This window comes from Loktanella gaetbuli, assembly GCF_020531945.1.
GTDB classification, from domain to species: Bacteria; Pseudomonadota; Alphaproteobacteria; order Rhodobacterales; family Rhodobacteraceae; genus Loktanella; species Loktanella gaetbuli.
In genome coordinates, this window is the sequence record NZ_JAJATZ010000002.1 from 55970 (window position 1) to 171312 (window position 115343).

Annotated in this window: 107 protein-coding genes (2 of these 107 running past the window's edge); 44 read left to right on the forward strand and 63 right to left on the reverse strand. The window is 62.2% G+C overall.

Features of this window, described 5'->3' with window-relative positions; all coding sequences use genetic code 11:
* On the reverse strand, positions 1 to 156 hold the beginning of the coding sequence (gene dusA, locus LGQ03_RS03855) for a tRNA dihydrouridine(20/20a) synthase DusA (protein ID WP_226747320.1). 843 nt of this gene lie to the left of the window's left edge; only the first 156 of its 999 coding nucleotides appear in the window; it begins with the start codon at positions 154 to 156; its stop codon lies off the left edge, out of view.
* 742 nt (positions 157 to 898) lie between these two features.
* Between dusA and LGQ03_RS03860 the strand changes: the two genes are divergently transcribed.
* Positions 899 to 2413 carry a malonate--CoA ligase gene (locus tag LGQ03_RS03860; protein ID WP_226747321.1) on the forward strand — a complete coding sequence of 505 codons (1515 nt, stop codon included), beginning with the start codon at positions 899 to 901 and terminating at the stop codon, positions 2411 to 2413.
* Here LGQ03_RS03860 and LGQ03_RS03865 read toward each other — a convergent pair whose 3' ends face one another.
* Positions 2414 to 3466 (reverse strand): hydroxyacid dehydrogenase, encoded by a 1053-nt coding sequence (locus tag LGQ03_RS03865; RefSeq protein WP_226747322.1) that lies wholly within the window; start codon positions 3464 to 3466, stop codon positions 2414 to 2416.
* Between the two features lie 119 nt (positions 3467 to 3585).
* Between LGQ03_RS03865 and LGQ03_RS03870 the strand changes: the two genes are divergently transcribed.
* Positions 3586 to 4410, forward strand: a complete 825-nt coding sequence (locus LGQ03_RS03870) for an alpha/beta hydrolase (RefSeq protein WP_226747323.1) — start codon at positions 3586 to 3588, stop codon at positions 4408 to 4410.
* Here the strand turns inward: LGQ03_RS03870 and LGQ03_RS03875 are convergent.
* Positions 4404 to 5168, reverse strand: coding sequence for an SDR family NAD(P)-dependent oxidoreductase (locus LGQ03_RS03875; protein ID WP_226747324.1), 765 nt, complete (start codon positions 5166 to 5168; stop codon positions 4404 to 4406). The two genes, LGQ03_RS03870 and LGQ03_RS03875, sit on opposite strands and share 7 nt — an antisense overlap.
* Before the next feature lie 131 nt (positions 5169 to 5299).
* Between LGQ03_RS03875 and LGQ03_RS03880 the strand changes: the two genes are divergently transcribed.
* Entirely contained in the window at positions 5300 to 6328 is a 1029-nt protein-coding gene (locus tag LGQ03_RS03880) for a phosphotransferase family protein (protein WP_226747325.1), read from the forward strand.
* Here LGQ03_RS03880 and LGQ03_RS03885 read toward each other — a convergent pair.
* Both LGQ03_RS03885 and LGQ03_RS03890 read right to left on the reverse strand, forming a co-directional pair.
* On the reverse strand, positions 6325 to 7647 hold the full coding sequence (locus LGQ03_RS03885) for an ATP-binding protein (RefSeq protein WP_226747326.1): 1323 nt from the start codon (positions 7645 to 7647) through the stop codon (positions 6325 to 6327). The genes LGQ03_RS03880 and LGQ03_RS03885 overlap by 4 nt on opposite strands.
* A complete protein-coding gene (locus LGQ03_RS03890; RefSeq protein WP_226747327.1) occupies positions 7644 to 8360 on the reverse strand; it encodes a response regulator in 717 nt (238 codons plus the stop codon). Before LGQ03_RS03890 ends, LGQ03_RS03885 begins: the two co-directional genes overlap by 4 nt.
* A gap of 236 nt (positions 8361 to 8596) precedes the next feature.
* On the opposite strand from LGQ03_RS03890, the gene LGQ03_RS03895 reads away from it, so the two are divergent.
* The 3 genes from LGQ03_RS03895 to purU all read left to right on the forward strand — a co-directional run bounded on the left by LGQ03_RS03895 (position 8597) and on the right by purU (position 10837).
* Positions 8597 to 9127: an EF-hand domain-containing protein gene (locus LGQ03_RS03895; protein WP_226747328.1), complete on the forward strand. Its 531-nt coding sequence runs from the start codon at positions 8597 to 8599 to the stop codon at positions 9125 to 9127.
* Between the two features lie 62 nt (positions 9128 to 9189).
* A complete protein-coding gene (locus LGQ03_RS03900) occupies positions 9190 to 9792 on the forward strand; it encodes a protein-methionine-sulfoxide reductase heme-binding subunit MsrQ (RefSeq protein WP_226747329.1) in 603 nt (200 codons plus the stop codon).
* Between the two features lie 160 nt (positions 9793 to 9952).
* On the forward strand, positions 9953 to 10837 hold the full coding sequence (gene purU / locus LGQ03_RS03905) for a formyltetrahydrofolate deformylase (protein WP_226747330.1): 885 nt from the start codon (positions 9953 to 9955) through the stop codon (positions 10835 to 10837).
* Here the strand turns inward: purU and LGQ03_RS03910 are convergent.
* The 5 genes from LGQ03_RS03910 to LGQ03_RS03930 form a co-directional block, all read right to left on the reverse strand.
* Entirely contained in the window at positions 10834 to 11364 is a 531-nt protein-coding gene (locus LGQ03_RS03910) for a DUF4166 domain-containing protein (protein WP_226747331.1), read from the reverse strand. The two genes, purU and LGQ03_RS03910, sit on opposite strands and share 4 nt — an antisense overlap.
* Entirely contained in the window at positions 11361 to 11810 is a 450-nt protein-coding gene (locus LGQ03_RS03915; RefSeq protein WP_226747332.1) for a thiol-disulfide oxidoreductase DCC family protein, read from the reverse strand. The genes LGQ03_RS03910 and LGQ03_RS03915 overlap by 4 nt, the downstream gene beginning before the upstream one ends.
* 81 nt (positions 11811 to 11891) lie before the next feature.
* A complete protein-coding gene (locus tag LGQ03_RS03920) occupies positions 11892 to 12671 on the reverse strand; it encodes an ATP-binding cassette domain-containing protein (RefSeq protein WP_090160048.1) in 780 nt (259 codons plus the stop codon).
* 9 nt (positions 12672 to 12680) lie between these two features.
* Positions 12681 to 14021, reverse strand: coding sequence for a sugar ABC transporter permease (locus tag LGQ03_RS03925; protein ID WP_226747333.1), 1341 nt, complete (start codon positions 14019 to 14021; stop codon positions 12681 to 12683).
* Between the two features lie 153 nt (positions 14022 to 14174).
* Positions 14175 to 15206 carry a substrate-binding domain-containing protein gene (locus tag LGQ03_RS03930; RefSeq protein ID WP_090160050.1) on the reverse strand — a complete coding sequence of 344 codons (1032 nt, stop codon included), beginning with the start codon at positions 15204 to 15206 and terminating at the stop codon, positions 14175 to 14177.
* Between the two features lie 231 nt (positions 15207 to 15437).
* Between LGQ03_RS03930 and LGQ03_RS03935 the strand changes: the two genes are divergently transcribed.
* The gene (locus LGQ03_RS03935) at positions 15438 to 16679 is read left to right on the forward strand and encodes an ROK family protein (RefSeq protein WP_226747334.1); all 1242 of its coding nucleotides are present in this window, start codon (positions 15438 to 15440) and stop codon (positions 16677 to 16679) included.
* Complete coding sequence (locus tag LGQ03_RS03940) at positions 16676 to 18154, forward strand: CRTAC1 family protein (RefSeq protein WP_226747335.1); 1479 nt, start codon at positions 16676 to 16678, stop codon at positions 18152 to 18154. The genes LGQ03_RS03935 and LGQ03_RS03940 overlap by 4 nt, the downstream gene beginning before the upstream one ends.
* Positions 18155 to 18254: 100 nt before the next feature.
* Here the strand turns inward: LGQ03_RS03940 and LGQ03_RS03945 are convergent, their stop codons facing one another.
* The 4 genes from LGQ03_RS03945 to LGQ03_RS03960 all read right to left on the reverse strand — a co-directional run bounded on the left by LGQ03_RS03945 (position 18255) and on the right by LGQ03_RS03960 (position 22845).
* Positions 18255 to 19571, reverse strand: a complete 1317-nt coding sequence (locus tag LGQ03_RS03945; RefSeq protein ID WP_404807550.1) for a cytochrome-c peroxidase — start codon at positions 19569 to 19571, stop codon at positions 18255 to 18257.
* Between the two features lie 107 nt (positions 19572 to 19678).
* Positions 19679 to 20743 (reverse strand): quaternary amine ABC transporter ATP-binding protein, encoded by a 1065-nt coding sequence (locus LGQ03_RS03950; RefSeq protein ID WP_090160053.1) that lies wholly within the window; start codon positions 20741 to 20743, stop codon positions 19679 to 19681.
* 4 nt (positions 20744 to 20747) lie between these two features.
* Positions 20748 to 21782: an ABC transporter permease gene (locus tag LGQ03_RS03955; protein ID WP_226747336.1), complete on the reverse strand. Its 1035-nt coding sequence runs from the start codon at positions 21780 to 21782 to the stop codon at positions 20748 to 20750.
* A 103-nt stretch (positions 21783 to 21885) separates the two neighbouring features.
* Entirely contained in the window at positions 21886 to 22845 is a 960-nt protein-coding gene (locus tag LGQ03_RS03960; RefSeq protein WP_226747337.1) for an ABC transporter substrate-binding protein, read from the reverse strand.
* Positions 22846 to 23029: 184 nt separating this feature from the next.
* Here LGQ03_RS03960 and betC point away from each other — a divergent pair, with 184 nt between their 5' ends.
* Positions 23030 to 24538, forward strand: coding sequence for a choline-sulfatase (gene betC, locus LGQ03_RS03965; RefSeq protein ID WP_226747338.1), 1509 nt, complete (start codon positions 23030 to 23032; stop codon positions 24536 to 24538).
* Positions 24539 to 24570: 32 nt separating this feature from the next.
* Here betC and LGQ03_RS03970 read toward each other — a convergent pair whose 3' ends face one another.
* The 11 genes from LGQ03_RS03970 to LGQ03_RS04020 all read right to left on the reverse strand — a co-directional run bounded on the left by LGQ03_RS03970 (position 24571) and on the right by LGQ03_RS04020 (position 37776).
* On the reverse strand, positions 24571 to 25782 hold the full coding sequence (locus LGQ03_RS03970; protein WP_226747339.1) for an acyl-CoA dehydrogenase: 1212 nt from the start codon (positions 25780 to 25782) through the stop codon (positions 24571 to 24573).
* A gap of 4 nt (positions 25783 to 25786) precedes the next feature.
* The gene (locus LGQ03_RS03975) at positions 25787 to 27280 is read right to left on the reverse strand and encodes a class I adenylate-forming enzyme family protein (protein ID WP_226747340.1); all 1494 of its coding nucleotides are present in this window, start codon (positions 27278 to 27280) and stop codon (positions 25787 to 25789) included.
* Between the two features lie 33 nt (positions 27281 to 27313).
* Positions 27314 to 28426: an acyl-CoA dehydrogenase family protein gene (locus LGQ03_RS03980; protein ID WP_226747341.1), complete on the reverse strand. Its 1113-nt coding sequence runs from the start codon at positions 28424 to 28426 to the stop codon at positions 27314 to 27316.
* Positions 28427 to 28433: 7 nt separating this feature from the next.
* Positions 28434 to 29624 carry an acyl-CoA dehydrogenase family protein gene (locus LGQ03_RS03985; protein ID WP_226747342.1) on the reverse strand — a complete coding sequence of 397 codons (1191 nt, stop codon included), beginning with the start codon at positions 29622 to 29624 and terminating at the stop codon, positions 28434 to 28436.
* Positions 29625 to 29635: 11 nt separating this feature from the next.
* Positions 29636 to 30811, reverse strand: coding sequence for an acetyl-CoA C-acyltransferase (locus LGQ03_RS03990; protein ID WP_226747343.1), 1176 nt, complete (start codon positions 30809 to 30811; stop codon positions 29636 to 29638).
* A gap of 9 nt (positions 30812 to 30820) precedes the next feature.
* Positions 30821 to 32908, reverse strand: coding sequence for a 3-hydroxyacyl-CoA dehydrogenase NAD-binding domain-containing protein (locus LGQ03_RS03995; protein ID WP_226747344.1), 2088 nt, complete (start codon positions 32906 to 32908; stop codon positions 30821 to 30823).
* An 88-nt stretch (positions 32909 to 32996) separates the two neighbouring features.
* On the reverse strand, positions 32997 to 33806 hold the full coding sequence (locus tag LGQ03_RS04000; RefSeq protein WP_226747345.1) for an IclR family transcriptional regulator: 810 nt from the start codon (positions 33804 to 33806) through the stop codon (positions 32997 to 32999).
* Positions 33807 to 33839: 33 nt separating this feature from the next.
* On the reverse strand, positions 33840 to 35177 hold the full coding sequence (locus tag LGQ03_RS04005; RefSeq protein ID WP_226747739.1) for a TRAP transporter large permease: 1338 nt from the start codon (positions 35175 to 35177) through the stop codon (positions 33840 to 33842).
* Positions 35177 to 35710, reverse strand: a complete 534-nt coding sequence (locus tag LGQ03_RS04010) for a TRAP transporter small permease (protein ID WP_226747346.1) — start codon at positions 35708 to 35710, stop codon at positions 35177 to 35179. The genes LGQ03_RS04005 and LGQ03_RS04010 overlap by 1 nt, the downstream gene beginning before the upstream one ends.
* A 68-nt stretch (positions 35711 to 35778) precedes the next feature.
* Positions 35779 to 36822 carry a C4-dicarboxylate TRAP transporter substrate-binding protein gene (locus LGQ03_RS04015; RefSeq protein ID WP_226747347.1) on the reverse strand — a complete coding sequence of 348 codons (1044 nt, stop codon included), beginning with the start codon at positions 36820 to 36822 and terminating at the stop codon, positions 35779 to 35781.
* 165 nt (positions 36823 to 36987) lie between these two features.
* The gene (locus LGQ03_RS04020; protein ID WP_226747348.1) at positions 36988 to 37776 is read right to left on the reverse strand and encodes a DeoR/GlpR family DNA-binding transcription regulator; all 789 of its coding nucleotides are present in this window, start codon (positions 37774 to 37776) and stop codon (positions 36988 to 36990) included.
* 224 nt (positions 37777 to 38000) lie between these two features.
* Between LGQ03_RS04020 and glpD the strand changes: the two genes are divergently transcribed.
* The 7 genes from glpD (at position 38001) to LGQ03_RS04055 (ending at position 45572) form a co-directional block, all read left to right on the forward strand.
* Entirely contained in the window at positions 38001 to 39584 is a 1584-nt protein-coding gene (gene glpD, locus LGQ03_RS04025; protein ID WP_226747349.1) for a glycerol-3-phosphate dehydrogenase, read from the forward strand.
* Positions 39581 to 40660 (forward strand): ABC transporter ATP-binding protein, encoded by a 1080-nt coding sequence (locus LGQ03_RS04030; RefSeq protein WP_226747350.1) that lies wholly within the window; start codon positions 39581 to 39583, stop codon positions 40658 to 40660. The genes glpD and LGQ03_RS04030 overlap by 4 nt, the downstream gene beginning before the upstream one ends.
* Before the next feature lies 1 nt (position 40661).
* The gene (locus tag LGQ03_RS04035; RefSeq protein ID WP_226747351.1) at positions 40662 to 41744 is read left to right on the forward strand and encodes an ABC transporter ATP-binding protein; all 1083 of its coding nucleotides are present in this window, start codon (positions 40662 to 40664) and stop codon (positions 41742 to 41744) included.
* A complete protein-coding gene (locus LGQ03_RS04040; protein WP_090160068.1) occupies positions 41741 to 42613 on the forward strand; it encodes a carbohydrate ABC transporter permease in 873 nt (290 codons plus the stop codon). Before LGQ03_RS04035 ends, LGQ03_RS04040 begins: the two co-directional genes overlap by 4 nt.
* A 44-nt stretch (positions 42614 to 42657) precedes the next feature.
* Positions 42658 to 43497 carry a carbohydrate ABC transporter permease gene (locus tag LGQ03_RS04045; protein WP_056034256.1) on the forward strand — a complete coding sequence of 280 codons (840 nt, stop codon included), beginning with the start codon at positions 42658 to 42660 and terminating at the stop codon, positions 43495 to 43497.
* 24 nt (positions 43498 to 43521) lie between these two features.
* The gene (locus tag LGQ03_RS04050; protein ID WP_056033849.1) at positions 43522 to 43797 is read left to right on the forward strand and encodes a DUF2160 domain-containing protein; all 276 of its coding nucleotides are present in this window, start codon (positions 43522 to 43524) and stop codon (positions 43795 to 43797) included.
* 71 nt (positions 43798 to 43868) lie between these two features.
* Positions 43869 to 45572, forward strand: a complete 1704-nt coding sequence (locus LGQ03_RS04055) for an ABC transporter substrate-binding protein (RefSeq protein ID WP_226747352.1) — start codon at positions 43869 to 43871, stop codon at positions 45570 to 45572.
* A 60-nt stretch (positions 45573 to 45632) separates the two neighbouring features.
* Here LGQ03_RS04055 and LGQ03_RS04060 read toward each other — a convergent pair whose 3' ends face one another.
* Positions 45633 to 48110: an ATP-binding protein gene (locus LGQ03_RS04060; protein ID WP_226747353.1), complete on the reverse strand. Its 2478-nt coding sequence runs from the start codon at positions 48108 to 48110 to the stop codon at positions 45633 to 45635.
* 16 nt (positions 48111 to 48126) lie between these two features.
* Positions 48127 to 48861, reverse strand: coding sequence for a winged helix-turn-helix domain-containing protein (locus LGQ03_RS04065; protein WP_404807427.1), 735 nt, complete (start codon positions 48859 to 48861; stop codon positions 48127 to 48129).
* Between the two features lie 244 nt (positions 48862 to 49105).
* Between LGQ03_RS04065 and phnD the strand changes: the two genes are divergently transcribed.
* From phnD to phnE (LGQ03_RS04085), 4 genes are read left to right on the forward strand one after another with little or no spacing between them, the layout of a single operon-like run.
* Complete coding sequence (gene phnD, locus LGQ03_RS04070; protein ID WP_226747354.1) at positions 49106 to 50089, forward strand: phosphate/phosphite/phosphonate ABC transporter substrate-binding protein; 984 nt, start codon at positions 49106 to 49108, stop codon at positions 50087 to 50089.
* A 58-nt stretch (positions 50090 to 50147) separates the two neighbouring features.
* Complete coding sequence (gene phnC / locus LGQ03_RS04075; RefSeq protein WP_226747355.1) at positions 50148 to 50921, forward strand: phosphonate ABC transporter ATP-binding protein; 774 nt, start codon at positions 50148 to 50150, stop codon at positions 50919 to 50921.
* A complete protein-coding gene (gene phnE / locus LGQ03_RS04080; RefSeq protein WP_226747356.1) occupies positions 50918 to 51709 on the forward strand; it encodes a phosphonate ABC transporter, permease protein PhnE in 792 nt (263 codons plus the stop codon). The genes phnC and phnE (LGQ03_RS04080) overlap by 4 nt, the downstream gene beginning before the upstream one ends.
* Positions 51706 to 52503: a phosphonate ABC transporter, permease protein PhnE gene (phnE, locus tag LGQ03_RS04085; RefSeq protein ID WP_226747357.1), complete on the forward strand. Its 798-nt coding sequence runs from the start codon at positions 51706 to 51708 to the stop codon at positions 52501 to 52503. The genes phnE (LGQ03_RS04080) and phnE (LGQ03_RS04085) overlap by 4 nt, the downstream gene beginning before the upstream one ends.
* A gap of 39 nt (positions 52504 to 52542) precedes the next feature.
* On the opposite strand, the gene LGQ03_RS04090 is transcribed toward phnE (LGQ03_RS04085), so the two are convergent.
* The 17 genes from LGQ03_RS04090 to LGQ03_RS04170 form a co-directional block, all read right to left on the reverse strand.
* On the reverse strand, positions 52543 to 53088 hold the full coding sequence (locus tag LGQ03_RS04090) for a YaeQ family protein (RefSeq protein ID WP_226747358.1): 546 nt from the start codon (positions 53086 to 53088) through the stop codon (positions 52543 to 52545).
* Between the two features lie 62 nt (positions 53089 to 53150).
* A complete protein-coding gene (locus LGQ03_RS04095) occupies positions 53151 to 54614 on the reverse strand; it encodes a PhnE/PtxC family ABC transporter permease (protein ID WP_226747359.1) in 1464 nt (487 codons plus the stop codon).
* Complete coding sequence (locus LGQ03_RS04100) at positions 54611 to 55270, reverse strand: ATP-binding cassette domain-containing protein (protein ID WP_226747360.1); 660 nt, start codon at positions 55268 to 55270, stop codon at positions 54611 to 54613. Before LGQ03_RS04100 ends, LGQ03_RS04095 begins: the two co-directional genes overlap by 4 nt.
* Positions 55270 to 56118: a putative selenate ABC transporter substrate-binding protein gene (locus LGQ03_RS04105; RefSeq protein WP_226747361.1), complete on the reverse strand. Its 849-nt coding sequence runs from the start codon at positions 56116 to 56118 to the stop codon at positions 55270 to 55272. The genes LGQ03_RS04100 and LGQ03_RS04105 overlap by 1 nt, the downstream gene beginning before the upstream one ends.
* A 90-nt stretch (positions 56119 to 56208) precedes the next feature.
* On the reverse strand, positions 56209 to 57942 hold the full coding sequence (locus tag LGQ03_RS04110; protein WP_226747362.1) for a SulP family inorganic anion transporter: 1734 nt from the start codon (positions 57940 to 57942) through the stop codon (positions 56209 to 56211).
* Between the two features lie 111 nt (positions 57943 to 58053).
* Positions 58054 to 59733, reverse strand: a complete 1680-nt coding sequence (locus tag LGQ03_RS04115; protein WP_226747363.1) for a bifunctional protein tyrosine phosphatase family protein/NAD(P)/FAD-dependent oxidoreductase — start codon at positions 59731 to 59733, stop codon at positions 58054 to 58056.
* An 18-nt stretch (positions 59734 to 59751) separates the two neighbouring features.
* On the reverse strand, positions 59752 to 60657 hold the full coding sequence (locus LGQ03_RS04120; protein ID WP_226747364.1) for an MBL fold metallo-hydrolase: 906 nt from the start codon (positions 60655 to 60657) through the stop codon (positions 59752 to 59754).
* Positions 60658 to 60685: 28 nt separating this feature from the next.
* Positions 60686 to 61570: an MBL fold metallo-hydrolase gene (locus LGQ03_RS04125; protein ID WP_226747365.1), complete on the reverse strand. Its 885-nt coding sequence runs from the start codon at positions 61568 to 61570 to the stop codon at positions 60686 to 60688.
* Positions 61571 to 61638: 68 nt separating this feature from the next.
* A complete protein-coding gene (locus LGQ03_RS04130) occupies positions 61639 to 62070 on the reverse strand; it encodes a DUF6691 family protein (protein ID WP_226747366.1) in 432 nt (143 codons plus the stop codon).
* A gap of 3 nt (positions 62071 to 62073) precedes the next feature.
* Positions 62074 to 62505 (reverse strand): YeeE/YedE family protein, encoded by a 432-nt coding sequence (locus LGQ03_RS04135; protein ID WP_226747367.1) that lies wholly within the window; start codon positions 62503 to 62505, stop codon positions 62074 to 62076.
* A gap of 1 nt (position 62506) precedes the next feature.
* Positions 62507 to 62722, reverse strand: a complete 216-nt coding sequence (locus LGQ03_RS04140; RefSeq protein ID WP_226747368.1) for a YgaP family membrane protein — start codon at positions 62720 to 62722, stop codon at positions 62507 to 62509.
* A 105-nt stretch (positions 62723 to 62827) separates the two neighbouring features.
* Positions 62828 to 63490 (reverse strand): Crp/Fnr family transcriptional regulator, encoded by a 663-nt coding sequence (locus LGQ03_RS04145; RefSeq protein WP_090160085.1) that lies wholly within the window; start codon positions 63488 to 63490, stop codon positions 62828 to 62830.
* 134 nt (positions 63491 to 63624) lie between these two features.
* On the reverse strand, positions 63625 to 63798 hold the full coding sequence (locus tag LGQ03_RS04150) for a hypothetical protein (RefSeq protein WP_090160432.1): 174 nt from the start codon (positions 63796 to 63798) through the stop codon (positions 63625 to 63627).
* A 2-nt stretch (positions 63799 to 63800) separates the two neighbouring features.
* Positions 63801 to 64919, reverse strand: coding sequence for a YeeE/YedE thiosulfate transporter family protein (locus tag LGQ03_RS04155; protein WP_404807434.1), 1119 nt, complete (start codon positions 64917 to 64919; stop codon positions 63801 to 63803).
* A 4-nt stretch (positions 64920 to 64923) separates the two neighbouring features.
* Positions 64924 to 65877, reverse strand: coding sequence for a sulfurtransferase (locus tag LGQ03_RS04160; RefSeq protein WP_226747369.1), 954 nt, complete (start codon positions 65875 to 65877; stop codon positions 64924 to 64926).
* A gap of 216 nt (positions 65878 to 66093) precedes the next feature.
* Positions 66094 to 66732, reverse strand: a complete 639-nt coding sequence (locus LGQ03_RS04165; protein WP_226747370.1) for an NrsF family protein — start codon at positions 66730 to 66732, stop codon at positions 66094 to 66096.
* The gene (locus tag LGQ03_RS04170; protein ID WP_226747371.1) at positions 66729 to 67298 is read right to left on the reverse strand and encodes a sigma-70 family RNA polymerase sigma factor; all 570 of its coding nucleotides are present in this window, start codon (positions 67296 to 67298) and stop codon (positions 66729 to 66731) included. Before LGQ03_RS04170 ends, LGQ03_RS04165 begins: the two co-directional genes overlap by 4 nt.
* A gap of 202 nt (positions 67299 to 67500) precedes the next feature.
* Between LGQ03_RS04170 and LGQ03_RS04175 the strand changes: the two genes are divergently transcribed.
* The 7 genes from LGQ03_RS04175 to LGQ03_RS04205 all read left to right on the forward strand — a co-directional run bounded on the left by LGQ03_RS04175 (position 67501) and on the right by LGQ03_RS04205 (position 72609).
* Positions 67501 to 67794, forward strand: coding sequence for a BufA1 family periplasmic bufferin-type metallophore (locus tag LGQ03_RS04175; protein WP_226747372.1), 294 nt, complete (start codon positions 67501 to 67503; stop codon positions 67792 to 67794).
* Positions 67795 to 67870: 76 nt separating this feature from the next.
* Positions 67871 to 68716: an MNIO family bufferin maturase gene (gene bufB / locus LGQ03_RS04180; protein WP_226747373.1), complete on the forward strand. Its 846-nt coding sequence runs from the start codon at positions 67871 to 67873 to the stop codon at positions 68714 to 68716.
* Positions 68700 to 69434 carry an HvfC/BufC N-terminal domain-containing protein gene (locus LGQ03_RS04185; RefSeq protein WP_226747374.1) on the forward strand — a complete coding sequence of 245 codons (735 nt, stop codon included), beginning with the start codon at positions 68700 to 68702 and terminating at the stop codon, positions 69432 to 69434. Before bufB ends, LGQ03_RS04185 begins: the two co-directional genes overlap by 17 nt.
* 18 nt (positions 69435 to 69452) lie before the next feature.
* The gene (locus tag LGQ03_RS04190) at positions 69453 to 69929 is read left to right on the forward strand and encodes a DoxX family protein (protein ID WP_226747375.1); all 477 of its coding nucleotides are present in this window, start codon (positions 69453 to 69455) and stop codon (positions 69927 to 69929) included.
* Between the two features lie 67 nt (positions 69930 to 69996).
* The gene (locus LGQ03_RS04195) at positions 69997 to 71373 is read left to right on the forward strand and encodes an NAD-dependent succinate-semialdehyde dehydrogenase (protein WP_226747376.1); all 1377 of its coding nucleotides are present in this window, start codon (positions 69997 to 69999) and stop codon (positions 71371 to 71373) included.
* Positions 71370 to 71984, forward strand: a complete 615-nt coding sequence (locus LGQ03_RS04200; RefSeq protein WP_226747377.1) for a glutathione S-transferase family protein — start codon at positions 71370 to 71372, stop codon at positions 71982 to 71984. The genes LGQ03_RS04195 and LGQ03_RS04200 overlap by 4 nt, the downstream gene beginning before the upstream one ends.
* Before the next feature lie 22 nt (positions 71985 to 72006).
* Positions 72007 to 72609 (forward strand): SDR family oxidoreductase, encoded by a 603-nt coding sequence (locus tag LGQ03_RS04205; RefSeq protein WP_226747378.1) that lies wholly within the window; start codon positions 72007 to 72009, stop codon positions 72607 to 72609.
* Between the two features lie 78 nt (positions 72610 to 72687).
* Here LGQ03_RS04205 and LGQ03_RS04210 read toward each other — a convergent pair whose 3' ends face one another.
* Genes LGQ03_RS04210 through LGQ03_RS04230 form a run of 5 tightly spaced genes read right to left on the reverse strand, consistent with a single transcriptional unit; the run spans position 72688 to position 76782 of the window.
* Positions 72688 to 73143: a nuclear transport factor 2 family protein gene (locus LGQ03_RS04210; protein ID WP_226747379.1), complete on the reverse strand. Its 456-nt coding sequence runs from the start codon at positions 73141 to 73143 to the stop codon at positions 72688 to 72690.
* 16 nt (positions 73144 to 73159) lie between these two features.
* Complete coding sequence (gene cynS / locus LGQ03_RS04215) at positions 73160 to 73627, reverse strand: cyanase (RefSeq protein WP_226747380.1); 468 nt, start codon at positions 73625 to 73627, stop codon at positions 73160 to 73162.
* 18 nt (positions 73628 to 73645) lie between these two features.
* On the reverse strand, positions 73646 to 74551 hold the full coding sequence (locus LGQ03_RS04220) for an ABC transporter ATP-binding protein (protein WP_226747381.1): 906 nt from the start codon (positions 74549 to 74551) through the stop codon (positions 73646 to 73648).
* Positions 74552 to 74562: 11 nt separating this feature from the next.
* On the reverse strand, positions 74563 to 75396 hold the full coding sequence (gene ntrB, locus LGQ03_RS04225; RefSeq protein ID WP_090160096.1) for a nitrate ABC transporter permease: 834 nt from the start codon (positions 75394 to 75396) through the stop codon (positions 74563 to 74565).
* A gap of 3 nt (positions 75397 to 75399) precedes the next feature.
* On the reverse strand, positions 75400 to 76782 hold the full coding sequence (locus LGQ03_RS04230) for a CmpA/NrtA family ABC transporter substrate-binding protein (protein WP_090160097.1): 1383 nt from the start codon (positions 76780 to 76782) through the stop codon (positions 75400 to 75402).
* A gap of 199 nt (positions 76783 to 76981) precedes the next feature.
* Between LGQ03_RS04230 and LGQ03_RS04235 the strand changes: the two genes are divergently transcribed.
* On the forward strand, positions 76982 to 78838 hold the full coding sequence (locus tag LGQ03_RS04235; protein WP_226747382.1) for a sigma-54 interaction domain-containing protein: 1857 nt from the start codon (positions 76982 to 76984) through the stop codon (positions 78836 to 78838).
* Between the two features lie 149 nt (positions 78839 to 78987).
* Positions 78988 to 80484, forward strand: coding sequence for a fused MFS/spermidine synthase (locus LGQ03_RS04240; RefSeq protein WP_226747383.1), 1497 nt, complete (start codon positions 78988 to 78990; stop codon positions 80482 to 80484).
* Positions 80485 to 80579: 95 nt separating this feature from the next.
* Here the strand turns inward: LGQ03_RS04240 and proB are convergent, their stop codons facing one another.
* On the reverse strand, positions 80580 to 81740 hold the full coding sequence (gene proB / locus LGQ03_RS04245) for a glutamate 5-kinase (protein WP_226747384.1): 1161 nt from the start codon (positions 81738 to 81740) through the stop codon (positions 80580 to 80582).
* Positions 81741 to 82013: 273 nt separating this feature from the next.
* Here proB and proC point away from each other — a divergent pair, with 273 nt between their 5' ends.
* Together proC and LGQ03_RS04255 are read left to right on the forward strand one after the other, a co-directional pair.
* Positions 82014 to 82793, forward strand: coding sequence for a pyrroline-5-carboxylate reductase (proC, locus tag LGQ03_RS04250; RefSeq protein ID WP_226747385.1), 780 nt, complete (start codon positions 82014 to 82016; stop codon positions 82791 to 82793).
* A 36-nt stretch (positions 82794 to 82829) separates the two neighbouring features.
* On the forward strand, positions 82830 to 84110 hold the full coding sequence (locus LGQ03_RS04255; protein ID WP_226747386.1) for a glutamate-5-semialdehyde dehydrogenase: 1281 nt from the start codon (positions 82830 to 82832) through the stop codon (positions 84108 to 84110).
* A gap of 166 nt (positions 84111 to 84276) precedes the next feature.
* Here LGQ03_RS04255 and LGQ03_RS04260 read toward each other — a convergent pair whose 3' ends face one another.
* The 9 genes from LGQ03_RS04260 to LGQ03_RS04300 all read right to left on the reverse strand — a co-directional run bounded on the left by LGQ03_RS04260 (position 84277) and on the right by LGQ03_RS04300 (position 95500).
* Positions 84277 to 85329 carry a sugar phosphate isomerase/epimerase family protein gene (locus LGQ03_RS04260; protein ID WP_226747387.1) on the reverse strand — a complete coding sequence of 351 codons (1053 nt, stop codon included), beginning with the start codon at positions 85327 to 85329 and terminating at the stop codon, positions 84277 to 84279.
* A complete protein-coding gene (locus LGQ03_RS04265; RefSeq protein WP_226747388.1) occupies positions 85326 to 86936 on the reverse strand; it encodes a glycoside hydrolase family 43 protein in 1611 nt (536 codons plus the stop codon). Before LGQ03_RS04265 ends, LGQ03_RS04260 begins: the two co-directional genes overlap by 4 nt.
* On the reverse strand, positions 86933 to 88072 hold the full coding sequence (locus tag LGQ03_RS04270) for a Gfo/Idh/MocA family protein (RefSeq protein WP_226747389.1): 1140 nt from the start codon (positions 88070 to 88072) through the stop codon (positions 86933 to 86935). Before LGQ03_RS04270 ends, LGQ03_RS04265 begins: the two co-directional genes overlap by 4 nt.
* A gap of 11 nt (positions 88073 to 88083) precedes the next feature.
* Entirely contained in the window at positions 88084 to 88827 is a 744-nt protein-coding gene (locus tag LGQ03_RS04275) for a sugar phosphate isomerase/epimerase family protein (protein ID WP_226747390.1), read from the reverse strand.
* An 11-nt stretch (positions 88828 to 88838) separates the two neighbouring features.
* On the reverse strand, positions 88839 to 91220 hold the full coding sequence (locus LGQ03_RS04280) for a glycoside hydrolase family 2 protein (protein ID WP_226747391.1): 2382 nt from the start codon (positions 91218 to 91220) through the stop codon (positions 88839 to 88841).
* On the reverse strand, positions 91220 to 92308 hold the full coding sequence (locus LGQ03_RS04285) for an ABC transporter ATP-binding protein (protein WP_226747392.1): 1089 nt from the start codon (positions 92306 to 92308) through the stop codon (positions 91220 to 91222). The genes LGQ03_RS04280 and LGQ03_RS04285 overlap by 1 nt, the downstream gene beginning before the upstream one ends.
* Before the next feature lie 4 nt (positions 92309 to 92312).
* Entirely contained in the window at positions 92313 to 93257 is a 945-nt protein-coding gene (locus LGQ03_RS04290) for a carbohydrate ABC transporter permease (RefSeq protein WP_226747393.1), read from the reverse strand.
* Positions 93250 to 94179 carry a carbohydrate ABC transporter permease gene (locus LGQ03_RS04295; RefSeq protein ID WP_226747394.1) on the reverse strand — a complete coding sequence of 310 codons (930 nt, stop codon included), beginning with the start codon at positions 94177 to 94179 and terminating at the stop codon, positions 93250 to 93252. The genes LGQ03_RS04290 and LGQ03_RS04295 overlap by 8 nt, the downstream gene beginning before the upstream one ends.
* 91 nt (positions 94180 to 94270) lie before the next feature.
* Complete coding sequence (locus LGQ03_RS04300; RefSeq protein ID WP_090160110.1) at positions 94271 to 95500, reverse strand: ABC transporter substrate-binding protein; 1230 nt, start codon at positions 95498 to 95500, stop codon at positions 94271 to 94273.
* A gap of 171 nt (positions 95501 to 95671) precedes the next feature.
* Here LGQ03_RS04300 and LGQ03_RS04305 point away from each other — a divergent pair, with 171 nt between their 5' ends.
* Both LGQ03_RS04305 and LGQ03_RS04310 read left to right on the forward strand, forming a co-directional pair.
* Positions 95672 to 96700, forward strand: a complete 1029-nt coding sequence (locus LGQ03_RS04305) for a LacI family transcriptional regulator (RefSeq protein ID WP_226747395.1) — start codon at positions 95672 to 95674, stop codon at positions 96698 to 96700.
* A gap of 309 nt (positions 96701 to 97009) precedes the next feature.
* Complete coding sequence (locus LGQ03_RS04310) at positions 97010 to 97675, forward strand: L,D-transpeptidase (RefSeq protein ID WP_090160440.1); 666 nt, start codon at positions 97010 to 97012, stop codon at positions 97673 to 97675.
* On the opposite strand, the gene LGQ03_RS04315 is transcribed toward LGQ03_RS04310, so the two are convergent.
* Positions 97672 to 97995, reverse strand: coding sequence for a hypothetical protein (locus tag LGQ03_RS04315; protein WP_226747396.1), 324 nt, complete (start codon positions 97993 to 97995; stop codon positions 97672 to 97674). The two genes, LGQ03_RS04310 and LGQ03_RS04315, sit on opposite strands and share 4 nt — an antisense overlap.
* A gap of 696 nt (positions 97996 to 98691) precedes the next feature.
* Here LGQ03_RS04315 and LGQ03_RS04320 point away from each other — a divergent pair.
* The 5 genes from LGQ03_RS04320 (at position 98692) to LGQ03_RS04340 (ending at position 105025) form a co-directional block, all read left to right on the forward strand.
* On the forward strand, positions 98692 to 99108 hold the full coding sequence (locus LGQ03_RS04320; RefSeq protein ID WP_226747742.1) for a CopG family transcriptional regulator: 417 nt from the start codon (positions 98692 to 98694) through the stop codon (positions 99106 to 99108).
* A gap of 20 nt (positions 99109 to 99128) precedes the next feature.
* On the forward strand, positions 99129 to 100232 hold the full coding sequence (locus tag LGQ03_RS04325; RefSeq protein WP_226747397.1) for an extracellular catalytic domain type 1 short-chain-length polyhydroxyalkanoate depolymerase: 1104 nt from the start codon (positions 99129 to 99131) through the stop codon (positions 100230 to 100232).
* 10 nt (positions 100233 to 100242) lie between these two features.
* Entirely contained in the window at positions 100243 to 101352 is a 1110-nt protein-coding gene (locus LGQ03_RS04330; protein ID WP_226747398.1) for a C45 family autoproteolytic acyltransferase/hydolase, read from the forward strand.
* A 339-nt stretch (positions 101353 to 101691) separates the two neighbouring features.
* Positions 101692 to 103800: a S9 family peptidase gene (locus tag LGQ03_RS04335; protein ID WP_226747399.1), complete on the forward strand. Its 2109-nt coding sequence runs from the start codon at positions 101692 to 101694 to the stop codon at positions 103798 to 103800.
* 97 nt (positions 103801 to 103897) lie between these two features.
* Positions 103898 to 105025: an iron-containing alcohol dehydrogenase gene (locus LGQ03_RS04340; protein ID WP_226747400.1), complete on the forward strand. Its 1128-nt coding sequence runs from the start codon at positions 103898 to 103900 to the stop codon at positions 105023 to 105025.
* 136 nt (positions 105026 to 105161) lie between these two features.
* On the opposite strand, the gene LGQ03_RS04345 is transcribed toward LGQ03_RS04340, so the two are convergent.
* The 3 genes from LGQ03_RS04345 to LGQ03_RS04355 form a co-directional block, all read right to left on the reverse strand.
* Positions 105162 to 107645 carry an excinuclease ABC subunit UvrA gene (locus tag LGQ03_RS04345; protein WP_226747401.1) on the reverse strand — a complete coding sequence of 828 codons (2484 nt, stop codon included), beginning with the start codon at positions 107643 to 107645 and terminating at the stop codon, positions 105162 to 105164.
* Positions 107646 to 108103: 458 nt separating this feature from the next.
* Positions 108104 to 108913, reverse strand: coding sequence for an SDR family oxidoreductase (locus tag LGQ03_RS04350; RefSeq protein ID WP_226747402.1), 810 nt, complete (start codon positions 108911 to 108913; stop codon positions 108104 to 108106).
* 12 nt (positions 108914 to 108925) lie between these two features.
* Positions 108926 to 109456, reverse strand: a complete 531-nt coding sequence (locus tag LGQ03_RS04355; RefSeq protein ID WP_226747403.1) for a Rossmann-fold NAD(P)-binding domain-containing protein — start codon at positions 109454 to 109456, stop codon at positions 108926 to 108928.
* A gap of 160 nt (positions 109457 to 109616) precedes the next feature.
* Between LGQ03_RS04355 and LGQ03_RS04360 the strand changes: the two genes are divergently transcribed.
* From LGQ03_RS04360 to LGQ03_RS04385, 6 genes are all read left to right on the forward strand, one after another.
* Positions 109617 to 110501: an AraC family transcriptional regulator gene (locus LGQ03_RS04360; protein WP_226747404.1), complete on the forward strand. Its 885-nt coding sequence runs from the start codon at positions 109617 to 109619 to the stop codon at positions 110499 to 110501.
* A gap of 377 nt (positions 110502 to 110878) precedes the next feature.
* Positions 110879 to 111370 (forward strand): Lrp/AsnC family transcriptional regulator, encoded by a 492-nt coding sequence (locus tag LGQ03_RS04365; RefSeq protein WP_090160121.1) that lies wholly within the window; start codon positions 110879 to 110881, stop codon positions 111368 to 111370.
* Between the two features lie 161 nt (positions 111371 to 111531).
* Positions 111532 to 112671, forward strand: a complete 1140-nt coding sequence (locus LGQ03_RS04370; RefSeq protein ID WP_226747405.1) for a glycine cleavage T C-terminal barrel domain-containing protein — start codon at positions 111532 to 111534, stop codon at positions 112669 to 112671.
* Between the two features lie 29 nt (positions 112672 to 112700).
* Positions 112701 to 113171, forward strand: coding sequence for an OsmC family protein (locus LGQ03_RS04375; protein ID WP_226747406.1), 471 nt, complete (start codon positions 112701 to 112703; stop codon positions 113169 to 113171).
* A 4-nt stretch (positions 113172 to 113175) separates the two neighbouring features.
* A complete protein-coding gene (locus tag LGQ03_RS04380; RefSeq protein WP_226747407.1) occupies positions 113176 to 113976 on the forward strand; it encodes an enoyl-CoA hydratase in 801 nt (266 codons plus the stop codon).
* A gap of 1 nt (position 113977) precedes the next feature.
* On the forward strand, positions 113978 to 115343 hold the 5' portion of the coding sequence (locus tag LGQ03_RS04385; RefSeq protein ID WP_226747408.1) for an acyl-CoA synthetase. Its footprint extends 326 nt past the window's final position; 1366 of the gene's 1692 nt are visible here — the first part of the coding sequence; its start codon is at positions 113978 to 113980; its stop codon lies off the right edge, out of view.

Sequence of the window (115343 nt, forward strand, 5' to 3'; positions counted from 1 at the left end):
GTCGCCCAGCACCACAGCAGGTGCCGTCACCATTTCGGTATAAAGCAACGCCTGACGCGACATCAGCCGGTGAAAATACCTGCAATGCCTGTCGGTCCAATCCATCATGGGGGCGCAAGATAGTGTCGCTCCCGAAGTGGCTGCGTTGTTGGGCATTCTAAGCTCTCCTATGGTCCGCGATCCGGTATTCGGGGCCATGTCGCACACATAATCCACATGAATTGCGGTGGTCTACCCCCAGATCAAAGACAGGTGAACGGCAGTTTTTGGGTGGGTCTGTGATCCGGTGCCCCTGCCCCATGACAAGGGACCAACGATAACGGTGCTTGGTGCGCTCAGCAGCGAAGGCCCCGTGAAAGCCCATTCTGGAAAATTCGGTGTTCTCATTGCGCGCGCTGGCGGCGTGAGATCTGCCGCATCTGGCAACTCTTCTGGCCAATTTCAGCGGTGCCAATGCCGATGCGATCGTCACGCTGGCAGATGAAATTGGGTTTGATCCGACGGTATTGGAAGAGCTGCGCCTTATCGTCGATGCGCTTGTGGTTTTAGGCTTCCATAACCTTACGGTCGACTCGGCAATCGCGCTGATCCAGATGCCGCCCGACGACAGCCCCTATCCAACGCCAAATTGCGCGACATCGGATCGTCCTGACTGACCGAACCTCGCGGGATGGGACTGATGGGCGAAGCCACGCCGAGCACACCTTGTTTGTCCCATGGCGATCACGTGTGGATGGAATGCCGCAGCCGCGACGACCAGCGGCTGTTCGGCGCGATCGACCAGCGCGACATCGCTGCCCCCACGTCCCGAGCCGTTGCCACCCTGGCACATGGCTTGCACGGAACGCGCAAAGTGGCGACACTGACTGACCGTTGCAGCCAGGCAGGACAGCCCCACATGACGAACCCTCTCTATGATGCGCTCTTTGGCTGTCATGCCGGGCGGCAGACCCCGTTTCTGCACTTGCCGGACGGTAACACGATCACGCATGACGCATTCCTGCGGATGGCCGCACGATTTGCCCATGCGATCAGTGATCTGGGGTTGGCCGCTGGCGACCGGCTGGCCGTGCAGATCGACAAATCGCCTCAGGCACTGGCCGTCTATGCGGCCTGCGCCCAGACAGGCGTCATATTCCTGCCGTTGAACACGGGCTACACGGCGGCAGAGCTGGATTATTTCATCGGCAACGCAGGTGCGAAACTGGTGCTGGCCAGCCCGCAGCGGTCAACGGATCTGGCACCTGTCGCGCAATCGCATGGTGCCCTTTTGCACAGCCTGGACGCGCAAGGGGCTGGCAGTTTCGCGGACCTTGCAGCGGGGTGTCCCGATCAATTCGACACGGTGCCGCGCAGCGGCGATGATCTGGCAGCCTTCCTCTATACATCCGGTACCACGGGCCGGTCCAAGGGGGCGATGCTGACACAGGACAACCTGCTGTCCAACGCGCGGACGCTGACCGAATACTGGCGTTTTACGGCGCAGGATGTGCTGCTGCATGCGCTGCCGATCTTTCACACGCACGGACTGTTCGTGGCGACCAACATCACGTTGCTGGCCGGTGGCGCGATGATTTTCCTGCCGAAATTCGAGACCGACCAGATCATGGCCCACCTACCCCGCGCCACCGCCCTGATGGGGGTGCCGACGTTCTATACCCGCCTGCTGGACGAGGACCGATTTGATGCGAACCTGTGCGCCAACATGCGGCTGTTCGTGTCGGGCTCTGCGCCCCTGCTGGCAGAAACGCACGCCCGCTTTGCAGGCAGGACCGGGCACCGAATCCTTGAACGCTACGGGATGACGGAAACCAACATGAACACCTCAAACCCCTATGACGGCGACAGGCGGGCGGGCACCGTCGGTCTGCCGCTGCCGGGGGTCGCGCTCAAGATTACCGACCCGGCCACCGGGGCAGAGCTGGCCCCCGGCACCATCGGCCAGATCGAGGTGCGCGGCCCCAACGTTTTCAAGGGATATTGGCAGATGCCCGAGAAAACCGCCGAAGAGCTGCGCCCCGACGGATTTTTCATCACTGGGGACCTCGGCCTGATCGATGCCGACGGCTATGTCAGCATTGTCGGGCGCAACAAGGACCTGATCATCTCTGGCGGGTTCAACATCTACCCCAAGGAAATCGAAGCAGTGCTCGATGCACAGCCCGGTGTTCTGGAAAGTGCTGTCATCGGCGCACCGCACCCCGATTTCGGAGAAGGCGTTGTCGCCGTGCTGGTCGCCGCACCGGGGGCCACGATCGACCCAGATGCGATCTTGGCGCAGCTTGGCCCCAAACTGGCGCGGTTCAAACAGCCAAAACGAATCGTCACTCTGGACGCGCTGCCCCGCAACACCATGGGCAAGGTGCAGAAAAACATCCTGCGCGATGCCTATGCGGGCAGTTTCAGCGCGTGATCATTCTTGCCTGCGGGCGGCCATATCCGCGACCGAGGCCGCCGTGTTGACTGCCGTCAGACTGGCCATGCGGGCCGGATCGGCGCGGGCCAGATGGCGCGGTGCCTCGCCCGCGAACAACAGGTCCAGCTCATCCAGTATCAGCCGCCCGATCAACTGCCGCCCGCCCGGCACAGCCGCCGCGCGATGTGGTGACAGAATCACCCCGGGCAGGCTGCGGATCGGATGATCGGCGGCCAGCGGTTCGGTCGGAAACACGTCGATGGCCGCCTGAATGCGACCTGCCACCAATGCCACCATCAGCGCGTCGAAATCCACCAGATGCGCCCGGCTCAGCACGACCAATCGTGCGCCCTTCGGCATCAACGCCAGCTGATCCGCGCCGATCAATTTGTGGTTTTCCGATGTCGGCACCGCGACGACGAACACTACGTCAGACGCGCCCATGACCGTATCAAGATCGCACAAGCTGGCCCCAAGATTCTTTGCAACAGCGTCTGGCAGCCAGGGATCATGTGCCCGAATGGTTACCCCAAAGGGGGCCAGCAACGGGCAAAGCGCCCGTGCGATTTGTCCAAAACCGACAAACCCGATATTCGCGCCGAACAGCGTTCTATCGCGGCCATTCATGTCGTCCAGCCAATTTTCAGTCCCGACACGGAACCGTTCGTGTTCCGCCACCAGCCCCCGTGCCGAGCCTAGGGCCATCGCCAGTCCCATTTCCGCAACCGATTGCCTGAACCCCGGTGCGCAACTGAGCACTGGGATACCGGCCGCATCACAGGCCGCATAGTCGATGGTGGCGGGAAATTCGCCCGACACCTCGATCACGGCCCGCAGGTGGGGCGCGCGGTCCAGCGTCGCCTGATCGATGCGCGGATCGGTCGTGATGATGACTGCCGCATCGGACAGGGCAGCGTCATAAATGTCCGGCGGGATCGGCCCATCCTCGCCCCAGACCACGTCATAGGCCTGTAGCCGCGACAGGCTGTCTGCGTCGAACAGTTCGGTCATGCCGCGCCAGTGCGGCGCAAGGATGATCTTGGGTTTCATCGCGGCTCCTCCTCCGGTTTGGGGCAGCATGTCCGGTTTCGCGCAGCCTGCAAAGTCCGCATTGCGCCTGTCCGGCGCAATGCTAGGGTCAGCACATTCCCATTAGACAGGAGCCCGCCATGTTGGACCCGATCCGGGACTGGGACGATGCCTTTGCCAACAGCGCCCATATTCCGGGGTCCGAAACCTTGCCGGCCCAATGGGCGATGGCGGCCGCAACCTTTCGCGACAGCGGTGTGCGGATCGAACGCGACCTGCCCTACGCTGCAGCGCCACGCGCGCGATATGATCTGGTCTGGCCCGAGGGCACGCCGCGCGGGCTGGCGGTCTTTGTCCACGGCGGATACTGGCTGCAAACGGAAAAATCCGACTGGACCCATCTAGCCGCGGGTGCGGTCGCGGCCGGTTGGGCGGTTTGTTTGCCGGGCTACACGCTGGCCCCCCAGGCCCGGATCAATGAAATCACATCACAGGTCGGGGCGGCGATCAGCGCCGCGGCGCTGCGCGTTGACGGCCCCATCCGGCTGGCGGGTCATTCCGCCGGTGGGCATCTGGCCACCCGGATGATCTGCGCCGACAGCCCGCTCTCTAGCCGCGTGCTGGACCGGGTGGCGCATGTCATTGCGATCAGCGGGCTGTTCGACCTGCGCCCGCTGCTGCGCACGGCAATGAATGACCGTCTGTGCCTGGACCAGGCAGAGGCCGTGGCCGAAAGCCCCGCTTTGCTAGCCCCCGCCCGCGCCATTCCCATGACCTGCTGGGTCGGCGGCGGTGAGAGGCCCGAATTCCTACGCCAGTCGCGCCTGATGGCTGCGATCTGGGACGGGCTGGACGTGCCGACCACGTTGCACATCGACGACGATCACAACCATTTTTCCGTCATCGCAGGACTGGACGATCCTGACAGCGCGCTGGTGCGCTGCTGGTTGACGACGGATCACTGACCGTTCCGAAACCTGCGGTTCAGCTTGCGCATGCCGCCGATCCAGCGGTCGGTGTCATCCGCCTTGTTCCGGATGTAATCGCGGACCTGAAGGTGTGGCAGGATCAGGAATACCTCGTCCAGCACCCCCTGCACGCAGGCCTCTGCAACGGCTTGGGGCGGTATGACACCATCGATCCCGGCAACCCCCGCACCACCTGCGATCATGGCGGTATCGACCCCTTGCGGGCACAGCACAGATACCCTGGTCCCATCGTCGCCGTGGGTCAGTGCCAACCATTCGGCCAGACCGACAGCCGCATGTTTCGTCACACCGTAAGGAGCCGCACCGATCTGGTTCAAGAGGCCGGCGGCAGAGGCGGTGTTCACCAGATAACCCCCGCCCCGCGCGATCATGCGCGGCACCAGATGACGCGCGGCATAGACATGTGCCATGACGTTGACTTGCCAGATGCGCTGCCAGTCGGGATCGGGCACCTCGACCCCGCCGGACACAAAAATGCCGGCGTTCGAGCAGAACAGGTCGATCGGTCCAGTGTCACACTCGATCCTGTCGATCAGGCCGGCGACCTGCGCCTCTTGGGCCAAGTCCACCGTGGCGGCCTGACCGTTCACCAGCGCTGCCGTCGCGGCAGCACCCGGGCCGTCACGATCCACACAAACCAGCCGCGCACCGGCTTGGGCAAATGCCATGCACAGCGCCCGCCCGATCCCTGCGGCGGCCCCCGTGACGACGACCAGTTTGTCCCGTGGATCCATGATGCCCCCCTTTTCTGCAAACCGTGCCACGATGACCGGGGCCACGTCACGTGACAAGCGGGACTGTGGCATTGCGCGGGCGCGGGCTTTGCGCTTTGCTGATCCGACGCAACAGCCTGACAGGACAGCACATGCCGAAAGAGACGCAGACCTTGGACCTTGCTGCGGTCGAACGCTATCTGACAGCGCATCTGCCCGGGTTTTCTGGTCCGATCACGGCAGAGAAATTTCAGGTGGGCCAATCCAACCCTACGTTTTTGCTGACAACGGCTGCGGGCAAATATGTGCTGCGGCGCAAACCGCCCGGGGTGCTGCTGAAATCGGCGCATGCTGTCGACCGTGAATTTCGGGTGCAGCGGGCACTGGCGGGCACGGATGTGCCGGTCGCACCCGTGCATCTGCTGTGTCAGGACCCGTCGGTGATCGGGTCGGATTTCTACGTCATGGACCATGTGGCAGGGCGCAATTTCAACGAACCCACGCTGGACGGGCTGACAGTATCGGAACGGCGCGCCCTGATGGACGACTGGAACCGCGTTCTGGCGGCCCTGCACAACGTGGATATCGACGCCGTCGGGCTGGGCGACTTTGGTCCACCCGGAAACTACTTTGAACGGCAGATCGCGCGCTGGACCAAGCAATATGCAGCCTCCGAAACGTCACACCTGCCTGACATGGATGCGCTGACCGCTGCGATGGCGCGCCACCTGCCCCCCGACGACGGCCAGCGCACGCTGGTGCATGGCGACTACCGGATCGACAACATGATGTTCGCACAGGCCGGGACGGACTGCGTCGCCGTGCTGGACTGGGAGTTGTCGACCACAGGCCACCCTTATGCCGACCTCGCGGCGGTGCTGATGCAGTGGCAGATGCCGACGGGGCCAGATACTCGTGGTCTGGAGGGTGTTGACCGCGCAGCCCTTGGCCTGCCGACGGATGCAGATTTTGTCGCGGCCTATTGCGCGCGGCGCGGCATCGACGGGATCGCGCACCTTGGGTTCTATGTGGCATTCTGCTTTTTCCGGATGGCCGCGATCCTGCAGGGCGTCTATCGCAGGTCGCTGGACGGCAATGCGTCAAACCCAGAGGCCGGTCGCCGCGCCGGTCAAATGGTGCCGATGTTCGCAGCCAAGGGGATGGCGGCGCTGGACGGCTAGGCCTGCGGGATTGTCACGCGCGCCTGCAAACCGCCTTCTTTGCGGTTGGCCAGCGTGATCGTGCCGCCATGCGACAGGACGATATTGCGGGCGATCGACAGGCCCAGACCGGCACCGCCGGTGTCAGTGCTGCGGCTGTCGTCACCGCGTACAAAGGGATCGAACATCGCATCCAGCCTTGCGGGATCGATTCCCGGCCCCGTGTCGCTGACCGTGACCACCGCCGCGCCATCTGCGGTGCTGACAGCAACCTGCGCCTGACCGGCATAGCGGACCGCGTTGTCGATCAGATTGCCCAGCGCCCGGCCCAGCGCGACAGGCCGTGCACGCACCCAGACAGGACCCGCGTCGGCCAGCACCGCGCCCCGTTCGGCGCACAACCGTGTCAACAAGACGGTCAGATCGACGCGTGTGACCTTTTCGGCCTCGGCTGCGCCACGGGCAAAGGCCACAAGACCATCGGCCATGACCGTCATCTCGTCCAGCGTGCGGATCATTGCGGCCGCCTCTGGGCTGTCCAGCATTTCGGCCCTGATCCGCAGCGACGTGATCGGTGTGCGCAGGTCGTGGCCCACCGCCCCCAGCGTGCGCATCCGTTCTGCGTCAAACTGCGCGATGCTTGCCTGCATGGCGTTGAATGCAACACCCAGCTCGCGCAGCTCGCGCGCGCCGCCCTCGACTACGCGGACGCTGCGGTCACCGCGCCCGGCCGCGCGGGTGGCGGCCGTCAGGCGGGTCAGCGGCCCGGTCAACCGCCGCAGTAACAGCCAACTGACCCCAAGGGTGGACACCAGCGACAGGCTCAACAACAAAAAGAACAGCCGATCGTCAAAATCCGGACCGTCCTGTGGCAATGGCCGTGTCGCGACATTCAACCATTGGCCCACCGGACCGCGCAACTGGATCGAGATCGCCAGCGCCTCGATCCGCGCCCTGCCCCGGTCCTCGCCACGTGCGGGTATCAGTGACGCCCTCACCTCTCTGCCCGGCAGCATGTCACCAAGCGATTGCACAAGACGCTGCACACGCGGCAGACCGCCTGCGGCGGGTCCGACCAGTGCATCTGCCGTGACCGACACGCGGGAAAACCGGGTCGATGCCTCGGCAGCGATCCGCATCCGTTCGGCGGCGGCAACGGCCTCGATCGCGGGCACCAGCGACACCACGCGTTCGATTTCGCGTTGGGCCAACGCGGCGCGGTCGCCCTGCACCCGGTCCACCGACAACAGGATCAGCGCCGCGACATTGGCCGCGATCAGGGCTGCCGCCAGCAGCAGCATGAACCGCCCTGCAAGGCCGCTGGGAAACAACCGCCTCATGCCGGGGTCACCTCGGCCGCCAGACGGTATCCGCCGCCCCATTCGGTCACGATCAACACGGGGCGTGCCGGATCATCCTCGATCTTGCGGCGCAGGCGGCTGACGGCATTGTCGATGGCGCGGTCATAGGCCTTGCTGTCGCGCCCGGCGGTCAGATCCAACAGACGCGCCCGGCTGAGCACGGTCGCCGGATGATCGAGAAAAATCCCCATCAGGCGGCTCTCGCCCGTGGTCAGATCGACGCTGTGGCCGTCGTCATGAACCAACGACTGGGCGGCGGGATCATGCACCCAAGCTCCGAACCGCCTGCGGTCACTGGCAACCACTGCCGCCGGTTCGGGTACGCGACGTAGAACGGCGCGGATCCGCGCCAGTAGTTCGCGCGGATTGAACGGCTTGGTGACGTAATCGTCGGCCCCCATTTCCAGCCCGACAATCTGGTCGGTGCCGTCGGCCATGGCGGTCAGCAGGATGATCGGCGGCCCCTTGTGTTCGACCAGCCAGCGACACAGGCTCAGCCCGTCTTCGCCTGGCATCATGATGTCGAGGATCACCAGCGCGATCCGCGCCTCGTCCAATGTGCGACGCGCCTCGCCTGCGTTCGCGGCAAGCTGCGTGCGGTAACCCTGTTTGCGCAGGTATTGGCCCAGCGGTTCGCGGATGTCGCGCGCATCGTCCACGATCAGGATCTGGGGGGCCTCTGCGTCGGTCATCGGTGAAATCCACTTGTTGCCCCCCCTGTCATAGCGGGGTCAGCCCCCGCCGATCCAGTGCGCAGCGCCCGCATGACGCAGAACTTTGTCGCAAGATGTATCAGGACCCGCCCCTGTGACACATGGCGACAAAACCCTGCTGTCGCTGACACACATCGCACGCGATGAACGGCTAGATCACGGTCATCGGGGCGCATGCCGCGCCTCTGCCAACCGGATCTTGAAAGGATCATACGATGAAAAACGCAAACATTCTGCCGATGACATTCCTCGCCGTGGCACTGGCTGCAAGCGGCGCGATGGTTGCAACCGCCCAGGAGGCTGCCACCCCCGAGGCAGCCGTGACCCAGTCTGCGCCGACCGACGGCACCGCGACCAAGGCACGCCAACCCCGCGCCGAGCGCGGCGAAGGCCGCAGGGGCCACAACGGGCGTGACGGCGGCCGCAAAATCATGGGCCAGATCATCATGCAGGCCGACACCGATGGCGACGGTGCGCTGACCGTGGCGGAAATCGACGCCTTTCGCACGGCCAAGGTGACCGAGGCTGATACGTCGGGCGACGGAGCACTGACCCTGGAAGAGTTCAACACGCTCTACGCCGAATTCATCCGCGAACGGATGGTCGATGCATTCCAGAACCTGGATGCGGACGGCGATGGCATGATTTCGGCGCAGGAAATGGATAGACGTTTCGATGCGCTGACCCAACGGTTGGACCGCGACGGGGATGGCAACCTGGACCTGGGACGCCGCAACCGCGGCTGAACCTGAACAGGGCGGCACCTGATGGTGCCGCCCTTTTTCATGACCACGACAGGACAAACGCCATGCTGCATCGCCTCAACCCCTATCCGCTCTGGGCCCTGCTGGCCCTGCAACCCGTGCTGTGGATCATCGTCAGTCTGACCTCGGACAATCCGCGCATGATCCATATCCTTGTCCACCCCACGGGCGAATGGGCCGCGCGTCTGCTGATCATCACCCTGATGATGACGCCGCTGGCGATGTTGCTGAAAGGGCGGCCCATCGCGCGCTGGTTGCGCAAGAGCCGCCGCCATTTCGGTGCGGCGTCATTCGTTTACGCAGCAATTCATACGGCGTTCTACCTCATCGACACATCCAGCGTCGCAACAGTCATCGCTGCATTGCCGCGCCTGTATATCTGGACCGGCTGGATCGCCTTTATCATCTTCATCCCACTTGCGCTGACCTCGACTGACGCGATGGTGCGACGTCTGGGCCGCCGCTGGAAGACGCTGCAACGCTGGGTCTATCCTGCTGCCGTGCTGACGCTGGTGCATTGGGCCAGCATCCACGACTGGGACAGCCCCGGTGCCGCGATCGTGCATTTTGCCCCGCTGGCCGCGCTGGAACTATGGCGCCTGTGGTACTGGCAGAGGCACCCGCACAGGCAGGCCACCCCGGCCTGATCCGCAGATTGGTCGCAGGCGGCGCATCACGCGCCGCCTTTGCGCGACGCGCGCCGGATTTGTCGCCTAATTTGCGTCCTGTGGCAGAGCGCCCATTGACGCCAAGCCCCACCCGCCCAAGAAGTGCGCCAACCGTAGATACGACCGAAAAGAGACCCCGATGGATACCTTTGCACTGCGCGTCACCTGCCTATCCCGCCGTGGCATCGTCGCCGCGATCGCCGTGTTTCTGGCAGATCACGGCTGCAACATCACTGACTCCGCGCAATTCGACGACGCGGACACCGGCATGTTTTTCATGCGGGTCAGTTTCCAGTCCGAACAGGGCAAGACCCTGGATGCGCTGACGCAGGCCTTTGGCGCGCTGGCGGCCGATTTCGACATGACGTTCGATTTCTTTGACGAGGCGATCAAGCCAAAGGTCGTGATCATGGTCAGCCGGTTCGGCCATTGCCTGAACGATCTGCTGTATCGCTGGCGCATCGGTGCGCTGCCCATCGAAATCGCAGCCGTGGTTTCGAATCACATGGATTATCAAAAGGTTGTTGTGAATCACGACATCCCGTTCCACTGCATCAAGGTCACAAAGGAAAACAAGCCCGAGGCCGAGGCGCGCATCATGCAGGTGGTCGACGACTCCGGCGCGGACCTGATCGTGCTGGCCCGGTACATGCAGATCCTGTCGGACCAGATGTGCAAACAGATGTCGGGCCGGATCATCAACATCCACCACTCGTTCCTGCCCAGCTTCAAGGGTGCCAACCCCTACAAGCAGGCTTTCGAGCGTGGCGTGAAACTGATCGGGGCGACGTCACACTATGTCACCGCCGATCTGGACGAGGGTCCGATCATCGAACAGGACACGATCCGCGTGACCCATGCGCAATCCGCCAACGATTACGTCAGTCTGGGCCGGGATGTGGAGGCACAGGTGCTGGCCCGCGCGATCCACGCCCATGTGCACGGACGCGTGTTCATCAACGGCAACAAGACGGTGGTCTTTCCCGCCTCGCCGGGGTCCTACACCAGCGAACGGATGGGCTAGGCCTGCCGCAAATGACCGCGATAGCGCACCATCGCCCGCCGGGTGATCGGTGCGCGCAAGGCCACGTCAAAATGGAACAGCCCGCCCACGACGTATTCACGCGCGACCGAAATCGGTAGCAACCACCGCGGCAGCGGGATTGGCCCCAGCCGCCCCGCCTGCACGGGGTAGTGCAGTGCGCCATCCGCAACCGTCAGCCCGATGGCAAATGTGAACGGACCAAAACGTTCGTGCATCACGCCGTCCCGCACCGACAGATGCGACTGAAAACGGTGACGTCCGAATTGCCGGACCCAGGTTTCGCCCTTTGGCGTCACAGTCTTTGTCACCGTCACGGCGATATCGTCCTGCGCCGGCGGAAACCGGAACAACGCGCACAAGAGGCGCGGCCAGATCCCCGGCCCCCGGTCAATCGCACTGCGGCCCTGCCACCGAGAGATCTCTGTCGTCAGGTGGGTGCGCTGAATTTCGGACGGGAGTTTTGCGAAATCATCGTCAAGCACCCGTTTGAAGATCGGCGTTGTCATGTCATCAGCCTGTTCTGGAACGCCGGATCAGGCAGCGCGCACAGATCACCGCGCCCAAAGATCGCGTAGCGATTGCGCGCAAACTGCAGATAAAGCCAATCACGCAGCGGACGCGGCAGGACCAGCAACGCCCCAGCCAACCGTCCCCATCCGCCGTAGCTGCGGGCGGCGTGTATCACGCCCTCCATATTGCGATATGGTACACCTGCATCAACGTACATCCAGCTGACCGGATCGTCGGGATCCATGCCGTAGTGCCGCAGCAGGGCCGCCCCCAGCGGTGTCTGGATCGGGCAAATGCGCACGCGCCCCGTGCGGTCCATCCTGTGGATCATCCGCGCGCCCCAGCTACAGACCGCACATGTGGCGTCCATCACGGCGACCGGGTCCGCATCGTCGAACACCGGCACCTGTGGGTCATGGCGATAGGAATGGAGGTCTGTCATGCGCCCGACTGTCCCGATTTGGGCGCGTCAGCACAAGGTTGGCGTGACGCGCGGCCTGTGCCACGTCGTCACGCCACTGGGTCAGGCCGCGGCCTGCCCCGGTTTCTTACCCAGAATGATCATGCCCAGGATGTCGTCGTCGGTCACATCCTCGACCTTTTCGGTGCCGACCAGCTGGCCGTTCTTCATCACGGACACGCGGTCGCACAATTCCATGACATCGGCGATGTCGTGGCTGATCAGGAAAATGCCCAGACCCTGGCGTTTCAACTCCTGCACCAGCTCGGCCACCATCTGGGTCTCTTGCGGCCCCAGTGCTGCGGTCGGCTCGTCCATGATCAGGATTTTTGCGTCGAAATAAACCGCCCGCGCAATGGCGACGGACTGACGCTGACCGCCCGACAATGCGCTGACCGGTTCCGCGAATTTTTTGAAATTCGGGTTCAGGCGGTGCATGATCTTGCGGGCCTCGGCCTCCATCTGGGCATCGTCCAGCATCCCGGCCCGGGTAATCAGCTCGCGTCCCAGAAACAGGTTGCTGGCCGCATCCAGGTTATCGGCCAGCGCCAACGTCTGGTAGATGGTTTCGATATTATAGGAGCGGGCATCACGGGGGTTGTTGATTTCCGCCTTTTCGCCGTTGACGTAGATCTCACCACTGTCAGCTGCATAGGCGCCGGACAGAATCTTGATCAGCGTCGATTTACCGGCGCCGTTGTGCCCCAGCAGGCCCACCACCTCGCCGGGGTAGAGATCGACAGTGACGTCATCGACAGCCTGAATCCCGCCGAATGCGATCGAGATATTGCGCATCTCGACCAATGGGGTTCCGCTGCGATCAATGTTATTTTGCTCAGCCATGTCAGACCCTTACTTTGACTTGCGACGGTAGAGAATGTCGAGGAACACGGCCAGCACCAGCACGGAACCCACGACGACCTGCTGCATGCCGGCGTCAAATCCGATCAGCACCATGCCCGATTGCAGCGACTGCATCACCAGCGCGCCCAGGATTGCGCCAAAGATCGTGCCGACGCCCCCTGCCAGCGATGTGCCACCGATCACGGCAGCGGCGATAACGTAGAGCTCGTCCAGGGTGCCCAGCGCGTTGGTGGCGGAATTCAGACGCGCCGACGCCACGACAGAGGCCAGACCGGCCAGACCGCCCATGATCGCGAAAATCTTGACCGTCATCCATTTGGTGTCGATGCCGGCAAGGGCGGCCGCCCCGGGGTTGCCACCGATGGCAAAGACGTAGCGCCCGAACCGCGTGCGGGTCAGCAGGAAATTCATGCCCACCGCCACGACCGCAAGGATCAGCACGGGGATCGCGAAACCGTAGCTGATCTGCAGGCCGGTTTCCGGCACGACCACATCATTGGCCGCCGCCCATTGGTTCACGATGCCACGTGGCCAGTAGTACGAATTGACCAGGATCACCGCACCGATCGTCGCGCCACAGCCCAGCAACGCCAAAAAGCTGTCAGCCCAGACCGGACGCTGTTTGAACTGGAACTTGGTCCGCTGACGTCGGCCGTTCAGAACGCCAAAAATGATGCCGCCACAGACGATCAGACCCACGATCCAGCTGCCCGTGGCACCGACCGCGCCATAAGGCCCGCCGCCCAGCAGAGCAAAGGTGCTGTCCACGGGGGAAATCGTCTCGCCGCGTGCGATCAGGAATGCCGCACCGCGCCAGACCAGCAGACCGCCCAGCGTCACGATGAACGCAGGAATGGCACCATAGGCGATCAGCGACCCTTGGAATGCACCGATGATCGCACCGCTCAGAATGCCCGCCAAGACTGCGATGATCCAGATCAACGGATGGCCCAGCCCCAGGATCGGCGGCAGGATATAGACCTGCAACATGCCCATCACGATGGCGCAGAACCCCAGGATGGACCCGACCGACAGGTCGATGTGGCGGGTGATGATGACCAGCACCATGCCCGTCGCCATGATCCCGATGCTCGACGTCTGCACGCTGAGGTTCCACAGGTTGCGCGGCGTCAGAAACGCGCCAAAGTTGTTCACGATGGCCCCGTACATGTGGAAACCGACCCAGATCAGTGCCAGCGCGGCCACCATGCCGATCAGCCGCGTGTCCAGCTCGGTCGCGGTCAGAAACCGGGACCAGGCGCCCGGTCGGTCAGTGCCGGGCGGTGGGTTCGAAGGCGACGCGGGCGTCGAGGCAGTGCTGTCAGTCATGTTCTGTCCTGCGCGTGTAATCTGAGCTGTGAATTGATGGCCCGCAACCGGCGCAAAGGCGCAGCGGTATATGCAGGCAAACATGGTCGCGGCAGCACCGCGTCCATGCGGGTATCCGGCGCGGGAAAGGCCCGCGCCGGAGTGTCGTTTGCCTTACTGGCAGGCTGCGACGGTTTCCATCGCGCCTTCACATGCCTGCTCTTTCGAGATGTGGCCTGCGTCGATCGCGAGGTTCAGGTTGTCGGCCGTGATCGGTGTCGGTGCGAGGAAGATGGCGTTCATTTCCACACCGTTTTCACCACCAGCCCACTTTTGTGCCTCGGGCACGGCGTCCAGTGCGGTGCCACTGGCCAGTGCGACAGCGATATCAGCGGCGCGACCGCCCAGATCCCGGCTGTTTTTCCAGACGGACACAGTCTGCGTGCCACGTGCGACGCGGTTCAGCGCAGCAAGATCGCCGTCCTGGCCACCGACCGGCACGTCCAGACCCTGCGCTGCAAGTGCTGCAATCGCACCACCGGCCATACCGTCGTTCTGGGACAGCACGGCATCGATGTTGTTGTCGTTGGATGTCAGGATCTGTTCCATGTTGCGCTGTGCATTCTCGGGCTTCCAGCCGTCGGTGAATGCCTCACCTGCGATGGTGACGGCACCGCTGTCGATCATCGGCTGCAACACTTCCATCATGCCTTCCAGCAGGAACAGCGCGTTGGGATCACCAGGATCGCCCTTGATGATCGCATAGTTGCCTTCGGGGGCCGCGGCGGACACAGTTTCGGCGATGATCGTGCCGACACCCTTGTTGTCAAAGGTCAGGTAGAACGCACGCTCGTCCTCGATCAGACGGTCGTAACCGACAACGGGGATGCCTTCGGCAGCGGCCTGGTCGATTGCCGGCCCGATTGCGTCCTTGTCCATCGCAAGGATGATCAGCGCGTCAGCACCCTGTGCGATCAGGGCTTCGATATCGGTCAGCTGCTTGGCCGCAGAGGCCTGTGCGTCGGCGGAAATATAGCTTGCGCCAGCCGCCTCCAATGCGGCCTGAATGGCTGCTTCGTCGGTTTTCCAGCGCTCTTCCTGAAAGTTGGACCAGCTCACGCCAACAGTGACGCTGTGGCTTTCGGCCAGCGCGGCAGAACTGAAACCGACCGTCGCGATGACGGCGGCGATAATTGACTTGTTCATTGTGTCCTCCCAGACGGTTGTGCCGCGCAACGCGCGGATTCGGGATCTCCCCCGGTGCACAAGAGCATGCCAGCTTTATTTCAGTTGTCAAAATAAATTACGCTGACGCGTGAAATATTCTTGCCATAACTGTCGCCAATCTGCGTAATGCGTTGCATGCACGGCAGTGGAGGGCCGTGCGATACGAATAATGGCTGCTTGCGGCGATTATTTTCTTCGGGAGGTAAAGAAATGGATGCGGTAGCGCCCGACATCAGCGCGGTGCCGGGGTGTGGACCACTCGTCGGAACGCAGGACGGTCAAACCCTGTCCCTGCGCCAGCAGGTCTTTGCCCATGTGCGCGCCGTCGGGCAGACATCGCGGGCAGAAATCGCGCGCGGTCTCGACGTCTCTGCGGGATCGGTGACGGCGATCACTGCCGACCTGATCCAGCTGGGTCTGCTGACAGAATGCACGGCACCCGCCCGTGAACAGGGCCGCGGACGTCCACCTGTCGCCCTGTCCGTTGTCCCCGGCTTTGCCTGCGTCGTGGGTGTCAAGATCGCCGATGCCAGCCTGTCCGCGGTCCTGACCGATTTTGCCGGGATCACACGTGCCGACATCAGCAGACCCAGCGCCCGCAGCCGCAAGACACCCGATGACCTGATCGCGGAACTGGCCGATCTGATTTCGGACCTGATCGCGCGTGCGGGACTGACCATGGCGGACATTTCCGGGATCGGGCTGGGCCTGTCCGGGATCGTCGATCATGAAACCGGTATCGTGCCGTGGTCGCCCTTGCTATGGGGCGTCGACATACCGCTGGCACAGCTGGCGCGCGCCCGTTTCGGCGTGCCCGTCACGCTGGATAACGATGCGAATGTGCTGACGCTTGCAGAACTGTGGTTCGGTCAGGGGCGCAATCGCCCCGATTTTGCGGTCGTCACCATCGAACATGGTGTCGGCATGGGACTGGTGCTGAACAACCGCCTGTTCCGCGGCAGCCGCGGCATGGGGCTGGAGCTGGGCCACACCAAGGTTGCGCTGGACGGTGCGCTGTGCCGCTGTGGTCAGCGTGGCTGCCTCGAGGCCTATCTGGCGGATTATGCATTGGCCCGCGAGGCCGCAACCGCGTTGAACGATACGGACCCCACGACAGACCCCGGACATCTGATCGAACGGCTCTATGCGCAGGCGCAGGCGGGTAATCTGGCGGCGCGCACGATCTTTGACCGTGCGGGGCGCTATCTGGCGGTCGGGCTGGCCAATGTGGTCCAGCTGTTCGATCCCGCGCTCGTGATCCTCGCGGGGGAACGGATACGCTACAATTACCTTTTTTCACAGGATGTTGTGACCGACATGGAAACCCTGACCCTGACCGAAGGCCGGTCGCATTGCCAGATTGTGACCCATGTCTGGGATGATCTGGTCTGGGCGCGCGGTGCTGCGGCGCTGGCGCTGTCGGCGCTGACCGACAGACTGTTGTCGGCATGATCCGGGCGTTGATCCTGATGGTCTGGGCGGCGCCTGCCGCAGCACAGGTCAGTTTCACCGACGTCTCGGACAGGCTGGGCGATCATGTCTATGACGGCGGCTGGGAACATTTTGTCGGCGGTGGCGTGGCGGTCATGGATTGCGACGGGGACGCGCGGCCCGATATCTTTGCCGCAGGCGGCAGCAATCCCGCGGCCCTGTGGCGCAATACAGGTGATATGCAATTCGCGCCGATGCCCCTGCCCACGCTGACCGGCGTCACGGGGGCCTATCCGCTGGATATCGACGCCGATGGCCACATGGATCTCTATGTGATGCGCGTGGGTCCCGATGTGGCCCTGCGCGGTGGTCCCGATTGTACCTTTACCGATGCCACGGACCTGTGGGGCCTGCCGCAGACCGATCAATGGACAACCGCCTTTACTGCCTGGTGGGAGGACGACAACCGCCCGGTCATGGCAGTGGGCCACTATGTTGATCGCGCAGATCCCGACGGCCCGTTCGAGGCCTGCGACACCAACACGATCCTGCGCCCGACACCCAAAGGCTACCGGGCGGATACCCTTGATCCCGGGTTTTGCGCCCTGTCGATGCTGGCCGCCACCGACGCGCGTGGCCGCATGGCGCTGCGAATCTCCAACGACCGGCATTATTACGTCCGGACCGGGTACGAACAGATGTGGGACATCGCGGACCGCCGGTTCCTGGGCCAGGCCGACGGCTGGGAGGATGTTTCGCTCTGGGGCATGGGAATCGCCAGTGCCGATCTGACAGGCGACGGCCGCGACGAGGTGATGCTGACCTCAATGGGGGATCAATTGATGCAACTGGCGCAGCCAGATGGCACCTACACGCGCGCGCCGTTCGGGCTGGGCACCTATGCGCAGCGCCCGTTCATCGGTGACGACGGACGCCCCTCGACGGGCTGGCACGCGGAATTCGGCGACGTGAACAATGATGCGCGCCCCGATCTGTTCATTGCCAAGGGCAATGTCGACCAAATGCCGACCAATGCGATGGCCGACCCCAACAATATGCTGATCCAGAAACCGGACGGCAGCTTTACCGAGACAGCCGAAGCGGCAGGTGTCGCCGATACCGCACGGGCACGTGGCGCAGCGCTGGCGGATTTCGACGGTGACGGTCTGCTGGATTTGGTCGTCGTCAACAGACGGGCCAATATCCTGCTGTTCCAGAACACGACGCAGCAGGCGGGCCACTGGATCGGATTGTCACTCAGCCAGCCCGGCGGCAACCGCAATGCAATCGGCGCGCGGGTCAGCGTGACAACGGACCAGGGCACCCAGATCAGGGAACTGCGGGTCGGCGGCGGGCACGCCGGCGGACAAGCCCTGCCGCTGCACGTAGGGCTTGGCCATGCCAAGCAGGCCGACGTCACGATCACCTGGACCGATGGCACCACGTCACGCGCCACCTATGCCGCGGGCCGCATCCACAGCATCCAGCGCCCCTGACCCGCCTCGCAGGTCAGGGACCCGGTGCCAATCCCCGTATCATCTTGCCAAAAATACTCCCGCCGGAGGCACCCACAGTCGCCACCGGCGCACCGCTTGGTCAGTTTGGAACAGGCAGACCCGACGGGACGCTGTCCGGTACGCCCAACCGCCCGTCTATCGCCACAGGATCGGTCAGCGTGTCCAGAAACGCGACCAGTGCCGCGATGTCAGTATCGGATAGTGCGACCGGCGCGACCGTGACGGCCGCCACGATGGCGCTCAATTGTTCGGTATCCTGCAGCGCGCGCGCATCCGCTACCGGCAGGTCTGGCAGGGCCGCCTGCCCCAAATCATAGCGTGCAAGTGCCGCCACAGGATCCGCGTGATCGGCAATGAAACCGGCCAGTGTCGCATGGCTGCCTGCGTGCCCGTATGGTGCGGTCAGTGCGATGTTGCGCAGGCTGGGTGTCCGGAACGCATAGAGATCACCCGGGTTGCCCGTCACCTCGGCACGGCCCCGGTCGTCATAGCGCGTCTCGAACCGTGCCCCCTTGCCCGGTCCGATCTGCGGAACCCCCATGGCGTGGAAATCATGGTCCGTCAGAAACGGGCCGCTGTGGCAATCCGCGCAGCCCGCAGCCCCGTAGAACAGATCCATTCCGTGCTGTGCCGCGCCCGTCAGTCTGGTCTCGCCACGCAGCACCGCGTCGAATGGCGCTGTGTCGGACCGCCATTCCAGCGCCATGAAGGCCGCGACGGCATCAGAGATATCGGTGAAACCGATGTCATCGGCCGTTTCGATATCGTCAAAGGCCGCGATGAACATTTCCGTATAGGCGGGCACCGCCGCCACCTTGCGCGAGATCAGATCCCAGGCCCCGTCCGGACCGGTCAACCGCCCCTGCCGTACCGCCAGGGCGATCGGGTTTTCCTGATAGTGTCCCGCCATTTCGTCGGGGCTGAGCACCGGGAACATCGTTTGTGCCGACAGCAAGGAGGCGAAACCGCTGGCCATGTCCTCGGCCAGTGGCGTGCGCAGCCCGCCGGGGCGGCTGTCGTCCACGGCGATGCGCCCATCATGGAATAGGGTCGTGAATTCATGGGCACCCAGATTGAACAGCGCGGGCGCGTTGCGCGGGATGCGTTGTTCGGGCAGGTTGTCAGGGTCCGCGCGCCTGTCCGGACCCAGCCCCGTGGCCCCGTCGCCCAGCCCCAATGACAGCCCATCGCCGGTGCCGAATTTGGGATGATGGCAGGTGGCGCAGGCGACCTGATCGCTGCCCGACAGGATCGGATCGTAAAACAGCAATTGACCCAGTTCAGCCTGCGCAGGATCCACCGGCGCGTAATCGGCATTCGTGATCGCAGGCGGCAACACCGTATCGGCAGCCCAGACCGCACCGGCAAGCATCGTCACCGCACCTGCGCCCAACATCCGTTTCTTCACTGATTGTCCTCCACCCTCGGGCGTAGAATGCATCAGCGCAGAACGTCGGGCAACGCGATATTGCGCGTCAGGCGCTGAGACTTTTATGATGCGCCTCAAGCACTGAGGCGACGCGCCGGATCAGATGCCTCGACCGGGACCAGCGCGCGGACCAGATCGCGCATGTGCAGCAGGCCGACCTGTTGGCCGTCCTGCATCACACGGTAATGCAGATTGGTGTCGCCCTCTGACATGGCAATCACGCGTTCAAGGTTGGAATTAGCGTCCACCTCGCCTGCGATGTTCGGCACTTCGGTCGTGGTCGGCTTCATCACCGACCGCACCCGCAGCACACGCGCGCGATTGATGTCAGCGATAAAGTCCATGATGTAGGGATCATTGGGGTGCAGCAGGATATCCTGCGGCTCGCCTTGCTGGATGACTGCGCCGTCCTTGAGGATCACGAGGTGATCCGCCAGTTTCAGCGCCTCGTCCAGATCATGCGTGATAAAGACGATGGTCTTGTGCAACTCGCGCTGCAATTCCAGCAGCAGGTCCTGCATATCCGTGCGGATCAGCGGGTCGAGGGCGGAAAATGCCTCGTCCATCAGCATGATCTCACTGTCGGAGGCCAGCGCGCGGGCGATGCCGACACGCTGCTGCATGCCGCCCGACAATTGGTTCGGATAATGCCCGCCGTAACCGTCAAGGCCAACGCGTTCCAGCCACTTGTTGCCCTCAATATCGGCGGCAGCGGCATTTTCACCGCGCACGCGGCGCGCCATGCCGGCGTTTTCCAACACCGTGCGATGCGGGAACAGCGCGAATTTCTGAAACACCATGGACATGGTGTTCTGGCGCAGGCTGTGCAGCTTGGTCTCGTTGTAGGACAGCACGTCCTCGCCGTTGACGATGATTTCGCCGGCGGTAGGTTCGATCAGGCGATTGAGGTGCCGGATCAGCGTCGATTTGCCGGATCCAGACAATCCCATGATGACCGTCACCTCGCCTGCACGAATATCGACGTTGATATCCTGCAGGCCCAGCACGTGATGATGCTGTTCCAGCAGTTCGGGTTTACCCAGCCCCGCGCGGACGTGTTCCAGCGCGGCCTTGGGATTGTCGCCGAAAATCTTGTAGAGGTTGCGGATCGAAACCTTGATGTCTTTTTGCTCTGTCATGGTTTCACTGCTCGCTCGTATTGATGCGGCCCAGTGCCGCCTTGGTTGCGCGGTCCAGCAGGATCGCCAGCAGCACGATGCAGAAACCCGCGACAAGCCCGACGCCCAGTTCCAGATTGTTGATGCCGCGCAGCACCAGACGGCCCAGCCCCGGTGCGGACACCAGCGACGCGATCACGACCATGGCGAGGCTCATCATGATGGTCTGGTTGATGCCGGCCATGATGTTGGGCAAGGCCAGCGGAATCTGCACGCCCGTCAGCTTTTGTCGGCTGGACATGCCGAATGCGTCGGCCGCCTCGATCACGTCCTTGTCCACCAGCCTGATCCCGAGGTCGGTCAGTCGAATGACCGGCACGATGGCGTAGAGGATGATCGCGATACCGTAGAGCTTGCTCTCGGTCACGGAGAACAGGAAAATCAGGGGGATCAGATAGACAAAGGTCGGCAGCGTTTGCAGCATGTCGAGAATTGGTATCGTGAGGCGCTGCATCGTGTTGCTCTTGGACATGGCGATGCCGATTGGCACGCCAAGGACGACCGAGAAGATCGTACAGACAAACACGATCGACAGCGTCGCAATCGCCGCGTCGTAATGATCGATCATCGCCATGAACAGGAACGAGAACGTCACCAGCACCAGCACCCCGACGGACCGTGCGGTGAACCAGGTCAGCAGCATCAGCAGCGTGATCATGATGAACCACGGCGTTGCCTGAAACCAGACCAGCGCCTGATCCAGCAGCCAACCCAATGGTGCCGTGATGGGGTCCAGCACGAACCGCAGCTCGTCCTTGATCCCGATAAAGCTTTGTTCGACCGCTTCGGTCATGTCGCGGGTGCGCGGAATGGTGTTGCAGGACCCGTGCAGCACGTCGAGCGACGGAAACGGCGTATCCATCAACGGCGTGGCGGCGGCGCTGTTGTCGGCCCCCGTGGCCTGCGCCATCAGTTCGGCCATCGTCATCGGTCCGCCGGTGGCTTCGCCACACCAGTCCTGCAGGCCAAGCGCCTCAAAGAATTTGTCGTAAAAGGCCATGAAACACCCGTCCCGTTCGCGCAAATGCAAAGGCCAGCGTAACGCGGCCTTTGCCATTCATGATGAAAAGGCCCCTGCCGTCAGGCAAGGGCCGATTTTCGGATTACTGGATCAGGCCGGCCAGATTGGTGGCTGCCTCTTCGTTCAGCCACTGCGACCAGACGTCAGAGTTGTTGGTGATGAAGTAGACAGCGGCCTCTTCGGCAGAGGCGTTGTTTTCCTCTTTCCATGCCAGCACTTCACCCATCTGGTTGTTCGTGAACGACACCTTGGACATCATCTCGGCGATCTCGGGGTTTTCGTCCTGGAACGTGGTTGTAACGACCGTTTTGACCGGACCCACGGGATAAGAGCTCAGGCCGACCTCTTCACACTCCGGGTTGGAGTTACAGGTGTGGATCTCTTCGTTGTATTCGCCCAGATCGACCATGGTCATGTCATACTTGCCCAGCACGGACGTCGGTGCCCAGTAGTAGCCCAGCCAAGGTTCCTGGTTTTCAAAAGCAGCCGCGATGGATGCTGCCATCGTCTCACCGGACCCGTGCTGAAAGATTTCGTAGCCGTCATCGGCCAGACCGGCGGCCTGCGTCAGCGCGGTGTTCGTGTTCTTGCAGCCCCAACCATCGGGGCAGTTGTGGAAACGGTTGTCCAGCAGTTCGGGGTTTGCCTTCACGCCTTCCAGCGTGGCCAGTTCCGGGTGTTCCTCGACCAGATAGGTCGGCACCCACCAGCCCTCGACACCGCCGTCGGACAGCACGTCGCCCAGCGTGACGATGCGACCGGCCTCGGACAGCTCGCCATAGGCGGGGGTGCCGTTGATCCACAACTCGGTCACGATGTCAGGCTTGCCGGTTTCGGACACCGACGCCAGCGACGTGACAGTCGCGGACGGCACCGTGGTGACAGTGCAGCCATAGCCCTGTTCCATCAGAAATTTCGACACATAGGTTACGACAGCAGAGCTGTCCCAGTTCATCTCGGTGATCGACACCTCGCCACAGTCGGCAAGCGCCATGGTCGGTGCTGCAAATGCGACGGCAGAAGCCAGTAGTGCTTTTTTCATGAATACATCCCTGTTTTGCGCCGGTCGCGATCAGAACAATCGGCGTCGTTTTTATGATAGGTGTAAAAGACAATAGCCTGTCCTCTATTGCAACCCTGACACCCGACTGATTCAAACAAATGAAATGAACGGCGGGCTGTTTGGACAAAGCGCCGTAACGTCACCCGACAGAACAGGACTGCATGTGACCCATCCCAACATCCTTATCATCATGGTCGATCAGCTGAATGGGACGTTGTTTCCCGATGGCCCCGCCCCCTGGCTGCACGCGCCGAACCTGAAACGTTTGGCCGCGCAGTCGGTACGGTTCGCCAATTGCTACACGGCCTCGCCCCTATGTGCGCCGGGCCGTGGTGGGTTCATGTCGGGCCAGTTGCCATCGGTGACAGGCATCTACGACAATGCCGCCGAATTTCCGTCGGACTTGCCCACCTACGCCCATCACCTGCGGCGCGCTGGCTATCAGACGTGTCTGTCAGGCAAGATGCACTTCGTCGGTCCCGACCAGTTGCACGGGATCGAGGAACGGACGACGACCGACATCTACCCCGCCGATTTCGGCTGGACGCCGGACTATCGCAAACCAGGCGAACGCATCGACTGGTGGTATCACAACATGGGGTCCGTCACCGGGGCCGGCGTGGCCGAAACCACCAACCAGATGGAATACGATGACGAGGTTGCCTATCACGCGGTGCGCAAGATCCGCGAATACGGGCGCGGACTGGACCCGCGGCCCTGGTGCCTGACGGCCAGCTTTACCCATCCGCATGACCCCTATGTCGCGCGGCAGAAATACTGGGATTTGTATAACGATTGCGCGCACCTGGACCCCGAGGTTGCAGCACTTGACTATGCCGATCACGACCCCCACAGCCAGCGCATTTTCGATGCGAACAACTGGCGCGATTTCGACATCACGGACCGCGACATCCGCCGGTCACGTCAGGCCTATTTCGCCAACATCTCTTATCTAGATGACAAGATTGGAGAGATGCTGGACGCCCTCGCGGCGACGCGCCAGGAGGCGGTGATCTTGTTCGTCTCTGACCACGGCGACATGCTGGGCGAACGCGGTCTGTGGTTCAAGATGAGCTTTCGCGAGGGGTCAGCCCGCGTGCCGATGATGATCAGTGCGCCGGGGCTGACACCCGGTCTGGTCACTGACGCCGTGTCCAATATCGACGTCTGCCCGACCTTGTGTGATCTGGCGGGGATTTCCATGGCCGAGGTCATGCCATGGACCCAAGGCGAAAGCCTGATCCCGGTGGCAAACGGCACCCCGCGCAGCACGCCAGTCGCGATGGAATACGCAGCAGAGGCCAGCTATGCCCCGATGGTCGCATTGGTGCAGGACGGTTGGAAATATACGCGTTGCGCACTGGACCCTGACCAGCTGTTTGATCTGAACACCGACCCGCATGAAATGGTGAACCGCGCGGATGATCCCGCAGCGCAGGCCGTCATGGACCATATGCGCGCCATGGCCGATGCGCGCTGGAACCTGGACCAGTTCGACGCAGACGTGCGCAAATCACAGGCCCGCCGCTGGGTCGTCTACGAGGCCCTGCGCCAGGGCGGCTACTATCCGTGGGATTTCCAGCCACTGCAAAAGGCGTCCGAAAGGTTCATGCGCAATCACATGGACCTGAACGAGGTCGAGGAAAACGCCCGATATCCGCGCGGCGAATAGCACCGGGCGCGCGGCCCGGTGCTGCTCGCGTCCTAGAAAAACGCCTGCAAGCCGGTCATTGCACGCCCCAGGATCAGCGCGTGAACGTCATGCGTGCCCTCGTAGGTGTTGACGGTTTCCAGATTGATCATGTGGCGCATGATGTGGAATTCGTCGGAAATTCCGTTGCCGCCGTGCATGTCGCGGCTGTGACGGGCGATATCCAGCGCCTTGCCGCAGTTGTTGCGTTTGATCAGGCTGATCATTTCGGGTGCGGCCTGACCTGTGTCCATCAACCGACCGACCTGCAACGCGGCCTGCAGGCCCAGCGAGATCTCGGTTTGCATATCCGCCAGCTTTTTCTGGAATAGCTGTGTCTGCGCCAATGGTTTGCCGAATTGCTTACGATCCAGACCGTATTGCCGGGCGGCGTGGAAACAGAACTCTGCGGCCCCCATCGTGCCCCAAGCGATGCCATATCGCGCACGGTTCAGACAGCCGAACGGCCCCTTGAGGCCCTGCACACCCGGCAGCAGCGCATCCTCGCCGACGGCCACGTCCTTCATCACGATCTCGCCGGTGGTCGAGGCACGCAGCGACAGCTTGCCACCGATCTTGGGCGCGGACAGGCCATCCATCCCCTTTTCCAGCACAAAGCCACGGATCTTGCCGTCATGCGCCTCGGATTTGGCCCAGACGACAAAGACATCCGCGAATGGTGCGTTGGAAATCCACATCTTGGACCCGTTCAGCACATATCCGTCGGCGGTTTTCCTGGCCGTCGTTTTCATGCCACCCGGATCGGACCCCGCGTCGGGTTCTGTCAGGCCAAAACAGCCGATCAGTTCACCGCTGACCAGACCGGGCAGATATTTCTTGCGCTGCTCTTCGGACCCGTAGGCGTGAATCGGATACATCACCAACGAGGATTGAACCGACATCATCGACCGATAGCCGCTGTCCACACGTTCCACCTCGCGTGCGATCAACCCGTAGGTGACATAGGACGCACCCAGCCCGCCGTATTCTTCGGGGATCGTGCAGCCCAGCAGACCCGCCTGCCCCATCAGCGGGAACAGTTCAGGTGCCGCTGCCTCGTCCCGGTAGGCCTGCGTGATGCGCGGTTGCAATTCAGACTGGGCAAAGTCGCGGGCGGCATCGCGCAGCATCCGCTCGTCCTCGGTCAGCTGGGTTTCCAGCAGCAGCGCGTCGCTCCAGTCAAAGCTGCCCAGGTCGGGGCCCATGCCAATCATGTCTTTTGCCATGTCGTTATCCCTCTTTCATCAGCAGGTCCGCAAAGGCGTCCAGCAGTTTGTGTTTCAGTATCTTGCCCGTCGGGGCCGCCGGTAGTGCATCTACCGCAAAAATCCGTGTTGGCCGCTTATAGCCGCTTAATCGCCCCGCTACAAAGTGCGCGAGCGCGACCGTATCAAATGTCGCAGGACTCCGGCACTGCACAAAGGCCAGGATATCCTCGTCCCCCACTGTGTTGGCCGCACCGATCACGGCACTCTGGATCACCTCCGCGTGGTCATTCAGTGCGGCCTCCACCTCTGGTGGGTAGACGTTGAAACCGCCGCGAATGATCAATTCCTTGGCGCGGCCGACGATATGCAGATTGCCTGCCTCATCCAACTGTCCCAGATCGCCGGTGCTCAGCCAGCCATCCTGCACAGTTTGCGCGGTCAGATCGGGGGCGCGGTAATAGCCCTTCATCACGTGGGGGCCACGGGTCAACACCTCGCCGATCGGCATACCGGCTGGCGCATCTATCCTGACATCAACCCCCGGCAATGGGCGGCCTGCGCTAGTGTCGGGATCACCGATTGCGTTGCGACTGCCGCTGACGCCAGCGGTGCTTTCGGTCATGCCATAGCCGTTTTGCAGCGGCAGGCCATAGAACGCCTCGGCCTTGGCCTTCCACGCAGGATCGAGCGGGGCAGCTCCGGACGAGACATAGCGCAGCGCGCTGTTTTCCAATCGGTTCAGCCCCCGGTCGGCCGCGTATTGCATCAGCAGTGCATGCATCTGCGGCACGCCCGGAAAAACCGTCACGCCGCTTGTCAGGGCCGCGTGCAGGCGTGCGGGGCTGAACCGCGTTTCCAATTGCAACGCAGCCCCCGACAGCGCACAGGCGATCAGCACGGACGCCAGACCAAAGACATGGGTCAGCGGCAGCACGCCGTAGATCCGGTCCTGCGCTGTCATGCTGCGCAGCTGCACCGACAGGCCACCGGCAAAGATCAGGTTGGCATGGGTCAGCATCACCCCCTTGGGCGCGCCCGTCGTGCCGGTGGTGTAGAGGATGACGGCAACATCAGCGGTCTCAGCCTCGGCAGGGCTAGCATCGCACTGCGTCATGTGGAACAGGCCAAAACCGATGTCCTGCGGCACGGCGGATGTCGCGTGGGCCAAGGCCTCGGCGGAACAGCCAGAGGTATAGATCACCACGCGTGGCTGCGCGTGATCCGTGACGCGCAGGATTTCCGGTGCGGTCATGCGTGCATTGACCGGCACCGCGATCGCACCGACCCGGCTGGCGGCAAAGATGAAAACTGCTGTCGCAAGGCAGTTTTCCGCCACGATCAGCACGCGGTCGCCAGCCATGACGCCCGATTGCGCCAGCAGCTCGCCCGCTGCCGCGATATTGCGATCGTATTGCGCGAAACTGACGGCACCATCAGGATCGATGATGGCTGTTGCGTCCGGCCGTAGCGCCGCCTGCCGTGCGATCAGCGCGTCGATGCAGTCTGCGTTTTGCATGTGAACACCGCCTCCCCACGGTGGTCGGTTGCGTCAGGCCACGGCCAGCGCCACGAACCGTTCGGTATGATAAAGCGTGTCGCCAAAGCGGTGATCGACCATAACCAACCGCCGCGCGAGATGCGCCAGCGCGTATTCCTGCGTCATGCCGATCCCGCCGTGCAGCTGGATCGATTCCTCAGCCACCAGGCGCGCCGCCTGCCCCACCAGCGTCTTGGTCGCCGACACATGAGTATCGCGCACCAGCGCATCGGCATCGACATGCCCGGCCAGGTTAATGACGGCGGACCGGGCCTGTTCGATCTCGATCAGCATGTCTGCCATGCGGTGCTGCAGCGCCTGAAATTTGCCAATCGGCTGGCCGAATTGTTTGCGGGTTTTCAGGTAGTCCGTGGTCAGTATACGGATCGCGTCCATCAGGCCGATGGCCTCGGCGCTGATCGCCAAGGTGGCGCGGGCGTGAACCTGCGCAAGCGCCTGATACCCTTTACCCGCAGCGCCAAGCGGCGTGCCGGGCGTGTTGTCCAGCGTGATTTCCGCTGCGTGCCCACTACCGGTCAACGGATAGCTACGCCGGGTCAATCCGGGCGCATCCGCGTCCACGATGAACAGGCTGATCCCCGCCTCATCCGCCACATCGCCGCTGCTGCGCGCGCTGACGATCAACCGATCCGCCGCACCGCCGTTCACGACCACCGCCTTGCGGCCCGACAGTTTGCCGTCCGTCACGGTGCTGGCGACCCGAGACAGGTCGTAGCGGCTACCGGGTTCGGCGTGTGCCAGCGCCATCTGGCGGCGGCCTGCGATGACCTCCTCCAGTAGCGCCTGCTGATCCGCATCACCCAGCGCCGCGATCAACCCGCCGCCCAATAGCCCGGTGTCGATCAGCGGTTCGGTCGCCCCGACGCGGCCCAACTCTTCGGCCACCAGCGCAATATCGAAACCCGCCCCGCCGAAACCGCCCTGGTCTTCCGTAAACAGCGCCCCGATCACGCCAATCTCGGCCAGCCCGGACCAGACGACGTCGGACCAGCCGGTTTCACTGTCCGCGATCTGCGACAGCAGCGCGGGGGTGTATTGGTCACGCAGGTAACGGCGCAGACCGTCCTGCAACATCTGGCGTTCTTCGGTCAGGTCAAAGTTCATGGCTGTCTCACAATTCCAGAATGGCTTTGGCGATGATCGACCGCTGCACCTCGTTCGAGCCACCGTAGATCGACAGCTTGCGGTTGTTCAGATATTGCCGCGTGCGTGCCTGCGCATAGGCGGGACCGACGGGGTCGTTGTCGCCCTCAAGTGCTTCTGACACGTATGGCATGGCATAGGGACCGACAGCCTGCATGGTCAGCGCGTTGATTTCCTGACGCACCTGCGTGCCCTTGATTTTCAACATCGAGCTTTCTGCACCCGGTGCCTGGCCTGCGGCGGCGGCACTGACAACGCGCAGATTGGTCGTCGCCATCGCCATCAGGTCGATCTGCACCTGTGCGATGCGCGCGGCAAACAGCGGGTTCTTGATCAAGGGCTGACCGCCGGATTGTTCGGCCCGCGCGATCCGTTTCAGCTGTTCCAGCCCGGCGCTGGCAAATCCGACACCCGCGATGTTGGTGCGTTCATGCGTCAGCAGATATTTGGCATAGGTCCAGCCCTTGTTTTCTGCACCGACCAGATTGGCCGCAGGCACGCGGACGTTGTCGAAAAACACCTCGTTCACCTCGGCTCCGCCGTCGATCAGCACGATGGGCCGCACGGTGATGCCGGGGCTGTTCATGTCGATCAGCAAAAAGGAAATGCCTTCCTGCCGCTTGCCTTCGGTGCTGGTGCGCACGAGGCAGAAAATCATGTTTGCGTGCTGGCCCAGCGTGGTCCAAGTTTTCTGACCATTGACGATGTAATCATCGCCGTCGCGCACCGCAGAGGTCCGCACCGCAGCCAGATCAGACCCGGCCCCCGGTTCGGAATAGCCCTGACACCACCAGTCGTCGCCGTTCAGAATACGCGGCAGCCAATATGATTTCTGATCCTCTGACCCGAATGCCATCAGCACCGGCCCCAACATCGCAAGCCCGAACGGCACGATGCGCGGCGCGTGCGCCTTGGTCATTTCATCCTCAAAGATGTGGCGCTGCACCGCGTCCCAGCCGGTGCCGCCGTGTTCAACTGGCCAGTTGCCCGCCAGCCAACCCCGGGCGTTCAGGATTGCGTGCCATTCCTCGTGGTCGGCCTTGGTCAAGGACTGGCCGTTGCGGACCTTGTCAGACAAACGGGTTGGCAGATGCTCGGCCAGAAAATCGCGGACCTCGGTCCGGAATGCCGTCTGGGCGTCGGTATAATGCAGATCCATGACGGTCCCCCTTAGTAGATTTCAAACAGGCCAGCGGCCCCCTGGCCGCCGCCGATACACATGGTGACAACGCCCAGTTTCGCGCCACGGCGGCGACCCTCTATCAACAGATGACCGGTCATGCGCGCCCCTGTCATGCCGAACGGATGACCCAGCGCGATGGACCCACCGTTCACGTTCAAACGGTCGTTGTCGATGCCCAGGGTGTCGCGGCAATAGATCAGCTGACTGGCAAAGGCCTCGTTCAGCTCCCACAGATCAATGTCGGCAACTGTCAGGCCCGCGCGTTCCAGCAGGCGCGGCACCGCATAGATCGGACCAATGCCCATCTCGTCGGGTTCGCAGCCCGCTACGGCAAAACCGCGAAACGCACCCAGCGGCGCAAGCCCCGCACGGCTGGCCGCACCCGCATCCATCATCACCAACGCCGCCGCCCCGTCAGACAGCTGCGAGGCGTTCCCGGCGGTAATGAACTGATCGTCGCCACGGACGGGTGACAGGCTTTGCAGCCCAGCAAGCGTCGTGGTCGGGCGGTTGCATTCGTCCTTGGCAATCGTCACCTCGCGCGCGGATGTTTCCCTGGTCGCCTTGTCCGTCACCTGCATCGTCACGGTGATCGGCACGATTTCATCGTCGAACAGCCCCGCATCCTGCGCGGCCGCCGTGCGCTGCTGGCTTTGCAGGCCCAACGCATCCTGATCTGCGCGGCTGATGCCATAGCGTGCCGCGACGATATCGGCCGTTTCAACCATCGGCATGTAAAGGTCGGGTTTGTTGTCCAAGATCCAGGCGTCGCGCGAATGGCGCGCGGGCGGCTGAACCATCGAAATGCTCTCGACCCCGCCGACCAGCACGGCCTGCGCACCTTCCTGGGCGATCATGTGACCACCCATCGCGATGGCCTGCAAGCCGCTGGCACAGAACCGATTGACCGTGGTGCCCGCGATGCTGACGGGCAGTCCCGCACGGATCACGGCCTGACGGGCGATATTGCCGCCCGTGACATATTCCGGATAGCCGGTCCCCCAGATGCTGTCCTCGATCAGCGCAGGATCAATCCCCGCCCTGTCGACGGCGTGGTGCGCGACATGACCGGTCAGCGTCGCCCCGTGGGTCATGTTGAACGCACCGCGCCCGGCCTTGCCGATGGCGGTGCGGGCGACAGAAACGATGACGGGCAATGACATGGGCAATCCTCAGGTATTCAGGCTGGCAAAGGTCTGGCCGTCCTGCACGAGACGTTCCAGCAATGGGGCGGGTTTCCAGAAATGATCGTCCAGAACCGCAAAATCGCGGATATCCGACAAGATGACGTCCAGCCCCACGGTGTCGGCATGGTGCATGGGTCCACCCCGAAAACGGGGGAAACCGTAACCGGACAAAAACACCACATCCACGTCAGAGGGGCGTTGGGCGATGCCTTCGTCCACCACGCGGGCCCCCTCGTTCACCATGGCCGCCATGGTGCGGCGCACGATCTGTTCTGCGCTGAATTCGCGTGGTTTCAGGCGCAGACTGTCACGCACATCGCGGATGATCGGTGGCACATCATCATTGGGCCGGCCCTTGGGCGTCGCATCGTCGTAAATGTAATAGCCACGTCCGGTTTTCTGCCCCAGCCAGCCTGCGTGATACAGCGCATCCGCAAACAGGGGCGCGCGGTCACGGGGATGGGCCTGCGCCGCCTTGCGCTGGCGGGTCATGTATCCGATGTCGAGGCCCGCCAGATCACCGACCTGATACGGTCCCATCGCGAAACCGAATTCTACCAGCGCGCGGTCGATCGCATAGGGGCTGGCCCCGTCAAGGACCATGTGATCCACCGCCGTGCGATAATGCGACAAGATCCGGTTGCCGATGAACCCGTCGCAAACACCTGCGCGCACGCCGACCTTGCCCAACGTTTTTGCCAGTTGGAACGCCGTTGCCGTCACATCGACCGCCGTTTCATCTGCCACGACGATTTCCAGCAGCTTCATCACATGCGCAGGTGAAAAGAAATGCAGCCCGATCACATCCGCCGGGCGATGTGTGGCCTGTGCGATCAGGTTCACGTCCAGATAGGACGTGTTGGTGGCAAGGACCGCGCCCGGTTTGCAGACACGGTCGAGGTTGCGGAAAACCTCGGCCTTGACGGCCATGTCCTCGAACACGGCCTCGACCACCAGATCGGCCTCTGACAACGCGGCGTAATCTGTCACTGTGGCCAGCGCGTCCGACAGGATCGCATCGCGGCCAGCTTCGGTCAGCTTGCCACGTTTCACGGCGCTGGACAGGTTGCGGGTGATGGTGTCGCGGGCGCGTGCAGCACTGGCCGCGTCACGTTCCACCAAGGTGACGTGCAGCCCTGACAAGACCATCGCCGTGGCGATCCCTGCCCCCATCGTGCCGCCGCCGACAACACCGGCACGGGTCACGGGACGCGGGGCGACATCCTTGATCTGCGGGACCTTTGCGACCGCGCGTTCCGCGAAAAATGCGTGCATCAGACCCGCGCGCTGCGGTGTTTTCAGCAATGACAGGAATGCCTTGCGTTCAGCCGCCAAGGCCTGCGCAAATGGCATCCTTGCGCCTGCCACGACGGCATCCAGCACCGCCAGAGGTGCCACCTGACCGCGCGCCGACTGGGTCAGACGCTTGCGCCAGCCATCCACCAGATCGGCGTCGAACTGCGGAAACGGCATGTCACTGACACGGCGCGGACCGGCTCCGTCTTGCGCAAGCTTTGCCGCATAAGCCATTGCATCCGCGCGCAAATCGTCACCTGCCAAAGCATCCACAAACCCCATGTCCAGCGCCTGCGCGCCCGTCACGGGCCGACCAACCGTCATCAGGGTCAGCGCGTTTTCTGCGCCCACCAGCCGCGGCATGCGCTGCGTGCCACCGGCACCGGGCATGACCCCCAGCGTGACCTCTGGCAGGCCCAGTTTCGCGGTCGGCGTGGCAATCCGGTAGTGCGCGCCCAGCGCGACCTCTAGCCCGCCGCCCAGGGCGGTGCCGTGGATCGCGGCCACCACGGGTTTGGGGCTGTCCGCGATCCGGTTGATGACATCAGGCAGATAGGGTTCCACAGGCGGTTTGCCGAATTCGGTGATATCCGCGCCACCGATGAACAAACGGCCTGCACCGATAATGACGGCGGCATCTGCGCCGTCATCGGCGTCAAATCGCGTGATGGCGTCCCACAGACCCTGACGCACCGCCTGCCCCAGCGCATTCACCGGCGGATTGTCGACAGTGAGAACCGCCACGCGGTCCTGCAGATCATAACTGACGTAGGTCACGCGTGCCTCCTCCCGGTCCTCATACCCGGCATACCGCACTGGTCAAATATTTCAATATGCAAAATGTTATTCCGCTATGCGGAATAATTTACAGATCTCTTGATCCGATCGCCACACCTTGCCCCATCATGCGTTCCAGATCGCGCACGGTGCCCGCCAGCTTGGGCCCCACTTCTTCGCGCATCCGTGCCACGCTCAGCGCGGCGGGCATGGCACCGCAGGTGAAGACAACCGGTTCACCCAGTTCACGCGCATGAAACGGCACGGCCACGGCGTGAATGTTGGCCGCGAAATAGCTGTCGGGGTCGGTGATCACGTAGCCCTGGATCATCAACTGGTTCTGGGCATCGGCCCGGTCGGTCTGCGCCTGCTGGACCGTCAGCCCCTTGTCGCCCACGGCCTCTTGCAATGTCGCGGCAAAGGCATCGTCGCCAAGCGCGCCGAACATCGCATGCCCCGACGACGACCCGTGAAACGGCAGACGGTGCCCCACCTCGAGCCAGAGTGAGGCGACATTGCGCGGACGCCATGTCTTGACGATCAGCATGCGCCCTGCATCCCGCACCAGCAGCAGCGACAAGGTGCCTGTGTCATCGGCCAGCCGCTGCATCAGTGGCCCCGACAGGTCCACAAAGGACAGCGACGCGCTGGCCATGTTGCCCAGCGCCAGCAAGGCGGGACCGGGACGGTAGCGGTCGTGGCGGCGCGCGTGGGTCAGGTAACCCAGCGACTGCAACGTGAATGTCAGCCGCGAAACTGTCGATTTCGGCAGCCCGGTCCGGTCTGCGATTTCCGCATTGCCCAACCCGTCGTCCGATGGCCGGAAGGCCCGTAAAACACTCAGCCCCCGCGCGAGGGTCGTGGCAAAGCGCCGGTCCTTTTCCAGATCACCGTCCATCCGGGTCACTCCTGTTCGTTATGTCCCGACCAGTTATAGCGAATTCGGAATCAAAAGCGAAATGATCGGAAAGGACATGATGAGGATCAGCACCAGCACATCGATCGCCAGAAACCGCGTGATCCCCGAAAAGATGCGGTCGATCGGCACGGCCTTGCCCACCACGTTGCTGATGACGAACACGTTCAGGCCGACGGGCGGCGTGATCAGGCCGATTTCCAGCAGCTTGATGACGACGACGCCGAACCAGATCAGGTTGAAACCATAGCTTTCGACCAGCGGCACCATCAGGGGCAGCGTCAGAACCATGATCCCGATGGGATCAAGGAACATCCCCAGCACAAGGTAGATCAGCGCGATTGCGGCCAGCAGCACGACGGGCGACAGCTGTGCATCGCTGACACCATTCACGATCACCGGGGCCACGCCTGTCAGCGCGATGAAGGCCACGAAAATCTTGGCCGCCGCTGCAATCAGGAAAATGGCAGATGTCTGGATACAGGTTTCCCGCAGGCTTTCCCACAGGTCGGTCAGCGTCAGCTTGCGCTGTGCGAAACCGATCAGGATGGCGGCCGCTACGCAGATCGCCGCAGCCTCGGTCGCGGTGAAAAACCCGCCGTAGATCCCACCGACGATCAGGCCGAACAGCGCCAGTGCGGGCCATGCGCCGACGGCCGCAAGCCACTTGTCACGCCCGGTGATCACGCCTGTGAACGCCGGTGCCGCACTCGGCTTGCGTTTCACCCAGATAAAGATCGTCAGCAGAAAGCCCAGCAACGACAGAATGCCCGGCAGGATACCGGCCAGAAACAGTGAAGAGATCGAGGTTTCGGTAAAAATCCCGTAGATGATGAATAGCACCGACGGCGGAATCAGCGACCCCAGCGTCCCGCCAGCGGCCACGGATGCGGTGGCGAGGCTCTTGTCATAGCCCATGCGCAGCATTTCGGGCGAACAGATCCGGCCCATCGTGGATGCACAGGCGATGGATGACCCCGTGATCGCGGAAAACCCGCCGCAGCCCACGACCGACGCCATTGCGACGCCGCCGGGCACCCGCGCCAGCCAGACCCGTGCTGCGTCGTAGATGCGCGTCGTGATATCGGCGCGATAGGCGATATGACCCAACGCGATGAACAGCGGGATCATCGACAGATCATAAGAGTGGATGAGGTCGAACGAATTGGAAAACACCAGCGAGGTGGTTGGCCGCACGGCACGATCCGGCGTGAACGCCCCCGTCCGCGTGGCAAAGATGACGAACGTGCCGATCGTGCCGATGGCCGCCAGTGCGAATGCGATCGGCACGCGGATGGCCAGCAGGCCAATCACGGCGGCAAAGGCACAGATGCCGATGATGGATCCATCGATCATGACTTGTCCCCGTCTTCGGTAAAGCTGCTGGTGGTGGTTTGGGACATCTGCGGAACACCGCCGCTGCGCAGGGTGCGGACATCCCCGATGACCAGCAACAGCAGGCGCAGCCAGCAAAACGACATGCCGATCAGGAACAGCACGCGCCCGGGCCATTTCGGCAGGTTCAGCTGTCCAAAATAATACGAACCACCCGTGATGGCGTGCGCGGCCTCGTTCCAGCCCGCATAGAGCAGCGGCGACAGGGCCAGCAGCCCCATCACGCCGCCTGCGACAACCAGCCAGCCTTGGGTGCGCAGTGGCATCCGGTTGGACAGAAACTCTACGACGATATGCGCCCGGGCCGTCGTAGCAGCGGCCAGCGGCAGCACGATGGCCATGACCATCAATTCGCGCACCATGACGATCGTGTCGGGAATACCCCCATTGACCGTGACGCGCAGCGCCACGCTGATCGTGATCAGCGCACCTAGTGCCACCACGGCGCAGCACGCCAGATCAAGCAGCAGCCGTTCGATGCGATGCAGCATCTGTTGTCCTCAAACTATCAGAAAAGAAGCGGCCCGCGATGCCAGTCAGCACCGCAGGCCCGCTGGTGTCAGCGATCCCAAGGGTAGCCTTGGGCGTCGCGCTCTGCCGTGAATTCGGCCAGCAGCGTGCGATAGCGATCCAGCATGCCCGCGCCGTCCAGACCTGCGGCATTGGCCTGTTCGATCCATGTATCGATATAGGGCGCGCCACGCGCCACTAGCTTGTCGCGTTCCGCCGCATCCAGGGTGATCACTTCGACACCGGCCTCTTGCATGGTCTGCACTGCGGCGTCGTTGTCAGCATTGATCAGCCGACCCAGCGTATCGGCCATGCCGACACCCGCATCATTCAACGCTTGCTGGTGTTCCGGGCTCAGCGCGTCATAGGCGAACTTGTTCATGAAGATTCCCAGCGCACCGACCTGACCCCAATCCATCAGCGTGTAGCTGGTCATGACCTCCTGCTGCTTCAGCGCGGCCACGGCGTAGGAATACCCCTGAGAGCAATCCAGCAACCCGGTGTCCAGCCCCTGATAGGCGTCATAGATCGACATGGCGACCATGTTGGCCCCCAGATCGTTGAAAACCTTGCCGTAGGCACCGACCCCACGCACCTTCAGACCTTCGATGTCTTCAGCTGTCCGTATGGCCGTGTCCTTGCAACCGATATTAACGGCGGATGTCGTGAATGTGCCCAGATAGACCAGATCCTGATCGGCCAGATTGGCGGCAATAGAAGGATCGGTGCGCATCAGCGCATCCGTCGCACGCATCCCGACCCAGGCATCGGCGTTCTGCAACGGCAGATCTGCAATGCCATAGGCCACCATTTCCTGCGGGAAATACACGCCGATGATCGTGCCAAGGTCAGCCACACCGTCACTGACCCCCTGCAATGCCGCATCGGCCTTGAACAGGGCACCGCCCCATTGAATGTCAATTTGCAGATCACCGTTCGTGCGGGCCGTCACGTCATCCGCGAACGCCTGCGTCGCGACGGCGCGCGCACCACGGTTCGGACCCGCCTCACCCAAGATCAGCGTGGTCTGCGCGGCTACCGATGTTGCCATCAAACCCAGCGATACCGCCGCCGCTGCCAAAGTCCTCGTCATCGTCGCTCCTCCCAGAACTTCCAATAAGTAGAATGATATTCCACTATACGGAATTAAGATTCGGAGCAAGCCAGCATTCACTCGCGTCAGTGCCGCCCTGCGACATGCGCGAAATGCCACCAACCACGACAGGCGGCGGCCGGATGTTCACGGTGAAACGGGGCGTCAGACCGACGTGGTGTCCAGTGCGTCAGGCAGACAGACCTGCACCTGCGTGCCCCAGTCCGTGCATCGCGCGGCCAGATCGGGCGGAACAGGTGCATCCGTCACGAATACATCGATCCCCGACAGCGAACCGATCTGTGCAGGGGCCTTGCGTTTGAACTTGGTATGGTCGGCCAGCAGGATCTTGCGTCGGGACTGGCCCAGAATCGTCTGACTGACGCCGACCTCACGCAAGTCGAAATCCAGAATATCACCATCATGATCGACTGCCGAACATCCGATGACGCCAAAGTCGAATTTGAATTTTCGGATCGCGGCTGTGGTGATGTCACCTGTCAGCCCGCCATCCGACTGGCGCAACGCACCGCCAGTCACCACGACCTCGCAGTCGGGATTGCGTGCGAGGATGTTGGCCACGTTCATGTTGTTGGTGACGACCAGCAGGTTGCGATGATGCAACAGCTCGTTTGCAACCGCCTCGGTGCTGGTGCCAATGTTGAGAAAGATCGCGCAATCCTCGGGGATCATGGCCGCACAGGCACGCGCCATCGCGGTCTTGCCTTCGGCATTCAGGCGGCGACGTTCCTCATAGGCGATGTTGATCGTGCCCGATGGCAGCACCGCGCCGCCGTGGACCCGTTCCAGTTTGCCCGCGTCGGCCAGATCGCTGAGGTCGCGCCGGATCGTCTGCAATGTGACACCCAGATGATCCGCCAGGTGTTCAACCGTCACCTTGCCGTCGCGTCGCGCAATTTCGAGGATTTCAGGGTGTCTGATGCTTTGCGACATGAACATGATCCAATGGCTTTTCTTGCAATATGACAGTGAAACCGAACATCGCCCATCCCATACCGCACAGTTGATCGCAGAAAATTCGGTGAATCGCGCGAAATCCACACCAAAACTCGCATTTTCCGCGCGCATTCCCACAAAACCGAAAATAACCGAAAAAATACCTTTTCTTTTCTGAACGCCGTTGCAATGGTGTCGTCACGAATTTGGGGGGATTCACTTTGACGGACGATCGCGAAATCCGCGACCTGCTGGTCGTCGGCGGTGGAATAAATGGCTGCGGGATTGCGCGTGATGCGGCAGGTCGCGGCATGACGGTCACCCTGGCCGAGATGTCGGACCTTGCCTCCGCAACCTCCTCTGCGTCGACCAAGCTGTTTCATGGTGGACTGCGGTATCTGGAATTCTTTGAATTTCGTCTGGTCCGCGAGGCCCTGCTGGAACGCGAAACACTGCTGCGTGCGATGCCGCACATCAGCTGGCCGATGCGGTTCGTGCTGCCCTACCACGCCGACATGCGGTTCGACAGCGACACGCCGACGTCGAAAATCCTGTCGCGCGTCATGCCATGGATGCGCGGACGCCGCCCTGCCTGGCTGATCCGGCTGGGCCTGTTCCTCTATGACAACCTGGGCGGACGCCAGATCCTGCCGGGGACGAAAACGCTGGACCTGACCCGCGGACCAGAAGGTGCGCCGCTGAACCCGCGTTTTGCCAAGGCCTACGAATACAGCGATTGCTGGGTCGAGGATTCACGTCTGGTGGTGCTGAACGCACGCGACGCCGAACAGCGTGGTGCGCAGGTGATGACCCGAACCAAGGTGGTGTCGGCCAAGGTGCAAGACGGAATCTGGTCGGTGACGTTGCAGGACACCGAAACGGGCCACCAGCGCGTGATCCGCGCACGGATGGTCGTTAATGCAGGCGGTCCCTGGGTGGGTCAGATCCTGCGTCAGCAGATCGGGTCCAACAGCCAGGACGATGTGCGGCTGGTGCGCGGCAGCCATATCGTGACCAAACGCCTCTTTGACCACGACAAATGCTATTTCTTTCAGGGGACCGACGGACGCATCATGTTCGCAATCCCCTACGAGACGGATTTCACACTGATCGGCACAACCGATCAGGAACACGATGACCTGTCTGCGCGCCCGGTCTGCACGCCCGCTGAAAAACAATACATGGTCGATTTCGTGAACGCCTACCTGCGTGAACCGATTTCGACAAATGACATTGTCTGGTCCTATTCCGGCGTGCGCCCGCTGTTCGACGAAGGGGCCAGTTCCGCCACGGCGGCGACCCGCGACTATACGCTGAAACTGGACGACAGCGCAGGTGCGCCCGCGCTGAACATCTTTGGCGGCAAGATCACGACCTACCGTCGCCTGGCCGAAAGCGCGTTGGAAAAGATCGGCCAGCGGCTGGACGTGGCACAGGGTCCGTGGACCGCAGGCGTACCGTTGCCCGGTGGCGATTTTCCGGTCGGTGAAGTGGATCTCCAGATCGCGAACCTGCGCGATGCCTACCCATTTCTGGACGACCGTTGGGCCACACGCCTGATCCGCGCCTATGGCACCGATGCGAAGCTGATTTTGGGCGATGCCGCCAGCGTGGCCGACCTTGGGCCGGCGTTCGGTGCAACGCTGACAGCCGCAGAAGTCGATTGGCTGATGGCCCACGAATACGCCCGCACTGCCGAAGACATCCTGTTTCGCCGCAGCAAACTGGGTCTGCGCGACACCGATACAGCCGCACTTGACGCCTATATGACCGACCGCCGCCAACAGCTAAAGGACATCGCATGACACTGGAACTTGACAGCGTCAGCCATGTGGTTGGCGCTCAGACCTATATCCACCCCACTGATCTCACCTTGGAAAAGGGTACGATGAACGTGCTTCTTGGGCCGACGTCGGCGGGGAAAACCACCTTGATGCGCCTGATGGCCGGGCTGGACGTGCCAACCCAGGGCCGGATCCGCTGGAACGGCACCGATGTCACCGGCGTGCGCGTGCAGGATCGCCAGATCGCGATGGTTTACCAACAGTTCATCAACTACCCCGCAATGAGCGTTTACGACAACATCGCCTCGCCCATGAAACTGATGGGGTTGGCAAAATCCGAAATCGACCGCCGCGTGCGCGACACGGCAGAGCTGATGCAGCTGACGCCGATGCTGGACCGCAAGCCACTGGAACTGTCGGGCGGACAGCAGCAACGCTGCGCGCTGGCGCGGGCCTTGGTGAAAAACGCAGGTCTGGTGCTGCTGGACGAACCGCTGGCCAACTTGGACTACAAACTGCGCGAGGAATTGCGCGCCGAAATCCCGCGTATCTTTGCGGAATCCGGGTCGATCTTTGTTTATGCGACAACCGAACCCGAAGAGGCGCTGTTGTTGGGTGGCAACTGCGCGACCCTGTGGGAAGGCCGCGTGACGCAGTTCGGCCCCACGGCGCAGGTTTACCGCAACCCGCAGGATGCGACGACGGCGCGGGTGTTTTCCGATCCGCCGATGAATTTCCTGACGGTCGAAAAACGCGGTGACAGGCTGCATTTCGGTCAGAATGAAACCATGCCCGCAGGCCGCATCTCTGCCGCCGACGGCACCTATCAGCTGGGGTTCCGCCCCAATCACCTGACGCTGGAGCCGGGACCGGACAGCATCCGTTTCGACACCACGCTGTCGGTCATGGAAATCACCGGGTCCGAAACCTTTGTGCATCTGTCCCATCATGGCGCGGCCTGGGTCGGCCTGATCCACGGAATCCGCGACCTGACACCGGGACAGACCCTACCCGTCTACCTCGATCCATCGCGCGTCTATCTGTTCGCGCAGGATGGTGCACTGGTCGCCACGGCCCCCTATGCGGAGGCTGCGTAACATGGCCAAGATCACGCTTGATAACCTCGCCCATTCCTATCTGCCCAACCCGCAGACCGAGGCGGATTTCGCGCTCAAGGCGCTGAACCACGACTGGGTCGACGGCGAGGCCTACGCCCTGCTGGGATCGTCCGGTTGTGGCAAATCCACGCTGCTGAACATCATTTCGGGCCTGCTGATCCCCAGTCAGGGGCGCGTGCTGTTTGACGGGCGCGACGTGACGACCGCCCCGACAGCGGATCGCAATATCGCGCAGGTCTTTCAGTTTCCGGTGGTCTACGACACGATGTCGGTGCGCCAGAATCTGGCCTTTCCGCTGAAAAATCGCGGGATGGATGCGGCCGAAATCGCCCGCCGCGTCCAGAAGGTCGCCGCCATGATCGACATGGAAGCGCAGCTGGATCACAAGGCGCGCGGCCTGACGGCGGATGCCAAACAAAAGATCTCTCTCGGGCGTGGGATGGTCCGCGAGGATGTGAACGCGCTGCTGTTCGACGAACCGCTGACCGTGATCGACCCCCACATGAAATGGGAGTTGCGCACCCAGCTGAAAAAGCTGCATCAGGATTTCGGTCATACGATGATCTACGTGACCCACGACCAGACAGAGGCGCTGACATTCGCCGACAAGGTCGTGGTGATGTACGACGGTCGCGTGGTTCAGATCGGCACCCCGCAGGAATTGTTCGAACGCCCGGCCCATACCTTTGTCGGCTATTTCATCGGCTCGCCCGGCATGAACCTGTTCGATGCGCAGATCGACGGCGCACAGGCCCGCATTGGTGACGTGACCGTGCCACTGGGTGCCAGCTATGCCGCGACGGGCCGGACCCAGATCGGCGTGCGCCCGGAATTCATCCGGTTGTCGTCAGGTGATGCGGGCATCCCGGCATCCGTGCGCCGGGTCGAGGACGTGGGCCGGCACAAGATCATCCGGCTGGACGTCGGCGGCCAGATCATCAACGCCGTCGCCCCCGAAGGGTCCGAGGTTTCCGCAAACACCAACCGCATCACATTCGCGCCCGAGGGCATCAACGTCTACGCCGACGACTGGCGCGTCACACCGCAGGGGGCTGCCGCATGAACAAGACCGTCAATCAAAAGGCGTGGTTCCTGATCCTGCCGGTGCTGATCCTGGTGGCGTTTTCCGCCGTGATCCCGCTGATGACAGTGGTGAACTATTCGGTGCAGGACACATTCGGAAACAACCAGTTTTTCTGGGCGGGCCTCGATTGGTTCGACGACATGCTGCACTCGGACCGGATGTGGAATGCGCTGGGCCGTCAGCTGTTATTCTCTGGCATCATTCTGGCAATCGAAGTGCCGCTGGGCATCCTTGTCGCGCTCAACATGCCGAAAAAGGGTTTCTGGGCGTCATTCTGTCTGGTGGTGATGTCGCTGCCGCTGTTGATCCCGTGGAACGTCGTCGGCACGATCTGGCAGATCTTTGGCCGGGTCGATATCGGCCTGCTGGGCTATACGCTGGATGCACTGGGGATCGACTACAACTATACTCAGGACACGCTGGATGCCTGGATCACCGTGATCGTCATGGACGTCTGGCACTGGACATCGCTGGTGGCGCTACTGGCCTATGCGGGCCTGCGGTCCATCCCCGACGCCTATTATCAGGCGGCCAAGATCGATCAGGCGAGCCGCTGGGCCGTGTTCCGCTATATCGAACTGCCCAAGATGGCGGGTGTGCTGATGATCGCGATCCTGCTGCGGTTCATGGACAGCTTCATGATCTACACAGAACCTTTCGTCGTCACCGGCGGCGGACCGGGCAATGCCACGACATTCCTGTCGATCGACCTGGTGAAAATGGCCCTGGGGCAATTCGACCTGGGCCCGGCGGCGGCGTTCAGCCTGATGTATTTCCTCGTGATCCTCGCGATTTCATGGGTGTTCTACACCGTCATGACGACCCTAGATAACCGGGATGGCAAATGATGACCGACACAACCATGCCAAGCGTCGCCCAGACCGATGACGCGATGACCATCGAAAAACCCCGCACCGCGCAGCGCCGGTTCCGACCGTCGGGCAGTGCGGTGGTGATGGGTCTGTATCTGCTGTTCCTGATGCTGCCGATCTATTGGCTGCTGAACATGAGCCTCAAGACAAACTCTGAAATCCTCGGATCGTTCAGCCTGTGGCCGCGTGACCTGACATTCGCCAATTATGCGCTGATCCTGACGGATTCCAGCTGGTACATGGGCTACGTCAATTCGCTGATCTACGTCGTGCTGAATACGGCGATCAGCCTCGCCGTCGCCCTGCCCGCGGCCTATGCCTTCAGCCGCTACAGTTTCATGGGGGACAAGCACCTGTTCTTCTGGTTGCTGACGAACCGCATGGCCCCGCCTGCCGTTTTCGCGCTGCCGTTCTTTCAGCTGTATTCGTCCATCGGGCTGTTCGACACGCATATCGCCGTGGCGCTGGCGCATTGCCTGTTCAACGTGCCGCTGGCGGTCTGGATCCTAGAGGGTTTCATGCGCGGCGTGCCCAAGGAAATCGACGAGACCGCCTATATCGACGGCTATTCGTTCCCGGCATTTTTCATCAAGATCTTCACCCCGCTGATCGCCAGCGGCATCGGTGTGGCGGCGTTCTTTTGCTTCATGTTCTCTTGGGTGGAACTGCTGCTGAGCCGGACACTGACATCCGTGGATGCAAAACCGATCGCCGCCACCATGACCCGCACCGTGGGCGCCGCCGGTGTCGACTGGGGCGTGCTGGCTGCCGCCGGTGTCCTGACCATCGTGCCCGGTGCCTTGGTTATTTATTTCGTGCGCAACTACATCGCCAAGGGCTTTGCCCTGGGGCGGGTGTGATGCGCGACTTGAGAGGAACCTATCATGCTTGACTGGATGGCATGGACCTGGCCCACGGCCACGTTCTTTATCGTGATCGCAACGCTGCTGGTGACCTTTACCGTGCTTGCGATCAAATTTCCCGAAACGCCCCGCAAGGGTGTCTTGCGGATCGAGACCACGCGCGGTGACCGGCTGTTCATCACGCTTCTGGGGTCTGCATTTCTCAATCTGGCGTGGTTGGGTCTGGGGCTTGGGCCCCAGCCATACGCGCTGATCGTCTGTCTGGTCTTTGCCGCTGCGGTATTCCGCTGGGTCTAGACCACGTCAAACCCCATCCCAGCCGATCGGGATGGATAACCAACGTTCGAACTTATGGGAGGAAACCTAAAATGAACGTTCTATTGAAATCCTCGACCGCACTGGGACTGGCACTTGCCATGACACAGCCGGCCTGGGCCGACATGGCGGCAGCCATCGAATTCCTGGATGCGGAAATCGGTGACGTCTCGACCCTGACCCGTGCTGAACAAGAGGCGGAAATGCAGTGGTACGTGGACGCCGCCGCACCGTTCCAAGGCATGTCGATCAACGTCGTATCCGAAACGATCACGACCCATGAATACGAATCCCAGGTGTTGGCACCCGCGTTTTCCGCCATCACCGGCATCAACGTGACCCACGACCTGATCGGTGAAGGCGACGTTGTCGAAAAACTGCAAACGCAGATGCAGTCGGGCGAAAACATCTATGACGCCTTTGTCAACGATTCCGACCTGATCGGCACCCACTGGCGGTATCAGCAGGTGCGCAACCTGACCGACTGGATGGCTGGCGAAGGCGCTGACGTCACATCGCCAACGTTGAACCTGGACGATTTCATCGGACTGCAGTTCACCACCGCCCCCGATGGCAAACTGTACCAGCTGCCCGACCAGCAGTTCGCGAACCTCTACTGGTTCCGCTACGATTGGTTCAACGATCCGGAAATCCAGGCCGACTTCCGCGAGACCTACGGCTATGATCTGGGCGTTCCCGTGAACTGGGCTGCCTACGAGGATATCGCGGAATTCTTTACCGGCCGCGAGATCGACGGTGTCGAGGTCTATGGCAACATGGACTACGGTAAGAAGGACCCCAGCCTTGGCTGGCGCTACACCGACGCGTGGATGTCCATGGCCGGGATGGGCGATGTGGGTGAACCCAACGGCCTGCCGGTCGACGAATGGGGTATCCGCGTCAACGAAAACTCACAGCCCGTGGGTGCCTGTGTCGAACGTGGTGGTGCAACGAACTCTCCTGCTGCGGTCTACGCCGTGGACAAGGCGATCAACTGGCTCCAGAACTATTCGCCACCCTCCGCTGCCGGCATGACCTTCTCCGAGGCCGGTCCGGTCCCGGGTCAGGGCAACATCGCGCAGCAGATGTTCATGTACACGACCTTTGTCGCCCCGCTGGTGGCATCGGACGCGGTCATGAACGAGGACGGCACGCCGAAATGGCGCCTCGCCCCCAGCCCGCACGGGGCCTATTGGGAAGAGGGCATGAAGGTCGGTTACCAGGACGTGGGTAGCTGGACGCTGATGCAATCAACCCCGGTGGACCGCGCCAAGGCGGCATGGCTCTATGCGCAGTTCGTGACCTCGATGACCGTGGACGTCAAAAAGGCCGACGTTGGCCTGACGTTCATCCGCGAGTCCACGATCAACTCTGACCACTTCACGCAGCGTGCCGACAAGCTGGGCGGTCTGGTGGAATTCTACCGCTCGCCCGCACGGACACAGTGGTCGCCCACCGGCACCAACGTGCCCGACTACCCCAAGCTGGCACAGCTGTGGTGGCAGAACATCGGTGACGCCATGTCCGGTGCCAAAACCTCGCAAGAGGCGCTGGACCAACTGTGTGCCGACATGGAAAGCGTGATGGAACGGATCGAACGGTCCGGCATCCAGGGCGATCTGGGTCCGGTCATGAACGAGCCGCAGGACGCATCCTACTGGCTGGAACAGGCTGGCGCACCCAAGCCGAAACTGGAGGTCGAGGACGAAGAACCGCAGACCGTCAGCTATGACGAACTGATCGCCTCCTGGCAGTAAAGTCCGGGACGACAGACAGGGGCCGGGCCGCAGCGATGCGGCCCGGCCTTTTTCATGCGCTCAGGTCAGCAGGCGGGCAACGGCATCGGTCAGGGCATCGACCGTGACCGGTTTGGCCAGCAGCGTCAGACGGTCCCTGTCGACCGGGGGAACGGAAGGGTCCGCCGGCAGACGCGATGACATCAGCACGGCACGCGCGCCCGGCCCCGCGGCCAGCACCGACCGGATCAGGTCCAGACCGGACTGTCCGTGGTCCAGATTAAGGTCCGACACGACCAGCACTAGATCGGGTCTGTCCGCGATGATATCGGCCGCCTGCGCAAACCGTGTTGCCATCAGGGCCTCGAACCCCAGCCCGTGCAGGACCTGCTGCAATCCGCGTGCCGTCTCGGGAGTGTCGTCCACCACCAGCGCAGCCCCCGTATGGACCGCCGTGGCCAGCTGCGGCATGCCATCGGCCAGCGGAAAGCGGATGGTGATTTCGGTCCCCTCGCCCAGCGCAGAGGTGATGTCCAGTGTTCCGCCGGATTGCGAGACAAACCCGTCGACCATCGGCAGACCCAGGCCCGTGCCGTCACCGTCACGCCGTGCTGAAAAGAACGGCTCGACCGCGCGCCTGCGTGTGTCCTCTGACATGCCATGACCGTCATCGCGCACGGAGAGGACCGCATGACCATTCTCTGCGCGCAAGGTGATCCAGATATGTCCGGACCCCGGGATGGCCTGTGCCGCGTTCATGCAGACGTTCAGGACGGCGCTTTCCAATTGACCGGGATCAAGCATGGCGTGCAGCGGATCATCCCCCAGCGACAAATGCAGGTCCACGCTGTCGGGCAGCGCGATATCCAGCAGATCGACCATGCCCTCGATCAGCGACCCGATCTCGACCACCTCGGGGGCGAGATGCTGTTTGCGTGCGAATGCCACCAGTCGTTCGGTCAATGACACGCCCAGATCCACCGCCGTCCTGATCCGCCCCAGATGTGCCGGGGCCTTGGCTGGCGTGGTGGTTTCCAACAGATGCAGGTTGCCCGAAATCGTCGACAGGATATTGCCGAAATCATGCGCGACCTCGCCCGTGACCTTGCCCAGCGTTTCCACCCGCCGGATTTCGGCCAGCCGTTCGTCGATGCGTTTGCGTTCCGTCGTCTCGGACAGCAGCCAGACCGCGCGGCCATCGGGCAACTGAGACTTGCGTACCTCCAGCACGTCGCCTGCGGGATTGGTGTATTCCTCGAACCCGCCCCGGTCGTTGCCGCCGCAGGCCTGGGCAAAGGCCGATGCTGCCAGCCGGTCGGGCATGGTCCGCGCGGCCTTTCGCACGTCATCCGGCAGATGCAGCAGCGCGCAGACCTGATCATTCTCGGCCTCGATCACGCCGTCGGGGGCAACGATCGCGACACCATCCTGAATGTTGCGAAACACACTGGCAAACAGGGTATTCTGCCGGGTGATCTGGGCCGTGCGCCGTTCCAGATTGCGTGCATTGGCCCGAAACACGCCAAAGGCCTGAAACAGCCTGCCGATTTCGTCCCGCGGCCCGCCCGGATCAGGAAGGGTCGCCGCGTGATCCCCCTGCGCCAGCCTGTGCATGCCGTCGGCGATCAGCCGCAGGTTTCGCGTGACATAGCGCGATACGAATAGCGCCGAGACCACCGCGACACCGGCACTGAGCAATGCAAGGATCGCCACTGCCATCTGTGCAACATCGAGGTTCCGGGCGGTCTGGGCGCGTGCCTGTCGCAGACGGTCCTGTGCTGCCTCGACCCGGCCTGCCGCATAGGCATTCACGGTGTCCGACAATTCCCTGATCCGAAACAGGGCATTTTCCGCATCCAGACCCGCCGTCAGATAGCCGTATTGCAACTGAAACAGGTCCCCAGACGGGCTGTTCAAGGCTGCATCGACCTCGGCCAACCCGCGGGCCACGATCGCGCCGCGGGGGATATCCGCCCGGTTCTGCCGGTAACGGCGACTGAATTCACCGACCTCGATGATGTTCTGCGACCGGGCGACCTCGCGCGCGGTGCCGGTCAACTGACCAAGAGCGGCCCATTCCAGCCGTTCCACAGGTGCGAGGTCCGGCGCATTGGCCTGCCGTGTGAAACGGCCCTGCAACTGCGTCAGCCGTATGTCCACCTGCGCGATATCGGCCCGCAACGCGTTTTGCGGTTCCGTCAGCCCCAGCAAACGGCCGATGGCCACCCGCATCCGGGCCAGCGGCAGCGCGAGGTCAGTCGTGTCGGACGACAGCGCCTCAAGCCGGTCGATCGTCGACAGGATCGCCTGCGCGTCCGCGGTGCGCTGAAACGGCATCTGCACCGTCAGCAGAAATGGTGCAGCGGTCGCAAGGTCTGCGGCATTGCGGGAAATGTCCAGCGCTTGCGATACCTCGGCCAGCGTGTCGCGGTGGATGGTTTCCAGCCAGTTTTCCGCATTGCGCAGCATCAGCAGGCTGATCCCCGAAATGACCAGCGTCACGGCACACAGCGTCAGGATCGCGACCGACAGTCGGAACCGGACGCTCAGATTGCGCAACCGCGTCCGCACCGCCCTAATCCGCGTTCAATTCAAAGAAATAGCCCTGCGAACGTCGGGTCTGCAGGTGCCGCGGCTTGGACGGGGTATCCTCGATCTTGCGGCGCAGGCGCAGGATCAGGACGTCGATGGTCCGGTCCACATAGCGTTCCATGTCCGACCCCAGTTCCGACAGCAATTCAGGCCGCGAGATGACCCGCGACGGATTCCGCGCGAGGTATTCCAGCAGTCGGTATTCGCCGTTGGTCAGCGGTATTTCATGCCCGTCACTGTTCAGCAGCACCCGCGCCTGCGTGTCGATCTGTTTGTTTCCAAAGGTGATCGTATGTTCCGGCTGCGATGTCGCGTGATGGGTTCCATGTCCATAGCGCCGCAGCACCGACCTTATCCGCGCCACCAGTTCACGCGGGTTGAACGGTTTCATCAGGTAATCGTCGGCACCGTTTTCCAGCCCCATGATCTTGTCGCTTTCGTCGCCGATTCCGGTCAGCATGACGATGGGGATGTCATAGCGGGCCCCGATCTGGACGGCCAGGTTCAGGCCGGATTCACCGCGCAGGCGCAAATCAATGATCGCGAGGTTGACCGGCGGCGGATCACCCAGGGCAAAAAATGCGGCACTACCGTCGCAAGGCACCGGCTCGAACCCGCTTTCACCCAAGAGGGCGCACAGGGTCACGCGCACCTCGTGGTCATCATCCACGATGGCGATCACAGGGGGTTTGGGGTCCGGTTGTCGCATCGCCGTCATTGCGTCGATCCTCCTGATGTCGCCGCACGGGGGCAACCTGTCCCGATTAGGCCCCGAGGTATAGACGACAAAACGACGGCGCGCGCCCGCTGTAATATTGTTAACGCAAAACGCCGTTCTTGTAACGCTGTGTTAACATACCGCGCATGGTCTTTCCGGCTGCGGCACGCGTAGCCTGACCGGGTCGCTGTGGCATCAGGTTGGAGGACCCGCCACGGATCGCGATTGTTCAAGGGAGAGAGACATGACCTATAAAATGACACAGACCGCCGTGGCGGCTGGCCTTGCCCTGCTGGGTTCAGCCTCGGCTGTCGCAGCCCAGGACTGCCCCGAGCGTGGCGCGCTGGACGTGCTGTATTGCGACGCCAACGGCGATCTGGTGGCCGATACGCCGACCGATCCCGCGCTGCTGAACGACCCCAACACGCTGGTGTTCGCCTATACCCCGGTCGAGGACCCCGCCGTCTATGCCGATATCTGGGCACCGTTCATTGCGCATCTCGAGGCAGAGACCGGCAAGGACGTGCAATTCTTTGCCGTGCAGTCCAATTCCGCCGAGGTCGAGGCGATGCGGTCGGGCCGTCTTCATATCGCAGGTTTTTCGACCGGACCCACGCCCTTTGCCGTGAACCTCGCAGGGGCCGTGCCGTTTGCAATCATGGGGGCCGAGGACGGTCAGTTCGGATACCGGCTTCAGGTGTTCACGCAGGCCGGTTCCGACATTCAGACCGTGGCCGATCTGGCCGGCAAGCGCGTGGCGCATACCTCGCCCACGTCCAACTCTGGCAACCAGGCGCCGCGCGCACTGTTCCCCGGTCTGGGTGTGGTGCCCGATCAGGATTACGAGGTGATCTACTCCGGCTCGCACGACCAATCCATGCTGGGCGTGGTTGCAGGCGACTATGACGCCGCCCCCGTCGCATCCGAGGTCGTGGACCGCATGGCAGAACGCGGTCTGTACGATCCCGCCGAGGTCCGCATGATCTGGGAAAGCGATCCCTTCCCCACGACGTCGTTCACGCTGGCGCATGATCTGGACCCGGCACTGGCCGAAACGATCAAGCAGGCTTTCTTCAGCTTTGAATTCGAAGGCACCGCCTTGGGCGACGAATTCGACGGGGTGAGCAAGTTCATCCCGATCACCTATCAGGACCAATGGGCCGTGATCCGTGAAATTCAGGCGTCCAACGGTGTGGAATACACGCCGCAGGGTCTGGCTGCCGAATAACCCCCTGCCCGACTGCCCCGGCCATCCCGCCGGGGCAGCACCGCGACTGAGAGGCCATATGCTGGAAATCAACAACCTTGTAAAAAGGTACGGGAAAGGTGCGCCTGTCCTGAAAGACCTGAACCTGTCGGTGCAGGGCGAACAACTGATGTCGATCATCGGATCGTCAGGTGCGGGCAAGAGCACGCTGCTGCGCTGTATCAACAGGCTGGTGGAACCCACCTCGGGGACGATCACGCTGAACGGCACCGAGATGACGACACTGGGGACCAAGGACCTGCGCCGCGCCCGCCGCCGCGTCGGCATGGTGTTCCAGAGCTTCAATCTGGTTGACCGGCTGACTGTCATGGAAAACGTCCAGTCAGGGCGGCTGGGCTATATTTCGACCTGGGCTGCTGTCACCCGCCGCTATCCGGCAGCCGATATCGAACGCGCGTTTGAGCTGATGGAACGCGTGGGCATTGCGCAATACGCAAACAAGCGGGCAGACGAACTGTCGGGCGGCGAACGCCAGCGCGTCGGCGTGGTGCGGGCGCTGATGCAACGCCCCGAAATCCTGCTGGCCGATGAACCGACGGCCTCTCTCGACCCAAAGACATCGGAACAGATCATGTCGCTGTTGCGCGATCTGGCCAATGAATTGAACCTGCCCGTCATCATCAACATCCACAACGTGACCGAGGCCAAGGAATTCAGCGACCGTATCGTCGGCATGCGCTACGGGCGGATCATCTTTGACGACAAACCTGCAGCACTGGACGCCGCAGAGATGGACGAAATCTATGCAGGCACACCGTCACAGGATCGTCAGGACATGGGTGCGGTCGCATGACCATGCCCACCACATGGCGCAAACCGCCGTTCATCGCTTCACCTGTCCTGCGCTGGGCGTTCTACATCGCCGTGGCGATCTATCTGGTGGGAACCATCGGCACATTGCCGATCGACTGGGAACGCGCATCCGAAGGTCTGACCCGGGCGGGCCGGATCTTTAGCGGGGCCTTCCCGCCCAGTTTTGCCCGGTCCGACCTGATGATCACCGGGTTCATGGAAAGCCTCAAGATCGCCATTCTGGCCACTGTACTGGGCCTACTCCTGTCGGTGCCGCTGGCGTTCATGGCGGCACGCAACATCGCGCCCAAACCCGTCTATTTCGTGGGGCGCGGCTTGTTCATCCTTGCCCGCAGTTTCCACCCGGTCATCGTCGCCATCATCTTTGTCAAGGCGGTGGGTTTTGGCCCGCTGGCGGGTGCGCTGACGCTGACCATCTATTCCATCGGCTTTGTCGCAAAACTGCTGGCCGAACGGATCGAGGAAATCGATTTCGGACAGGTCGAGGCGTTGCGGTCCGTGGGCGCCCCCTATCTGGTCACCATGGTCTATGCCATCGTTCCGCAGATCATGCCGCGGCTCGTGGGGCTGGGCATCTATCAGCTGGACAGCAACCTGCGTGCCTCTGCCGTGGTTGGGATCGTGGGGGCCGGTGGCATCGGATCGACGCTGGCCAATGCATTCGGACGCTACGACTACGATTTCGCCCTTGCGATCACGATGGTCATCGTCGGTGCGATCCTGATTTCCGAGGCCGTCAGCGGCAAGATCAGAAAGAACATGACATGACTCAGGACATGACGATGGATTGGGCGCGCTACACGCCCGCACAGCGCATGAAACGCTATGGTGCCTTTTTCGGCGTGGCACTGCTGGTCACATGGGCGCTGGGCAGCATTGATGTGATCTGGGAATGGGTCTGGGATGCGCCGGTCCAGCTGGCGGACCTGTTCACCCGCATGGTGCCGCCTGACCCCACCAATCTGGAAACCATCCTCTGGGCCACATGGGAGACGATCAACATCGCCACCATCGCCACGATGATCGCGGTCGTGCTGTCCTTGCCTGTCGCATTGATTTCAGCGCAGAACACCACGCCCAATGTCGTGTGCCTGTGGATCGGACGGTTCATCCTGGTGTCGTCCCGGTCGGTCAACACGATCATCTGGGCGCTGTTGTTCGTCGCCATCTTTGGCCCCGGCATCATCGCCGGCATCATCGCGATCATGTTCCGGTCCATCGGGTTTCTGGGCAAGCTGCTGGGCGAGGCGATCGAAGAAATCGACCATGCCCCGGTCGAGGCGCTTCAGGCCTGCGGCGCATCGCGATTCCGCGTGGTCCTCTACGGGATCGTGCCGCAGGTCATGCCCGCGTTCTTTGCGATCAGCATCCTGCGCTGGGACATCAACCTGCGCGAATCCACCGTGTTGGGGCTGGTGGGTGCCGGCGGCATCGGGATCATCCTGCAAGGCGCGATCGACACCTTTCAGTGGCAAGAGGTCTCGATGGTGCTGCTGACGATCCTCGCACTGGTCATCGCAGGCGAGGTCATCGCCTCTGCACTGCGCAAGAAGCTGCTCTGATCCTCCCAGGGGCCGGCCTCCTCCGCCGGCCCCAAAGGATCACGCCGCTGACTTCCAGTCTTGCGGTGTGACGTAGACGACAGCGTCGTCGATGCTGACCATCACGTCCCCGTCCTGCACATTGACCTGCAACCGCATGGCACGACTGGCCAGCGCAGCCAGGGCTGCGGTGTCGGCCTCTGCCAGGTTTACGACCGTCAGGTTGTCGAACCGCGTGGTGCTGTTCTGGATCTTGTCCCACCACACCTCTGCCGGGCGACCACCATAGGTATAGATCACGACCTTGCCTGCCTTCGCGCAGGACTGGCGCACGACCTTGTCGCTGGGCAGGCCGAGGGCCACCCACAGATCCAACACGCCGCTCAGGCTTTTTTGCCAGATGTCGGGTTCATCGTCAGCCGACAGACCCTTGGTCATTTCCAGCTGTTCATGGGCGTTCAGCGCAAAGGCCAGAAGCCGGACCATCATCCTCTCATCCGTCTCGGACGGGTGTTTGGCAATCGTCAGCTTGTGGGTTTCGTAATAGTGCCGGTCCATGTCGGAGACCGACAGCTCGACTTTGTAGATGGTTGCGTTCTGCGCCATGATAGACCCCATAGGTTCATGTTGCGGCACGCCTATAGCGTCTGTGGCACGGGCGAAAGCGATTAGACGCGCCGCCCCTCGATCCGCAGGGCCGGACCGTCGCGCATTGCACGGCGCAGGCGGCGCGACAGCGTGTCGATCAGCAAGGTCAGCAAGACCGACACCGCCAGCAGCGCCAGCACCCGGTCCATGCGCAGGGTCTGCACGTTGGTCTGGATATAGAACCCCAGCGTGCCGATCCCCAGCAGCCCCATGATCGCACTGTCCCGCAGGATGATTTCCCATCGGTACAGACACAGCGCCCAAAATGACGCCGACAGACGCGGCAGCAGGTCCCAGGCCCACAGGACCAGCCCGCGCGGCGCGTCGGCCCGTTGCGGCAGGCCCTGCGCCTCGCGGCCCAGCAGATGTGCGATGATGGCCCCGTTGTGCAGCCCCAGCGCCAAGGCGGCAGGCAGCATCGACGGCCCCAAGATCTGCAGCAGGACAAAGGCCAGCATGTAATCCGGGATCGACCGCAGCACGACCAGCACCGCGTGGCCCGCATATGACCCTGCCCGCCCTACGACCCCCGGCACGATCGCCGGAAAGGCCGCAGCCGCCAGCAACGCAGCCCCTGCCAGCGCGATCTGCGACAACACCAGCGTGGCGATGGCCCCCGGCCACGCCTGCGCGACGAACACCGTCTCCAGCCAGGGGGCCCAATCGGCACCCGTGCGCAGGGGGGCCGGCACGATGCCGGTCAGGAACCGCACCAATGCCCCGCTGCCCATAGGCGGCGCGTCCACCGTCATCAACGCGGCAATCGAGGCGATCAGAAACAGCGGCACCAGCCGCCAGACCATCCAGATGCGTAGCGGCAGGATCAAGGCCAGAAACAGCGCCAGAACGGCGACCGACTCGCCGTACTGGGCCTGTTTGAATGCCGTTTCCAGCCGGAACCCCAGCGTCGGCAACCCGATGAACCCCAGCACCGCCGAGGACCGCAGCCCGCATTCCATCCGGTAGAGCGTATAGGTCCGCATCTGAGGCAGGACCTGCGGCAGGCGCACCCACAGCAGGCGCGTCAAAACGGGCACGACCTGCGGCACGGGCGCCTTGCCCGGCGCATCGTCGAGGTATTCCGAAAACACCTTGGCAAAGATGCCCGCGTAAGGAATGCCGATGGCCAGCACACCTGTCAGCGGCGATAGCCCCGTGACGCTGAACAGCAGCAGCGCCCAGAACAGTTCGTGCACGGCGCGCAGGCTGATGCACAGGCCTCTGACAGGACGCAGCCGGTAGAATGGTGCAAGCAACAGACCCGACACCGCCCCCAATGCGACACCGCAGAATGCGAATGCCACGGTCAACACCGTGGCCCAGGCCAGTCCCGCGGGGTCACTGAAATCGGGTGACAGCAGACCACGCCCGATGGCGGCCAGCGTCAGCCAGGGATCGGTGCGCACAGACCCCAGATCAGCCAGCAGCAACGCAAGGACTGTCGCCGCAGCAAACCCCGCAAGGACATGCCGCCGCCGGATCATCGATATAGCGCCAAAAGTTCGGTTTCCGACAGATCAGCCGCCGCGGCGTCGATCACGACGGCCCCCTGTCGTAGGCCGATGATCCGCGTGGCGACCCGCAGCGCCTGATCGACGTCATGCAAGGTCAGGATCATCGTGGCAAATTCCGTCGTCAGCCGTCCCAGCAGTGCGGCCCCCTGTGCGGGGTCCAGCGCCGTGACAGGTTCGTCACCCAGCACCACGTCACCGCCACGCAGCAACGCCCGCCCCAGCGCCACGCGCTGCCGCTGTCCGCCCGACAACTGCGACACCGGGCGTCGGCCCAGACCCGACAGGCCCACGATATCCAGCACATGTTCGACCCGCGCCCGTTCCGCGCGCGCAGGCCAGATCAGGGTGCGCAAATTCCGGGGCGTGCCGAAGTCATCCAGCACACCCATCCAGATATTGTGAAAAACACTTAGACTGCCCACGAGGCCGTGGTCCTGCGGCACCAGCGCCGCACGTCCGGCGATCCGGTCGTGCAAGGCGGCCAGCAAGGTGCTCTTGCCCACACCGCTGCGGCCCAGCAGGGCTATCCGCTCGCCCGCTGCGACCTGCAACGTGACGCCGGTCAGCACCAGCCGCCCACCCCAGCCCAGGCTCTGGTCCGTGAGGGCGACCAGCGGTGCGGTCATCAGTCGATCAGGTCCAGCGCGCGCGCGGTATCCGCGATAGGCTGGTACAACGCATCGTCCGCCGCGATGAACCGGGTGCGCGGGAATGACGCCAGCAGTTCGGGATCATCCATGCCGATCAATGCCCCTTGCACCCGGTCCGCAAATCCATCCCCAAAGCGGGCGTCCACATCGCCGCGGATCGTCCAGTTGTAATCGGGATAGGGCGGTGTTTCCCAGATGATCGTGGTCTGGGCGGCCTCGGGCGCACCTTCGGCCACGGCCGTGTCATAGACGGAATAGTTCAACGCGCCGACCTCGTAGGCACCCGACGCCACCAGCCGCAGCGTCTGACCGTGGTCACCGGAATAGCCCACGCTGTCGAACAGATCGGCGGGGGCCTGACCGGTTTCCTCGCGGATCCAGTATTCCGGCATCAACCGCCCCGAGGTCGAGGTTTCCGCCCCAAAGGTGAAACTGCGACCCGCGATGTCCGGGAAATCATCGGTCTGGGTCAGGCCGGTGTCCGTATTGGCAATGAAATAGCTGACGAATGTCTCGTCCTCGTCGCCCTGAGCGATCGCGCGCGAATTCGGCACGACAATGCGGGCCTGCACGCCTGAAAGGCCACCGAACCAGCCCAGCTGAATCTGGTCGTTGGCAAAGGCCGTGACGGCGGCGGCATAGCTCTTGACCGGGACGTATTGCACATCGACCTCCAGCGTGTCCGAAAGATAGTCGGCCACGGCGCTGAACCGTTCCACCAGCCGCGATTCGTCATCGTCGGGAATGGCGGAAAAATACAGTGTCTCGGCGGTGGCTGCGGGGGCCAGCATCATCGCCAGCAAAACGGTTGTGATCTGACGCATCGGGGACACTCCTGAGGGATTCACCTTGCGTCTAGCCAAACTGGGCAGCCGTGAAAACGGCAAACGCAGAATAATCCCCGCGCTGTGGGTTCAGCTGGTCGGTGCCGTCTGCCCGCTGGTGTCGGTGACGGATCGCCAGGCGTCATATTGCGACAGGAATACCTGGCCATTGAGCACGTCCAGCAGGTGCGACTGCCGCAGCCGGTCCAGAACCGGACCCTTGACCTCTGACAGATGCAGCCCGACCCCCATGTCCGACAACCGCAGGTTGATTGCCTCCAGGCTTTCGAGTGCTGAAAAATCAACCTCGTTCACCGCCGAGAACATCAAGATCACATGTTCGATCTCGCATCCCTCGGTCACGCGGGACTGCACCAGTTCCTCGAGGAACCGCGCGTTGATGAAATACAGGCTTTCGTCGACGCGCAGGGTGACGACCTTTGGATCGGTTTCGACATCGTGGCGATGGATGTTGCGGAAATGCTGAGTGCCCGGCACCAGACCGACCTCTGCCACATGCGGGCGCGAGGTCTTGTACAGATGCAACAACACCGAAATCACGACGCCAGAGGCCACACCGATCTCGACGCCCATCAACAAGGTCAGCAGGATCGTCACCGTCACGGCCACGAAATCGGACGCGGAATAATCCCAGGTCTTTTTCAGGATCGAGAAATCCACAAGGCTGAGGACGGCCACGATGATGGTCGCGGCCAGCGTGGCGTTCGGCAGAAAATAGACAAGCGGCGTCAAGGCCATGGCGGCAATCGCCAGACCAACGGCCGTATAGGCCCCGGCTGCAGGCGTCGCTGCCCCGGCGTCATAATTCACCACGGACCGCGAAAAACCACCTGTCACGGGATAACCGCCGGTAAAGGCCGCACCGATGTTGGCAGCACCCAGTCCGATCAATTCCTGATCGGGGTCGATGCGCTGCCGTTTTTTCGCGGCCAGTGTCTGTGCCACCGAAACGGATTCCACAAATCCGATGACCGAAATCAGGATCGCGGGGATCAGCAGCGCCTGTATCAGATCCGGCGACAGCCCCGGCATCGTCAGCGGTGGCAGGCTTTGCGGGACACTGCCCACGATTTTGACGCCGCGTTCATCCAGGCCGAACAGCCAGACCGACAGGGTCGTGACCACGACAGCGGCCACCGGCCCTGCCTTGGTCGCGAAATCCGCGACGGTGGGCGTGGCACCCAGCCTGCGCATCAGTGGTTTCAGTCCCTTGCGTACCCAGAACAGGAAACCCGTCGCCAGCACGCCGAGGACGACCGTGATCCAGTTGGTCTGCCCCAGATTTTCCCACAGCTGCATCAGGATTTCCGGCAAGGTATGGCCCTGCGCGCTGATCCCGAGGATATGCTTGAACTGGCTGGCGGCGATCAGGATGCCAGAAGCCGTGATGAACCCCGCGATCACCGGGTGGCTGAGGAAATTGGCCAGAAAGCCCAGACGCAGCACACCCAGCAACATCAGGAACCCGCCCGACAGGAACGCCAGCGTCAGTGCGGCAACCGCATAGCCTGCGGTCCCCTGCTCTGCCACCTGACCGATGGCACTGGCGGTCAGCAGCGACACCACCGCGACCGGACCGACGGCAAGCGCGCGGCTGGTGCCAAAGATGGCATAAAGGATGATCGGCGCAATGGACGCGTAGATGCCCGCCTCCGGCGGGAGTCCGGCCAACAGGGCATAGGCCAGCGATTGCGGGATCAGCATGATCGTCACGATGACGGCGGCCACCATATCGTTGGAAAACGCTCCGCGATCATAGGTGCGACCCCAGTCGAGGATGGGCAGGTATCGGCGCAGGTTCATCGGTCAATCAATCAGTTTGAGTTATCGAAAATTGGCCCTGCCCGGCACGGTCGTCAGCGGGATCAGGACATGCGCGGGGCAATTGCTGCGCCCCGCGCCGGGTCACAGCCGCTATTTTGCGGCAGCTTTCAGTGGTTCGGGCTTTGCCATCCATTCCTTGCCGCGCAACATCGCCTGCCAGTAGATCGGCGGCAGCATCCGTTCCTTGAGGAACCAGGCCGCACGCGTGGGTTTGGTCCCGTCCAGCAGGACAGACGGAAAGCTGGGTTTGAGAACGCCCCCATAGCCAAATTCGGCCAGCACGATCTTGCCGCGTTCGACCGTCAATGGGCAGGATCCGTAGCCGTCGTATTGCGCGACAGCAGACCGCCCATCCAGATCGGCCACGATATTTTCGGCAACCGTCGGGGCCTGTTTGCGCGCGGCTGCCGCCGTCTTGGCATTGGGGGCATTCATCACATCGCCCAGCGCCCAGATGTTGTCGTGGTGCTTGTGTCGCAGCGTGGCCTGATCCACGTCCACCCAGCCTGCTGCATCCGCCAAAGGTGAGACGCGGATGAAATCCGGGGCCACCTGCGGCGGACAGACATGGATCATGTCGAAATCGACAGTCACCTCTGTAGCGTCCGTGTCAGGCTTTGCCACGCGGAACGTCGCGGTTTTGCCCGGTCCGTCGATCGCGATCAGATTGTGAAAGAAATTCAGCGTCGCATCGTATTTGTCGACGTATTTCATCAGCGCCGGCACGTAATCCTTGACCCCGAACAGCACGCCGCCCGCGTTCATAAACTGGATGTCGATGTTTCCCAGCGCGCCGTTGCGGAACCACGCGTCGCCCGACAGATACATCGCCTTTTGCGGCGCACCCGCACATTTGATGGGCATCGGCGGTTGGGTAAAGATGGCGCGCCCCTGTTTCAGCTTCTGCACCAACTGCCAGGTGTAGGGGGCGAGATCGTAGCGATAGTTCGACGTGACACCGTTGCGCCCCAGCGTATCCTTCAGACCCGCGACCTGATCCCAGTCCAGTTTCAGCCCGGGACATACCACCAGACGGTCGTATTTCACGACACGGCAACCCTCCAGGATGACGGCGTTCCTGTCCGGCTCAAAGGCTGCAACAGCGGATTTGATCCAGGTGACACCACGCGGGATCAGCGATCCCATGGTCTTGGCCGTCTGCTGTGCGTCGAAGACGCCGGCACCGACCATGGTCCAGCCGGGCTGGTAGTAATGCACATCCGCCGGGTCGATCACGGCGATCTGCAAATCGGGTTTGCGCGACTTGAGGCTTGCCGCCACAGAAATACCGCCCGCACCCGCCCCCACGATCACCACGTCATAGCTGGCATCGCCCGTATCGGTCGGCGTCCTGCCGCCGTTTGCGATCCGGCGGGCCACACCGTTCATGTCATAGCCCGCCGCCTTGGTCGCTGCCAGAATGTCGGTCATGGGTCGCGTGCCCGCCGCGTGAAAGGACCACAGGGTCGCGGACCGGGTGCCGGACCGGCAATAGGCCAGCACGGGCCGCGGCAGATCCGCCAACGCCGCATTGAATTCCGCCACATCCGCATCGCTGATCTGGCCCGCCGTGACCGGCACATAGCGGGCAACGATGCCTGCGTCGCGCGCGGCCTGTTCGATTTCGGCAAACCCCGGTTGATCGGATCCTTCGCCATCGGGGCGGTTGCAGATGATCGACCTGAATCCCGCAGCCCTGATCTGGGCGATATCGGCGGGGACGATTTGCGGACTGGCCGATACCGTGCTATCTAGCTTGTTGATTTCCATGATGGTTTCTCCTCCCACTCAGAACTTGTTGACAGGCATCTTGAGATAGCTGTGTCCGTCCGCTTCGGGGTCAGGCATGCGCCCGTCACGCAGATTGACCTGAAGTGCAGCCAGCATCCGGTTGGGCAGCGCCAGCGTGGCATCGCGCCCCTCGCGCAGCGCCACGAAATCCGCCTTGGACACGTCGCCGCCCAGGTGGATGTTCTGCGTTTTCTGTTCGCCGACCGTGCTTTCCCAGCTGGGCAGGTCACGGGTCTTGGTGCCGTAGTCGTGGCCGACAAAGATGCGGTGGTCATCCGGGCGGTCGAGGATGCGCATGATGCTGTCATAGAGTTCGGATGCCGAACCGCCGGGGAAATCGGCCCGCGATGATCCCGCATCCGGTTGCATCAGCGTGTCATGGGCAAAGACCGCATCGCCCACGACATAGGTGATCGACCCCAGCGTATGACCCGGTGACAGCATCACACTGACCTCCAGATCACCGATCTGGAATGTGTCGCCCTCGGCAAACAGGTGATCGAAATGCGGATCGATCGGAAACCCGTCCGGCAGGTTGTAGTAGTCCCGCCACAGAACCGCGATGTCGCGGACCTTTTCACCGATGGCCGTCTGCACACCCGTCTTGTCCTTGAGCCAGGCCGCCGCGATAAAATGGTCGGCATGCGGATGCGTGTCCAGGATCCATTCCAGCGTCAGCCCGTGGTCCGCGATATAGTCCAGCGCCCACTGGGCATGATCGAACCGCGTGCCAAAGGATTTCGGATCGAACTGCTGCACCACATCGATCAGCGCGCATTTACCCGTCGCGTCATCGATGCAGATATACTGACAACTGCCGGTGTCCGGCTCGTGGAAACCGACGACAGTCGGGCTGCCGGGTCCACGCGATGCAGAGGTCTTGCTGTAGATGTCGGTCGGCATTGGTCGGACTCCTTGTAGATCGAATGGTTCAAAGGCCGTTGATCGGCACCTTGAGCATGGGGTTGCCGTCGCTGTCGGTCGGGACCGCACCTGCGCGCATGTTCACCTGCAACGACGGGATGATCAGACGTGGCATGTCGAGCTGTGCATCGCGTTCCGTGCGGAACGTGATGAAATCCGCCTTGGTCCGGCCACGCCCGACGTGAATGTTGTGTTCCTTTTCCTCGCCCACGGTCGTTTCCCACTGGATGTCGCGCCCGTTGGGACCGTAGTCGTGGCACATGAACAGGCGCATGGCGTCAGGCAGGGCCAGCACCTTCATGATGCTGTCATACAGGTCCTCTGCACTGCCGCCGGGAAAATCACAGCGGGCAGATCCGCCGTCGGGCATGAACAACGTATCCCCGACAAAGGCCGCATTGCCGATAACATGGACCATACAGGCGGGCGTATGGCCGGGCGTGTAGATGGCAAAGCCCTGCATGTTGCCGATCTGGTAGGTATCGCCATCCTCGAACAGGGCGTCGAACTGGCTGCCATCGCGCTGGAATTCGGTGCCTTCGTTGAACACCTTGCCAAAGGTATCCTGCACGACCATGATTTTCGATCCGATGCCGATCTTGCCACCCAGGCGTTCCTGAATGTAGGGCGCGGCCGACAGGTGGTCGGCATGAACATGGGTTTCGATGATCCATTCCAGACGGCATCCCATCTGCTGCACCCGCGCGATCATCGCGTCGGCATGATCGTAGGTGATGCGGCCGGCGGCATAGTCGATGTCCATCACGCTATCGATGATCGCACAGGCATCCGAGGTCGGATCCTTGACGATATAACTGATGGTGTTTGTCGCGGGATCAAAGAAAGCCTCGACGACCGGGGTGATGTCCATGTTGACGGGATATTGTGTCATCTTTTTCTCCAATATGGTCCTGCCTTGCTCGGGTTGCGGCAGGGCGGTTCCGGGGCGCGGCCTGGGTATCAGGTCGCGGCCCCTGCAGTTTGCATCGGGGCCAGCAGGCGGCGCAGATAGAAACCGGCCGTCACGGCCAGCAGGAACAACGCGACTTCCCATCGGCCTGTGCCCAGCGCGGGGATCGCAGCACCGGGGCAGAACCCGGCGATGCCCCAGCCAATGCCGAACAAGGCCGAACCGCCGACCAGATTCCTGTCGATCGCAGTGCCCGTCGGGATCTGGAAACGGGCCTCGAACAACGGGGCGTCCCGCCGCCAGACCAGCCGGTACCCCACGAATGTCACGATCAGCGCGCCGCCCATGACAAAGGCAAGACTGGGGTCCCAGGTGCCAGCCAGATCAAAGAAATTCAGAACCTTGGCCGGGTCCATCATCCCGGACAGGGAAATGCCGATGCCAAAGACCAGGCCGGTGATCAACGCATAGAATAGTTTCATGGCTCAGGCTCCAAAAACATGACGGATGATGAAAACGGTGATCGCGGCGGTCACCATGAAGGTCGGCACCGCCACCAGCGACCGGACCGACAGGCGGGACAGGCCGCAGACCCCGTGACCGGATGTGCACCCCGACCCCAGACTTGCGCCCAGACCGACAATCACGCCACCGATCACGATCATCGCCGGGCTGACGGGCACGTTCACGACAGGCATCTGACCTGTCACGAAAAACAGGGTAACAGGGGCCAGGACCATGCCTGCGATCAACGCCAGCCGCCACGACAGTTCCGCCCGGCTGGTGATGAAAACCGCACCGGACATGATGCCAGTCGCGCCAAAGATGCGCCCCAGGCCCAGCATCAGCAGCACAGCGCCGAGCCCGATGGCGAGGCCGCCGCCAAAGGATGTAAATGGTGTGAATGCCGTTTCCATCTCAGCAGTCCTTGCAGGTCTTGAGGCCCAGCAGCGTGTAGACCGGGCACATTTTCAGGGTGGCGGTCGCCAGCATGATCAGGCCGATCAGCGCCGCGCCGTATTTGAACAAAGCCGCGTCAAGCAACGCCATGCCGCTGAAAAACGCGAGGAACAGCAAAACCACGCCCAGCGCCGCGCGCAGGGTCCGGTCCAGTTTGCCAACATTGGTCGTCATGTGATGTCTCCACAGAATCAGGTCTGTGACTTCACTACGCCTGCGGCGGCAATCCTTCAGTGATATTGTCACCCAACCCGAAAAACAGCATTCGGCGCGGGTGCGTCAGCCCTGCGCGATGGCGCGCAGGCCTGCGCGGTCCTTCAGCGTGACGTGGCCACGGGTCTGACTGATCAATCCCCGCTTGGCGAAATCCTGCAACACGCGCGATATGACTTCGCGCGCGGTGCCCAACTCGCTGGCCAACTGCTGGTGCGTGGTGGCGATGTCCTGATCGTCGCGGGCCAGACCCAACAGCCGTTCCGCCAACCGCACGTCGATCCGGCCAAAGGCCACGTCGTCCACGACGCGCAGCAGATCGATCAGGCGACGCGAATAGGCGGCAAAGACGAATGACCGGAACGCGGGTTCCTCGGACACCAGTTGATCGAACGACGCGCGTGGCAGAATGATCGCCGTCACGTCCGTCTCGGCGATGCCTTCAGCGTTGTAGGCCTCTTCCGCCAGCATGCAGGCGGTGGTCAGAACGCAGCTTTCGCCGGCTTCGACCCGGTAGAGCACAATATCGCGGCCATTTTCGGACGTTTGCGATACGCGGATCGTCCCATCCACCAGAAACATCAGGCTGTCGGGAATATTGCTGGGACCGAACACGGATTTACCGGCGGCATAGCGTACGGTCTGGGCGCTGCGTTGCAGCCTGTCCCGCACATCACGCGGCAGTGCTGCGGTGCCCTGAAACCGTGCTGTCCAATCCTCGACCTTCATCGCGCGCTCGCGATGGCTGGCGCAGATGTGGCATCGAATGCGGGTGTGAACGGCATGACAGGGTGTTCCTCGGGTGGTGGATACCTGCCATGACGCCGCCCGCCGGGCAAGTCACCTTGCCGGGATCTGTCCCGCTAGTCCGCGGTCGGCAGTGCGGCGCAATGCGCACCCGCTCCTGCGAGGCCGGACCCCAAGGCCAGCGCAGGTGGTGCCTGAAACGGATCAAGGGGCGCGCTGTTGGCGAGGTCCACGCCCAGCAGCCCGAGCAAAAGCGCGAAAACGGTCACGACCGTCAGTCTGCGTGTCATCATCATCCGTCCAATCCCAATGCCTTGCGGATACGGATCCCCTGGAATGCCCCGGCAAAGGCTGCCACGAACCAGACCCAGCCGTGCAGGCTGCCGGTCGAAATTCCCGAAAAGAACGCGCCGACGTTGCAACCAAAGGCAAGGCGCGACGAATAGCCCAGCAGGAACCCGGCAATGATCGTGCCGATCCAGGCCCGCAGCGGCAGTTGCGGCAGACGGGCGGACAGTCCCGACCGCCATGCGGCGATGATGAACGCGCCACCGATGATGCCGATATTCGTCAGTGACGTGACATCTGTCAGAAGGCTTTCCGCGATGCGGGCCTGGTTCGTGGGCAGCGTCCAGAACGCAGACCCCGAAATATCCATGCCCAGCGCCGTGGCACCCTTGGCCGCCCACAGCCCCAGACCGTAGACGACGCCCCAGGGCTGACCGGCAACCACGAGGTTCGCCAATGCCAGCGCCGCCAGCAGACCTGCCGCGATCCACAACCTGCGTGGCAGACTACGGGCACCCGGTGCTGCCAAGTACAGCGCCAGTCCCGCGACCGCCGCCAGCCCTGCCAGCGTCAGCACCAGACCGGACGTGCCGGACAACACGACGACCGGGGCAGTGCCCAGATTGGTCCACCACAGCAGATGATAGGCCCCGGCAAAGGACCCGATGGCAAAGAACGGCAGCGCCAGCGCGCTGACCGGATTGCCGCTGCCCGCGTTGACCAATGTGCCGGACCCGCAGCCCAGCACGATCTGCATGCAGGCCCCGAACACAAAGGCGCCGCCGATCATGGCATAGCCCACTGGCGCATGTGCGCCGATCAGTTCGGTGCCGTTATTGGTGATCAGCGGGATTGCCACCAATGCGACCAGCGCAATCGACAACAATTGCGCGATCAGACCCGCAGGTTCGCGTCGCAGGATCATCGCGCGCCACGGTCCTGCGAAACCGAACCGGAACCCCTCGAGGATTAGACCGAACCCCAGACCTACCGCCAGCAACAGTCCGTAACGGACCCCCGCAATGGCAGACAGGGCAAGGATCACGACCAGCGTCCCCAGGACCAGGCCCGTGCGCGTCATGGTCGACGACCGGGCGGGCGCGATTGCGGCAGCGCTGGTCATCGGATCAGAACACGCTCTTGATCTGGTTCCACATCCGGCGGACCGGACCCGGCACATTTGCCATCTCGTAGCCGGCGTTCGACCAGCCGACCATCGATTCAGGATAGAGCTTCACGTTTTCCAGACCGGCCAGTTCGCTCATCGCGAACCAGTTCGTTGCCGCCCAATGGCCAGTGTTGCAGAAACTGATGATCGGCGCACCGTCGTCCAGATTTCCCTCACTTGCCAATGCGCGGGCCGCGTCGGCATCGACGATCACGGGGCCGTTGCTGAACCAGTTGGAATGGGTAAAATATTCGGATTGCGGCAGTGTGCCGGGCTTGGCTGCAGCCGGATGCGCCTGCTCGCCCGCCCAAAAGGATTCGGGGCGTGCGTCAACCAGAGTGGCCTCTGCCTCGCCATTGACGATGGACAGCACCTCTTCGCGGGTCGCAAGCCATTCGTCGGAATAGGATACCTCGATCATGCTCGGCTCTGGGGTGACCTCGCCCTCGTCCAGCGACAGCCCGGCCTCGGTCCAAGCGTTCATGCCACCGTTCAGGATCGCCAACTGGCTGACGCCGCTGGATTTCAGCGTCCAATACACGCGCGCCGCCGCGCCAAAGTCGGTCACATCGCTGCCTTGGTGCACGATCAGCGTGGGGCGGTCGCGGGTGACACCCAGGTCGCGCAGCACTTCTTGCAGGCGCTCCTCTGGGACGACCTCGCCGGGGCTCTCGGCGCTGCCACGGAACAGCGCGTAGGGTGCGCTGACGGCACCGGGGATATGCCCCGCTGCGTGAACGCTGTTGCCGTCGGAATCGGGCGACCGGATGTCGATCACCAGCGGGCTGACCTCTGACTGCACTTCGGTAAATTCAGCCGGTGTCAGCAGCGGGCCGAAATCGTTGGCTTGGGCGAATGCGGGCAGCGGCAGGGCCAGCGCCCCCGCGAGTGTGATAGCTGTAAAGCGTGTCATTGCATGTCCTCTGACAACAAAATTCACACAACCAGATACACTGCAAAACAAGGGTTTCAAGGCCACTGGACCGCGCGGCAGGCGCCAGCCGAAAACAGAACACCGACGCGATCGCGGTCGCCCGGTCTGTATTTTTGTGCCTACCTCGACAGTAGAAATTTTATTCCGGCAGTGCGCCATACCCAGAACAAGCGTTCTTTTGTTGATTAACTCTCGTCACCACCGCAGAAAAAAATACCCCAGAATGCCACCGCAGCCCGCCACGGCCAACACCGCGAGACTGTACCAACTGGCGTAGAACAGCGGTGAATTCTCGATGCAATAGACCGAATAGACCGTCGCCGCCGTGGCACCCGCCCCCAGCCCCGCAACGGCACCGCACAGTGCCGGGTGTTCCGGCGCACCGCGCCGCAGCGCTGCCAACAGACCGATGAGGATGGGCACAGACAAGACCGGGATCGATATCAGGCAGGTCACGATGGATTTGCCACGCAACGCCATGGGCCAGGCGTCGCCCGGTGTCGTGACCAGCGTCATGGCCACCAGCAGGATAAGCGCCAGAGGAATGCCCCAGATCAGCCGCGCAGCACAGCTGCGCCCCGCCGGGCGCGCCGTTGCATGCAGCCAGAACAACGCAAGACTGGCCAGCATTAGCGGCAGGACCGTTTTCGCAAATAGCGCAAGGTCGCTGACGATCCCAATCAGGTCCGACCGCACGCCCCAGAACGCGAAAAACAGCGCAGATGTGCCCGCCAGCCCCGCCAGGAGGCCCGTCGCGATCTGCCTTGTCAGATAACCGCGCGGCAACGGTGTCAGTTCTGATCCCAGCGATTTGATCAGGTCATCGGTATTCATTCACGCGCCTTTCCGGATTGTTCCGTCTGGTCGGCAACCGCGAGGGCTGACAGTTTCGCCATGGCCCGGTGCAATGCAACCCGTACCGCGCCGGGCGTCATGCCCAACTGGCGGCCCACCTCTTCGGCGGTGCGACCGTCCAGCCTGATCTGCCGCACGATCAAGGCAGATGTCGGGTCCAACTGGCCCAGCAGACGGTCCAGATCAGCCGCAGCCGTGGGGTCATGGCTGACCTCATCCGCGATATCAAGCTCGCTGCCGTCATAGGATACAGTCGGACGACGCACCGATAGCCGCATCGCGTCCACCGTCTTGTAGCGTGCGATTGCATAGGCCCACGGACCGACCGGTTCGCCGTCCCGCCAAGTGTGGCGTTTTTCGTGAATGGCGATCAGCACGTTTTGCAAAATGTCCTCGCAATCCTCTTTGGGGCGGCCGCAGCGTGCGGCGATGATGCCCCTCAGAACAGGGGCGATGTCGTTCAGAAACTGAACATAGGACGCACGACCGCCTGCATTGGCGTCGCGCAACAATCTGGCCCAGCGGTCTTCTCTTGTGCGTCCCATATCATCCAGTTCGTCGGTCGTGGGGCAGACGTTACACCTATGTCCGGGAAAAAGTCCGCAGTGTTCGAACACGGGCCACACCGACTCCAAGTGTTTCATCTGGTCACGACGACGCGAGGGCTGTAACGTACCCGGCCCCGGCGGCGAATTGCCCTGCATCGGACGCCACAACGGTGCCGACAGATTGATGGGAGAACACCAGATGACCACCAAGACAACGACCCTCGCCCTTGCCCTCGTCGGCGCTTGCGTTTCCGTTAGCGGCGCATCCGCACAGGATATGGAAAAATGCTTTGGCATTTCGCTGGCCGGTGAAAACGGCTGCGCCGCTGGTCCCGGCACGACCTGCGCCGGTACCTCGACCATCGACTACCAGGGCAACGCCTGGGCGCTGGTGCCTGCCGGTACCTGCGAGGACATGGTCATCGACGCCGCCGCTGACGGCGAAAAGCGTATGGGTTCGCTCGAGGCGCTGGAGCGCGACCTGCCCGCATAACCCCATGGGGGCAGTGCGTGACGGTCCCTGCCGCGCGCTGCCCTGCCACCTGCACCCGACCCCGGAGGATTTCGTCGTGACACAGCTGCCAGACGCAACAGGCATCGGTTTCAAACGCACCCATTTCGACGCCCTGCGCCAGACGCCGAACCGGCTGGGTTTCATCGAGGTGCATGCCGAAAACTACATGGGCGATGGTGGCCCGCCGCATGCACAGCTGACCGCGCTGCGTGAAGACTATGCGCTGTCCGTGCACGGTGTCGGCCTGTCCATCGGCGGGGCAGAGCCGCTGAACCGCGACCACCTGAACCGTCTAAAACATCTGTGTGACCGCTACGCGCCCGACAGTTTTTCCGAACATCTGGCATGGTCCAGTCACGGCGGGGCCTTTCTGAACGACCTTCTGCCCCTGCCCTATGACGATGCGACGCTGGATGTCGTTTGCGATCACATCGATCAGGTTCAGGACAAGCTGGGCCGCCGGATGTTGCTGGAAAACCCGTCGACCTATGTGACCTTCGAGACCTCGACCCTGGCCGAGACCGATTTCCTGACGCAGATCACGGCCCGCACCGGGTGCGGGTTGTTGCTGGACATCAACAATGTCTTTGTCAGCTGCACCAATCACCGCACCGATCCGCGTGCTTATCTGGCCGACTTCCCACTGCATGCGGTGGGCGAAATCCACTTGGGCGGACACGACGCCGAGGACCTGCCCTCTGGCCCCTTGCTGATCGACGCGCATGGATCACCCGTCGCGGACCCTGTCTGGACCCTCTATGCCGAGACAATCATGCGGATCGGGCCGCGGCCCACGCTGATCGAATGGGACACGGATGTGCCTGCCCTGTCGGTGCTGCTGGACGAGGCGGACCGGGCGGACGCAATTCTGGAGGGCGCCCGCCATGCACGCGCATCGTGACACGCAGGCTGCCTTTTGCGCGGGGCTTGCGACGGGGGCTGTGCCGCCGGGCGTCACCGCGGTGGGCGATGTTGAACGGCGGTTTTCGGTCTATCGCAACACGGTCGCGCATTCGCTGACGGACGCGTTGTGTCAGCGGTTCCCGACCGTACTCCGGCTCGTGGGGGATGCGTTTTTCAAGGCGACCGCCGGTGTCTTTGTCGCCAACAACCCGCCCCGGTCTGCCATCCTGCATGACTATGGCACGGCGTTTCCCGAATTTCTGGCCGGTTTTCCGCCAGCGGCGACACTGCCCTACTTGCCCGATATCGCCCGGATCGAGGTACTACGCGGACAGGCCTATCACGCAGCCGACGCCCTGCCGCTGACCGCGCAATCTGTCAGCGACGCCTTTGCCGCGGGGCCAGAGGAACGCGGCCTGACGCTGCATCCTTCGGTCCGGGTCATCACGTCGGACCACCCTGTCGTGGCGATCTGGGCGATGAACCAGCCCGGTGCGACCCCCCGGCCCGTCACGCCCGAACCGCAGGCGGCCCTGATTTTCCGACTGGGGGAAAAGATCCCCGTGGTCAGCATCACGGCAGATACCGCACGCATCGTCACACGGCTTTTGGCGGGTGAACGGCTGGGGACAGCCTGCGCCGACGTCCCGCCACAGATCGCAAGTGTGGCGATCGGACTGCTGATCCAACACGAACTGATTATCCAAGTGACCTAAACCTGACGGGAGACCCCCATGACAGACCTGACAGCCACACGCACCACCGCCCCCACGACCGGCCCCATGCGAAAGGCTATTCAGGCCGGCAACGCCTTGGCCGGTCGCTTGCCCTGGGCTGTGCCTGCGCTGCTGGCCCGGTTGATCCCCGCATGGGTTTTCTGGGCCTCGGCCCGGACCAAGGTCGATGGCTTTGCCATTGCCGACGGGACATGGTGGCTGTTCGAAAACGAATACGCCTTGCCACTGATCCCCGCTGCACTGGCCGCAGTATTGGCAACGGTGGCCGAACACGTCTTTGCCGTGCTGCTGGCATTGGGATTGGCGACGCGCCTGTCAGCAGCGGCGCTGCTGATCATGACGCTGGTCATTCAGGTTTTCGTCTATCCCGGCGCATGGGTCACCCATGGTCTGTGGGCCGTCTGTTTTCTGGTCCTGATTGCACGCGGACCGGGTGCCCTGTCGCTGGACCGGGCGCTAAAGCTGGATCGCTGACGCGGCGGCGGACGGAACTGATCCGGCTGTCGGGCGGTTGGTCGCATGAACACCGCAAGGAGACGTCATGTCCACGATCACCACCACCAACCCCGCAACCGGCGAGACGATCAAGACCTACTCGCTGATGTCCGAACAAGAGGCCACCGCCAAGATCGAGGCCGCCCATGCTGCGTTTCTGGATTGGCGCAGCCTGTCCCATGCTGAACGCGCACCCTATCTGAACGCCATCGCGCAGGAACTGCGCGACAACGCGGACGAGTTGGCCGCCCTGATGACCCGCGAAACCGGCAAACTGCTAAAGGACGGGCACCGCGAAGTCGAAATCTGCGCCGCGATCTTTGATTACACCGCCGAACATGGCCCGGACCTGTTGGCCGACGAGGAACGCACCCACGGCACCAACGGCGCGCGCGGCGTCGTTACCTATCAGCCCGTCGGCGTGATCTATTCGATTCAGCCCTGGAATTTCCCACTGTACCAGCCCGTGCGCGTGCTGGCGGCCAACCTGATGACAGGCAATGCCTGCGTTTTGAAACATGCCGAAATCTGCACCGGGTCGGGTTTGCGCCTGCGTGAATTGTGCATCGCCGCCGGCCTGCCCGAGGATCTGTTTCAGGTGATCATAATCGACCACGACACCAGCGATACGCTGATCCAGAACACGCTTGTGCGCGGCGTCACGCTGACGGGCAGCGACGGTGCAGGTCGCCACGTCGGTGCCGTCGCGGCCAAGGCGCTCAAGAAAACGGTGCTGGAGCTGGGATCGAACGACGCCTACCTCGTGCTCGAGGATGCCGATATCGAGACGGCGGTGAAATTCTCTGTCATGGGACGCCTGTATAACAACGGCGAAACCTGTGTCGCGGCCAAGCGGTTTGTCGTGACCGATGCGGTCTATGACCAATTTGTGCAGGCCTATGTCGCACAGATGGAGGGGATCACGATGGGTGATCCGACCGATGACGACAGCCAGCTGGGACCGCTGTCCAGTCAGGAACAGTTCGACACGGTCAAGACCCAGGTCGACGACAGCGTCGCCAAGGGGGCCAAGGTTCTGTGCGGGGGCAACCCGCCCGACGGCAAAGGCGCCTATTATCCCGCGACGGTGCTGGCCGATGTATCGCCCGGCATGCCCGCCTATGACGACGAAATCTTTGGCCCGGTCGCCGCGATCATCCGTGCCAAGGATGACGCGGACGCGATGCGGATCGCCAACGACAGCCGTTACGGGCTGGGCGGCGGTATCTTCAGCCGCGACGAAGACCGCGCGCTGAAACTGGCACGCGACCATTTTGATACGGGCATGGTCCGGATCAATTCCTTCGGTGCCGCTGATCCCAACATGCCCTTTGGCGGGGTCAAGGATTCCGGCTACGGGCGCGAACATGGCGGATTCGGGATGAAAGAGTTCGTCAACGTCAAGGCGATCTTCTTGCCATGATCACGCTGCACGCCCTGCAATATTCGCGTGCGCTGCGCGTGTCGTGGCTGCTGGCCGATCTGGGCCAGCCGTGCAACCGGGTCGACTATGACCGGACGGCGGATTTTCATGCGCCAGACAGTCTGTCCAGGGTTCACCCCCTGGGCAAGTCACCGGTGATCGAGGACGAAGGCGAGGTCATCGCGGAATCTGCGACGATCCTGCGCTACCTCGCCGCCAAATTCGACGACACCACACACAGCCCGCCGCCCGGCAGCGCTGCCTATTGGCACCACGCGGCACTGCTCGACTATGTGGAATCCTCTTTTGCAGAGGTTGCAGCGGGCGGGATCATGCCTGCATTCCGTGGCGATCCCGTCCCGCAGGACGCCAGCGATGCCATCGACCGTCATCTTGCCTATCTCGCGCAGGCATTGGGTGACGGGCCATTGCTGTTCGGTGACCGTGCGATGCTGGCCGATATCCAGTTTTCCTACATCATCGCCATGCTGGACCGGGTCGGCCTGCTGAAAAACCATCCCCGGATCGCGGCCTATTGGGACGCATTGCAACAACAACCCGGCTACATCGCAGCCGTCGACGCGGCAGGGCCAATGGCCCCGCCCGCATAATCCAGACACAAGGATCAAATCCATGCCATTGAATATTCTCATCGCCGGCGCGACCGGCAAGACCGGCCTGATACTGACGCAAGACCTGTTGGATCAGGGCCACAACGTGACCGCACTGGTGCGCGAAAGTTCCGACACTTCGTCCCTGCCGCAGGGCGCATCGTTGCGACACGGCGACCTGACCGACCTGCACCCTGGTGTCTGCGACGGTGCGGATGTAGTCGTCTTTGCTGCCGGATCAGGTGGTGCGACTGGCCCGGACATGACCGACAAGGTCGACCGCGACGGTGCAATGCGCCTGATTGATCTCGCCAAGGCGGCAAATGTCGACCGCTTTGTCATGCTCAGTTCCATCGGTGCGGACCAATCCGACCCGTCAGGCGATCTGGCGCATTACCTCAAGGCCAAGCACGACGCTGATGAACATCTCAAGGCATCGGGGCTGACATACGCCATTCTGCGACCGGTCGCGCTGACCGATGATGGACGCAGCGATGACGTGATCCTGGGCGATGACGTCGATCCGCGCGCGCAGGCCAGCCGCGCCGATGTGGCGGCAGTCCTCGCGCAGGCCGCAACCACCGCGACCCACGACGGTCAGACCCTGAACATGCAATCCGCCTGACGGGGCCAGCCCCAGCCCCCGCCACGTTGGTCGCGGTGGGGGTGCCGGGACACCCTGCCCCGGCCCATCGTGACCCGTCTACAGCCCGAGGTCGGACAGGCCGCCGTGATCCGGCGGTCTTGGTCCCTGAGGCCAATGAAATAGCCGATCCGCCTGCGTGATCGCCACATCATTGATGGATGCGTGGCGGGCCGACATGTAGCCGCCCACGTCAAATTCCCAATTTTCATTGCCATGCGCCCGGAACCATTGCCCGTCCGCATCGTGATATTCGTAGCAAAAGCGCACGGCGATCCTGTCGTCGCCGTGCGCCCAGATTTCCTTGATCAGCCGGTATTCTGTTTCGACCGACCATTTCCGCACCAGAAAGTCGCGCACCGCGTCACGGCCCCGCAGAAATTCGGACCGGTTGCGCCATGTCGTATCCGGCGTATAGGCCAGTGCCACCCTTTCCGGATCGCGGGTATTCCACGCGTCCTCGGCCATGCGCACCTTTTGGATCGCGTCAGCCCGGGAAAAGGGCGGCACCGGCATGCGGGTCACCGTCGCATTACCAGGCGTTATAGCCGAGGTATTTGCCCGACATCTCGACCTTGACCCGGTCCCCCTTCGGGTTTTCGACGCGCGTCACGGTCATGTCGAAATCGATTGCCGACATGATCCCGTCGCCGAATTTTTCCTGGATCAACGCCTTGAGCGTGGGGCCATAGACGCCCACGATTTCATAGAAACGATAGATGCAGGGGTCGGTCGGCACGGCCTGTTCCCAGATTTTTGTGGGGCTTTCGGCCAAAACGCTTTCTGCCTCTTGCGGCAGGCCCATGACGCTGACCATCAGCTTGGCCTTTTCCGGCGGAAAGGCATTCATCCCCATCGCGGCCGAATGGGTCCAGACTGGTGACATGCCGATTTTCTCGGCGATCCCTTCCCACGTCATGCCGGCCTGTTTCTTGGCCGACAGGATCATGGCTGTGACGTCTTCCTTGGTCATCATCTCGGTCATAGCGAGGTCTTTCATGCTTTTGCTCCTGTGGTGTTAGCTGTTGACCGCCTTGAGGGCGGGCCGCGTGTCGGCGGGATCGTCGTTGGTCTGGGTAGTGTCGATCCGAATGGTTTCGGGTGCGTTGGGCTGTCCGGGTGTGGCGGGTTGGCCCGCCAGTTCCTTGGACCGCTTGCCCAGAAACTGCACCAGATGGTTGCGGATCGCGTAATAGTTCGGATGTTCGACGATTTCGGTCCGACTGCGCGGGCGCGGGATCGTGATTTCGACGCTTTCCGCGACGCGGGCATGGGGTCCGTTCGTCATCAACAGAATACGGTCGGCCAACAGGATCGCCTCGTCGATATCGTGGGTGATCATGAAAACGGTCTGCTCCATCTGGCCCCAGATCTTGAGCAGCTCGTCCTGGATCGTCCCGCGTGTCAGCGCATCCAGCGCGCCAAAAGGTTCGTCCAGCAACAACAGCTTGGGGTGATTGGCAAAGGCCCGTGCGATGGAGACCCGTTGACGCATCCCGCCCGACAGCTGACTGGGTTTGCGGTAGATTACATCGCCTTCCAGACCGACCATCGCCAGAAACTTTGTCGCGTGTTCGTCGATCTGCGCCTTGGTCCATTCCGGATGGCGCGCCCTGACGCCAAAGGTGACGTTTTTCAGCGTCGTCAACCAAGGCAGCAGCGAATAGTTCTGAAAGACGACACCCCGGTCCAGACTGGGTCCCTTGACCTCTTGGCCGTCCATGATGACGCTGCCGCTGGTCGGGTCTGCCAGTCCCGCGAGGATGTTCATGATCGTAGATTTGCCACAGCCCGAATGGCCGAGGATCACCACGAACTCGCCTTTTTCGACACCAAAGGTGGCGTTTTCGAAAACAGTCAGCTGCCCTCCCGATCCGTCAGGAAATCTTTGGGTCAGCTGTTCGATGCTCAGATACGGCTTCATTGGGATTTCCTTTATTCGGCGTAGGTGACACGGCGTTGCAGCAGGCCGAACATGGCATCCAGCAACATGCCCACGACACCGATCATGAGGATGGAAAACACGACCGAGGTCAGGTCGAGGTTGTTCCATTCGTTCCAGACGTAGTAGCCAATCCCGGTGCCACCCACGAGCATCTCGGCTGCGACGATGACCAGCCAGGCAATACCGATCGAGATCCGCATGCCGGTGACGATGGTGGGTGCGGCCGCAGGCAGGATGACGCTGAACGCCGTCCGGATCGGACCCAGTTCATGCGTGCGGGCCACGTTGATCCAGTCTTCGCGCACCGCTGCCACCCCAAAGGCCGTGTTGATCAACATGGGCCAGATCGAACAGATAAAGATCACAAAGATGGCCGATGCTTCGCTGTCACCGATGATGAACAGCGCAAGCGGCATCCATGCGAGCGGCGAAATCGGCCGCAACACCTGAATGAACGGATTGAATGCCTTGTAGGCGACCTGGCTCATCCCGATCAGGAATCCAAAGGGAATGGCGATCAGTGCGGCAAGGAAATATCCCGTCAGAACGCGGTAGATCGAATAGCCGATCTGGATGCCGATCCCCTTGTCGTTGGGGCCTGCGTCGTAGAACGGATCGCTCAGTTGTTCCCAGGCCTTGGCGATCACCTGGCTGGGCGGCGGCACACCGGCCTTGGGCGCGCCGCCTCCGGTCAGCAATTCGTATTCGGTCAGTTCGCCCGCCGCCTGCTGGGCCGGGATGGCGGCCTCCCAGATCAGGAGGCCGACAACAAGCATGATGACCGACAGCAGGGCCGCGCGTAGGTTGAGGGACAGTTGATACATCCCTTAACCCTTCTTGATGGCAAAGCTGTCGACATAGGCCTCGGGTGTGGCCGGATCAAAGGTCTTGCCCATGATCATGTGCGATTTGTAGGTGACGTCAGGGGCGTCGTACCCGAGGTCTTCCATCACCTTCTTGCAGTCGGCGGCGAGGTAGACCTGTTCGGCAACGCCGCGGTAATCTACATCGCCTTCGATATAGCCCCAGCGTTTCATCTGGGTCAGGATCCAGACCCCCATCGAATGCCAGGGGAACGGGTCGAAATCGATGCGGTCCGGCACGCGCTGCACATTGCCCAGGCCGTCGGCGTAGGTTCCGGTCAGCACCTGCTCGATCACCGTGACCGGTTGATTGAGATAGTTGGTCGGCGCGATGGCGGCAGAGATTTCCTTGCGGTTTTCGGGGTTTGACGCGTATTGCGTCGCATCGATGATCGACTTGAGCAGGGCACCGTAGGTGTTGGGCAGTTCCGTTGCAAAGGACAGCGGTGCGGCAAAGGCGCAGCAGGGATGACCTTCCCAGATTTCCTTGGTCAGCAGATGGATGAAACCAATGCCTTCGTAGACGGCCCGCTGATTGAACGGATCGGGCGACAGATAGCCGTCCAGATTGCCCGCTCGCAGGTTGGCGACCATTTCGGGCGGCGGCACGACGCGGATCTGGATGTCCACATCCGGGTCCAGACCAAATTCCGCCACGTAGTAGCGCAGCAGGAAATTGTGCATGGAATATTCGAACGGCACGCCAAAGGTGAAACCTTTCCACTGGGTCGGATCACGCTTGTCCAGGTGTTCGTTCGACAACACGATCGCCTGTCCGTTGATGTTTTCCACCGCAGGCATGATGTAGGGTTCTGCAACAGATCCCGCGCCCAGCGTCATCGCCAACGGCATCGGCGTCAGCATATGCGATGCGTCGTATTCGCCGTTCAGTGACTTGTCCCGTGCCACGGCCCAGCCTGCGGTCTTGATGACCTGCGCATTCAAGCCATAGCGTTCATAAAATCCCAGTGGCTGCGCCATGATGATCGGGGTCGCGCAGGTGATCGGCACGAAACCGATGTTCAAATCGGTTTTTTCAGGCGGCCCGAGGTTGTCGAGGATCGCAGCCTTTGCTTCGTTCAGGGGAAAGACAGACGCCAGTGCCGCCGCCATCGTCGAGCCGCCCATCATCCCCATGAACGACCTGCGCCCGATGTCGCTTTGCCCGAAAACGGACCGGACGATCGCGCTTTCGACCGCGCGTTCCAGCATCCCCTCCGAGGTGGACAGGTCGATGCTGTCCGCGACCTCTGGTGCTGCGGCCTTGCAGGTGTGGCACCCGCATTCCGCAGCATGGCGAAGATCGGTTTTCGACGAAAATGGATTTCCCAGAGACTTGATAGACATTATGCGCTCCTGCTGGTGATTTCCCTCATGGTGACAGCGGGAACAGACCAGTTGAAGCGATGCACAAAATTTAGGGTCACTTATTTTTACGTTTATTTATATACTGTTAACGATATTCACCGACGGGAATAATTACGATATCTCGTAAATTACGAAATATCGTATTGCGTTTGATCGCGTTTGTCCCTCGCATGACCGGATGCAGACCACAGACAGCCCACACGATTCCCTGCTGGCCGGTGCCTTTGGCCCGACGCTTGTGATCGACCTCGCGCAGGACCGTATCCTAGCGGCAACCCCCGAAGCGGTCGCGCTGCTAGGTGACCCCGCGCTGGTTGGGACGCATTTTGCGCGTTTCATCGCGTCCGGTCTGGATACATTTGTCGTCTTTATCGCCGAGGTTCAGCACCGCAAAACGGCATGGACGCGCCGTGTGTCCCTGCAAAACGCAGGCGGTGATCCACTGCTGTGCGAGGTGACCGGGCGGGCCCTGCGCCACGACGGCAGGGACATGCTGTTGTTGCATGCGCTGGATCTGGGCGCGCTTGACCGACACGCAGCCGAGGTCGCCGCAGGAAATTTCTACCAGGGCGGCCTGATGGAATGGCAGCGCGCCCAAAGTTTCTTTGCGGATCTGGAACGTGAAAACCAGTTGATCCTGAATGCCGCAGGCGAAGGCATCTACGGCGTCAATGCCGATGGCAAGACCACCTTCGTGAACCGCGCGGCGCAGGAAATGCTGGGGTGGACCACCGATGACCTGCTGGGACACGATATCCATGCGAAAATCCACCATCACCACCTGAACGGTGACCGCTATCCCTCTCATGAATGTCCGATCTACCAGTCGTTCCGGTTCGAACAGGTCAACCGGATCGAGGACGAGGTGTTCTGGCGCAAGGACGGCAAGCCGATCCGCGTCGAATATGTCTCGACCCCGATCTATGACGGCCCGCAGCTGGTCGGGGCGGTCGTGATCTTTCGCGACATCACGGAACGCTGGGAAAACGAACGCAAACTGCGCGAAGCAATGGAACAGGTCGCGGCCCTGCGCGACCAGCTGGAAGAGGAAAACGCCTACCTGCAAGAGGCGATCAGCATCGAACGCGCGCACCACGACATCATCGGGCGTTCGGATGCCATTCGCCGGATCATCACGCAAATCGAACTCGTGGCACCGACCGACACGACAGTGTTCATCCGTGGCGAAAGCGGCGTGGGCAAATCGCTGGTGGCCTCGGCCATTCACAAGGCCAGCCCGCGCAAACGGCGGCCCATGATCCATTTCAAGGCTGGGGCAATCACGCCTGAAAAAGTGGAAAGCGAATTGTTCGGCCAGATGCGCGGGGCTTTTGAAGGCGCGCTCAAGGATCGCCCCGGCAAACTGGAACTGGCCCATGGCGGCACATTGTTCATCGAGGAAATCGCCGACATTCCCGTCGAACTGCAGGGGCATCTGCTGGATGCCTTGCAAAACCGGCAGGTTGTGCGTCTGGGCGATGATCGCACCCGCAGTCTGGACCTGCGCGTCATCGCATCGACCAACCGCGACGTGGACCGCGAGGTGCAGGCAGGCCGTCTGCGGCAGGACCTGCTGCTGCACCTTGGGGTTTTTCCCATCCTGTGCCCGCCGCTGCGGGATCGGCCAGAGGACATACCGATCCTGACGGCGCACCTGCTGCGGCTGGTCTGCAAGAGACTGGGCCGCAAGGTGCCGGTCGTCACCGAAGGCGCCATGCGCAAGCTGCAACACTATCACTGGCCCGGAAATGTCCGTGAACTGGCCAATGTGATCGAACGCGGTGCCATCGTGTCGCAGGCGGACAAGCTGCAAATCGAAATCCAGAGTCAGATCGCCCCCGGCGCCTTGCCGAAATCCACCCTGCTGACCGAGGCAGAAGTCGAACACCTGCGCCGGGCCAACATCATCGCCTGCATGAAAGAGGCCGGCGGCCGGGTGTCGGGCGCACAGGGTGCGGCGGCCTTGCTGGGGATCAAGCCCACGACACTGTATTCACGGCTCAAAAAACTGGGCCTGAAAGAGGATGACTGGTAGCGGTTGGCAAAATGTCGGTGCGGTCTGTCCGCCGGTCCGGAAATGCCCCTGCATGACGATGCCGCGCCCGACCGATGACATACGGGACGAAATCGCGGCAACAGATACGCAAGCCCGTGAATTCCGGGCAAAGCCTGCTATCTGAGCGCATGATGCGGGGCGATCGTGCCGGTCCCCACGCCAAGATCGCCAAGGAGACCGCCATCCGCTTTTCAGTCACCATCGCCCTCATCCTGGTCCTGTCCGCGCTGGGACTGACCTACGAGATCGCGGCAGGCCGCGTTCTGGCCCCATATTTCGGTACATCCCTGCTAACCTGGACAACCGTGATCGCGACGGTTCTGGGCGGGTTTTCGCTCGGCAGTGCCCTTGGCGGGATCCTGGCGGAACGGCCGCGCGACGTGGCGTTGCGCAATGTGCGCGGCGCACTGGTCGCGACCGCCGTACTGATGGCGGCATCTCCGACACTTCTCTCGATGGTCTATTCCTGGGGCGCGCGCGGCACGGGGGGCATGTTTTTCAGCGTGCTGATCGTGTTCTTTCCGGCCTCGGTTCTGGTGACACTGCCGTCCCCGCTGCTTGCAAAGCTCGCGATAGAGGCGCGGCCGGGCCGCGAAGGATCGTCATTGGGTTTCGTGCTGGCTGCGGGGTCCGTCGGGGCCATTTTCGGCGCCATCCTCGCCGGTTTCGTGACCTTGCCCCTCATTGGCTCGACGGCCACGTTCGCAGCCTGCGGGATGATCGCCCTGCTCTGCCTGCCGTGGGTGCGCGGCGGCGCTGCCGGTGACACCGGGGTCACCCTCGCTGCTGCGGGTTTCGTGGGCTTTGCCGGTCTCGCGGGTTCCTCGGTCTGCCAGTATGAATCCGGGTTGTCCTGCCTGACCGTCGTCCAGCGCGGGGGCGAGGTTCAGCTGGTGTCCGATGGCACCATGCAAGCCGCGGAACAACGCGCGTCGGCCCAAGGGTCGGATGGCACCGTCGGCCTTGCGCTGGATTATGCCCAATGGATCTGGGATCGGATGGACCGCGATCTGGGACCCGATCCGTCCGTGCTGTTTGTCGGTGGCGGTGGCTATACGCTGCCGACCAAACTGCTTGCCACGCGACCGCATTCGCATGCGACGGCCGTCGAGATTGATCCATTGGTCACCGATGTCGTGCGCCGGCACATGCCACGCGCCTCCGAAATGATCGCGCAGACCGGATATGACGCGTCACAAGGCGGTGCCGACGGTCGGCTGGGCATCGTTCATGCAGACGGACGCATCTATCTGAACGAAACAGATCAGCGTTTCGATGCCGTCGTGATGGATGCGTTTTCGTCCGGTTCGGTCCCCGCGCATCTGGTCACGCGCGAGGCGTTTGCCCGCCTGCGCGCAATCGTCGACGGCCCGGTTTACGTCAACCTGCTGGACCGGCCCGATGGCCCGCTCGCGCGCGGCGTTCACGCGATCCTCAAGGAGCTCTACCCTCAGGTCGAAGCCGTGCAGGGCGAGGTTTATGCGTCGGGCCGCGCCAACATCCTGTTCGCAGCATCGCTGCAACCAATGGCACCGCTGGACAACCTGCCGGACGGCTACGGCGCGACACGCATTTCTGACGCACGCGCCTTTACCGATGATCGCGGCTGGGTCGGACATCGGTGATACACAACTGTATGTGACGGTCCCAAAATACGCCCGCGCCACATCATTGGGGGCAGCCCGGACTGCCGGGTCTGCCCCCCATGACGGCACCAGCCCTAGGCTGGAACGACAATCTTGGGGTCCTCTGCCGGTGCGTCCAGCGGCAGGTGATTTTCGGCAAGAACCAACAGGTTCTCGATCCCGATCACGTCACTTTGCGTCTTGTAGCCAATCAGATCCTCGACGGCCATGTCGCTGTGGCGGGCCATCAGCATCGTCTCTTCCGAGGAAAAGTTGGTCAGCCCGCGCGCGACCTCTGCCCCGCTTTCGTCATAGACGTGCAGCACATCGCCCTTGGTGAAATCACCCTGAATGGACAGAATGTCATGGCGCGATACCCCGCAATCGCCCGCAGCCACGGCTGCCGCGACATTGTCGGGCACAACCAGCGTTCCCGACACCTGCAACCGGTTGCTGAGCCAGACCATCAGCGGCGATGCCGCCTTGCCGGTGACGCGGCAGCGGGTGAAACGCCTCTCGTTCGCCAGAACTGAGGAAATCGGGCGTTCGATGATCCCCTCGGCGATGATCGTCTCAACCCCTGCGTTCTGCGCCATGTTCGCGGCCTGCATCTTGGTCAGCATACCACCACTGCCCAGCGCGCTGATCGCGGTCGTTGAATCCAGATGCTCGCTGACATCGTCGATTTCGGCAATAAACTGCGCGCCGGGTTCCGCCGGATTACGGTCATACAGGCCGTCCACGCTGGTCAGGATCACCAGCAGATCGGCGTCGACCATCTGGGCCACCTTGGCCGACAACCGGTCGTTGTCGCCCACGCGCAGGTCGCGGGTAGCCACGGAATCGTTTTCATTGATGATCGGCAGGATGTCGTTTTCGAACAACCGCAGCATCGTGTTCTTGATGTTCAAAAACCGGCGGCGTTCTTCCATGTCGCCGACGGATACAAGCATCTGCGCGACGTCCATGTTATGTTCTGACGCGATCTGCCGGTAGGCGTTCATCAGCAGCGGTTGGCCACATGCAGCGGCCGCCTGCTTGTCCAGAATGCCCGCATCCTCGGGCCGTTTGCCGACCATATTGAGGCCCAGCGCCACCGAACCCGACGATGTCAGAATGACGTCATGGCCCTCTTTCTTGAGCCGCGCCAGATCGCTGAGCAGGCCGTTGATAAACGCGTAGCGCAGCGTCAGATTTTCGTCATTGGCCAGCAGGCTTGATCCGATCTTGACGACGATTTTCTTGTTCTTCGGCATGGGTGCCTCCGGTAATTTCCTGTTTTAACTGGCAAAATAGCGATCGGTTTGCGTCGCGTGACGCAGCCCTGTAGCACTGCCAACTCAATGATTCGCCGACGTGTAACACAGACTGGCCCCCCTAGCGCAAACAGGTTGCCGGGCGGGCCGGCAGGTTGGCAGGCCAGCGCCACAAGCGCGGCAAGCGTCGATTTCCCGGCGCAGCAATGGCCGCGATGCTGCATTGCAGCGCCAGCGGACCTGGGCCTGGAGGCAAGCTTGAAGGAGACGAAGATGAACATACTTTTGATCGGCTGCGGCAAGATGGGCGGCGCCATGCTGCGCCAATGGGTGCGCCACGGTGAACACAGCTTTACGGTCGCCGATCCGGCTGCAGACGACCTGCCGTCCGGCGTGCGCCATGTGTCAAAAGCGACAGATTTGCCGTCGCAAGCCTTTGATGTCGTGATGATCGCGATCAAGCCGCAGGCCATCGCTGACGTCCTGCCGGATTACGCGCATGCGCTGAAGGAGGATGGTACTTTCGTGTCCATCGCGGCGGGCACCAGCGTCGCATCGCTGGAAAACGTCGTGGGCGACGCGGCCATCGTGCGCGTCATGCCGAATATGGCGGCACTGGTCGGGATGGGCGTGTCGGGGCTGTATGCCAACGCCCGTTGCACAGCCGAGCAGACCCGCCAGATCGTGGCGCTGATCGACCAGACCGGGACCTGTATTCCCGTCGACAGCGAAGACAGGATCGACCGGCTGACCGCCGTCAGCGGCAGCGGGCCGGGCTATGTGTTCGAATTGTTGCGCAGCTATGTCGCCGCCGCCGAAGAGCTTGGCTTTGACCACGATACCGCGCGCACGCTGGTCTTTGACACGCTCTCTGGCACGGTCGAGGCCGCGCGTCAGTCGGACCAGACGCTCGAGGCGCTGCGCAATTCGGTCACCAGCAAGAACGGAACCACGCAAGCCGGTTTGTCCGCACTCATGCGCGACGGCCAACTGGACACCCTTTTCCAGGACACCCTGCAATCGGCCTACGCACGCGCCGTTGAACTGAAGTAAATTGAAGCGGTCAGATGACCGCAGAAAGGATGCAAGATGAACACCATGCACCCCGATCCAAAAACCACTGACATCACCGCCGTCATCGATGACCTTGGTCGCCGGGCCAAGGCAGCTGCCCGTGACCTGTCGATGGCCAGCACACAGGACCGCAACCGCGCCCTGACCGAGGCAGCCGCAGCCCTGCGCGCCGCAACGGACGATATTCTGGCCGCGAATGCCAAGGACCTCGAAAGCATCAAGGGCAGCGACAAGGACGCGGCCTTTGTCGACCGGCTGACCCTGACCGACGACCGCGTCGCGGCAATGGCCGACGCGCTGGACGCAATTGCAGCGCAGGACGATCCCCTTGGCCGGACGCTGGCCACCTTTGACCGCCCGAATGGGCTGAAAATCGAGCGTGTCAGCGTACCCATCGGCGTGATCGCGATGATATATGAATCGCGCCCCAACGTCGGGTCCGACGCCGGTGCGCTTTGCATCAAGTCGGGCAATGCCGTGATCCTGCGGGGCGGATCGGAAAGCCTGCATTCCTCGCGCGTGATCGTCGATTGTCTGGCACGCGGACTGGCGGCGGCAGGTCTGCCGCAGGACGCCGTGCAGCTGGTCGACACGCGCGACCGCGCTGCGGTCAAGGCACTGCTGCACAGCATCGACACCGTCGATCTTGCCATTCCGCGCGGCGGCAGGGGCCTTGTGTCACTGGTCCAGCGCGAGGCGCGGGTGCCGACCCTGCTACATCTGGACGGCAACAACCACACTTATGTCCATGAAAGTGCTGACCTCGAAAAGGCAATTGGCCTTGTCCGAAACGCCAAGATGCGCCGCACCGGCATTTGCGGCGCCACGGAATGCGTGGTCGTCGATGCAGCGATCGCAGAGACCTTTTTGCCCAAGCTGGCCGCCGCGATGCCGGACTGTGAACTGCGCGGCGATGATGCCGCACGGCGCATCCTGCCTGACATCACCCCCGCAAGTGATGACGACTGGCACACCGAATACCTCAGCAACATCATGTCAGTCAGGGTTGTCGATGACGCGGCAGAGGGGATCGCTTTTGTGCAGGGACATTCCTCGGGGCATACGGATGCCATCGTGGCCGAGGACAAGGCGACAGCGCGACGTTTCATGGCGGCAGTCGATTCCGCAGTGGTGATGCACAATGCCTCGACCCAGTTTTCCGATGGTGGTGAATTCGGCATGGGTGCCGAAATCGGAATCGCAACTGGCAAGATGCACGCCCGCGGCCCCGTTGGCGCAGAACAACTGACCAGCTTCAAATACTTTGTCTTTGGCGACGGTCAGCAGAGGGACTAGGATCCTCTGCCGCCGGTAGCGGTGGCTGCCTTTGGTTGCCACCGCCGGTGATGCGCGCCTGCCCCGTCTTGCGTCGGGCGATGCCGCAGGAACACCGGTCGCAGATCGATCCGAACTTGCGACCGGTGACAACGCAGGCTTGGTCGGGGCGAGGACAGGACCGGTGTTACAGGCCCAGCATCTTGCGGTTCATCGCGTCATCCGTGCCGCCTGCGGCAAAATCGTCAAAGGCATGCGGCGTGACCCGAATGATATGATCGCGCACGAATTGCGCCCCTTCGCGTGCACCATCCTCTGGATGTTTCAGCGCACATTCCCATTCGACCACGGCCCAGCCGTCGAAATCATTGGCCGCCATCTTGGAAAACACGGCCCCGAAATCGACCTGACCATCGCCCAGTGACCGGAAGCGCCCCGCGCGATCCACCCAAGGCTGATAACCGCCATAGACACCCTGCCGCCCGGTCGGATTGAATTCTGCGTCCTTGACGTGGAACATGCCGATCACGTCGCGGTAGATGTCGATGTTGTCCAGATAATCGAGGCACTGGAGAACATAATGCGATGGATCGTACAGCATCTTGGCCCGCGTGTGGTTGTTCACCCGTTCCAGAAACATCTCGAACGTCACGCCGTCATGCAGATCCTCACCCGGATGGATTTCATAGCACAGATCGACGCCGCAGCTGTCGGCATGATCCAGAATGGGCCGCCATCGCGCGGCGAGTTCATCGAACGCGGCCTCGACCAGTCCCGCCGGGCGCTGTGGCCACGGATAGACATAGGGCCAGGCCAGTGCGCCGGAAAAGGTCGCCTGCGCCGTCAGGCCGAGTTTTGAAGATGCATCCAGCGCCTTCTTTACCTGATCCACCGCCCAGGCCTGCCGTGCCTTGGGGTCGCCATGAACGGACGGTGCGGCAAAACCGTCAAACGCCAGATCGTAGGCGGGGTGAACGGCGACCAACTGCCCCTGAAGGTGGGTAGACAGTTCCGTGACCGTGATACCGTTGTCGGCGGCCTGACCTTTCCATTCGTCGCAGTAGGTCTGGCTCGTCGCGGCCTTGTCGAGGTCGATCAGGCGGGTATCCCAACTGGGAACCTGCACACCGTCATAGCCGACCTCCTTGGCCCATTTGGTGATGCTGTCCCAGCTGTTGAAGGGGGCTTCGTCACCCGCGAATTGCGCCAGAAACAGCGCCGGTCCCTTGATCGTTTTCAACGGTCTTCTCCCTTGGTGCGGTCAAATTCTTGGGGCGTGTAGGCGAACCGGGTGTACCGCGCCTCGGCCCCCATGCCGGTGATGTCATAGGCCATCATGCCGACGAAGGCCCCGGTGAACGACGCATGTTCCCCCTGCGCGCCCTCGTCCGAGATATGCGAGGCATCGCGCGGTGGGCCCAGCGGCTGCGCACCGTCGCCGGTGTCAAAGTGAAACTGCTGATACGCGCCCGCGACCTGTACCGACAGCGTAACCGGGCCGTCGGGGATCGGGACGGGGGCGATCGGATGGTCTAGCGCGCCCGCAGGCCAGTCGCCGTTGCAAGAAATCAGGGTCAGACACCGCTGGCCGTCCTCATAGGTGATGAACGCACCGTGGAATTTGTGCCGGTTGTAGTAGGTGATCAGGCCCGCGCCCTGCTGATAGGACTGCGGTGCGAAATCAAGTGTGGTTTCGACGGTGTAGGCCGGGTCCTCTTGCCTGCGCGCGACGAGGGATTGTTCAAACCAGCTTCCGATGCTTTCGCGACCGATCAGGACCAGTGCACCGTCGTCGACGCGGAACAGGCGGTCTGGCTGGGGGGTGCGCAGCCATTGGAATTCGGACGGTAAGCTGTCGAAGCGGTCGTGGATGACCGCGTCCCGAGGTTTTTGCGTGACGTCAATGTCGACGGTTTCCGGCGGCAGCAGACCACCGTGTTCCAGATACAGCCAGTCGTCGCGCCAGACGCAGCGGGCAATGCCCGTTTCGCGGCCCGTGGCGCAGAACGGCTTGCCATCGTGCATGACGGGGCGGCCCATCAGATAGGTATGCCACGCAGTGCCATCGGGGGCCTCGACATACTGGCCGTGGCCTGCCCGCTGGATCGGATGGTTAGGCACGCCCTTGGTCGAGATCACGTGTTTGTCCGGGTGATCCTCATACGGGCCGTCGATCTGGCGGGACCGGGACAGGGTGACAGCATGGTCATATCCCGTGCCGCCCTCTGCCGTGGTCAGGTAATACCAGCCGTTGCGTTTGAACAAATGCGGTGCCTCTGTCAGGCCGCGGTCAGTGCCGTGGTAGATATTCGTCACGGGGCCGAACAGCCCGCGTGCAGGCGACCATTCCTGCAGCAGGATACCATCGAAACGGTCGTTTGCCGGGTTCACGCCGGACCCCGCCTGCCGGTGGTTCCACTGCATGTTCACGAACCATTTGCGGCCGTCGTCATCGTGGAACAGCGACGGATCGAACCCGCTGGAATTCACATACCACGGGTCGGACCAGTCGCCGTCGATAGTCCCACAAGTGGTGATGTAATTGTGAGCGTCCTTCCAGTCGCCCTCCAGCCGTTTGACATCGGTGTAGACCAGCCAGAACCGCTTGTCCGCGTAGGACAGACAAGGGGCCCAGATGCCGCAACTGTCGGGATTGCCGCGCATGTCCAACAGGGCCGCGCGGTTCAGCGGGCGCGACACCAGCGTCCAGTTCACCAGATCACGGCTGTGGTGAATTTGGACGCCGGGATACCACTCGAACGTCGAGGTCGCGATATAATAGTCGTCGCCGACACGGCAGATCGACGGGTCGGCGTTAAAGCCGGGCAGGATCGGGTTGCGGATCATGGCGCGGCCGCCAGCAATGCGCGGGCATCATCGGGGGACAGGGCCGCGGGACGGTCGCAGGTGGTGGTCATGTCGATGAATTTGCCGGTTTCACCCGACTTCAGGATGCTGGTCATCACGTCGGTCACATGCACCGCCAGATCGAGTGCGCAGCGATGCGGGCGATCCGCCTCAATCGCCGCTGCCATATCAGCCAGACCCGCCGTGCGGTAATTGGCGCGGGGATTTTTGCCGTCCAGTTCCCAGTTCACGCGGCCAAAGGGATGATCCCAGACCGGCACTTCGCTGATCGTGCCGGCGGCATCGGATTGTTCCAGCGCGCCACCAAAGTGGTTGGGGTCCGGCACGAACAGCGTGCCTTCGCTGCCGTAAAGCTCCATGTTCGCATGGCGGTGCGCCTTGACGTCCCAGCTGACGTTCAGTGTGATCGCGGCCCCGTTTTCAAATTCCAGCAACGCATGTATCGTCGTAGGCGTCTGCACCGGGATGGTTTCCCCGGCACGTGGCTGCGACGTGATCGTCCGTTCATTCTGGGCCGCAGTCGCTAGCGCACCGACCCGTTTCACCGGACCGATCAGCTGCACAAGGTTTGTGATGTAGTACGGCCCCATGTCCAGCACCGGACCGCCGCCGGGTTTAAAGAAGAAATCAGGGTTGGGATGCCACATTTCCATCCCCGGCCCCATGAAATGGGCGGTCCCTGATGTGACGCGCCCGATGCCGCCGTCATCGATGATCTGCCGCGCCTGTTGGTGCGCGCCGCCCAGGAATGTATCGGGGGCGGATCCGATGCGCAGACCCTTTGCCGCCGCCAGATCGGTCAGCGATTTGCCCTGTTTCAGCGTCAGCACCAGCGGCTTTTCGGTATAGGCATGTTTGCCCGCGTCCAGAATGCGTTTGGTGACGTCGTAATGCGCATCCGGAATCGTCAGGTTGACGATGATATCGATGTCGTCGGACGCCAGCAGGTCGGTCACGGTCCGCGCCTTGACCCCGAATTCAGCGGCCCGCGCAAGGGCCACCTCCTCGTTCATGTCTGACACCGCGACAAAGCGGATGTCCTTGAAGGTCGGCGCAAGGCCCAGGTAGGCGGCAGAGATGTTGCCGCAGCCGATCAGACCGATGTTCATGGTCATGGGATGTGTCCTTACAGTGAATTCATGTAGGTCAGCGCGCGTTCGGCGAACCGTTGGTCAGACGAGGGCTTGTCGTGTTCCATGATGAACAGATCGCAGCCAGCGGCCTTGAGGGCGGCGAAATGCGCAGGCCAGTCCAGCGTGCCGTGACCGGCATCGGCCCAGCCGTCCTCGTCCGCGTTTTCACCTGCGGGCGCGCGATCCTTGACATGGGCAGAGATCAGCCGGTCGCCATATTGATCGATGACACTGCCAGGATCGGTGCCTGCAACGGCGGCCCAGGCGACATCAAATTCGAAACCAACGGCAGAGTCGGCCAGGATCAGATCAATGGGGCGTTCACCCGTGGGCAGCGCCTTGAATTCGAAATCGTGGTTGTGCCAGCCGAATTCAAATCCGTCGTCCTGCAACGGTTTGCCCGCTGCGGCCAAGCGCTTGCCGAAATCGGTCCAGCCTGCCGCATCGGTGGGGCGGTCGTCGGGCATCAGGAACGGCACGACGATCTTGTTGATGCCCAGACCGCGGGCGATGCGTGTGACCTCTTCGCGGTTGTTCTCGACCAGATCGAACGCAAAGTGGCCCGACGGCATGGTCAGCCCGGTGTCGGCCATCGCCTTGCGCGTCGCGTCGAGGTCCTCATACACGGGGCCATAGCCTTCGACGTGGGTGTAGCCCAGATCGGCCAGCATTTTCAGCGTATCGGTCAACGGACCAAAATTGCGGGAACTGTAGAGTTGGTAGGAAAATCCGGTCATGTCGGGGCCTTTCAGGAATGATACGTCGCGCTGTGCAGATCGCGCAGCGTGAATGATGGGGTGATGTCGGGGTTGGCCGGGGTGAACCGCAGCGTCGCGGTATGGCCGGGACCAAAGTGAATTGCGTTATGATCGAAACGACCGGGGGTGTCGGCCTCTGCCGTGACGAAAAACGCCATCGCCTGCGCCGTGATCGACAGGACCCAATTGTCACCGTCGCGTTCGGTCTGGCAGTTCAATGCGGCGGGCAGCAGGTCATAGGCCTTGTAGGGTTTCGGGGCAAAGACATCGCCGCCCTTGCTGCCGTCGCTGGCCGTCCAGCCGAACGACAGCATCTCTTGCGGTTTCAGATCAGCGGCTTTGACGCGCAGCAATTCTGTTGCGTGGTCATCGACCTGACCGGCCCCCTGCCCCAGTGCGCGCGCTGTCCCGTCCATCGCGCAGGCATAGGCCGTGATCGACAGGTCCAATGGACTGCCGGTATCGTTGATCCCGCGCAGCACGAGGTCGTCACCGTCCGGCATCACGACAACGGTAACGGGGGCGTAGAACTCGCGGCTCAGATGGTGAAGCACCTTCCATCCGCCGCCATAATCAAGCGAGGCCCACGAACACACCGGCCACGTGTCGTTCAGCTGCCAGATCAGCGTGCCCATGCAATGCGGTTTCAGCCCGCGCCAGTGCGTCACGGCGGTCTTGATCGCCAGCGCCTGCTGCACCTGAGAGACGTAAACGAAATTCTCGAAATCCACGGGAAAGCGGAAATAGCGGAACATGGTTTCCGCGATGCGGGCGTTGCCGCCATCGTTTTTTTGATGCGCCTCCATCACCGGGGCGGCGATGTTGAAATCGGCCGGATCGGCGAATTGGCGGATCACGTCCATCGAGGGATAGCTTTGGAACCCGAATTCGGAGCAAAACCGGGGCGACACGTCGCGGTAGTGGTCGAAATCGCGACCCTCGTGCCAGACCGACCAGAAATGCATGTCGCCGCTGCTGTCATCGTGCCACGCATCGCCAAACGACAGCGGTCCGGTCGAGGGGCTGGACGGCCACCAGTTCGCATGGGGATCAGTGTCGCGCAGCGCGTCCTCGATACAGCGGTTCAGCCGGTCGTAGTTCACCAGATAACGGTCGCGGTCATTGATGCTGACGTCATACCACGTCAGCGCGCCGACCAGTTCATTGTCGCCGCACCACAGCGCCAGACAGGCGTGATGATGCATCCGCGCGACGTTGTCATGCACCTCGGCCCGGACTTCGGTCAGATAGGCAGGATCGGACGGGTAAAGGTTGCAGGCAAACATGAAATCCTGCCAGACAAGCAGGCCCATCTCGTCGCAGGCGTCGTAGAAACTGTCAGGCTCGTACCGGCCGCCGCCCCAGATACGGATCATGTTCATGTTCGCATCGACGGCGGATTGCAGCAGGTCGCGCGTCTTGGCGTCGGTGATCCGCCCCGGCAGCGCATCGGCGGGGATCCAGTTTGCCCCCTTGCAGAAAACGTCGCGCCCATTGACCCGGATCTTGAACCCCAGCCCGGCGGCGTCGGGCGCGGCCACCAGTTCCATCCGGCGCAAGCCGATGCGCCGGTGTGCCGTGGCCGTTCCCACCGTCACGACCAGATCATAAAGCGGCTGTCCACCCTGCCCGGCGGGCCACCAAAGCTGCGGGTCGTCGATCCGAACCGTTACCTCGGCAAAGCCGTCGTCGGCCTGGGCGGTCACGGTTTGCCCGTCCAGTTCAACCGTGACCGGGCCCGCGTGATTGCTGGTGTGGACGCCGACCGTGACAGTCACGCCGTCGCTATGATCCTGCGCGATGGCCAGACGGTCGATGCGCGGTGCCGCGCCGGGTTCCAGACGCAACGCGCCATAGACGCCAGAGGTCGCCAGCGCGATGTTCCAATCCCAGCCGAAATCGCAGGCCGGTTTGCGCAAAAAGTTTCCGTAGGGGATCGGGCAGTTCTTGGACCACGGCACGGGAAACGGATGCGCGTCCGACAGCGCCTTGCCCGCCGCGACGGGCGAATGGAAGGTGATCGCGATCTCGTTGGTCCCGACCCGGGCCACATGACCCAGCGCAGCGCGGTAGGTGCGAAATGCATTCGCGGCCTCCAGCACCACCGTGCCATTCACGCGTATCGTCGCCACGGTGTCGAGTTCCGATATCACCAGATCGATATCGGTATGTTCCAGCTCGAACGATTTGTGCGCCGTCCAATCCTGTTCGCAAATCCAGCGCAGATCGTATTCGTTCTGACCTGCATAGGGATCAGGGATCGCGCCCGCGGTGTACAGCGCCGTCACGATGTCACCCGGCAGGGTCATCGGGACGGCATGCCTGCCATCCACGGATTGCAGGGTCCAGCTGCCAGACAGGTCGCGTGGCATTACAGACGCGCCTCTGTTTCCTTGTCAAAGAGTGATGCAGCACCGGGATCGATCCCGATCATCAACCTGTCACCGGGTTTGACCTGTGCCTGGCCGTCCATGCGCACCCGCATCGTCTGCCCGCCAAAGGCGCAGTGCACCAGCGTGTCGGACCCCATCGGTTCCACCAGATCGGCCGTGACCTCTGCCGTATAGGGCGCGGAACGCAGGTTATCGCCCGTCATGACGTGTTCCGGGCGGATGCCGATGATTGCAGGCCGCCCGGTCGCGGGCCGCTGGGAAAATTCATAGGTGCCAAGCGGTAAATCGTGATCGGGAATGCGGATCACGTCACCCTCGACCGTGCCGTCAAAGAACGTCATCGACGGCGATCCGATGAAATCGGCCACATACAGATTCTGCGGTTTGCCATAGATTTCGGCGGGCGTTCCCAGCTGCATGATCTTACCGCCTTTCATGATCGCGATGCGATCAGCCAGCGTCATCGCCTCGACCTGATCGTGCGTGACGTAGATCATCGTGTTTTTCAGGTTGTTGTGCAGACGTTTCAGTTCGACGCGCAGATCGGCGCGCAGCTTCGCATCCAGATTTGACAGCGGTTCGTCGAACAGGAACACCTCGACATCGCGCACCAGCGCCCGCCCGATGGCGACCCGCTGGCGCTGACCGCCGGACAGCGCCCCCGGCTTGCGTTTCAACAGTTGTTCGATTTGCAGAATTTCGGCCGCACGGGCGACGCGTTTGGCGATCTCGGCCTTGGGCACCTTGGCATTGCGCAGGCCGAACGTCAGGTTCCCCTCGACCGTCATCTGCGGATAAAGGGCGTAGCTTTGAAACACCATGCCGATCCCGCGTTCGCTGGGTTCGGCCCAGGTCACGTTGCGGCCCTTGATCCAGACCTGTCCGTCGGTCGGTTCCAACAGCCCCGCAATGACATTCAGCAGTGTGGATTTCCCACAGCCGGACGACCCCAGCAGCACCAGAAATTCACCATCACCGATATCGAGGTTCAGGTTTTGCAGGACCTTGACCGCGCCAAACGACAGGTCGAGATTCTTGATCGAGACAGACGGATTGAGAAGGGTCACTAGATTATCCTTTGACAGCACCCGCAGCGATGCCGCGCACGAAAAGTTTGCCGGACGCGAAATAGATCACGAGCGGGACGAGACCGGTCAGCAAGGTCGCTGCCATGTTGACGTTGTATTCCTTGACCCCCTGAACGGAGTTGACGATGTTGTTCAGCTGCACCGTCATCGGGTAGCGCTCTGGGGACGAGGTGAACGTCACCCCGAACAGGAAATCGTTCCAGATACCCGTCACCTGAATGATCAGTGCGACCACAAAGATCGGCAGCGACATCGGCAACATGATCCGAAAGAAGATCGCCCAGAACCCGGCCCCGTCGACGCGGGCGGCCTTGAACAATTCCTCTGGGATGGATGCGAAATAATTGCGGAACAGCAAGGTGTTGATCGGCATGCCGAATGCGACGTGCACCAGAACCAGACCCGTCAGCGACCCATACAGACCCGCCTCGCGCAGCATGATGACGATGGGGTACAGCATCACCTGATACGGGATGAACGCGCCGATCATCAGCAGCGTGAAAAACACCTCGGACCCGCGGAATTTCCACATCGACAGCGCGTAGCCGTTCACTGACGCGATGGCGACCGACAGGATCACGGACGGGATCAGAATCTGAAACGAATTCCAGAACCCACGCGACAGGCCGTCACAGTTGATGCCGGTGCAGGCTTCTTGCCAAGCCTTGACCCAAGGCTGAAACGTCACTTCGAGCGGTGGGGCAAAGATATTGCCGACACGGATTTCGGGCATCCCCTTCAGAGATGTGACGATCATCACATAAAGCGGCAGCGCATAATAAAGGGCGACCACGAACAGCGTGCCGTAGATGATGATGTTGCTGCGGCTGAACCGCCGGACAGGTTTGGGGCCGCGCGGGCCGTCCAGCAGTGCGGCGACTGGTTGCTCCGCCGCCTTGGTCGCAGCTAAAATACCGACATCAGCCATGCTTTTTGCCCCCGAATTCCAGATAGGCCCACGGGATCAGAATGATCACGACCATCACCAACATCATGGTCGAAGCGGCAAAGCCCTGACCCAAATTCTGACCGCCGAACATGGCGGTCATCACATATTTCGCCGGAACTTCTGAACTGATGCCCGGACCGCCAGAGGTCTGCGCGACCACCAGATCATAGAGTTTCACGATCCCCGCACCGATCAGGACCAAAGAGGTGACGAACACCGGCCGCATCATCGGGATGATCACGCGGATGTAGGTTTTCACGGTGCCGATGCCGTCGACGCGGGCGGCCTTCCAGATGTCCTCGTCGATGCCGCGCAACCCGGCCAGCATGATGCACATGATCAGTCCGGTCCCCTGCCACAGACCTGCAATCAGCAGACCGAACATCACGATGTCAGGGTTGTTCAGCGGGTCGAAACTGAACCCCGTCCATCCCATGTCCCGCACGACGTTCTGCAGGCCCAGTTCAGGGTTCAGGATCCATTGCCACACCAGCCCCGTGACGATGAATGACAGCGCAAAAGGATAGAGGAAAATGGACCGGAACACCGCCTCGCCCCGGATCTTGCGATCCAGCAGCGCCGCGAGCGTAAAGCCGATGACAAGCGTCCCGATCAGGCTGAAAAACCCGTAGATCGCAAGGTTTTCGATCGACACGATCCATTTGCGGCTGGACCACAGGCGTTCGTATTGATCAAGGCCCGCCCACGACAGGCGCGGCAGCAGCCCGGATTTCGTGAACGAATAGACCACCGTCCAGATTGTTCCGCCCAAAAAGACGACGACGGCGGTGAAAATCAGCGGCAGCATCGCAATCTTTGACGGCAAATTGCGGAAAAGACGCGACGGACGGCGCGCTGCGGCGCGATCCCCGGCATCGGGGCGGGTGTCGGAAATGGTCATGATGTGCCCTCAGGGGTCGTTGGCATCGCGAATTGGCCACATGGCCGCAAATGCGAACGGACGGCGCAAGGGCCGTCCGTTCAAAGACGCTTTATTCAGCGGATGCGATGATGTCGGAGTATTGCTCCTGAACCTCTGCCGCGGTCATGGCAGGGGTATTCCAGAATTCCGTCATCAAGTCGTTCAGCTGGCTGATCGTGTCGGGCGCAAGAAAGGATTCCCCGTTTGGCACGATGTTGCCATTGGCCAGCAGGTCCAGACCCTTTTGCGTGCACTCGTTCACGGATGTCAGATCGACGTCACCACGGACCGGCAGCGATCCCTTGGCCGAGTTGAACGACACCTGAACTTCGGGGCTTAGCAGCATGGCGGCCAGTTCCTTTTGTCCGGCCTCGATTTCGGGGTCATCCTGCTTGGGGAAATAGAACGCATCGCCGCCCGTATCCAGAATCGCGACCTCACCCAGACCCGGCAGGCAGGAATAATCCTCGCCTGCGACTTCGCCTGCCATGGCGAATTCACCCTGCGCCCAGTCGCCCATGATCTGCGCACCAGCCGTGTCGTTGATCACTGCTGCCGTGGCCTGGTTCCAGTCCTGCACGTTCAGACCGTCGGAAAATTCGCGGGCCGCGCCAAATGCCTCGAACACGCGGGTATATTCCGGTCCCATGACGGTTTCCGCATTCTTGTCGCGGTTGACCGACAGCCAGGCCTCTTCACCAGCCAGTGCCAGCGCCATGACGCCAAAGGCACCGTTCTGCTGCCAGGACTGTCCGCCCATCGCCAGCGGCGTCAGACCCGCCTCTTGCAGCGCGGGCGCGCTCTCGGCGAATTCGGTCCAGGTGGTTGGCACGGCTAGACCGGCGTTTTCATAAGCGGCATTCGAAAGCCACATCCACTGCCAGGAATGAATGTTCACCGGCGCGCAATAAATGCGACCATCGACGGTGCAGGCGTCCAGCAGCGACGACGGGTTCACGATGTCGGCCCAACCTTCGGCCTCGGCCACATCGGTGAGGTCCAGCAAGAGGCCAGCCTCGATCAGTTCTTCTGCCTGACGCCCGTGATTGAACTGGAACGCAGCGGGTGGATCGCCACCGATGATCCGGCTGACCATGACGGGACGCGCGGTGTCGCCACCACCGGCGATTGCACCGTCAACCCATGTGTTGCCAGTGGCCGTCCAGGCCTCTGCAAACTTGGCGACAGCATTGGCTTCACCACCGGATGTCCACCAGTGCATCACCTCGAGGTCGACTGCGCCAGCGGTGGTCGCCGCGCAAATCGCAGTGGCCGAAAGTAGTTTTATCCTTAGCTTCACGATCTTCTCCTCCCAGAATCTAAATCGTTATAGAAAGGCTAACCTGAAGTTGTTTGCGCAAACAAGACTATTTTTTTTGGTCAACAAAATTTACGATTTGTCGCACAAACACCTTGCGCCAGATTGCGTTTTTATTGATCGGCACACAGGGGATCGAAGGGGGGGACGGATATGGACGACGCCACGCGACCAAGGCAGCGCGCTCCGACGCTCAAGACCATTGCCGGGCTGACCGACCTCGCGGTGCCGACCGTTTCCCGCGCCCTGTCCGGCGCATTGGACATCAGCGAAGATACCCGCGCGCGCGTCCGCGCGGTTGCCGACGAAATCGGTTATGTGCCCAATCGTGCGGGCGTGCGCTTGCGCACCGGTCGGACGAATGTGATCTCGCTCGTGATGTCGACAGAACACGACATCATGAACCATACAGCCAAGCTCATCTCTTCGGTATCCGCCGGTCTGCGCAACACACCGTTCCACCTGATCATCACACCCTATTTCCCCGACGAGGACCCGATGAAGCCGATCCGCTACATCGTGGAAAGCCGGTCAGCCGATGCCGTCATCTTCAATCAGATCCAGCCGCAGGATCCGCGCGTGCGTTACCTGCTCGATCGCAAGTTTCCGTTTGCCACACATGGACGCTCGAACTGGGCCAGGGACCATGCCTGGTTCGATTTCGACAATTTCGCCTATGGTCGCATCGCCGTCGAAACCCTGGCCGCACGCGGCAGGCGTCACTTGCTGTTGGTGCCGCCCCCTGACAAGCAATCCTATGGTCAGGAAATGATCGCGGGTTGCAGCGACACCGCGCGCAGGCTGGGGATTGATTTGCAGATCGTGGTCGGGTTCGACAGCGACTCCGCGATCGAAGATGTCCAGCGCGGCGTTTCAGATTTGCTTGATCGGCAACCCGCACCCGATGGCATCATCACCGGATCCACCAATTCCGCCTTGGGTGCTGGGGCCGCACTGCGCACCGGCGGTATCGCCATTGGCCGTGACATGGACGTTTTTACCAAGGAAGCGATGGTGTTCTTGCGCCGGGTCTGGCCGGAAATCCTTACCGTGTCGGAAAATGTCGTGGCCGCCGGTGACTTTCTGGCCCGTGCGGCCATCGCTCAGGTCACCCACCCAAAGGAGGACCTGATGCAGAAACTCGACGCGCCGACCTGGCAGCTCGACGACGAGGCAAGCTAGACTCCGTCCTGCGTCGGCCTGCGCCAATCGTGCAAATCATGTCACGCAAATGTGAATTCGCAGGTTCGGCCACAACTGCATCTGTCGGGCGCTTTTGATCCGATTACCCCGTGAAGCAGTTTTGCGGTCTGCGCGAGGCATTCGGGCAGCATCACGCCGGGCTGCTCCACCAAATGCCGGGACTGAACACCTAATTGTTCCGGCGGATTGCACAAAGAAACCTTTGCCTGATCCGGTCTGATGATGGTAACGGCTTCTGCGTCCTGTGTTTTAAGGATGTCCCTGCAGTTCAAGTTCTGGACGACCGATATGCTGACCCGACGACATTTCATCCAAACGACGGCCGCGCTGTTCTCCGTCCCGATTGCCGGTCCCGCTTTTGGGGCGCCGACGTCGAATCGGTCGCGCTGGGCTGAATGGGACGCCCGCGTCACACCCCCCAACTACGACCCGGCGACGACGAATCCTTGGGGATTCCACGACCGGTTCCTGCCACAGCTTGTTCAGGCGAACGACGGTCTGGTGCCGGGTGATATTCATGTCGATGCGGTGGCCAGATACCTTTATCACATCCGCGCAGACGGCATGGCCATGCGCTACGGCGTGGCGATTGCGAAAGGCAACCTATACGAACCCGGCCGCTACAACATCCGCCGAAAGGCGAAGTGGCCGGTCTGGACACCGACATCCGCGATGATCGAACGCGATCCTGGTTCCTACGCCCAATACAAAGACGGTATGGATGGCGGCCCGACGAATCCTTTGGGTTCACGCGCGCTGTATCTCTACGTAGGCGACCGCGACACCTATCTGAGGATACACGGCACCCCATCGCCCCGGTCAATCGGAAGTCGGGCCAGTTCGGGATGCGTCCGCATGGTGATGGCACATATCATCGGTCTCTACGATCAGGTGGCAACCGGATCGAACGCCATCCTCTATCCCGCCGAGGACGGCGTCACGGCGCGCAGTTAACCGCCGGCGGCGACCGCGGCTGTCTCTGCCACCGTCGGTTCCGGACCGCAGAGGTGCCTACCGTCTTTCGTCAGCAATGGCAGTTCTGTCGTCTCGACCGGACCAACGTAGCTATACCAGAAACAGTTGTCGTCCGCCCGCAGTCGCGCAGACGCGATGTCCTGATTAGGTGCGGAGCGCGCGACGATCTGATCCTTGATCTGTTGTTCCACGCTGGGAACCTTGACCGCGGAGGGCGGCACAACTGCCTCGGGACCGATCCCGGCGCATGACGCCATCGTCGAAATCGCCGCGATTGCGCAAAACATTCTGATCGTCATTGGGGCACTCTTTTTATTGGCAAGGCGTGGCTGGAGAGGACATCGACGGCTTTAACGTCCTTCACCCGCTGCGCCGTGGCTTTCTTCGTTATCGCGTTCGTTTTCGGGTCAGGAAACGATATTCTTTCGCGTTCCGGCGGGCAAGCGTGTCGGCTGATTATCTAGTCCCTTCAGGCACATCCGGGGCACGTTCTGAAGCGTTTTGTTCGAGAACGATTGTTTTCGGCCCACAAACCACAGACAGGTGTCAGTCTTGAGGCGTCTTCCTTGCGATCCGAAAGGCCTTGTTTGGTTTGACGTCCTCGCCGCCCGGCTGCCATCGCCGCTGGTCTTCGGCCCGTCTCGGACCTCTAAGACGATAAAGCTTTCCGTGGCGCGGGATTCCCAACCCTGTCATTTTTTACCGTGTATAATCGACTGCCCTCTGACGTCGGCTGTCCGGCGGAAGCTGCCTTTACCAAGACAACTGGCTCCACCAATGAGGTGTGTAGAAACGCGCTGCGTGCGGGGCATGATAGAAGAAGTCCGGGAAGTAAACCTGAACAGTTCGAGTCCCTGATCCTCTTCAAGCCGACAGATGGACGGACCACGCATAATTGCGCGAACTGTTAGCGCTTTCGACTGTGACTTTCCCCCTGCACCTTGCATCCCGCCGTGAAGCAGCCATATACCATCCATACAGATGGAGATTGGATGATGAGCAACGTCAGGAATATTCGGGACAAGACGCCAGAAAGCGAAAAAATCACAATTAACCTTGGCTACGTTGATCTGGGCCGGATCGACCTGCTTGTGCAGGAAGGGTTCTATTCCAATCGGAGCGATTTCATTCGCACCGCGATCCGCAATCAGTTGGATACCCAAGGCGATACAGTTTCGAGGTCCATCGACCGGCATACGATGGAGCTGGGACTGCGCGACTACGCGGTCGCGGATCTGGAGGCGCTCAGGGCCGCCGGAGAAATGCTTCACGTCAAGGTTGTCGGCCTTGCCCGGATCCATCCCGATGTCACACCCGAACTGGCGCTGGCGACCATCGGCTCCATCACCGTCCTTGGCGCGCTTCAGGCGAGCGCCGAGGTGAAGACGGCCCTCGCCGATCGAATTAAGTAACCTCCTTTAGGATTGAAATCATGATACGTCTGAACGCTGGCGCACCGCGCCCGGCGACCGGTGACGCACGTCTCACCGCCGCCAACGCTCTTGTCCGCCGCACGCTGGCACAGCACGGGCTGATACCTGGGGCGGACACTGACCCCGGCCCGATGGCACATTTCCGCAGCCAGATGCAGAAGTTGGACTTTGCCAATCCCCTCGCTCGTTTATCCGGTACAACACAGCCCGGTGTAATGGCCGGGTTCGGCGCATCCGCCGAGCCGACAATCCCCATAGGAGCGGTCTTTGAGACGGGCACGTTCTCAAACGGGGCGGGCAGCCGTGAATATCGCCTTTATGTGCCGTCAAAGACCGACGAGATCGCGGGCGTTGTCATGATGCTGCACGGCTGCACACAAAATCCCGAGGATTTTGCCGTCGGCACGGGCATGAACGCGCTGGCCGAAGACCGTGGTTTCGTCGTGGTCTATCCGCGCCAGTCGCGGGGCGACAATGCACAGTCCTGCTGGAACTGGTTTTCACGAAATGACCAAAACCGGGAACCTGGAGAGCCTGCGATTCTTGCGGGCATGGCGCAGGAAATTGCCGCCCGCTTTGATGTAGGCGCGGACCGTATCTTTGTCGCCGGCCTATCGGCCGGTGCCGCTATGGCGGTGATCCTGGGCGAGACTCACGGCGATACCTTCGCCGCAGTCGGCGCGCATTCGGGCCTGCCTTACGGGGCAGCACGTGACGTCCCATCCGCTTTCGCAGCAATGAGAGGGAGCGGCGACCAGCGCCTGGTATTGCCTGCCAAAGGTCGCGCCCGGACCATCGTTTTCCACGGCACCGGCGATACCACCGTGCATCCGTCCAATGGACAGACCATCGGGTCTGACCTGCTGACCAACATGGGCGGCCAGACCATCCAGACCGAAACCACGGGCACCTGCAATGGCCGCAGCTGGACCTGCGAAACCACGACCGACACGACCGGCACCCCGCTGCTGGAACACTGGACCGTCGAGGGGCTGGGCCACGCGTGGTCCGGCGGACAGCCGGCAGGCACCTATACCGATGCGAAAGGCCCCGACGCCAGCGGCGAAATGGTGCGGTTCTTCTTTAACACTGAAAGCAACTGATATGACTGACATGACACTCACCTTCGATGCGGTTTCCGAACCGATCCCCGGCCCCAAATGGCGCGCCCGCTGGAAACGGTCCTGGCCCGCCTACGAAGCGTGGTTCGTGGCCCGCGGCGGCGACAACGGCCCCACGGCCTCCGAAAGTCGCGCAGCGCTGAAGCAGCACATGCCAGAGCTTGTGCCGACCTACGACCGTCTGGCTGAACTGGCAGGCGGAACCGATCGGGCCAAGCAGTTTCTGTCGACTTGGTGCCCACCGACTTACTTGGGTGGCTGCTCTCTCGCGGCGGTCGCGGACGCCGAAGATGTCCGGCTGGTGCGCAACTATGATTTGTCGCCCACGCTGAATGAAGGATTGCTTTTGCGGACCGAATGGACTGGCCGCGCGGTGATGGGCATGGTCGAATTCCTCTGGGGCCTGTCTGACGGGATCAACCAAGCGGGGCTATCGATCGCGCTGGCATACGGCGGGCGTTCTGAAAGCGCTGAAGGCTTCGGCATCACCACGATCTTGCGCTATGTGCTGGAAACCTGTGACACCGTGGATCAGGCGCTGACCGTACTGCATCGGGTCCCATCCCACATGGCCTACAACGTTGTGCTGGCCGATGCATGCGGGGCTACGGCAAGTGTGGAGCTGTCGCCCGGTGGCGGCGCCAAGGTGATGGACAAGGCCATTGCCACCAATCACCAAAGCGGGGCAACCCGCGCCGACCGGCCCGATTTTACCAAGACCGAGGAGCGTCATGCGCATCTGTCGGGGCTGCAGACGCCCGCGCGGGATCTGGCAAAGTCGTTCCTCGCGGCCCCGCTGATCCAGACCCGCTATGGCGAAGGTTTCGGGACGTTGTTCACGGCGGACTATGATCCCAAGGCAAGGACGCTGGTGCTGACCATCGCAGGCGAACGATGGGAGCAATCGCTCGACGGTTTTGCCGAAGGCCAGCGGACAGCGAACTACGCAAGCGGTGCGCTGACAGCAGCCACGGATGCGACCGGCGTACGCGCTGGCATCGACTGGGCTGCTGCCGCACGGGTTGACTGGTCCCGCGTCGGTCGCGACTACGCCGAAGGGAGAGGCCGATCGGTCGAGGACTATATCTCGGAATACGCGTGACACATCGCTGGCCCCGTTGAAGGGGGCCAGCACGCAAGGCGAACAGCGGTATGCTGTCATCCTCTGACCATGAAAACACGCAGAGGAAATGCGCGCGCCGGGCGTTCAGGAAACGACGGGCACCTCAAGGCAATCGGCACCATTCGAAGTCGAGGCGCAGTCGCTTTTGCCGACTGTGGACTACACGTCCTCCGTTCCAAGTCGTCTACGAACAGCCCTCAATAGTCATTGAACGCACACCCGCCCGCTGCTGCCCGGAAGCTGGCCGACCCGCTGTGTGCCATTGTCATTCGAGCTGTTGATCCCCAGTCTGGATGAAACGCCATCCGAAGGATTCCCATGCCACGTCCGTTCCCTGCCCTGCCCAATGCGCCTGCCGCCGCGCGCAATCCGACCGTGACGACCGTTCACGGCGTTGATCTGCATGACGATTACGGCTGGCTGCGCGCCGACAACTGGCAAGAGGCGATGCGCGCCCCCAACCGGCTGCCCGCAGATATTGCTGACTACCTGACGGCCGAAAACGCCTACTACGACGCCGCGATGGCCGACACCGCCGACCTGCAGGCGCGTCTGGTGGCCGAGATGCGCGGCCGCATCAAGGAAGACGACAGCAGCGTGCCGCGCGAGAACGGACCCTACGCCTACGGCTTGCGCTACGACGACGGCGCGGAATATCCGGTTTTCATTCGCACGCCCCGCCACGGTGGCGCCGCTGAAACCATGCTGGACGTCAATGTCATGGCCGCGACGCAGGATTACTTTCAGCTTGGCACGACGCAGGTCAGCCCCGATCACGCGACACTGGCCTGGGCTGCGGATGTGAACGGGTCGGAATTTCATCGCCTGACCTTTCGCGATCTGACGACGGGTAAGGACTTCAACTATCACATTCCCGATGTGGCCTCTGTCGCCTGGGCGGACGGGCAGACCCTGTTCTATGTGCGCGTCGATGCGCGACACCATCCGAACCGCGTCTATCGCCATACCCTTGGCACGGACCCTGCCACCGACACGCTGGTCTATACGGAAGACGACACGCGCTACCACGTCAATGTGTCCCGCCTGCGGTCCGGTGCCTATATCGCCTTGTCCACCGGCATGAATGACGAGAACGAGATCAGTATCATCCCGACGGCCGATCCGACGGCGACCCCGCAGGTGATCGAGCCGCGCACGACGGGGCTGGAATACGATATCGAACATCAGGGCGATGCATTTCTGATCCTGACAAATGCAGACGGGGCGCATGATTTCAAGGTAGTGACAGCGCCTGTGGCGACACCGGCGCGGGACAACTGGCGCGACCTGATCCCGCACGAGGATGGCCGCATGATCATTGGTCTGGCCGCCCACAAGGGTTGGACGATCTGGACAGAGCGGCGCAACGCCCTGCCCCACATCTGCTATGTCCGTGCGGGCGCGCCGATCGAGGCCGCGCGCAGCATCAGCTTTGACGAGCAGGCCTACAGCCTCGGCAGCGATCCCAGCCCGGAATATGACACCGACAGTTTTCGCTTCACATACGCGTCGCCAACCACGCCGCCACAGGTGTTTGACTACGACCTGTCCGCCGGCACCCGGACCCTGCGCAAGACAGTGGAAATCCCCTCGGGGCACGATCCGGCGAATTACGTCACGATCCGCACGACGGCCCCGTCGCATGACGGCGCACAGGTGCCGGTGACGATCCTGTATCACAAGGACACGCCGCTGGACGGCACGGCACCCTGTCTGCTGTATGGTTACGGATCATACGGCGCGACCATGCCAGCATCCTTTTCGGCCAACCGGTTGTCACTGGTGAACCGCGGCTCCGTCTACGCCATCGCCCACGTCCGGGGCGGAGAAGAGTTGGGCCGCAACTGGTATGAGGCTGCGAAATTCGCAGGCAAGCTCAACACATTCCACGATTTTATCGCCGCCGCGCAAAAGCTGATCGCCGATGGCTACACCGACCGGGGCCGCATCGTCATTCAGGGCGGATCGGCAGGCGGTCTGCTGGTCGGTGCCGTGCTGAACATGGCGCCGGACCTGTGGGCGGGGGCCATCGCCGATGTGCCCTTTGTCGACGTGCTGACGACGATCCTTGACGACACACTGCCCCTGACGCCGGGCGAATGGTCGCAATGGGGCAACCCGATCGAAAGCCGTCAGGCCTTTGACGATATCCGCAGCTATTCGCCCTATGACAACGTCACCGCACAGGCCTATCCGCCGATTTTGGTGACTGCGGGCGTGTCCGACCCGCGCGTGACCTATTGGGAACCCGCCAAGTGGGTTGCTCGTCTGCGCGCGACCAAGACCGACGACAATATCCTGCTGCTGCGCACGAATATGACGTCGGGCCATTTCGGCAAATCCGGGCGGTTCGCGGCATTGGAGGATGCGGCGCGGTCCTATGCCTTTGCGCTGAAGATAACGGGCACCGATCTGTCGGCAGGCTGATCGAGGGGTAACATTATGGCCTGGACGACTGACTGGGAACGGCCCAATCATCCGGAGTTTCCAACCACAGAATATCAATCAAGAGGGTGCCAAGACCATGCAGACCGCAAACGTGACAGGGACGATATCTTACCTGACCCGCATCGAGTTTGGTGAAGGTCGCATCGCGGAACTGCCGGCCATGCTGGACCAGATTGGCGTCACCAAACCCCTGATCGCGACCGACAAAGGGCTGATGGCCACCGGCATGATCGACAAGGTCACAGCCGGGCTGGGCAGTTTTGCCATCTTCGACGGCACCCCGGCCAACCCGACCGAGACCGCCGCGATGGACGCCTTCGCCGTCTATCAGGCGGAAGGTTGCGACGGGGTCGTCGGGATCGGCGGCGGATCCTCGCTTGATCTGGCCAAGGCGGTGCGCATCCTGTCCGGTCATCCGGCCCCGCTGGACCAGTATGCCGCTGTCAACGGCGGCGTCGCGCGCATCCACGGCAACATCTGCCCGCTGATCGCCGTTCCCACGACATCCGGCACCGGGTCAGAAGTGGGCCGCGCCGCAGTCATCATCACGGCTGCGGGCCGCAAGCTGGGCATCCTGTCGCCGCACAACCTGCCCACCATCGCGCTATGTGATCCGACCCTGACCTATGGTCTGCCACCGATGCTGACGGCGGCGACGGGGATGGACGCGATCTCGCACTGTCTGGAAACCTACATGGCACCGTCCTTCAACCCGCCGGCCGAGGCGATTGCCCTGCACGGTCTGGACTGCGGCCTGCGCAGCATCGAGGTGGCAACGATGGACGGTCAGAACGCCGGCGCACGGCGCGACATGATGACCTGCGCGCTGGAAGGTGCAATGGCGTTCCAGAAGGGCCTTGGTGCCGTCCATGCCCTGACACACCCCCTGGGCGCGATCCGGTCGCTGAACCTGCATCACGGCACGCTGAATGCCGTGCTGATGCCCGCGGTGCTGCGGTTCAACCGCGACGCCATCGGGGCGAAATGGGATGTGCTAACCGACCGCATGGGCGGCGATCCGGCGGACGCCTGTGCCGCCCTGAACGACCGCCTTGGGATGCCAAGTGGACTGGCCGCGATGGGCGTGACCGAAGAGATGATGATCGACGTGTCAAATGCCGCGATGAAGGACCACTGCCACGGCACCAATCCCCGCATCGCCACGCAAGGGGAATATCTGGATATCCTGAGGCAGTCGGCCTAGTCAGCGGCCTGACGCACTGCCGCATGTCATGGTCCGCGACCGGTGCGGTCTGCGGTCGCGCGGCGTAATCTCTTCAGCCACGCCGATCCTTTTCAAGATCAGCAGACTGCCGGACAGCGTGACACGATTGCGCCCATCATGACGCATCCGTCTTTGGAAACAGGAACGGCGCTGTCTTGCTGTTCGCAGACTTTGCCACGACCGCAGGCGGGCCCTGGGCGACAACCTGGCCGCCATCGTCGCCTGCACCGGGACCGATATCGACGATCCAGTCACTTTGCCGCGCCACAAGCATGTTGTGTTCGACCATGATCACCGAATTTCCCGCATCGACCAGACGGTCCAGCTGCGCCAGCAAGAGGGTCACATCCGCCGGGTGCAGACCCGTCGTCGGTTCGTCCAGAATATAAAGCGTGTCTTTGCGCTGTGCGCGTTGCAACTCGGTCGCAAGCTTGATCCGCTGTGCCTCGCCGCCCGACAGTTCCGTCGCGGGCTGCCCAAGGCGCAGATAACCCAGGCCAACCTGCCGCAATGCTTCGACGGCGCGCAGGATCGCAGGATCGTCGGCAAAGAATTCCTGCGCCCGGTCCACCGTCAGATCAAGAACCTCCGCGATGGTCTTGCCGCGGTAGCGGATGTCGAGTGTTTCGTCGTTGTAGCGTTGCCCGCGACACACGGGACAGGGGGCAAAGACGCTGGGCAGGAACAGCAGTTCGACACTGACAAAACCCGCACCTTCGCAGTGCGGGCAGCGCCCCTTGGCCACGTTGAACGAAAAGCGCCCGGCGTCATATCGCCTTGCCCGCGCGTCGTCCGTCGCAGCGAAAAGTTTGCGCACATGGTCGAACAGTCCGGTGTAGGTTGCCAGATTGGACCGCGGTGTGCGACCGATGGGTTTCTGATCCACCACGACCAGACGCCGGACATGCTGCATGCCATCCACGATCTGCCCGTCGGTCGGGGTGTCGACCTCCTGCTCCAGCAGCTCGGGTTCGTTTTCAGCCGTTTCAGCAGGTGGCTTCTGCCCCAGCGCATCGCCGACAAGCGCAACCAACGCCTGACTGACAAGGCTGGATTTGCCCGACCCCGACACGCCGGTCACGGTCGCCAAAACGCCCAGCGGCAAGTCGATGTTCACCCCCTGCAGGTTGTTGCGCGTCACATCGGCCAACCGCAGCCAGCCGGACGATTCTCTGGGTGTGCGGGTGCCCGCACGCGCGTCGGCGAACAGATGCCGCGCGGTATGCGAGGTTTCGACCTGTTGCAGCCCATCGACCGGGCCGCTGTAGACGACCCTGCCGCCCTCCGTGCCCGCGTCGGGGCCAATGTCCACGATCCAGTCCGCGTGCCGGATGACATTGACGTCATGTTCCACCACGAAGAGCGAATTGCCCGCCCCTTTCAGATCATCCAGCGCGCCGAGCAGCGCCTGCGTATCAGAGGGATGCAGCCCTGCCGATGGCTCGTCCAGCACATAGACCACGCCGAACAGCTGCGACCTGATCTGCGTGGCCAGACGCAAGCGCTGCATTTCCCCCGGCGACAGGGTGGCGGTATTGCGGTCCAGCGACAGGTAGCCAAGGCCGAGCCGCGTCAGCGCCGCCACGCGGGCCATGATGTCGCGCGTGATGCGCTGCGTGACGATGGCCTTTTCAGGGCTCTGGTCATCCGTCACCGGGTCGCGTTCCGCCCGCTCGTGGAGCAAACTGGCCAGATCGCCCAGCGTCAGCCGCGAGATCGCGCCGATATCCAGCCCTGCGAAAGTGACCGAAAGCGACTCGCGCTTCAGTTTCTTGCCGTCGCACAGCGGGCAGACTGAAATATCCATGAATTGAGAGACGCGCTTTTTGGTGCGCGCACTTTGTGTGGTCGCAAAGGACTGCAGCACATAGTTCCGCGCAGAGGTGAAGGTCCCCATGTAGGTGGGCGAGCGGTTCTCCTCGCGGGCGTTTCGCGTTTCCTCCGGTGTCATGCGGGCATAAACGGGCACCTCTGGGGCATCGTCGGTGAACAGGATCCAGTCGCGGGTGTCGCGTGGCAGATCCTGCCAGGCCACATCGATGTCATATCCCAGAGAGATCAGGATATCGCGCAGGTTCTGCCCGCCCCATGCCGGCGGCCACCCGGCGATGGCACCGTCGCGGATCGTCTTTGCCGGGTCGGGAACCAGCAGATCCTCGGTCACATCGAACACGCGGCCGATGCCGTGGCAGCGCGGGCAGGCACCATCCGGCGTGTTGGGCGAAAACGCATCCGCGTAAAGGATCCCCTGCCCTTCTGGATAGTCACCCGCACGCGAATACAACATCCGCAACCCGTTCGAGATCGTCGTGACACTGCCGACCGAAGATCTGGCGGACGGCGCGCCCCGTTGCTGTTGCAAGGCAACCGCAGGTGGCAGGCCTTCGATGCTGTCGACATCGGGTTCGCCCACCTGATCGATCAACCGCCGCGCATAGGGTGAAACGGAATCCAGAAACCGTCGCTGCGATTCCGCGAACAGCGTCCCAAAGGCCAGCGACGATTTGCCGGACCCCGAAATGCCGGTAAAGACGACCAACGCGTCGCGCGGCACATCAATGTCGATATCCTTGAGGTTATGGACACGCGCGCCACGCACCCGAACGCTGTTCTCGACCTTGGCAGGGCCGGATTCAAATTTACTCTTTGGGATAAATTCACCTCTTCAGCCGCATGGGCTGTTTTTAGACAATCGGCTATACAGTCAGACGGCTATCACACTTTGCCCAAAGCGAAAGGCCGGGTCTCTTCGACGCGCAAATTCTGACAGTAGCGCCAGACATCTGCGACAATCGGTTTGCCCCGCGCCATGGCGGCCAAGAAATTTATAAAACAACGACGAAAACCTTGGCGGTCGCACCGGGAACTTTCTTCCCGTCGGCACTGGCCGCCATGCGCGCAAGTCGCAGCGAAGGTCAGGTTCGGGCCCACTTTGGCGGTCTTCTGTCCCGCAATGAAAGTCCGCCTCCGGCCCCAAACTGCCGTTCGTCACAAGAGTCGTATGCCGCAACGCCGAGCGCCGAAGCGGAGGTCACGCCGCTTCGGCTGATCAGACCATCACTCGTTCATCAACGCCTTGATTCCGCCGATGAAGGTTGCGTCGTCCTGTGTTTTGCGCCGGTCCAGCAGGTCGATGGCGTCCGATCCGGCGCGGAAGCGCAGCTGGTCGCCGGGGACCGTCACCGCCTGCCAGATCACATCCGCGACCAGTTCGGGGGCTGAGGGGTTCGATGCCAGCCTGCCGAACAGCCGTCCCATGGCGGCTGCCGTGGGGGCGTAGTCGGTTAGATCCTCGCCCATGGCAAAGTCGAAGGAGCGCCCGCCGAAATCGGTCCTGATCATGCCCGGTTCAACGATGCGAACGCGGATGCCCAGCGGTTCCAGTTCGTAATGCAGCGCCTCGGATAGGCCTTCGACGGCGAACTTGGTGCCGTGATAGAGCGTGCCCAGCGGCAAGGTGATCTGCCCGCCGATGGAGGAAATGTTGACGATGGTGCCCGCGCGGCGCGCGCGCATCTGCGGCAAGACCGCCTTTGTCACCTCCAGCAAGCCGATTACATTGGTATCGAACTGGCGGCGGATGCGGTCGGTTGAAAACGCCTCCAAGGGGCCATAGGCGCCGTAGCCCGCATTGTTCAGCAGGACGTCGATGCTGCCGAAACGGTCGGTTCCCGCGTGGATGGCCTCCGTGATCGACGCCGGTTCCGTGACATCCAGCCATGTGACCAATACGTTGTCGAGCTCGCCGAGGTCCGAAACGGAAGGATCACGCATGGTGGCTATGACATTCCAGCCTTCAGACTGAAAGCGCAGCGCGGTGGCTTTGCCGATGCCGGAGGACGCGCCGGTGATGAGGATGGTGGACATGAGAGGACTCCTTTAGGCGTTGAGGCGCAGCATGTCAGCGATGCCGAAGCGGGTCAGGACGGTGCGCGTTACGTCCTGCAGCACGGTGTTGTAGCGCTCGATCTTGGGCGCGACGCCGGTGTGATCGACCACGGTGCGGAAGGGTTTCTGGCTAAAGGGCAGAGCGAGCAGGGCGACGACAGCCTCGGCGATGCGCTCGGGGCGTTGATTCGTCGTGGCGTCGAGCATCTGCGCCAGCCCTTGCGCTGACAGGGCGGGAACGGCTGCAAAATCGCCGTACTGGGCCTCAAGCGTCGGGTCGTTCGGCGTCACCATCCCGTCCAAGAAGGCCGTGGGCATGTTGCCCGGCGCGATGATGCAGGCCTCGGTGCTGGCGGTGTCGGTCACGTCCATCTCGACGATCCATGAACCTTCGGCCTCCAGCGCAGCAACAGTGTCTGCGTTGCGGCCGGTGCGGCTCCGCACACTGCCCGCCACCATGTGCCCCCGCGCCGTGGTCGGGTCAAAACCGCCTGCGATCCCGGTGATGAATACCTTTGCCATGTATCGTTGTCCTCGCATGCTGATAAGATGACGATACTCCGCGCAGGACACGGTCTCTTTCTCGATTGTCCGAAAAACTTGCCCGATCCTCCGAACGTTTGAAATTTCCGTCATTGATCGGGGCACCGTCATGCTATCAGATCTGCAAAGGGAGGACGGCATGACAGGTTTGCTGGAACGCGCGGTGGCGCTGTTGGATGAGGCGCGGGTGTCGCAGGGCGCATTGGCCCATGCACCCAGCGGATTGCACCTGTTGCGGCACGCCGCCGCGACACCCCAGAGCGCCACAGTCTATCGCCCGCTGTTGTGTCTTGTGCTGCAAGGGGCCAAGCAGGTCAGCACCGGCACCCGCAGCCTGACGGTGACCCGGGGACAGTCGCTGATCGTCAGTCACGCGCTGCCGGTCGTCTCGCGCATCACAGAGGCCACGGCTGCGACGCCCTATCTCGCGCTGGTCCAGCCGCTGGATCTTGACCTGTTGCGTGGGCTGGCCCCGGCGGTTCCGCCCGCGCGGGCACCTCATATGAAAGACCCGTTCTCGATCACACTTTGCCCGACGGACCCCGGCATGGAAAACGCGCTGGTCCGCCTGATCGACCAATGCGCGCGGGATGACACCCGTCACCTGCTTTCTCCGATCACCCGGCAGGAGATACATGCACGGCTGCTGCTGGGGCCGCATGCGGGCGCCCTCCAACGGCTGATGTGGCACGAGACCACCGCTAGCCGCATCTTCCGCGCCACGCGCGAGATCCAGTCCGACTTGTCGCGTGCCCTGGTCGTCGGCGCGCTTGCCGAAAGCATCGGCATGAGCCCCTCGGCCTTCTTCGAGCATTTCAAGGCCATCACCGGCACCTCGCCCCTGCAATACCAGAAGGACCTGCGCCTGTTGCAGGCCCGAAGCGCGCTGCACGCCTCGGAAGCTAAGGTCTCGGACATCGCCTTCCGCGTCGGCTACGAAAGCTCGGCCCAATTCTCGCGCGAGTATGCCAGAAAGTTCGGCCTGTCTCCCCGTCAGGACCGGGCTGCACTGGCCGCCGAGTGAACGCCGTGATGATCAAGCCCGGCCATTAACTGCCATTCATCGCCGCACCTGACGCTGCAATGCAGCTTCCCAGACCAGTCACTCATGCATTGCGCAGTATTTTCGGGTGCCCAAGGTCAGCTATGCGCTCAAGGCGACCACGCGGGCTCAGACTGTCGACGAATGCTGCCAGTCCGAAAATGAAACTCTTGTCGAGCGCCCAAACGCCTGTTGCAGGGCATTCCGAACCGTTGGGACGCCGACAGATTTGTCCCTTGCCGCTGGCGAACGCAAATCGGTCGTAAAGCTGTCTACCTAGCCGGGTCTTGCGTGTTATCGTAGTCGGAACCAGCGGTGTGCCACCGCAAGAACCTTAATGCATTGCGGATAGCCGAAGAATGAAAAGGATTGGCCTCGACGCGACCGACATTCGGATCCTTTGCGCGGTGCAGCAATATGGGCAGCTGAGCAAGGCAAAGCTTGCCGAGATTGCCAACATATCGGCGACGCCGTGCTGGGTCCGTCTGGATCGGCTGAAGGCTGCGGGTCTGATCCGGGGTTATCAAGGTGACATCGCGATCGACCGTGTCTGCGATGTGACCCAGGTCATTGTCACCGTATCCCTGACCCACCATCGCAAGGCCGACTTTGACAGGTTCGAGGCCTTCGTCACGGCCCGGGACGAGATCACGGAATGCATCGCCACAGGAGGCGGCATGGATTACGTGCTGAAGGCCGTCAGCTCCAGTCTCACGTCGTTTCAAGCGTTGATGCAGGCGATGCTGGATGCTGAACTCGGCGTGGACCGGTACATGACCTACATCGCGACTCGCATCGTCAAGGCAGGTCGACCCAACCTTGCCAAGCTGGCGGCAAAAGACGTCGGCTGACCCGCTCAGACCAAACAGTACAATTTCTGCCCAAAAATCAGCCCGTCCGGTCTGAAACCGCCGATTTTTCAGACCGAACATGGCCATCTCTCGAGCCTAAATTCGCCGCAGGTTCAATCGTCCCGGCCCATCCAGCCGGTGACGCACAAGGGGGGAAGAATATGCACGCAGACGACTTCGGCTTTGGTACACAGATCCGGAAATCACCCTATTTCGACGCCACTGTGCGGTGGGGTGCAAAGGGTTTTTCCGTCTACAACCACATGTACATCCCGCGCGATTTCGGCGATCCGGAACAGAACTTCTGGACACTCGTCAACGATGCGATCTTGTGCGACGTGGCTGTGGAACGTCAGGTCGAAATCACCGGCCCCGATGCGGCCCGTTTCGTGCAGATGCTGACACCGCGCGATCTGTCAAAGATGGCTGTAGGCCAGTGCAAGTATGTCCTGATCACCAACGCCGAGGGTTGCATCCTCAACGATCCGATCCTGCTGCGCCTCGCCGAAAACCACTTTTGGATTTCGCTGGCCGACAGCGACATCCTGCTGTGGGCACAGGGCGTCGCCGTCCATTCCGGCCTTGACGTCACGATCGGTGAACCGGACGTGTCGCCGTTGCAGCTTCAGGGACCGAGGTCAGGCGAAATCATGCAGGCCTTGTTCGGTGACAGCATCCTTGATCTGAAATACTACTGGCACCGCGAACTTAAACTGGACGGCATCCCGCTGCTTGTGTCGCGAACCGGCTGGTCCAGCGAGTTGGGCTACGAGATTTATCTGCGCGACAGTACGCATGGGGATGCGTTGTGGGAGCGCATCATGGCAGTGGGCATGGCCTTCGGCCTGAAGCCGGGCCACACCTCCTCGATCCGCCGGATCGAGGGCGGGATGCTGTCCTACCATGCGGATGCGGACATCACGACGAACCCCTACGAGCTGGGGCTCGACCGCCTTGTGGACCTCGACATCGAGGCCGATTTCATCGGCAAGGCCGCGCTGCGCCGCATCCGCGATGAGGGTGTGACCCGCTTGCAGGTCGGAGTAATCATCGAGGGTGCACCATTGAAAGGACCGAACACGATGTTCTGGCCGATCAAAAGTGACGGCGCGCAGATCGGCAAGGTCACATCCGCGGTCTATTCGCCCCGGCTGGAACGGAACATCGCCTTGGCAATGGTAGAGGTCGCCCATGCGCAGATCGGGACCGAGGTCGAGGTCATGACCCCGTCCGGCCCGGCGCGCGCCACCGTGGTCGAGCGTCCGTTCTACGACCCCAAGAAGAAACTCGCCGCCGCGTAAGCGTTCCGGCCCAGCAAGAGACCTGACCCATGTCCGACCTTTCGATCCAGTTGCACTGGCAACGTGGGGAACCCGCGCTGCTGACCGGCAAGTATTCCAATGCGCATACCGTCCAATTCAACAGCGATTGCGACATTCAGGTTGATGCCGCCCCGGATTGGGGCGGCGATCCGGCCAACACCAACCCCGAACAGGCGCTCGCCTCGGCGCTGTCCAGCTGCCACATGATGACCTTTCTGGCGCTGGCGGCCAAGGCGGCTTGGCCGGTCGCAAGCTACAGCGATTATGCGGTCGCGCATCTGGGCAAGAATGCGCAGGGGCAGATGTCGGTGACGCGCATTGATCTGCACCCGGTCGTGCGGTTCGACACCGGATTTTCACCGTCAGATGCCGAGCTGGACAAGATGCAGCACCGCGCGCACCGCTACTGCTTTATCGCCAACACCTTGGCCGACAGCGTGGCGATCAATATCATGCAGCCCGCACGCGAGGGGGCCTGATGCCATGCTGAAGGCCGAGATCCTGACACGCGAACTGGACGCCGACGGCATCCTGCGTCTGACCCTGAACGACCCCGCGCGGCGCAACGCGCTGTCAGAGGAGATGCTGGCGCAACTGGCGGCCGCCTTCGCAGGGGCCGCTGCCGATCCTGCGGTCCGGGTTATCGTCCTTGCCGCGAAGGGCCCCGCGTTCTGTGCGGGTCACGACCTGAAGGAAATGACAGCCGGCCGCAGCGGTCCGGACGAAGGGCGCGCCTATTTCGTGCGGGTTCTGACGCAGTGCTCCGGGGTCATGCAGGGCATCGTCACCTGCCCGAAACCCGTCATCGCCGAGGTGACGGGCGTGGCCACCGCCGCAGGCTGCCAGCTTGTCGCCAGCTGCGACCTTGCCATCGCCGCCGACACGGCGACGTTCAGCACCCCGGGCGTTCACATCGGGCTGTTCTGCTCGACCCCCATGGTCGCCCTGTCGCGCAACGTGGCCGCAAAACACGCGATGGAAATGTTGCTGACCGGCGACATGATCCCGGCGGACCGCGCGGCAGACATGGGGCTGATCAACCGGGCCGTCGCCGTTGACGATCTGCGAGACACCACGATGGATCTGGCGCGCAAGATCGCGTCGAAGTCCAGCATGACGCTGGCGACAGGCAAACGCGCCTTCTACGCGCAGCGCGACATGACGTTGTCAGATGCCTACGACTATGCCACGCAGGTCATGGTCGAGAACATGCTGGCCCGCGACGCATCGGAAGGCATTGATGCCTTCATTGCCAAACGCGCCCCCGCTTGGCAGGATGCATAACATGACGGACGTGAACCCCTACAACACCGGGCTCGACCGCAATCCCGCGAACCATCAGCCGCTTTCTCCGCTGACTTTTCTGGAACGCGCGGCCAGCGTGTTTCCAGAGCATACGGCCATCGTGCACGGTGCGCTGCGGCGCAGCTACGCTGAGTTCTACCGACGGTCGCGGCAGTTGGCCTCGGCGCTGACGCAGGCGGGGATCGGGCGCGGGGATACGGTTTCGGCCCTGCTGGCCAACACGCCCGCGATGTTGGAATGCCATTACGGTGTGCCAATGTGTGGCGCGGTGCTGCATTCGATCAATACGCGACTGGATGCGGCGATCATCGCGTTCCAGCTGGATCACGCCGGCGCAAAGCTGGTGATCGCGGACCGCGAATTCATGCCCTTGATGCAGGATGCGCTGGCGCTGGCGACGGTTAAACCGGTTCTGATCCAATACGACGACCCGGAATTCACTGAACCGACCGCCGCTGTAGATGCCCTCGACTACGAAGCTTTCGTGGCGGGAGGCGCCCCGGATTTTGCCTGGCTGATGCCACTGGATGAATGGGACGCGATCGCGATCAACTACACCTCTGGCACGACGGGCGATCCAAAGGGCGTGGTGTCGCACCATCGCGGGGCCTACCTGCTGGCGCAGGGGAACGCGCTGACGGCGTCGATGCCGAAACATGCGGTCTATCTGTGGACCCTGCCGATGTTTCACTGCAACGGCTGGTGTTTTCCCTGGACGCTGTCAGCCATCATCGGCACCCATGTCTGCCTGCGACAGGTCAGGGCCGAACCGATCTGGACAGCCCTCGCAGATGAAGGCGTGACCCATTTGTGCGGCGCTCCGATCGTCATGTCGCTGATGATCCAGGCCCCCGCGGCGGCGAAACGCAACCTGCATCGTACCGTCCAGTTTTTCACCGCTGCCGCCCCGCCCCCCGAAAAGGTGTTGGCGGACATGAAGACAGCGGGTTTCGATGTCGTCCATCTTTACGGGCTGACCGAAACCTATGGTCCCGCCGTCGTGAATGACTGGCACGACAGCTGGTCCGATCTGCCGCTTGCCGAACAGGCGCGTCTGAAATCCAGGCAAGGCGTGCGCTATCTGCCGCTGGAACAGCTCGACGTGCTGGACCCAGATACGATGATGCCCGTTCCACGCGACGGCCGGACGATGGGCGAGGTCATGTTTCGCGGCAACGTCGTGATGAAAGGCTATTTCCGCAATCCGCAGGCAACGCAGGAGGCCTTCGCCGGGGGCTGGTTCCATTCAGGCGACCTCGGCGTGATGCACCCTGACGGCTATATCCAGCTCAAGGATCGGTCCAAGGACGTCATCATCTCTGGCGGAGAAAACATCTCCTCGATCG

Coding starts and splice junctions, on each gene's coding strand:
- LGQ03_RS03940 (WP_226747335.1), top strand. CDS start 16,676: ATGATCCGGGCGTTGATCCTGATGGTCTGGGCGGCGCCTGCCGCAGCA.
- LGQ03_RS04105 (WP_226747361.1), bottom strand. CDS start 56,118: ATGCGTCAGATCACAACCGTTTTGCTGGCGATGATGCTGGCCCCCGCA.
- LGQ03_RS04190 (WP_226747375.1), top strand. CDS start 69,453: ATGACAGACCTGACAGCCACACGCACCACCGCCCCCACGACCGGCCCC.
- LGQ03_RS03890 (WP_226747327.1), bottom strand. CDS start 8,360: ATGACCGACGCAGAGGCCCCCCAGATCCTGATCGTGGACGATGCGCGC.
- proC (WP_226747385.1), top strand. CDS start 82,014: ATGAACATACTTTTGATCGGCTGCGGCAAGATGGGCGGCGCCATGCTG.
- LGQ03_RS03960 (WP_226747337.1), bottom strand. CDS start 22,845: ATGAAAAAAGCACTACTGGCTTCTGCCGTCGCATTTGCAGCACCGACC.
- LGQ03_RS03880 (WP_226747325.1), top strand. CDS start 5,300: ATGCCGAAAGAGACGCAGACCTTGGACCTTGCTGCGGTCGAACGCTAT.
- LGQ03_RS04265 (WP_226747388.1), bottom strand. CDS start 86,936: ATGATCCGCAACCCGATCCTGCCCGGCTTTAACGCCGACCCGTCGATC.
- LGQ03_RS04240 (WP_226747383.1), top strand. CDS start 78,988: ATGATGCGGGGCGATCGTGCCGGTCCCCACGCCAAGATCGCCAAGGAG.
- purU (WP_226747330.1), top strand. CDS start 9,953: ATGGATACCTTTGCACTGCGCGTCACCTGCCTATCCCGCCGTGGCATC.
- LGQ03_RS04360 (WP_226747404.1), top strand. CDS start 109,617: ATGACAGGTTTGCTGGAACGCGCGGTGGCGCTGTTGGATGAGGCGCGG.
- LGQ03_RS04035 (WP_226747351.1), top strand. CDS start 40,662: ATGGCCAAGATCACGCTTGATAACCTCGCCCATTCCTATCTGCCCAAC.
- LGQ03_RS04330 (WP_226747398.1), top strand. CDS start 100,243: ATGACACTCACCTTCGATGCGGTTTCCGAACCGATCCCCGGCCCCAAA.
- LGQ03_RS04210 (WP_226747379.1), bottom strand. CDS start 73,143: ATGCCGGTGCCGCCCTTTTCCCGGGCTGACGCGATCCAAAAGGTGCGC.
- cynS (WP_226747380.1), bottom strand. CDS start 73,627: ATGAAAGACCTCGCTATGACCGAGATGATGACCAAGGAAGACGTCACA.
- LGQ03_RS03915 (WP_226747332.1), bottom strand. CDS start 11,810: ATGACAGACCTCCATTCCTATCGCCATGACCCACAGGTGCCGGTGTTC.
- LGQ03_RS04170 (WP_226747371.1), bottom strand. CDS start 67,298: ATGGGACGCACAAGAGAAGACCGCTGGGCCAGATTGTTGCGCGACGCC.
- LGQ03_RS03955 (WP_226747336.1), bottom strand. CDS start 21,782: ATGGCCTTTTACGACAAATTCTTTGAGGCGCTTGGCCTGCAGGACTGG.
- LGQ03_RS04255 (WP_226747386.1), top strand. CDS start 82,830: ATGAACACCATGCACCCCGATCCAAAAACCACTGACATCACCGCCGTC.
- LGQ03_RS03985 (WP_226747342.1), bottom strand. CDS start 29,624: ATGGATCTGCATTATACCGACGCCCAGACGGCATTCCGGACCGAGGTC.
- LGQ03_RS04355 (WP_226747403.1), bottom strand. CDS start 109,456: ATGGCAAAGGTATTCATCACCGGGATCGCAGGCGGTTTTGACCCGACC.
- LGQ03_RS04155 (WP_404807434.1), bottom strand. CDS start 64,919: ATGACCAGCGCTGCCGCAATCGCGCCCGCCCGGTCGTCGACCATGACG.
- LGQ03_RS04220 (WP_226747381.1), bottom strand. CDS start 74,551: ATGAAGCCGTATCTGAGCATCGAACAGCTGACCCAAAGATTTCCTGAC.
- LGQ03_RS04165 (WP_226747370.1), bottom strand. CDS start 66,732: ATGAATACCGATGACCTGATCAAATCGCTGGGATCAGAACTGACACCG.
- LGQ03_RS03920 (WP_090160048.1), bottom strand. CDS start 12,671: ATGGCTGAGCAAAATAACATTGATCGCAGCGGAACCCCATTGGTCGAG.
- LGQ03_RS04380 (WP_226747407.1), top strand. CDS start 113,176: ATGCTGAAGGCCGAGATCCTGACACGCGAACTGGACGCCGACGGCATC.
- LGQ03_RS04040 (WP_090160068.1), top strand. CDS start 41,741: ATGAACAAGACCGTCAATCAAAAGGCGTGGTTCCTGATCCTGCCGGTG.
- LGQ03_RS03885 (WP_226747326.1), bottom strand. CDS start 7,647: ATGAGGCGGTTGTTTCCCAGCGGCCTTGCAGGGCGGTTCATGCTGCTG.
- phnD (WP_226747354.1), top strand. CDS start 49,106: ATGACCTATAAAATGACACAGACCGCCGTGGCGGCTGGCCTTGCCCTG.
- LGQ03_RS04280 (WP_226747391.1), bottom strand. CDS start 91,220: ATGCCACGCGACCTGTCTGGCAGCTGGACCCTGCAATCCGTGGATGGC.
- LGQ03_RS04100 (WP_226747360.1), bottom strand. CDS start 55,270: ATGACCGCACCGCTGGTCGCCCTCACGGACCAGAGCCTGGGCTGGGGT.
- LGQ03_RS04270 (WP_226747389.1), bottom strand. CDS start 88,072: ATGACCATGAACATCGGTCTGATCGGCTGCGGCAACATCTCTGCCGCC.
- LGQ03_RS04340 (WP_226747400.1), top strand. CDS start 103,898: ATGCAGACCGCAAACGTGACAGGGACGATATCTTACCTGACCCGCATC.
- LGQ03_RS03935 (WP_226747334.1), top strand. CDS start 15,438: ATGGATGCGGTAGCGCCCGACATCAGCGCGGTGCCGGGGTGTGGACCA.
- LGQ03_RS03900 (WP_226747329.1), top strand. CDS start 9,190: ATGCTGCATCGCCTCAACCCCTATCCGCTCTGGGCCCTGCTGGCCCTG.
- LGQ03_RS04315 (WP_226747396.1), bottom strand. CDS start 97,995: ATGACGATCAGAATGTTTTGCGCAATCGCGGCGATTTCGACGATGGCG.
- LGQ03_RS04095 (WP_226747359.1), bottom strand. CDS start 54,614: ATGATCCGGCGGCGGCATGTCCTTGCGGGGTTTGCTGCGGCGACAGTC.
- LGQ03_RS03860 (WP_226747321.1), top strand. CDS start 899: ATGACGAACCCTCTCTATGATGCGCTCTTTGGCTGTCATGCCGGGCGG.
- LGQ03_RS03990 (WP_226747343.1), bottom strand. CDS start 30,811: ATGTCATTGCCCGTCATCGTTTCTGTCGCCCGCACCGCCATCGGCAAG.
- phnE (WP_226747356.1), top strand. CDS start 50,918: ATGACCATGCCCACCACATGGCGCAAACCGCCGTTCATCGCTTCACCT.
- LGQ03_RS04310 (WP_090160440.1), top strand. CDS start 97,010: ATGCTGACCCGACGACATTTCATCCAAACGACGGCCGCGCTGTTCTCC.
- LGQ03_RS04145 (WP_090160085.1), bottom strand. CDS start 63,490: ATGAAGGTCGAGGATTGGACAGCACGGTTTCAGGGCACCGCAGCACTG.
- LGQ03_RS04320 (WP_226747742.1), top strand. CDS start 98,692: ATGAGCAACGTCAGGAATATTCGGGACAAGACGCCAGAAAGCGAAAAA.
- LGQ03_RS03930 (WP_090160050.1), bottom strand. CDS start 15,206: ATGAACAAGTCAATTATCGCCGCCGTCATCGCGACGGTCGGTTTCAGT.
- phnC (WP_226747355.1), top strand. CDS start 50,148: ATGCTGGAAATCAACAACCTTGTAAAAAGGTACGGGAAAGGTGCGCCT.
- LGQ03_RS03945 (WP_404807550.1), bottom strand. CDS start 19,571: ATGTTGGGCGCAGGTGCGGTGACGATGCTTGCCGGTGCGGTCTGGGCT.
- LGQ03_RS04055 (WP_226747352.1), top strand. CDS start 43,869: ATGAACGTTCTATTGAAATCCTCGACCGCACTGGGACTGGCACTTGCC.
- LGQ03_RS04305 (WP_226747395.1), top strand. CDS start 95,672: ATGGACGACGCCACGCGACCAAGGCAGCGCGCTCCGACGCTCAAGACC.
- LGQ03_RS04110 (WP_226747362.1), bottom strand. CDS start 57,942: ATGAACCTGCGCCGATACCTGCCCATCCTCGACTGGGGTCGCACCTAT.
- LGQ03_RS04125 (WP_226747365.1), bottom strand. CDS start 61,570: ATGACACAATATCCCGTCAACATGGACATCACCCCGGTCGTCGAGGCT.
- LGQ03_RS04000 (WP_226747345.1), bottom strand. CDS start 33,806: ATGGACGGTGATCTGGAAAAGGACCGGCGCTTTGCCACGACCCTCGCG.
- LGQ03_RS04235 (WP_226747382.1), top strand. CDS start 76,982: ATGCAGACCACAGACAGCCCACACGATTCCCTGCTGGCCGGTGCCTTT.
- LGQ03_RS04290 (WP_226747393.1), bottom strand. CDS start 93,257: ATGGCTGATGTCGGTATTTTAGCTGCGACCAAGGCGGCGGAGCAACCA.
- proB (WP_226747384.1), bottom strand. CDS start 81,740: ATGCCGAAGAACAAGAAAATCGTCGTCAAGATCGGATCAAGCCTGCTG.
- LGQ03_RS04020 (WP_226747348.1), bottom strand. CDS start 37,776: ATGTCGCAAAGCATCAGACACCCTGAAATCCTCGAAATTGCGCGACGC.
- LGQ03_RS04045 (WP_056034256.1), top strand. CDS start 42,658: ATGACCATCGAAAAACCCCGCACCGCGCAGCGCCGGTTCCGACCGTCG.
- LGQ03_RS04160 (WP_226747369.1), bottom strand. CDS start 65,877: ATGACACGCTTTACAGCTATCACACTCGCGGGGGCGCTGGCCCTGCCG.
- LGQ03_RS03950 (WP_090160053.1), bottom strand. CDS start 20,743: ATGACAGAGCAAAAAGACATCAAGGTTTCGATCCGCAACCTCTACAAG.
- LGQ03_RS04350 (WP_226747402.1), bottom strand. CDS start 108,913: ATGTCCACCATCCTCATCACCGGCGCGTCCTCCGGCATCGGCAAAGCC.
- LGQ03_RS04030 (WP_226747350.1), top strand. CDS start 39,581: ATGACACTGGAACTTGACAGCGTCAGCCATGTGGTTGGCGCTCAGACC.
- LGQ03_RS04200 (WP_226747377.1), top strand. CDS start 71,370: ATGATCACGCTGCACGCCCTGCAATATTCGCGTGCGCTGCGCGTGTCG.
- LGQ03_RS03975 (WP_226747340.1), bottom strand. CDS start 27,280: ATGCAAAACGCAGACTGCATCGACGCGCTGATCGCACGGCAGGCGGCG.
- LGQ03_RS04050 (WP_056033849.1), top strand. CDS start 43,522: ATGCTTGACTGGATGGCATGGACCTGGCCCACGGCCACGTTCTTTATC.
- LGQ03_RS04375 (WP_226747406.1), top strand. CDS start 112,701: ATGTCCGACCTTTCGATCCAGTTGCACTGGCAACGTGGGGAACCCGCG.
- LGQ03_RS04295 (WP_226747394.1), bottom strand. CDS start 94,179: ATGACCATTTCCGACACCCGCCCCGATGCCGGGGATCGCGCCGCAGCG.
- LGQ03_RS04150 (WP_090160432.1), bottom strand. CDS start 63,798: ATGACACGCAGACTGACGGTCGTGACCGTTTTCGCGCTTTTGCTCGGG.
- ntrB (WP_090160096.1), bottom strand. CDS start 75,396: ATGTATCAACTGTCCCTCAACCTACGCGCGGCCCTGCTGTCGGTCATC.
- LGQ03_RS03970 (WP_226747339.1), bottom strand. CDS start 25,782: ATGGCAAAAGACATGATTGGCATGGGCCCCGACCTGGGCAGCTTTGAC.
- phnE (WP_226747357.1), top strand. CDS start 51,706: ATGACTCAGGACATGACGATGGATTGGGCGCGCTACACGCCCGCACAG.
- LGQ03_RS03865 (WP_226747322.1), bottom strand. CDS start 3,466: ATGAAACCCAAGATCATCCTTGCGCCGCACTGGCGCGGCATGACCGAA.
- LGQ03_RS04090 (WP_226747358.1), bottom strand. CDS start 53,088: ATGGCGCAGAACGCAACCATCTACAAAGTCGAGCTGTCGGTCTCCGAC.
- LGQ03_RS04115 (WP_226747363.1), bottom strand. CDS start 59,733: ATGGAAATCAACAAGCTAGATAGCACGGTATCGGCCAGTCCGCAAATC.
- LGQ03_RS04365 (WP_090160121.1), top strand. CDS start 110,879: ATGAAAAGGATTGGCCTCGACGCGACCGACATTCGGATCCTTTGCGCG.
- LGQ03_RS04185 (WP_226747374.1), top strand. CDS start 68,700: ATGCACGCGCATCGTGACACGCAGGCTGCCTTTTGCGCGGGGCTTGCG.
- LGQ03_RS04015 (WP_226747347.1), bottom strand. CDS start 36,822: ATGACGAGGACTTTGGCAGCGGCGGCGGTATCGCTGGGTTTGATGGCA.
- LGQ03_RS03910 (WP_226747331.1), bottom strand. CDS start 11,364: ATGACAACGCCGATCTTCAAACGGGTGCTTGACGATGATTTCGCAAAA.
- LGQ03_RS03875 (WP_226747324.1), bottom strand. CDS start 5,168: ATGGATCCACGGGACAAACTGGTCGTCGTCACGGGGGCCGCCGCAGGG.
- LGQ03_RS04325 (WP_226747397.1), top strand. CDS start 99,129: ATGATACGTCTGAACGCTGGCGCACCGCGCCCGGCGACCGGTGACGCA.
- LGQ03_RS04130 (WP_226747366.1), bottom strand. CDS start 62,070: ATGAAACTATTCTATGCGTTGATCACCGGCCTGGTCTTTGGCATCGGC.
- LGQ03_RS04140 (WP_226747368.1), bottom strand. CDS start 62,722: ATGACGACCAATGTTGGCAAACTGGACCGGACCCTGCGCGCGGCGCTG.
- LGQ03_RS04275 (WP_226747390.1), bottom strand. CDS start 88,827: ATGACCGGATTTTCCTACCAACTCTACAGTTCCCGCAATTTTGGTCCG.
- LGQ03_RS03870 (WP_226747323.1), top strand. CDS start 3,586: ATGTTGGACCCGATCCGGGACTGGGACGATGCCTTTGCCAACAGCGCC.
- LGQ03_RS04370 (WP_226747405.1), top strand. CDS start 111,532: ATGCACGCAGACGACTTCGGCTTTGGTACACAGATCCGGAAATCACCC.
- LGQ03_RS04010 (WP_226747346.1), bottom strand. CDS start 35,710: ATGCTGCATCGCATCGAACGGCTGCTGCTTGATCTGGCGTGCTGCGCC.
- LGQ03_RS03980 (WP_226747341.1), bottom strand. CDS start 28,426: ATGAACTTTGACCTGACCGAAGAACGCCAGATGTTGCAGGACGGTCTG.
- LGQ03_RS04065 (WP_404807427.1), bottom strand. CDS start 48,861: ATGACGGCGATGCGACAACCGGACCCCAAACCCCCTGTGATCGCCATC.
- LGQ03_RS04135 (WP_226747367.1), bottom strand. CDS start 62,505: ATGGAAACGGCATTCACACCATTTACATCCTTTGGCGGCGGCCTCGCC.
- LGQ03_RS04230 (WP_090160097.1), bottom strand. CDS start 76,782: ATGTCTATCAAGTCTCTGGGAAATCCATTTTCGTCGAAAACCGATCTT.
- LGQ03_RS04175 (WP_226747372.1), top strand. CDS start 67,501: ATGACCACCAAGACAACGACCCTCGCCCTTGCCCTCGTCGGCGCTTGC.
- LGQ03_RS03925 (WP_226747333.1), bottom strand. CDS start 14,021: ATGACTGACAGCACTGCCTCGACGCCCGCGTCGCCTTCGAACCCACCG.
- LGQ03_RS03895 (WP_226747328.1), top strand. CDS start 8,597: ATGAAAAACGCAAACATTCTGCCGATGACATTCCTCGCCGTGGCACTG.
- LGQ03_RS04205 (WP_226747378.1), top strand. CDS start 72,007: ATGCCATTGAATATTCTCATCGCCGGCGCGACCGGCAAGACCGGCCTG.
- LGQ03_RS04120 (WP_226747364.1), bottom strand. CDS start 60,657: ATGCCGACCGACATCTACAGCAAGACCTCTGCATCGCGTGGACCCGGC.
- LGQ03_RS04195 (WP_226747376.1), top strand. CDS start 69,997: ATGTCCACGATCACCACCACCAACCCCGCAACCGGCGAGACGATCAAG.
- LGQ03_RS04335 (WP_226747399.1), top strand. CDS start 101,692: ATGCCACGTCCGTTCCCTGCCCTGCCCAATGCGCCTGCCGCCGCGCGC.